Origin of the sequence: Rhizobium oryzicola, assembly GCF_030504645.1 — a bacterium.
Taxonomy (GTDB): domain Bacteria; phylum Pseudomonadota; class Alphaproteobacteria; order Rhizobiales; family Rhizobiaceae; genus Neorhizobium; species Neorhizobium oryzicola.
Genome location: NZ_JAUKWQ010000012.1, coordinates 1 through 112,511 on the forward strand (window position 1 = coordinate 1; position 112,511 = coordinate 112,511).

Consider the following 112,511-nt stretch of genomic DNA (forward strand, 5'->3'; position numbering starts at 1 on the left):
GCCAGGTTGGCGTTCCGGCGATCGTCGTGTTCCTGAACAAGGTTGACCAGGTTGACGACGCAGAACTTCTCGAGCTCGTCGAGCTTGAAGTTCGCGAACTCCTGTCGTCCTACGACTTCCCGGGCGATGACATTCCGATCGTCAAGGGTTCGGCTCTGGCCGCTCTCGAAGATTCGGACAAGAAGATCGGCGAAGACGCCGTTCGTGAGCTTATGGCTCAGGTTGACGCCTACATCCCGACGCCTGAGCGTCCGATCGACCAGCCGTTCCTGATGCCGATCGAAGACGTGTTCTCGATCTCCGGCCGTGGTACGGTTGTGACGGGCCGCGTTGAGCGTGGTGTTGTCAAGGTTGGCGAAGAAGTCGAGATCGTCGGCATCCGCGCAACCTCGAAGACGACGGTTACGGGCGTTGAAATGTTCCGCAAGCTGCTCGATCAGGGCCAGGCTGGCGACAACATCGGCGCACTGGTTCGCGGTGTGAACCGTGACGGCGTTGAGCGTGGTCAGATTCTGTGCAAGCCGGGTTCGGTCAAGCCGCACAAGAAGTTCATGGCAGAAGCCTACATCCTGACGAAGGAAGAAGGCGGCCGTCATACGCCGTTCTTCACGAACTACCGTCCGCAGTTCTACTTCCGCACGACGGACGTGACGGGCATCGTTTCTCTGCCGGAAGGCACGGAAATGGTTATGCCTGGCGACAACGTGACGGTTCAGGTTGAGCTGATCGTTCCGATCGCGATGGAAGAAAAGCTGCGCTTCGCGATCCGCGAAGGCGGCCGTACCGTCGGCGCCGGCATCGTCGCTTCGATCATCGAGTAATCGATTTTGTACGGCCGGGGCGGATGTCCCGGCCGTACGAATTTTGCGGTTTCCGTTATTAGGAATTCGCAAGGCAGACTTTAGGAAATTGCAGCTCGCCCCTGGCTTGCTGCTTTCTCTAGACCGGGCAGGGTCAAAAACTTCTGCTTGAGTAGAGGCTGTTAAGTAAAATTCATGAGGAGCTGCATTTAGCGGCTTGCTTATGACATGAAAATGTAGCAAATGGCGCGCAAGCGCGATTTGCGGCCTGCTTCGGCAGACGAGCAGGCGCCATAAATCAACATAAGGTGGGCCCTTTGGCCCGAAGAATGGATGGGGATGCCGAAGCGCGGTGTCCCTCTCGCTCTTTGAAACCGGTGGTCCGCCTTAGGAAAAAGAACATCCCGTGTCGTGCGTTTGATACGGGAGAACAGACAACAAGGATAACGTCGAATGAACGGCCAAAATATCCGCATTCGCCTGAAGGCGTTCGATCACCGGATCCTCGATGCTTCTACGCGCGAGATCGTGTCGACGGCGAAGCGCACCGGTGCTAGCGTCCGGGGCCCCGTTCCGCTTCCGACTCGCATCGAGAAGTTTACGGTTAACCGGTCCCCTCACATCGACAAGAAGAGCCGCGAGCAGTTCGAGATGCGCACGCATAAGCGCCTCCTCGACATCGTTGATCCCACCCCGCAGACGGTAGACGCGCTCATGAAGCTCGATCTCGCCGCCGGCGTCGACGTGGAAATCAAGCTCTGAGACCCCGTCTCGGGCTGAGTGAGAAGGATTGAACCTATGCGTTCAGGTGTAATTGCACAGAAAGTGGGAATGACCCGCGTCTATAACGACGCCGGTGAGCATGTCCCGGTCACGGTTTTGCGCGTTGATAACTGCCAGGTTGTCGCTCAGCGTACCGTTGAAAAGAACGGCTACACGGCTGTTCAGCTTGGCGCTGGCCAGGCAAAGGTGAAGAACACGACGAAGGCTCTGCGCGGTCACTTTGCGGTTTCGCAGGTCGAGCCGAAGCAGAAGTTGGTCGAGTTTCGCGTTTCCGAAGATAATCTGATCGATGTTGGCGCTGCGCTGACGCCGAGCCACTTTGCTGCTGGCCAGCTCGTTGACGTAACGGGCACCTCCATCGGTAAGGGTTTTGCCGGTGCCATGAAGCGTCACAACTTCGGCGGTCTGCGTGCTACGCACGGTGTTTCCGTTTCGCACCGTTCGCACGGTTCGACCGGTAACAACCAGGACCCTGGTAAGGTCTGGAAGGGCAAGCGCATGGCTGGTCACATGGGCCAGACGCGTATCACCACCCAGAACCTCGAAGTTGTTTCGACCGATGAAGATCGTGGCCTGATCCTGGTCAAGGGTGCCGTTCCCGGCTCCAAGGGCTCCTGGATCATCGTCCGCGACGCCGTCAAGTCGGCCGCGAAGTAAGGGAGCGACACTACAATGGAATTCAACGTCAAGACCCTCGAGGGTAAAGACGCCGGCACGCTCTCCCTTTCGGAAGAGATTTTCGGCCTTGATCCCCGTCAGGACATCCTGTCCCGCATGGTTCGCTGGCAGCTCGCCAAGAAGCAGCAGGGCACGCACAAGTCCAAGGGCCGCTCCGAGGTTTCTCGCACCGGCACCAAGATGTACAAGCAGAAGGGTACGGGCCGCGCTCGTCACCATTCGGCTCGCGCTCCGCAGTTCCGCGGCGGTGGTCGTGCACACGGCCCGGTCGTTCGCAGCCACGAGCATGACCTTCCGAAGAAGGTTCGCGCGCTCGCTCTGCGTCACGCTCTCTCTGCCAAGGTAAAGGCCGAAGAACTGATCATCATCGATCAGCTGGTTGCTGCCGAAGCAAAGACCAAGATCCTTGCCGGTACCTTCGAAACGCTTGGCCTGACCAATGCGCTTCTGATCGGCGGTTCTGAAATCGACGCCAACTTCAAGCTGGCTGCCCAGAACATCCCGAACGTCGACGTTCTGCCGGTTCAGGGCATCAATGTTTACGACATCCTGCGTCGCGGTAAGCTCGTGCTCTCCAAGGCTGCAGTTGAAGCTCTGGAGGAGCGGTTCAAATGACGGATCTTCGCCACTACGATGTGATCGTGTCTCCGGCGATCACCGAAAAGTCGACCCTGTTGTCTGAGCACAACCAGGTCGTCTTCAACGTCGCCAAGGACGCTTCCAAGCCTGAAATCAAGGCTGCCGTTGAAGCTCTGTTCGGCGTCAAGGTCACGGCCGTCAATACGCTCGTCCGCCTGGGCAAGACCAAGCGGTTCCGTGGCTTCATCGGTAAGCAGAAGGACGTCAAGAAGGCGATCGTGACGCTTGCCGAAGGTCAGTCCATCGATGTCTCGACGGGCGTCTGAGGTAGGGAACAAGAACAATGGCACTTAAGAGCTTTAACCCGACGACTCCGAGCCAGCGCCAGCTGGTCATCGTAGACCGTTCCGGTCTCTACAAGGGCAAGCCCGTCAAGTCTTTGACGGAAGGCCTTTCCAAGAGCGGTGGTCGTAACAACCTCGGTCGCATTACGGCCCGCTTCATCGGTGGTGGTCACAAGCGTACCTACCGTCTCGTCGACTTCAAGCGTCGCAAGTTCGACGTTGAAGGCACGGTCGAGCGTCTGGAATACGACCCGAACCGTACGGCATTCATCGCGCTCGTCACCTACACGGATGGCGAACAGGCTTACATCCTGGCTCCGCAGCGTCTCGCTGCTGGTGACAAGGTGATTGCGTCCGACAAGGCTGTCGACGTGAAGCCCGGCAACACGATGCCGCTGCAGTACATCCCGGTTGGCTCGATCGTCTACAACGTAGAAATGAAGCCGGGCAAGGGCGGTCAGATTGCTCGCTCCGCCGGTACCTACGCGCAGCTGGTCGGCCGCGATGCAGGCATGGCAATCCTTCGTCTGAACTCCGGCGAACAGCGCCTGGTGCATGGCTCCTGCCTTGCTTCCGTCGGTGCAGTTTCGAACCCGGACCACGGCAACATCAACGACGGTAAGGCTGGTCGTACGCGTTGGCGCGGTAAGACCCCGCATAACCGCGGTGTTGTCATGAACCCGGTCGATCACCCGCACGGTGGTGGTGAAGGTCGTACCTCGGGTGGTCGTCACCCGGTTTCCCCGTGGGGCAAGCCGACCAAGGGCAAGCGCACTCGCTCTAACAAGGCGACTGACAAGTTCATCATGCGCTCGCGCCACCTGAAGAAGAAGTAAGAGAGGTAGTCAGAAATGGCTCGTTCAGTATGGAAAGGCCCGTTCGTTGACGGCTATCTTCTCAAGAAGGCTGAGAAGGTTCGCGAGGGCGGTCGTAGCGAAGTGATCAAGATCTGGAGCCGTCGCTCCACGATCCTGCCGCAGTTCGTAGGTCTCACCTTTGGCGTCTACAACGGCTCCAAGCATGTTCCGGTCAGCGTCAACGAAGACATGGTCGGCCACAAGTTCGGTGAATTCTCTCCGACCCGGACCTACTACGGTCACGGCGCGGACAAGAAGGCAAAGAGGAAGTAATCATGGCGAAGGCAAAGACCGAACGCCGGCTGAAGGACAATGAAGCGCAGGCAGTTGCCCGTTCGCTTCGCGTCAGCCCGCAGAAGCTCAACCTTGTTGCCGCCCTGATCCGTGGCAAGAAGGTCGACCGCGCGCTCGCAGAGCTCGAATTCTCTCGCAAGCGTATCGCAGGCCAGGTGAGAAAGACTCTCGAGTCCGCTATCGCCAACGCTGAAAACAACCATGACCTGGACGTCGACGCGCTCGTCGTCTCCGAAGCCTATGTTGGCAAGTCCATGGTGATGAAGCGCTTCCACGCCCGTGGCCGTGGCCGTGCATCCCGCATCGAAAAGCCGTTCGCGCACCTCACGATCGTTGTTCGTGAAGTCGAGGAAAAAGGGGAGGCCGCATAATGGGTCAGAAAATCAATCCAATCGGTTTCCGCCTCGGCATCAACCGTACGTGGGACAGCCGCTGGTTCGCAGACAATGCAGAATACGGCCAGCTGCTGCACGAAGACCTGAAGATCCGCGCTTACCTGATGTCCGAGCTGAAGCAGGCCGGCATCGCCAAGGTGGTGATCGAGCGTCCGCACAAGAAGTGCCGCGTCACGATCCACTCCGCTCGCCCGGGTCTCATCATCGGCAAGAAGGGCGCCGACATCGAAAAGCTGCGCAAGAAGCTTTCCGACATGACGTCCTCCGAGACGCACCTCAACATCGTTGAAGTGCGCAAGCCGGAAGTTGATGCGACGCTGGTTGCCCAGTCGATCGCTCAGCAGCTCGAGCGTCGCGTTGCTTTCCGTCGTGCCATGAAGCGTGCCGTTCAGTCGGCTATGCGTCTTGGCGCCGAAGGCATCAAGATCACCTGCGCCGGCCGTCTCGGTGGTGCAGAAATCGCCCGTACCGAATGGTACCGCGAAGGCCGCGTTCCGCTTCACACGCTCCGTGCCGACATCGACTACGGTACGGCTGAAGCTGAAACCGCTTTCGGTATCTGCGGTATCAAGGTCTGGATCTTCAAGGGCGAAATCCTTGAGCATGATCCGATGGCGTCCGAGCGTCGTGCCCTCGAGGGCGATGCCCAGGGTCCGGCGAGCCGTGACCGCGACCGCGGTGACCGCGATCGTCGTCGCGAAAACGCTTGATTAGCGCTGGCGAAAGATAAGTTCGGAGAACAAGAAAATGTTGCAGCCAAAGCGTACCAAGTACCGCAAGCAGTTCAAGGGCCGCATCAAGGGCGTTGCCAAGGGTGGCTTCGACCTGGCGTTCGGTGAATTCGGCCTCAAGGCTCTCGAGCCCAACCGCGTCAATGCACGTGAGATCGAAGCGGCTCGCCGCGCGATCACTCGTTACATGAAGCGCGCCGGCCGCGTCTGGATCCGCGTATTCCCTGACGTTCCGGTCACGGCAAAGCCGACCGAAGTTCGTATGGGTAAGGGTAAGGGTTCGGTCGAATACTGGGCATGCAAGGTCAAGCCCGGCCGTATGATGTTCGAAATCGACGGTGTGTCCGAGGAAACGGCTCGCGAGGCGCTTCGCCTCGGTTCCGCCAAGCTCTCCGTCAAGACGCGCTTCGTTCAGCGCATCGCAGAGTAAGGGGTAAGGCACAATGAAAGCCGAAGACGTACGCGGCCTCACGGCCGACCAGCTCAAGGACAAGCTTGCGGAGCTCAAGAAGGAGCAGTTCAACCTGCGCTTCCAGAAGGCCACCGGTCAGCTTGAGAAGTCCTCTCGCATCACCGAGGTTCGCAAGGACATCGCTCGCGTGAAAACCATTGCCCGCCAGAAGGCGGCAGAAGCAAAGGCCTAAGGGAAGAACAATATGCCGAAGCGCATTCTGCAGGGCGTCGTGGTCAGCGACAAGAACGACAAGACGGTAGTTGTCCGGGTTGAGCGCCGATTCGCTCACCCGCTGCTTCAGAAGACCGTTCGTCGTTCCAAGAAGTACAAGGCCCACGACGAAAACAATCAGTACAAGACCGGTGATGTCGTTTCCATTCAGGAATGCGCACCGATCTCGAAGGATAAGTGCTGGACGGTGATTGCCGCCCACGCTTAATTTGCAGAGATTTGCGGCGGGGGCTTGCTTCCGCCGCAGAATTCTGTATGAAGCAGCGCATTGGCGCAGAACGCTCGGTCAAGCGGGCGTTCTTTTGCTTTGAAGCGCAGGGCAGGTCCGAGCTCGGAAACCACCTTGGCAAGACCCATCCCGCGCGAAAAATCAATATGTCCATGAGCCGGAAGAGGGGGCTTTGCGCCCAACCGTTCCGGTCATTACAAGAAGGCGACCTGACATGATTCAGATGCAAACAAACCTCGACGTTGCCGATAATTCCGGCGCGCGTCGTGTCATGTGCATCAAGGTGCTGGGCGGCTCCAAGCGGAAGTATGCTTCGGTCGGCGACGTTATCGTCGTTTCGATCAAGGAAGCGATCCCGCGCGGCCGCGTCAAGAAGGGCGATGTGATGAAGGCTGTCGTCGTTCGCACCGCCAAGGACATCCGCCGCCCGGATGGTAGCGTCATCCGCTTCGATAACAACGCAGCGGTCCTCATCGACAATAAGAAAGAGCCGATCGGCACCCGTATCTTCGGACCGGTTCCGCGCGAACTTCGCGCCAAGAACCACATGAAGATCATCTCGCTGGCTCCGGAAGTACTCTAAGGGAGCGGATAGAGCCATGCAGAAGATTAAAAAGGGCGATAACGTCATCGTTCTCACCGGCAAGGACAAGGGCCGTACCGGTGAGGTAGTTCAGGTGCTGCCGAAGGAGGATCGTGCGGTCGTCCGTGGTATCAACGTCGTAAAGCGCCACCAGCGCCAGACGCAGACCCAGGAAGCGGGCATCATCAACAAGGAAGCTTCGATCCACCTGTCGAACATCGCAATCGTTGCGAAGGACGGCAAGCCGACTCGCGTTGGTTTCTCCGTGGTGGATGGCAAGAAGGTCCGTGTAGCCAAGCGTACGGGAGATGTGATCGATGGCTGAGGCAAAGTACGAGCCGCGTCTCAAGAAGGAATATGTTTCGCGCATCCGCAAGGCTCTGCAGGAACAGTACTCCTACGCCAATGAGATGCAGATTCCGAAGATCGAAAAGATCGTCATCAACATGGGCGTTGGTGAAGCGACTTCCGATTCGAAGAAGCCTTCCGTAGCAGCTGCTGACCTGGCAGCAATCGCTGGCCAGAAGCCGGTGATCACCCGCGCTCGCAACTCCATCGCTGGCTTCAAGGTCCGCGAAGGTATGCCGATCGGCGCCAAGGTGACCCTGCGCGGCGCTCGCATGTATGAATTCCTGGACCGTCTGGTCAACATCGCGCTGCCGCGCGTTCGCGACTTCCGCGGCCTGAATCCGAAGAGCTTTGACGGCCGTGGCAACTTCGCCATGGGCATCAAGGAGCACATCGTGTTCCCTGAGATCAACTACGACAAGGTTGATCAGATGTGGGGCATGGACATCATCGTTTGCACGACGGCAACCACGGACGACGAGGCCCGGACTCTCCTGAAAGAGTTCAGCTTCCCGTTCCGTACGTAACCGTAACGACGAGCGTAGAAAAGGAACTCGATATGGCGAAGACAAGCGCAATCGAAAAGAACAAGCGCCGCCGCAAGACGGTCGCCAACCAGGCAGCGAAGCGCGCTGCTCTGAAGGCGATCATCATGAACCAGGAAATGCCGATCGAAGATCGCTTCAAGGCTACCTTGAAGCTCGCTTCGCTGCCGCGTGATGGTTCCAAGACCCGCATCCGCAATCGTTGTGAAGTCACCGGTCGTCCGCGTGCCTTCTACCGGAAGCTCAAGATGTCCCGTATCGCTCTTCGCGAACTGGGCAACCTGGGCAAGGTTCCCGGTATCGTAAAGTCCAGCTGGTAAGGAGACGGTTCAATGACCATGACTGATCCTCTGGGCGATATGCTCACCCGCATCCGTAACGGTGCAGCCCGCCGCAAGTCGTCGGTAACGACGCCTGCTTCCAAGCTGCGTGCACGCGTCCTCGACGTTCTGCAGGCTGAAGGCTACATCCGCGGTTACACGCAGGTCGACTACGGCAACGGCAAGTCCGAGTTCGAAATCGAACTGAAGTATTATGAAGGCGCTTCGGTCATCCGCGAGATCGGCCGCGTGTCCAAGCCGGGCCGCCGAGTTTATGTCTCGGTAAAGTCCATTCCGCAGGTCGCGAACGGCCTCGGCATTACCATCCTTTCGACCCCGAAGGGTGTGATGGCCGATCATCAGGCTCGCGAACAGAACGTTGGTGGCGAGGTTCTCTGCTCGGTCTTCTAAGATCGGTCAGATCCCTCCTTAACGAACAGACAGGATTGAAACATGTCTCGTATCGGTAAAAAGCCCGTTCAGGTTCCGGCAGGTGTAACGGCCTCTGTCGAAGGACAGAAGGTAACTGCCAAGGGCCCGAAGGGCGAACTGGTTTTCGTCGCAAACGACGAAGTCAAGCTCTCGCTTGAAGATAATGCAGTGTCGGTGGCTCCGATCAACGACTCGAAGGATGCTCGCGCAAAGTGGGGCATGTCCCGCACGATGATCGAGAACCTGTTCAAGGGCGTAAAGGACGGTTTTGAGCGTAAGCTTGAAATCAACGGCGTCGGTTACCGTGCCGCCATGCAGGGCAAGAACCTGCAGCTGGCTCTCGGCTTCAGCCATGACGTTGTCTATGAGCCTCCGCAGGGTATCACCATTGCCGTGCCGAAGCCGACGGAAATCGTCGTCACCGGCATTAATAAGCAACAGGTCGGTCAGGTTGCCGCGGAAATCCGCGAATACCGCGGTCCGGAGCCCTACAAGGGCAAAGGCGTCAAGTACGCCGAAGAACGGATCGTCCGCAAGGAAGGCAAGAAGAAGTAAGGTTGACGCGATATGGCTAGCAGGAAAGAAGCACTTGCAAAGCGCGCGAGCCGTGTACGCCGCCAGCTCAAGGCGGTCGCAAACGGCCGCCCGCGTCTGTCGGTTCATCGCTCGTCGAAGAACATCTACGCCCAGGTCATTGATGACGTGGCCGGCCGCACTGTGGCCGCTGCCTCGACCCTCGATGCAGGTCTCCGCTCGTCCCTGAAGACGGGTGCCGACACCGCTGCTGCTGCAGCTGTTGGCAAGCTCGTTGCGGAACGCGCATCTGCCGCCGGTGTGAAGGAAGTGGTCTTTGACCGCGGCGCCTTCATCTATCACGGCCGCATCAAGGCTCTTGCCGATGCGGCTCGCGAAGGCGGCCTGAGCTTCTAAAATTTGAGTGCCGGGCCTTGCGGTCCGGCATCTCGGCGTTTAAACGCCATCACCGGCCGGTATGTCCGTGAGGGTATGCCGGCTTTTCGAAGTCTGCCGTTCGCACCCGGAAAAGAAAAAGGAAAAGGACAATGGCACAGGAAAAGAGAGGCTCGCGCGAAGATCGCTCGAGCCGTGAGGAACGCGACAGCGAATTCGTTGATAAGCTGGTAGCTATCAACCGCGTTGCCAAAGTTGTTAAGGGTGGCCGTCGCTTCGGCTTCGCCGCTCTCGTCGTTGTTGGCGACCAGAAGGGCCGCGTTGGCTTCGGTCACGGCAAGGCTCGCGAAGTGCCGGAAGCTATCCGCAAGGCAACGGAAGCTGCCAAGCGCGATCTGATCTTCGTACCGCTGCGCGATGGCCGCACGCTGCATCACGATGTCAACGGTCGTCATGGCGCCGGCAAGGTTCTGCTGCGTTCCGCCAAGGCTGGTACGGGTATCATCGCCGGTGGCCCGATGCGCGCCGTTTTCGAAACCCTCGGCGTTCACGACGTCGTTGCCAAGTCGACCGGTTCCTCGAACCCGTACAACATGGTTCGTGCAACGTTCGACGCCCTGAAGCACCAGGTGCATCCGAAGGACATCGCAGCTCAGCGCGGCATCAAGTATGCTACGCTTCAGGCTCGCCGTGCGTCTTCCGGTAATGCAGCGGAAGAATAAGGAGCTTTCTGATGGCCAATGAAACCAAGAAGACGGTGACGGTCGAGCAGATCGGAAGCCCCATTCGCCGGCCGGCTATTCAGCGCCAGACGCTGATCGGCCTCGGTCTTAACAAGATGCACCGGGTACGCACGCTGGAAGATACTCCTGCAGTTCGCGGTATGATCCGGTCTGTCCAGCATCTCGTTCGCGTCGTCGACGAGAAGTGAGACGGAGGAAGACACCATGAAACTGAATGAGATCAAGGATAACGAAGGCGCCACCAAGGACCGTATCCGCGTAGGTCGCGGTATTGGTTCCGGCAAGGGCAAGACCGGCGGTCGCGGTGTTAAGGGTCAGAAGGCTCGTTCCGGCGTTGCCGTCAACGGCTTCGAAGGCGGCCAGATGCCGATCTATCGTCGCCTGCCGAAGCGCGGCTTCAACAACATCTTCGCTTCCGAATTTGTTGTCGTGTCGCTCGGCCGCATCCAGGCTGCCATCGACGCCAAGAAGCTCGACGCTTCCGCAACGATCGATGCAGCTTCGCTCAAGGCTGCAGGCGTGATCCGTCGTCCGAAGGACGGCGTTCGCATCCTCGCTGACGGCGAGCTGACCGCAAAGGTTTCGATCGAAGCAGCTGGCGCCTCCAAGGCCGCTGTTGAAAAGATCGAGAAGGCCGGCGGTTCGATCAAGCTCCCGGAAGCTCCGGCTGCTGAATAATATGTCAACGAATCGCCCGGGGTGCTTCACACCGGGCGATTTTGCTCCCATATGTGAGCCTCACGGTCCGGCGGCAGATTCCGATTGCCGCGCCGGGACATCGCGGAAAATGAGGTGAGGCATAAGGTTGCACCGCAGCCGTTCCGTCTCCCGGTTTTCTGAAATTGAATTTAGACTGCTTTCCAGGCTGGCCGCATGTCGCGCCGTCGGAATTGGTCAGGCGGAGAAATGCATGGCTTCTGCAGCTGAACAACTGGCCTCCAATCTCAATTTTTCAACCTTTGCGAAGGCGGAAGATCTCAAGAAGCGGCTGTGGTTCACGCTCGCTGCGCTTCTCGTCTATCGCCTGGGTACGCACATTCCGCTTCCGGGCCTTAATCCCGATGCCTATGCACAGGCTTTTCGTGGACAGGCGGGCGGTATCCTCGGCCTCTTCAACATGTTCGCAGGCGGCGCCGTCGAGCGCATGGCGATCTTCGCGCTCGGCATCATGCCGTACATCTCCGCGTCGATCATCGTGCAGCTGATGACGTCGGTCGTCCCCTCTCTTGAAAACCTCAAGAAGGAAGGGGAACAGGGCCGCAAGGTTATCAACCAGTACACCCGTTATGGTACGGTTCTGCTCGGCACGCTGCAGGCTTACGGTATCTCCGTTGGTCTCGAAAGCGGCAGCGGCCTCGTGCTCGATCCGGGTTGGTTCTTCCGCATTTCCACCGTTGTCACGCTGCTCGGTGGCACGATGTTCCTGATGTGGCTGGGTGAGCAGATCACCTCGCGCGGCATCGGCAACGGTATCTCGCTGATCATCTTTTCAGGCATTGCCGCGGGTCTTCCCACCGCACTTGCCCGCACGCTTGAGCTCGGTAGCACGGGCGCGCTTTCGACTGCGCTGATGCTGACGGTTCTTGTGGTTGCGATCGGCGTCATTGCTGTGATCGTGTTCGTGGAACGCGCACAGCGCCGCCTTCTTATCCAGTATCCGAAGCGTCAGGTCGGCAACCGCATGTTCCAGGGCGATACGTCGCACCTACCGCTGAAGCTTAATACGGCTGGCGTGATTCCGGCGATCTTCGCTTCGTCGCTGCTGCTGCTGCCGGCAACGGCTGCAGGCTTCGCGGGCAACCAGAACCTGCCGACCTGGGCGACGACCATTATCGCGTCACTGCAGCACGGTCAGCCTCTGTTCATGGTCTTCTACGGTCTGTTGATCGGCTTCTTCTCCTTCTTCTATACGGCGATCGTCTTCAATCCGAAGGACACTGCCGACAATCTGAAGAAGCATGGCGGCTTCATTCCGGGCATCCGTCCGGGTGAGCGCACCGCTGAATATATTGATTATGTTCTGACACGCATCACTGTGATCGGTGCGATCTACCTGATCTTCGTCTGCATTCTGCCTGAGACGCTGATCGCCCGCACTGGCATCCCATTAGCCCTTGGTGGTACTTCGCTTTTGATCGTGGTCAGTGTTACGTTGGATACTGTAGCACAGATCCAGGGGCATTTGATCGCCCAGCAGTATGAGGGTCTGATCAAGAAGTCGAAGTTGCGTGGAGGAAAGAGGGGACGATGAGACTGATTCTACTGGGGCCGCCAGGCGCGGGGAAGGGGACCCAAGCGCAGCGGATTGTGGAGAAGCATGGCATTCCTCAGCTCTCCACTGGCGATATGCTGCGCGCAGCAGTCGCCGCTGAAACGGAAGTGGGCAAGCTTGCGAAAGCCGTGATGGATGCTGGCAAGCTGGTATCGGATGACATTGTTATCGCAATCGTCTCCGAGCGGATCGATCAGCCGGATTGCGCCAATGGCTTTATCCTGGATGGTTTCCCGCGCACGCTTGTGCAGGCCGATGCAACGGAAGCGATGCTGAAGGCGAAGGGCCTCGATCTTTCCGTGGTCATCGAGCTGAAGGTCAACGACAAGGAACTGGTTCGCCGCGTTTCCGGTCGTTACTCCTGTGCTCAGTGCGGCTCGGTTTATCACGACACGGATCGCAAGCCGGCCGTCGAGGGTGTCTGCGACAAGTGCGGATCGACTCACTTCAAGCGTCGCCCGGATGATAATGCCGAGACCATGACCCAGCGTCTCGAAGTCTACTACAAGGAAACGGCGCCGCTGATTGGCTATTACTATGCCAAGGGCAAGCTGAAGACTGTGGATGGTATGGCCGAAGTCGATACTGTCACCTCCGAGATCGAGGGCATTCTGTCGGGTCTCTGAGGCCCTTCAGATGTTGTGAATAAGAATCTTGGCGGAGCCGGTTGATATTTTCGACTGATTCCGCTAAACACCGCGCCAACTCGCGACAACTGATGCGATCGGCGCGGATTTCCCAAGAGGTTATCCGCATCCGGTCGTATTGACATGTTGCGGATATGAATTGAACTGGCGGCCACCTGAGGGCTGCTCTCATGGAAGAAGCACCACTTGCCGGATGGCAACTGGAACGCAAGGAGAATAGGCGTGGCACGTATCGCTGGCGTCAACATCCCGACTGCAAAGCGCGTTGTTATCGCGCTGACCTACATTCACGGGATCGGCCCTAAGTTTGCACAGGAAATCATCGAGAAGGTTGGCATCCCTGCTGACCGTCGCGTTCATCAGCTGACGGACGCTGAAGTTCTCTCGATCCGCGAAACCATCGACCGTGACTATCAGGTTGAAGGTGACCTGCGTCGCGAAACCGCGATGAACATCAAGCGTCTGATGGATCTGGGCTGCTACCGCGGTCTTCGTCATCGTCGCGGTCTGCCGGTTCGCGGTCAGCGCACGCACACCAATGCCCGTACCCGCAAGGGTCCGGCAAAGGCGATTGCTGGTAAGAAGAAGTAATTTTTCAGGCATTAGCCAATGGGCAGTAGGTGGTAGCAGGTGATGCTATTGGCTACTGCCTAAATCCTATTGCCTGAAAAGGTGGAGCCGCTGGTGTTACGGCGGTGAAGATATCAACGAAAGGGAAGTCATGGCCAAGGAAGCCGTACGCGTCCGCCGTCGCGAGCGCAAGAATATCAGCTCTGGTGTTGCTCACGTCAACTCCACGTTCAACAACACGATGATCACCATCACCGACGCACAGGGCAATGCGATTGCCTGGTCGTCTGCTGGTGCAAAGGGCTTCAAGGGCTCGCGTAAGTCGACCCCGTTTGCTGCTCAGATCGCCGCCGAAGATTGCGCCAAGAAGGCTCAGGAACACGGTATGAAGTCTCTCGAAGTCGAAGTTTGCGGTCCGGGTTCGGGTCGTGAATCGGCTCTGCGCGCCCTCCAGGCTGCCGGCTTCATGATCACGTCCATCCGCGATGTGACCCCGATCCCGCACAACGGCTGCCGCCCGCGCAAGAAGCGCCGCGTCTAATACGCCTTGGGGGTCGTGGCGCTCGCTTCGATCTTCAGTTGAACATTGGTTTTGCCGCCATACTTCGGCTTCGAAGTTTGGCGGCTTTGCCGTAACGCCAGAGGGTTTATTCCCAAAGGTGCTTCTCATGCTCGGTTGCCACGATTGGATGGTGGCAGCGAACGGAAGGTTTGAAACACATGATCCAGAAGAACTGGCAGGAACTGATCAAGCCGAACAAGGTGGAGTTCACCTCCTCCGGCCGTACGAAGGCAACGCTGGTTGCCGAACCGCTGGAACGCGGTTTCGGTCTGACGCTCGGTAACGCGCTTCGCCGCGTTCTCTTGTCGTCGCTGCGCGGTGCTGCCGTTACGGCAGTTCAGATCGATGGCGTTCTGCACGAATTCTCCTCCATCCCTGGCGTTCGCGAGGATGTGACGGACATCGTTCTGAACATCAAGGAAATCGCCATCAAGATGGATGGCGACGATGCCAAGCGCATGGTCGTGCGCAAGCAGGGTCCGGGTTCCGTCACGGCTGGTGATATCCAGACGGTTGGCGACATCGAAATCCTGAACCCCGACCACGTGATCTGCACGCTCGACGAGGGTGCGGAAATCCGCATGGAATTCACGGTCAATAATGGCAAGGGCTATGTTCCTGCCGAACGTAACCGTGCAGAGGATGCGCCGATCGGTCTTATCCCGGTCGACAGCCTCTACTCTCCGGTCAAGAAAGTGTCCTACAAGGTGGAAAACACCCGCGAAGGACAGGTTCTCGACTATGACAAGCTGACCATGACCATCGAAACCGATGGCTCGGTCACGGGTGAAGACGCCGTTGCCTTCGCCGCCCGCATTCTGCAGGACCAGCTGTCGGTCTTCGTCAACTTCGACGAACCGCAGAAGGAAGCCGAAGAAGAAGCCGTCACCGAACTGGCTTTCAACCCGGCTCTGCTGAAGAAGGTCGACGAACTCGAACTGTCCGTTCGTTCGGCAAACTGCCTGAAGAACGACAACATCGTCTACATTGGCGATCTAATCCAGAAGACCGAGGCGGAGATGCTTCGCACGCCGAACTTCGGTCGCAAGTCGCTGAACGAGATCAAGGAAGTTCTCGCTTCCATGGGCCTGCATCTGGGCATGGAAGTTCCGGCCTGGCCGCCGGAAAACATCGAAGATCTCGCCAAGCGCTACGAAGACCAGTACTAACCATTAAACTGCAGGCGTATGCCTGCAAGTAAAGGAGACACGAGATGCGTCACCAGAATTCCGGCCGCAAGCTCAACCGCACCGCCAGCCACCGCAAGGCAATGTTTGCCAACATGGCTGCTTCGCTCATCACGCATGAGCAGATCGTAACGACCCTGCCGAAGGCGAAGGAAATTCGCCCGATCGTCGAAAAGCTGGTCACCCTCGGCAAGCGTGGCGACCTGCACGCTCGTCGTCAGGCCATCTCGCAGATCAAGGACCAGGACGCTGTCCGCAAGCTGTTTGACGCGATCGCTTCGCGTTATGCCAGCCGCAACGGTGGCTACCTGCGCATCATGAAGGCCGGCTTCCGCCAGGGCGACAACGCTCCGCTCGCCGTCATCGAATTCGTTGAGCGCGACGTCAATGCCAAGGGCGCAGCCGACAAGGCTCGCGTTGCTGCTGAAGCCGCAGCGGCCGAAGCTGCTTGATCTGATCGCTATCGATCATTGAAATGACGAAAAGCCGGTAGGGTAACCTGCCGGCTTTTTGTGTTTGGGGTAGTGCGGGTAGTGCGCGATGGTATTGGGTTTACGCGGCCAGAGGCTGTTGAATGCAGGCATTGTGATCCTCGCCGGTCTGGTCATTCGCGCCTATGGCTATGAGATCGGCCTGCCGTTCATCCTCGTCAAATATGGCGGCTCCGTCCTGTGGGGCGCCATGGTTTATTTTCTGATGGGCATGGTCACGGGCGACGTACCGATCCGCCGGATCGTTTTCATCTCTCTCGTCATTGCCGTCGCCGTGGAATTCTTCCGGCTTTATCATCTGCCCTGGCTGGATACGTTCCGCCTGACCCTCTGGGGCAAGCTTCTGCTCGGCCGTGTCTTCGCGCTTTGGAACATACTGGCCTACGCAATCGGCATCGCGCTCGCCGCCCTGTGGGAAGGGTTAGACCGCTAATCACTCGGGAACGTGAACACGCGCCTTGATGTGCTTCAGATGCGCGACGATGGTGAAGGTCATGATCACAAGCAGCGACCAGGAACTCCACTTGCCGATATGCACCACTGACCAGGCGCCGATCTGGTTGGGATAGCGCCAGACGCCGAAGAAGGTGGAGATGTTCTCTGCCAGCCATATGAAGAAGCCGATGAGGATGAAGCTCAGGAGAAGCGGCATCTTTCTGTCGCGGTCATAGGGCCTGAATGTGACCGTTGTCCGCGCATAGAGCCCGAGCGCGCAGGCCGCGATGTACCACCGGTAGTCGCCGATATAGTGATGCGTGAAGAAATTGGCATAGATGGCAATCGCGATCAGGCTTGCCATCCAATAGCTGGGGTGATGGGTAATTCTGAGATCGAAGAGCCGCCAGGCCTGAATGACATAGCTGCCGATTGCGGCATACATGAAGCCGGCAAAGAGCGGCACGCCCATCAGCTTCGTATAGGCGAAATCCGGATAGGACCAGGACTGGATGCTGCCGGACGTCTTGAAGACCTCCAGCGCAAACCCGACGATGTGAAAAAGGCAGATGGCCTTGGCCTCGTCGAGCGTCTCCAGCCGGAAGGCGATCATCGCGATCTGGATGGCAATCGCAATCACCAGCAGCACATCATAGCGCGGCCAGCCGAGAAGCCCGGTCCTGGGCACCGTGAACACGGACAGGAAGAACAGGCCGACGAACAGGCAGGCGCGCGCTTCCTTGATGCCGAAATAGAGAAACTCCACGACGAAACGGCGAATGCCGTTCAATTCACCCCAGGGATGCCGGTCGCAGAGATAGCGATCCAGAACGAAGCTAGGTTCTGCAAGTCGGGCTGTATCTGTTTGCATCAAAGACCAGAAAGAATAGCGGTTGCGGCCGTTAAAAGTTAATTCCGGTCCGCTTTATATCGTATCGGTTTCTTCTTGAGCACGCCATTCGGCGCGTCTTCCTGTAGGATTTCCAGCGTTCTCCGGAGGAAATCGCGTATAGAGCGATCATCAGCGCTGAATTCGGCACTACTTGAATTCCAAAGTTGGCCGATCTGAGCATCCGAAACGGAGGGAGATAGAATTTCTTTGAGGTAGGCTTCCAATTCCGATGTGTGCAACGCATTGCGCCGTTCCGCCAGTTGAAGACCGAAACGGATGACATCGTCCATAGAAGCAAAAGTTTCAAAGTCCTGGATCATGAACGAGGTGAATGATCTGAAGGCAGGTGAGGCGACTAGCTTCTTGGTCATCGGCGCGTCGTTCTACGCAATCGGCTTCGATGATCTCGGCATTTCGGCGATTTCAAGCGCTCTCGCCAGAAACGCGCGCAGTCCACTACCGGTAATAAAAAATTCAGCCTGTGTGTTCCTCCAGATTTCCTGTAGCTCCCGGTCGGATGTGCCGTCGGAAAGCACTGTGTGAAGGTAGTGCGTAAAATCCGGTATCTCTGCGTTGGGAATGGTGCTTAAACCGAAGCGGATCAAATCATCCGCCGCATCAAAGAGCTCAAAATCCTGAGTCATAGATCCTGTAAAACGGTAATATGCGTTCGGGGGTGAAAGCAGTTTTTCGTCACGTCGTTGTTTCCGGTATAGGAAGTCATAACCTAAATCCAGTATCCGACAGGTGGGCTGCATTTCGGAAGGACAGCCAGCCGAAATCTGAGCTGCACCGCAAATCATTCAGCGTAGGAGCGGGGGCTGCGTTTTGCGCTGCTCTAGCAGATGCAGAGGAAGTGCCTCCCTTTCATTGATACGGCCGGTCTTTGCTTCCTTCTCGCCAATCTCCAGCATCAGGCTAAAAAGTTGATGGAGATCGCCGCTCATGCCGTAGCTGTGAGCGCTGGATTGGTATTTCAGAATATCCTCGAGCTGCTTTGCCGAAAGCTTCATACGTAAAACTCGCCGAAGGAAATCGAGAAGTTCATCCAGCATATCGGGATCATCGCGCATGAACTGCTGATAGGCAAATCGCACGAAGGTCTCGTCATCGGCAAACGCAATGTAGGAATCTGCGAAGTATGCGGTCAGACGGTAAAACGCGATGGGCGATGTGATGGACTTTTTCATTGGGTCAATGTTTCGCGGATAAGCCGTGTGAACGACAAATCCGTTCGGGCTGCGCGGTTCGTGATAGATGTAGACGAAGACGCTGAAAGTATCACGGATGGCGGGTGCATGGTAGCGTTGATTTAAATAGGCTTCGCGGCCCGTCGGCGATCCGAATCTCATCGAAAGATACGCTGCAGGTTTAAGCCCGCCTGCGACCTGTTTAGCCTCGAAATACTTGTAAGCTAGAACCTTGCGTACCCACGTTTCCGCATCTGCGATACTGGAGAACGCCCCGACCGCTGGTGGCTTTTCCAATAATAGTCGGGAAATCAATCTGTGTCCGACTTGTTGACGTGGCGGCTGATCGTATGACCGCCCATCAACTCGTCAAAAGGAAGGTTGATGATCAGATCAGCATAGCTGTCCGACACATCATGCACGAGTGGTTTCCCACTGGATGCGTTTCCCCCGCCGACCCACTGGCCGCCATCGGGACGACCTGCGGGAACGCGGGGTTGATCGGGATTGAATTTCGCGTGGAGTTTGAGTTGGTCGCATAGGGTCTGTGCGACCAGGCGCAGCCGCATCATCACCAATTTTTCCTCAAGTCCATCGTGTCTGTTCATCGGTAACCATCCCTGTTTTCGCCAAGGATAACCCCGTCCCGACCTGCGGGGATGAACGACGGTAAGATTTTTTGCTTTGCGGTCAGCCGCGGCTTTGCACCGGCTGCCCCAAGCCTCGCTTCCACTTCACCAGGGGCTTGCGTACCGGGCGATAGGCGAGCAGCAGCGCGGAAAGCGCCAGATAGAAACTCGGCTCCAGCGTCAGGCTCTTGCGGGCCAGGATGAAGTGCAGCACGCCACCGGCCAGGATCAGGTAGCTCAGCTTGTGCAGGCTGTTCCAGCGTGAGCCGAGCCGCTTGATCGACCAGTTGTTGGAGGTCACGGCTAGCGGGATCAGCAGCACAAGGCACGCCATGCCGATGGTGATATAGGGACGCTTGACGATATCGCCCCAGACAGCCCCGAGATTGAGCTGCAGGTCGAGCAGCGCGTATACGCTGAAATGCATCAGCACATAATAGAAGCCGAGAAGCCCGAGCGCGCGGCGATAGCGGAACCAGTTGATGCCCGCTAGATCGCGCAGGGGCGTGATCACGAGCGCGGCCACCAGAAAGCGCAGCGCCCAGATGCCGAGCAGGTGTTCGAACTCCTTGACCGGATTGAAGCCGAGCCCGCCCGTCGCAGCCTGGTAGAAATACCAGACCGCCGGACAAAGCCCGAGGAAATAGAGGGCCCAGATGCTGGGCCCATGCAGCCGCCGGGGCAGGGCAGGGATGGATGGCATCAGTAATTCGCCTTCAGGTCCATGCCGGCATAAAGGCTGGCGACCTCACTGGCGTAGCCATTGAAGGGCAGGGTATCGCGCCGTGCCTGAAACAGACCGCTGCCCTCACCGATCCGCTGCTCGGTCGCCTGGCTCCAGCGCGGATGATCCACGGCCGGGTTCACGTTGGAATAGAAGCCGTATTCCTTGGCATTGGCATTCTTCCAGGTGGTTTCCGGCTGCTTCTCGACGAGCTTGATCTTGACGATCGACTTGATGCTCTTGAAGCCGTACTTCCACGGCACGACGAGGCGGATCGGCGCGCCGTTCTGGTTTGGCAGGGTTTCACCGTACAGGCCAACGGCCAGGATGGTCAGGGGGTGGTTGGCTTCGTCCAGGCGCAGGCCCTCCACATAGGGCCAGGGCAGGGGCTGGAAGAAGCCGCTCTGCCCCGGCATTTCGGACGGGCGGACGACGGTTTCAAAAGCGACATACTTCGCGCTGCCCTGCGGCTCCACCTGATCCAGCAGCGCCTTCAGCGGAAAGCCGATCCACGGGATCACCATCGACCAGCCCTCGACGCAGCGCATGCGGTAGGTGCGCTCTTCGAGCTGCAGCTTCATCAGCTCTTCCAGGCCAAACATCTTCGGCTTGTTGACGAGGCCCTCGACAGCCACCGTCCAGGGGGTCGGCTTGAACTTGCCCGAGTTCTGGGCCGGATCAGATTTGTTGACGCCGAACTCATAGTAATTGTTGTAAGTGGTGATGGCCTCTTTCGGTGTCGGCTTCTCGTCCAGCTTGTAAGGGCCGGGCTTTGCCTGCAGCGGAGCCGCGATTGCCGTTGCGGCCGTACCACCGAGCACAAGGCCAGCAGCTGCACCGCCGACAAAGGTGCGGCGGGATAGATAAGCGCTCTTCGGCGTGATTTCGCTGGTGGGGATCTTGGGAGGTTGGTAGACGCTCATGGTTCGCCTCGTTTGCAATGGGGTAGCGTTACTTAACACTACGCAAGCGTCTCGTTGAGAGTTTCACGCATCACGCAAATAAAATCGGGACGCACATTTTCGTGTCCGGCGGGGGCTTAGAGCCTATCAGGGCTAAATGGAATCGTTCTGCCGGAAGCATTTTTTGTCAGGATCAAGGCTTTCGGCGAAGAGCATACCTCCTGGTACGGTCGAGACGAAAGCCGCAGATAATGGCGGAAAATGATCCGGCCCCTCGGTTACGCCGCTTCGCCGATGCGAAGCGAAAAGCGTAACCGACGAATTTGATGCTTGCCGGATGCCAAAGGCAATCCGGCGGGCGGGTTGGCTGAGGCGGCTCATCTGCTTTGTCGAGCGGCTTGGCCGTATGCTTCGGCTACGGCGCGCGCCGCTCTCCTTGCATCTGTTCCCGCCTGAGCCAACAGAACTGTTTCCATTTAACCCTGATAGGCTCTAAGAGGCGTACCGCTTTGACCTGTGCTGATAGTGACAGCAATTTCGCTTTGGAGTAGGAAAACCTCACAACAAAAGGGCTCGCCATCGGGATTGGCGAGGTAACCTGATCAATCGAGGATAACACCATGCCCGCATATCGTTCGAGAACCACGACCCACGGCCGCAATATGGCAGGTGCGCGCGGTCTGTGGCGCGCCACCGGCATGAAGGATAGCGATTTTGGCAAGCCGATCATCGCCGTCGTCAACTCTTTCACCCAGTTCGTGCCGGGCCATGTGCACCTCAAGGATCTCGGCCAGTTGGTTGCCCGCGAGATCGAGGCTGCCGGCGGCGTTGCGAAAGAATTCAACACGATCGCCGTGGATGACGGCATCGCCATGGGTCATGACGGCATGCTCTATTCGCTGCCGTCGCGCGAAATCATTGCCGACAGCGTCGAATACATGGTCAACGCGCATTGCGCCGACGCCATGGTCTGCATCTCCAACTGCGACAAGATCACGCCCGGCATGCTGAATGCCGCCATGCGCCTTAACATCCCGGCTGTCTTCGTCTCTGGCGGTCCGATGGAAGCGGGCAAGGTCGTGCTGCATGGCAAGACCGTTGCTCTCGATCTGGTCGATGCCATGGTGGCTGCCGCCGACGACAAGGTGTCGGACGAGGACGTCAAGGTCATCGAGCGTTCTGCCTGTCCCACCTGCGGTTCGTGCTCCGGCATGTTCACCGCCAACTCCATGAACTGCCTGACCGAAGCGCTTGGGCTGTCGCTGCCCGGCAATGGCTCGACGCTTGCCACGCACTCGGACCGCAAGCGTCTGTTCGTGGAAGCCGGCCACCTGATCGTCGATCTCGCTCGTCGTTACTACGAGCAGGAAGACGAAGGCGTACTGCCGCGCAATATCGCCACCAAGCAGGCCTTCGAAAACGCGATGGCCCTGGATATCGCCATGGGCGGCTCGACCAATACGGTTCTGCATATTCTGGCCGCAGCCCATGAGGGCGGCGTGGATTTCACCATGGATGATATCGATCGCCTGTCGCGCAAGGTTCCCTGCCTCTCCAAGGTGGCGCCTGCCAAGCAGGATGTGCACATGGAAGACGTGCACCGCGCCGGCGGCATCATGCGCATCCTGGGTGAGCTAGAACGCGGCGGCCTGATCAACACCGAATGCAAGACCGTGCATGAGGCAACGCTGGGTGACGCCATCAACCGTTGGGACATTACCCGCACCAATTCCGAGACGGTCCGCACCTTCTTCAAGGCGGCACCGGGCGGCGTGCCGACGCAAGTGGCCTTCTCGCAGTCATCCCGCTGGGATGATCTGGATACGGACAGCGAAACCGGCGTCATCCGCTCCGTTGAAAAGCCCTTCTCGAAGGATGGCGGTCTGGCCGTTCTCTACGGCAACATCGCGCTCGACGGCTGCATCGTGAAAACAGCCGGCGTGGACGAATCGATCCTGAAGTTCACTGGTCCCGCCAAGGTCTATGAGAGCCAGGATGCGGCCGTAAAGGCAATCCTTGGCAATGAAGTCGTCGCTGGCGATGTCGTGGTCATCCGCTACGAAGGTCCGAAGGGCGGTCCGGGCATGCAGGAAATGCTCTATCCGACGAGCTACCTGAAATCGAAGGGCCTCGGCAAGGCTTGCGCGCTGATCACCGATGGCCGTTTCTCCGGCGGCACGTCCGGTCTGTCGATCGGCCATGCCTCGCCGGAAGCCGCCAATGGTGGTGCGATCGGCCTCGTGAAGGATGGCGACCTGATCGAGATCGACATTCCGAACCGCACGATCAACCTGAAGATCACCGACAGCGAACTGGCGGCGCGTCGTGCCGAGCAGGACAAGCTCGGCTGGAAGCCCGCAGCGCCTCGCAAGCGCAATGTCACGACCGCGCTGAAGGCGTATGCCGCCTTTGCATCGAGCGCCGATAAGGGTGCCGTGCGTATCCTGCCGGAATAACGCATCCACCGCGAGAGCAGTGCTCTCCTGCAAGCGTCTGTTGAACAAGGCCGGAGCATCGTGGATGTTCCGGCCTTTTGTATTGAATACATCGAAGGACGAAGCAAATATCGGAGAATTGAACTTGGTCGGGTTAGTTCAACTTCTAGCAGCTCAATCCACGAATTTTAGGATGTTCTTGTTGCCGATGTTTAAATTTCCATAGCCCACTCAGATTTTCCAAAAGCAAATGAACTGCTATGAGTTTCTCGGCGGGGCCTTCGGTCCAATTCGGGGATGAATGAAAATGAAAAAGATGAAACTGCTTCTGGCGCTTGTATTGGCAGGTGTTGCGAGCTCGGCTTCGGCCAGTGATTACGCCTTCCGTCTGCACAACCGCGCGCAGGGTTACACGATCAATGGCTTCTATACCTACCAGAACGGTCATTGGAGCGAAAACTGGATCCATCAGCGTATTCGTCCAGGCGAATACTTCAACATGGACTGGAACAGCAACGAAGGAAACTGCGTCGTTCCCTTCCGTGTGAGCTGGGATGGCTATGGCGCCGACGATTACAAGATCGACTGGTGCAAGGGCGTCAGCAACATCTACATGATGGACAAGGGCTTCAAGTGGGATTGATCCCACAAGGATTAAGTCCTCACAGCGGGCGGGGCAGGCTCTTGAAAACCTGCTCCAGCTGTTGCTGCCGCGACGTATAAGCGGAACGGATACAGGCGATATCGGAGCCGCAGGCATGGCGTTTCTTCAGCCATTCGGTCTGCTCGGTTTTCAGTGTATCGCGGTTACCCATGGCGACAAGTTCGGTCAGAAGATCGAACGTTGTCGCCATTTTCACATCCAGATCATTCAGCGCACGGTTCTCACACACGGCCTTTTCATCGTCGGCCAGCTGCTGCTTCTCGCAGTCGAAGCTGGCTGCTTTTGCGGTTGTTGGCTGAAAAACCAAGCTTGAAAACGCCAGGGGCAGGGCAGCGGAGAAGATAAAGATGGAGCGTGGGTTCATCATTGCGAAGAGCACCGTCTGTTGAGGGTTTCAGCAGCGGTTACGCGGAACCGCGATCTTTGTTCCAAAAGAAGCGAGAAGTTGTGGGCCTTGGCGTGCAAGACGTTGTGCTCCATTGCCTTTTCACATTTTCGGCCATCTTTCCTTTCTAGTCTCACGCGCTAGAAGAACAGTATCCTTCACCTCATGAGGAATCATATGTTGAACAAGCCCAATTGGGTGTCGTCCGCGATCCTGGCATTGGCACTTGCCCTGCCGCTTTCTGTGCATGCCCAGGAAAAGACCGTGCCGCAGAGCAGGGCGGACATGCAGGCCTCCTTCTCGCCGCTGGTCAAGCGGACAGCGGGTGCGGTGGTCAACGTCTACGCAGAGCGTGTGGTCCAGCGTCAGAACCCGTTTGCGGGTGACCCCTTCTTCGAACAGTTCTTCGGCCAGCGCATGCCGAACCGCTCGGAAAAGCAGTCGTCGCTTGGTTCCGGTGTTATCGTTTCCCAGAAGGGGCTGATCGTCACCAACAACCACGTCATCCAGGGTGCTGACGATATCAAGATCGCGCTTGCCGATGGCCACGAGTTCCCCTGCGAGGTCCTGCTGAAGGATGAGAGCATCGACCTCGCCGTTCTGAAGATCAAGGGTAACGAGACCTTCCCGGTTCTGGCGATTGGCAACTCGGACGCGGTGGAAGTCGGCGATCTCGTTCTTGCGATCGGAAACCCCTTCGGCGTCGGCCAGACAGTGACGAGCGGCATCGTCTCGGGTCTTGCCCGCAACCAGGTGACGACGGGCGATGTCGGCTTCTTCATCCAGACGGATGCCTCCATTAACCCGGGTAACTCGGGCGGTGCGCTGATGAACATGAATGGCGAGCTGATCGGCATCAATACCGCGATCTTCTCGCGCGGCGGCGGCTCCAACGGGATCGGCTTTGCCATTCCGGCAAACCTCGTCAAGGTGTTCCTGAAGGCGGCGGAAGAGGGCAAGAAGAGTTTTGAGCGGCCTTACGTCGGTGCAACCTTCCAGCCGGTCACGTCGGAAGTGGCCGAAGCATTGGGTCTCAAGACGGCGCGGGGCGCGCTGATCGTGTCCGTGATGGAAGGCGGTCCTGCGGACAAGGCGGGGCTGAAGCCTGGCGAGGTTATCACATCCGTCAACGGCATCCCCGTCGAGCATCCCGACGCCCTATGGTACCGCCTGACGACGGCCGGCCTTGGTCATTCGGCAACGCTTGCCGTGCAGCAGAATGGCGGCGAACGCCAGGTCACGCTGGCGCTGAGCACCGCGCCGGAAACCGTGCCGCGCGATGAGAAGCTTGTGGAGGGCCGCAACCCCTTTGCCGGCATGCGCATTGCCAACCTTTCGCCCAAGCTGGCGACCGAACTGCATATGCCCACCGACAAGACGGGCGTGGTGGTGACCGACATCACCCGCAGTTCGCCGGCCGGCCGCCTTGGCTTCCAGCCGGGCGATATCGTTGTGGCGATCAACGGGGAAACGATTTCGTCCACTAAAGCCATGCTCAAGATCCTGGACGACAATCCGGGGCTCTGGCGCGTGGAGATCGAGCGCGCCGGTCAGCGCATCCGGCAGGTCTTCCGGTGAGCGGCGACCTGTTCTCGCCCCGTGTCCCGGAGGCCATCGCCAACCGACGGCCGCTGGCGGACCGATTGCGCCCCACCTCGCTTGCCGAGGTGACCGGCCAGTCGCATCTGACGGGCGAGGACGGGGTGTTGCGGCGGATGATCGCCTCCGGTTCGCTCGGCTCCATGATCTTCTGGGGGCCGCCCGGTACCGGCAAGACAACTGTCGCCCGGCTTCTGTCGGGCGAGGCGGGGCTTGCCTTCGAGCAGATCTCCGCGATCTTTTCCGGCGTCGCAGATTTGAAGAAAGTCTTCGAGGCAGCGCGCCTGCGGCGCATGGATGGCCGTCAAACCTTGCTTTTCGTCGACGAGATCCATCGTTTCAACCGCGCCCAGCAGGACAGTTTCCTGCCTGTCATGGAGGATGGTACGGTCATCCTCGTCGGCGCGACCACGGAAAACCCGAGCTTCGAACTGAATGCCGCGCTTCTGTCGCGAGCGCGCGTGCTGACCTTCCGCTCGCACGATGAGGAAAGCCTGGGCGAGCTGCTACAGCGAGCCGAGCAAACAGAACAGAAGCCTCTGCCGCTGACGCCGGATGCGCGGGCCTCCCTTATTCGCATGGCGGATGGCGATGGACGCGCGGTGCTGACACTTGCTGAGGAAGTCTGGCGCGCAGCGCGCGAGGGTGAAACTTTTGACACGGAAGCGCTGACACAGATCGTCCAGCGCCGCGCCCCGGTCTATGACAAGGCGCAGGATGGCCACTACAATCTGATCTCCGCCCTGCATAAATCGGTGCGGGGGTCAGACCCGGATGCAGCCCTTTACTATCTCGCTCGCATGTTCGATGCCGGCGAAGATCCGCTCTATCTCGGGCGGCGGTTGGTACGCATGGCGGTGGAGGATATCGGGCTTGCCGACCCGCAGGCGCTGGTCATCTGCAATGCCGCCAAGGATGCCTATGACTATCTCGGTTCACCCGAGGGGGAACTAGCGCTGGCCGAGGCCTGCGTCTATCTGGCGACGGCTCCCAAGTCCAATGCCGTCTATACCGCCTTCAAGGCTGCCATGCGCGCCGCCAAGGAACATGGTTCTCTGCTGCCGCCGAAGCACATCCTGAACGCCCCGACCAAACTGATGAAGGGCGAAGGGTACGGTGACGGCTACCGCTATGACCATGATGAGCCGGATGCCTTCTCCGGGCAGGACTACTTCCCGGAAAAGCTCGGTCGTCAGACATTTTATGATCCGCCCGAACGCGGTTTCGAGCGGGAAATCCGCAAGCGCCTGGACTGGTGGTCGAAACTGCGTCGCGAGCGCAACGGCACTTGAGGTTACGTCAGGAAGCCTTGCGTTGGGCACTCGCAGGCGCGCTGATCGTTGGGGGAGCGATCATCTTCACCGACGAATCCGCCAGGCCGTGATGACCTTCCGCATCCACGACAAGATGCCAATGGCCACCGTCCGGGATGGTCAGCTTGATCGGGGACTTCTTGGCGACACCGCCGACGAATTTGAAGTCCAGCTTTTCCGTGAAGCGTTGGTAATTGACCGCCGTCATCAGCCGCACATTGTTCACGGCTGACAGGGTGACTTCGATGGTCGTGCCAGCGCGTTGTTCCTTAAGATCATAATGGGTGAAACGAAAGCCCGGTGCCGCCATGATATGCCTCTATGCCTGCTATTCACTCTGAAATCTAAAGGCTACCGGTTAACGATCGGTTGGAACCGATTGCCGTTATCCTCGTTAATTGACCATGCAAAGAAGAAGAGAAGACTTCTTTGCCCCAGAATAAAGGCGACATTTCCCCTGCTGTCGCCGCATAACGAGAAGCAAAGATCTCCAGTCAAGACTTCGAGCCCTTGTTCGTCTCCCCTGCGAACAAGGGCTTTTCTTTTGCTGAGGCATGAGGTCGCCTTGCAGATTCGCGTCGTTGCGCGATATCGCATGCAAACATTGCTTCGCGGGAGCTTGCCCTATGCCCTCATCTATCAAGTCAAGACGTTGTAGCTTCGGGCTCCCCATTGGCCTGATACTTGTCGGATGGGCTGCAGTTCAGGAACCGGCCCATGCCGCGGATGTGGAAAAAGGGCGGCGCGTGTTTCAGACCTGCGCCTCCTGTCATCAGGCAACAAGCGAGACGAACGGCTTCGGGCCTTATCTAAAGGGCGTGGTAGGACGAAGGGCCGGCAGTGCTGCAGGATTCAACTATTCGCAGGCAATGCGGGATGCCGGAACTGGTGGATTGATCTGGGATGAAAAGGCGCTGGCAGAGTTTCTGTCCAGTCCCAAGAAGAAAGTTCCCGGAACATCCATGCGCTTCTTCGGCCTCTGGTTTCAGTCCGAGATCGACGACGTGATCGCCTATCTGAAATCCAATCCATGACCACCGGTGTCTGATCCGGCCCTTCGACTTGCGGAGGACACGGGATCGTTACCTGTTCATATCGGACACCACCCAGCGGAAGAAGATGAAGATGGTGGCGGCAAACAGCGCAAGCTGAACAATCTTCGGCAGATCAAGCATGACATCGCTCTCTTGGTTGGCATCTGCTTCATGCAGACAGCCAATCCTGCCGATGTGCCCCTTAATATTTTCCCTACCTGTTGTTTAAGATTGTTCCCAATTGCGTGAATTCGGAGCAATCATGATAGTGTATTATAATATTGCTGCTGGGATTGCTTGGATAGGCCTCCGGATCTCAAGAAATTCCGAAATAGTATCACGAAATTCGCAGACTGAATTCGACTGTAAGTGGCTCTCCGGCTTCAATGAGATAAGGAGGATGTGCTAGCGAACCCCAACTATCATCCCCCGCAACGCCCATCTGCCGGGCAAGAACCGTCACGATCGTGCGGTTCGGTTTCGGCAAGTCGATGGGACGCGGCGCGCTTTCGATCTGGAACGGCGTGTAGGGTGAGACACCGAGTTCAAACGGCGCATGCAGCGCTTGAATACGAAGACGATTGCCATCCGCGTCGAACATATCCGCCCAGCGCACACCCGTGCGGTTGCCGGATTCCTGCGGCGTCACATAGGGCGTGACATTGTCCACCACCGATCGCTCGTAGATGCCAAGACGAGCACCCTTGTTGCGGTCGGCATAGTTTTCCTCCGGACCAAGTCCATAGTAACGGAACCGATCGAAGGCGCGTGGCATCGGAAGCATCAGACCGAACAGCGGCGGGGCGGGCAGGGCGGGATCACCCGGCCAGTGCGCGGAAACGGCAATGCTGCCATCGGCCTGGAAACGGTAGGACACCGAGACCTCTTCCCTTGAGCCGGGCACCTTGAAGCGGTAATCGGCACCTCGATCCGTATAGGTGTAGGAAGACTGGTGGGCATCAAGGCTCGCCGAGCGCCAGTGGCCGTAGATGGCACCGAACTTCGCGCCGCGATCATTATCGACAGGTGCACGCCAGAAGATCGGGCGCGGCGGCTTTTCCAGGAACTCGCGTCCCGCTGTATTGACGAGCGAGACCGGCCCGCCGAAACGGCGGCAGAAGATCGCCTTCGTGTGACCATCGGAGACGCCGTAATTGTAATCGCCACGTACAAGTTTCAACTGCGGCTCTGCAACGGCTTCGGGGGGCTTCGCCACGCGCCAAATATGCTCGCCGAAGGCGACTTCATGGCCAGCCTTCGCCCAGAGACGATCATGACGTTCTTCCAGCCAGCCTTGCAGGGTGTATTCGCCAGCCTCTGACAGGCCGGGAAGCGAAAGCGCCACATAGGCCTCTTCGCCAGCCGAGACCTTCGCATCCGCCGTGCCGGATGCGATTTCCTCGCCGTCGCGCAGCACGCGGTAGCGCAGAACAAAGGCGTCCAGCGAGACGAACAGATTGTCGTTGATAACGCGCACACCCTTGCCATCCGGCAGCAGGCGCACCGGCTGGTAAAGCGCCTTCACCTCCTGCATCTTCGGCGTGGTCTTGCGGTCGGCGGTCACAAGGCCGTCGGCGCAGAAATTGTAGTCGGTCGGTCGATCCCCAAATTCGCCGCCGAACAGCAGCTGTTCTGAACCGTCAGCGGCGGTGCCATAAAGCGCCTGTTCGATATATTCCCAGATGAAGCCGCCTTGGCATTGCTCATAGCGATAGGTGAGGTCGGTATAGAAATGCATGCCGCCCAGCGAATTGCCCATGGCATGCATGTATTCGCAGGATACGAACGGCTTCTCAGGGTTGGAGCGCAAATACTCTTCCACCGCCTGTGGACGCGCATACATGCGCGTTTCCATGTCGCTGGTCTCAGTATCGAAGCGGCGATCATGAAAGACACCCTCATAATGCACGAGGCGCGAGGGATCGCACTCGCGGAAGTAATTGGCCATGTCTGCCAGCACACGGCCGCCATAGCTTTCATTGCCGCAGGACCAGATCAGCACGGACGGATGGTTCTTGTCGCGCGCCAGCATATTGGCAGCGCGGTCGAGAACGGCAGGCCGCCATTCATCGCGGTCGCGAGGGATCACGCGGTCCGGGTCGGTCTTCTCGATGGACCATGTGCCGTGCGTTTCCAGATTGGCCTCATCGATGAGATAGAGCCCGTATTCGTCGCAGAGCGCATAGAACTCGCTGCGGTTCGGGTAATGGCTGGTGCGCACCGCATTGATGTTGTTCTGCTTGAAGAACTGAACATCCCACAGCATGTCGTCTAACGTTACGGAACGGCCACGGCGCGGGTTGAAGTCGTGGCGGTTCACGCCACGGAAGACGATGCGCTTGCCGTTGAGGCGCATCACGCCGTCCTTCAGTTCGAACTGTCGGAAACCGACCCGCTGCGGCACAACTTCCGTTACGTGACCCGCGCCATCCAGGAGCGACAGCGTCAGGTGATAGAGATGCGGAGCCTCCGCGCTCCAGAGCAAGGGATCAGCGACCGGCAGATAGAAATCCATCTCCGCATCGGCATCGCGCTCATCCTGCAGCACGACCTTGCCATTGGGGTCGGACAGCGACAGCCGCAGGCGTGTCTTATCAGCCGCCGGCAGATCCAGTTTCAGGCGAAGCCTGAGGCTCGCTTGTGAGAAGTCGTCCGTCAGATCCGTATTCAGGAAGATGTCGCGCACATGCCGTTCCGGCCAGGCTTCCAGAAACACGGGGCGGATGATGCCGGACAAGCGCCAGAAATCCTGATCCTCCAGCCAGGCGCCGGAGGAGCGGTGATAGACCTCCACCGCCAGCAGGTTCTCGCCTTCGACCAGATGGTCCGTCACGTCGAAGCGCGACGGGGTGAAACTATCCTCCGCATAGCCAACGAAGCGGCCGTTCAGCCAGACATAGAAGGCGGTCTCTACGCCCTCGAAGGTCAGGATCGTGCGCTTGCCCTTGAATGCGTCTTCCAACGTGAAGCTGCGTACATAGCAGCCGACGAGATTATCCTCGGGTACTTCGCCAGCCTTCAGGGCGTCGTGACCGTCCCAGGGGTATTGGGTGTTCACATATTGCGGGCGTCCGTGCCCCTGCAATTGAAGCGCACCGGGCACCTCGATAGGCGCGAAGCCAGAACGGTCAAAACTAGGCTGCTCGAAACCGACCGGGCGTTTGTCGGCGCGGGGCGCAGAGGCGACCAGCCATTGGCCGTCGAGGCTCTGCCGCCAGGGGGAGGGTGCACCGAATGTAGCCTTTGTGGTGTCCGGATAGGTGACGTGATCGGACACGGGATCGAGCCGCCCGACGGCAAAGACTTGAGGATCGGAAAGCCAGGCGAGTGTGGGCGCTGCCGGTGCCGGGTTCTGAGACATGTCGATCCTCGTAGGGTATGCAATGCAGAAAGAAGACGAGGGGAACTCCTCTTCCCCTCACGTTTCTCAGGTAACAGACCGTGTGCCGAGAGCAAGGGCGGTATCGATACGATCCACCAGATCCGGGAGATCGTCGATAAAGGAAATGGTGAAGTCGGGCGCTTCCTCGCGGCTCTCCGGAATATGCGTGCGCAAAGTGGACCATTTCATGAAGATTGAGGCGATGCCCATGCGGTTCGCGCCCAGAATATCGCGCGAGAGATTGTTACCGACCATGGCCGTCTCGGCGGCGCGGCTTTCATCGAGGCCGATGGCGGCGAGCGCCTGCCGGAACATGGCTGGGTCCGGCTTGTGAACGCCCACCCGTTCCGAAATGATGTGATCGGAAAAATGCTCCCACATGCCGCGGGGCTTCAACAGGTTTTCGAAGGTCGCCACCGGCCCGTCCGCCACCAGCACCAGCGTATGTCCCATGCGCTTCAGCTTGGCGAGAACGAGATCGGAACCGGGGATCAGCTGACCCTCGACCACCACTTCGCTGCCGTCCAGCTTCACCTCGGTGCGCTCATCCACCAGCGTATCGCCGCAATCGACGAAGAGGGCGGCAAGCCGCGGCTGATGCGCGAGAAGATGGGCTTTGAGAGCCTCCACGCGCTGCGGAATGTCCGTCGCAAGCTGTGTCCAGGGTTTGAGTTTTGCTGGGTCGAGTTCAACCGGCTTGAACGAGAAGCTTGGCGTGAATGCATCGCCCCGCAGCTTCAATCGCGCCAGCCGGTGATCCAGAGGCGTTGCAGAAAACGCGCCGGCGCGGGCAAAGGGGTTGCCGAGATGCACGCCGTGTTCGCCCGCAAGACTGCTGCAGGCGGCCAGGATCTTCTGGCGCCGTGACTGCATCTCCTCCGGGCTCGTCCAATGGGCGTGCTTGCCGGGTTCCAGATAAAGCACGGGCCTGCCATTCTCGATCCTGCACGGTTGCCCGCCCGCCAACATATCGCGTCGCTCGCCGTGGCGGCTGGCTTCTACGCCGGTCACATCCCCGGCTGCATTCAGCCTGACCCAGACATGCTCCAGATCGTAGAGGTGCTGGATGTCCCAATCGTACCAGATCGCATATTCGATCAGCGTGCCGCCCTGCGGGTCCAGTTCGAACTTGCTGGAAGGCGAAGGGCTGTGGGTTCGGTAAACGCTCCAGCCGATGGCGCCAACCTCAAAGGGCTCGCGCTCATCGGCCATCAGCACCGGGAGATGGGCAAGCGCCAAGGCGGCATCCGGGTCGATCATCGTGGTCATCTCAATTCTCTCAAATGCAGTCGGTGCCGTCAGCGAACGCCGGCCAGATCCAGTTCCGCCGCGCGGTGGCAGCGCACCGCATTGCCCGAGGGCAGGGCCTCCAGCACCGGCTCGACCTGCTTGCACAGATCCGTGGCATAGGGACAGCGCGGATGGAAGACACAGCCGCTCGGCGGCTTGGCGGCATTCGGAATCTCACCCTTCAGAATGATGCGCTTCTTGGCGGCATTGGCACGCGGGTCCGGTTGCGGCACGGACGACAAGAGCGCTTCCGTATATGGATGGCGCGGCTTGTCGAACAGCGATCGCGTATCGGCAATTTCCACCAGTCGACCGAGATACATGACGCCGATGCGGTTGGCGATATGCTCCACCATCGACAGGTCATGGGTGATGAACAGGTAGGTCAGGCCGAACTGATCCTGCAGGTCCTGCAGCAGGTTGACCACCTGCGCCGCGACAGACACGTCGAGCGCCGAAACCGCCTCGTCCGCTGCGATGAAGGTCGGGTTGACGGCAAGTGCGCGGGCAATGCCGATACGCTGCCGCTGGCCGCCGGAAAAGGCATGCGGATAGCGGCTCATGAATTCCGGGCGAAGTCCGACCAGCTTCAGAAGCTCACCGACGCGATCCTCGATTTCCGATTTGGCGATGCCCTTGTTGATCAGCGGCTCGCCGATGATTTCGAGCAGCCGCAGGCGCGGGTTGAGCGACGAATAGGGGTCCTGAAAGATCATCTGGACCTCGTCCCGGACCTCACGCATTTCAGGACCGCTGGCCTTGGCAAGATCGATCACGCTGCCATTGCGACGGCGGAAGCTTATGCGCCCGTCGGTGACAGGAAAAGCGCGCAGCATCAGACGGGCAACGGTGGATTTGCCGGAACCGCTTTCGCCAACAAGACCCAGCGTCTCGCCTTTGCGCAGCTGGAAGCTGACACCATCGACGGCGCGTACGGCACCGGTCTGGCGGCCAAAGAAGCCTGACGTGATCGGAAAGTGCTTCCGGAGATCGGCGACATCCATCAGGATGTCGGGAGCAAGGGAGGTGTCTGTCATGGGGCGATGCTTTCCGTTGCAACCGCTTCGGCCACCCGGTGGCAGCGGGCCATGCGATGGTCATTGATGCGGGTGATGCCGGGATAAGTGGTGCGGCACAGCTGATCCGTGGCGGCGGAACAGCGCGGATTGAACACGCAGCCTGCCGGCAGGCGATAGGGGTCCGGGATCATGCCGGGGATCGTGTTCAGGCGAGGCTGCTTTTCGGCCCCAAGACGTGGAATGGAGTTGAGAAGCGCACGCGTATAGGGGTGGCGCGGATCGTAGAAGATGTCTTCCGTCGTGCCGGTTTCCACGACATTGCCGAGATACATGACCGAGACGCGATCCGCGATGTCAGCCACCACGCCGAAATTATGCGTGATGAAGACGATCGACATGCCAAGCTCGCGCTTCAACTCCTTCAGGAGATCGAGGATCTGCGCTTCGGTCGTCACGTCGAGGGCTGTCGTTGGCTCGTCGGCGATCAGCACCTTCGGGCGACAGGCCAGCGCAGTGGCAATCATGGCGCGCTGGCGCATGCCGCCGGAAAGCTGGTGCGGATAGCTGCGCATCATTTCCTCGATGCGGGGCAGGCGCACCATATCGAGCGTTTCCTTGGCGCGTTGTTCTGCCTCGCGCTTGCTCAAGCCCGTATGCAGCAGGATCGGCGTCATCACCTGATGTCCGATGGTGTGAACCGGCGACAGCGCCGTCATCGGCTCCTGAAAGATCATGCCGATCTTGCCGCCGCGAAGGGCGCGCATGTCGCGGCTGTTCTTGGCAAGCTTGGCGATGTCCGTGGTGGTGCCATTGTCGTTGAACAGCACCTTGCCATCGGCAATCGATGCAATCTTCGGCAGAAGCTGCATGATGGTGCGCACGGTGACGGACTTGCCGGAACCGCTTTCGCCGACCACGCCCAGCACTTCGCCGGGCATCAGGCTGAGGTTCACGCCATCGACAGCCTTCACCACCCCTTCGCGCATCTTGAAATGCACTTTCAGATTTTCGATCTCGATGATCGGCTTCGGGTTTTCACCTGCCATTGCGGAACTCATTTGCTGTAGGGATCGGCTGCGTCGCGCAGGCCGTCGCCCAGGAAGTTGAAGGCGAGCACGATGATGACGATGGCAGCACCCGGCGCCAGCAGCCAGGGCGCCTGTGCAATCGTGCGCAGGTTCTGCGCGTCCTGCAGCAGCACGCCCCAGGAAACGACCGGCGGGCGAAGGCCGAGGCCGAGGAAGCTGAGGGCCGTTTCGCCGAGGATCATGTCCGGCACGGCAAGGGTCAGCGCTGCAATGATGTAGCTCGTCATCGAGGGCAGCATGTGCCGGGTGATGATCTTCGCCTCCGACGTGCCGCAGAAACGTGCCGCCAGCACGAAGTCCTCGTTCTTGATCGACAGGAAGCGCCCGCGCACGGTTCTCGCCACATAGGTCCAGCCGATCAGCGACAGAAGCAGCGTCACCAGGAAGTAGACGAAGAGGGGATCCCAGGTGATCGGCAGGGCCGCCGCCAGACCCATCCACAGCGGGATGGTGGGGATCGAGCGCAGGAACTCCATGCCGCGCTGGACGATATTGTCTGTGATGCCGCCGAAATAGCCGGAAATTGAGCCGAGCGTGATGCCGAGCACGAAGCTGACAGCAACGCCGATCAGGCCGACGGAGAGCGAGATGCGACCGCCATGGATGAGGCGGGATACCATGTCGCGACCCAGCGTGTCGGTGCCGAGCAGGTTGATGCGGTCGGGGCCGGTTGTGCCGTAGAGATGCAGGTTGCCTTCGAACAGGCCCCAGAACTTGTAAGCCTGGCCGCGCACGAAGAAGTTGATGGGAATGACCTTGGTCGTGTCGGCCACATAGATCGGCCGCATCGTGACGGGATCGCGTCCGCGCTTGAAGCCATAGACGAAGGGGCCGCGGAAGCTTCCCTGTTCATCGAAGAAATGGATCGCCTGCGGCGGCTGCAACGTGCTGCGCGAATTGGCTTCGAAGGCATCATAGGGTGCAACGAATTCCGCCAGCGCCACGATCAGGTAGGCCGCAATCAGGATGATGCCGGACAGCATGGCCACCTTGTGCCGCTTGAAGCGCCACCACATCAATTGCGCAGGCGTTGCCTGGTAGACCCGCTCTTCGCGTCCGGTGCCGGTTTCGACATCCTGCATGTCGTTCAGTGTCGTCTCGGTCATGTTGTCACCTGTAGCGGATGCGGGGATCGGAGATCGCCAAAAGGATGTCCGAGACGATCGTGCCGATGATGGTGAAGGCTCCCAAGATCAGGATGAAGGCGCCGGACAGGTACATGTCCTGGCTTTGCAGCGCCTTCAGAAGCAGCGGCCCAGTCGTTGGCAGGTTGAGCACGACCGAGGTGATCACGTCGCCGGAGATCAGTGCGGGCAGGGCCCAGCCGATGGTGGAGATGAACGGGTTCAGCGCCACGCGCACCGGGTAGCGCCAGATCACGCTCCATTCCGTCAGGCCCTGGGAAAGTGCCGTTTCCACATAGGGCTTGTTCAACTCGTCCAGCATGTTGGCACGCACGATGCGGATGAGTCCCGCCGCACCGCTGCTCGCCAGCACCAGAAGCGGAATCCACAGGTGGTTGGCAAGGTCGATCACCTTGGCCAGGCTCCAGGGTGCGTTCTGCATTTCAGGAGAAAAAAGGCCGCCGACATTCATGCCGAACCAGGAGTAGGCGAACCACATCAGGATCAGCGCCGAGAGGAATTCGGGGAAGCCGCGACCGATGAAACCGAAGATCGTGAAGAAGTAATCTAGGAAGGAATATTGCCGTGCCGCCGCATAGACACCGATCGGGATGGCAATCACCCAGGTCAGGATCAGGGAGGCCAGCGAAATGGACACCGTCAGGAACAAGCGGTCCCAGATCAGGTTCGAGACCGGCTGGTTGAAGCCGAGCGATGTGCCGAAATCGCCATGCAGGACGATCTTGCCCATCCAGCTGACATATTGTTCGTAGATCGGCCGGTCGAGACCATATTCGTGGCGAATGCGTTCTTCCGTGCCTTCCGGCACCACGTCGCCTTGGGTACGCATCTCGGCCACCATGGCGGAGGCGAAGTCACCGGGCGGCAACTGGATGACCGCGAAGGAGGCCACGGAGACCAGGAACAACATAGGCACCGCCCAGGCAATCCGGTTCAGGATGTAAGAGATCATCGGTCTTACTCGAGGAGTGTTGGGGAAGGCAGGTCGGGCACGTTAACAGTGGCCTTACACCATCCCTTTGCGCGACGAAGCGAAGGCACGCAATGTGCCGGAAATCGTGTCTTAGGTCGCTTACGCCGGCCAGGCATCTTGGATGCCGGCCGCGCAAACCATGAGCGTCAGGTCCGCGCGGCCGGCTTGGGAGGAAGCCCCTTACTTCTTGAAGTAGAGCTGTGCCGGAATGGCGTTGCCTTCGTTGCGCAGCGCTTCTTCGTTCGTCATGACATCGGGGAAGTTGCCGATCTTGTTGGAGACGACGAAGGGGGTGACGGACTCGCCAACGAGGCCGATCATCCAGACATTGTCCTTCATCACGCCAATCAGCTCGTTCATCTTCTTGTTGGCTTCATCGATCGTCTTGGCCGAGGACGCACCCTTCCAGGCGGCAAACAGCTTGCGGATCGGATGATCTGCCGGCGGTTCCACGCCAGACGGCGACTTGCCGTCCGAGTTGAACCATTCGAAGTAGCCATTCGCATAGGACTCACGACCGAGCAGCAGGGTCGGATCGGCCTGCGGCATCAGCAGGCGGTCTGCATAGCCCATGCTGACGTCGAACTCGCTGTTCTTCAGATGCGAGAGGTTGGCGTTCTCGTCGACGGTGCGCACGAGGCCTTCGATGCCCGCCTGCTGCCAGCCCTGGCGAACCAGTTCCGCCATTTCCGGCGGGAAGTTTGGCTCAACCGTTTCAAGAACGAGGCTCAGACGCTTGCCGTCCGGTCCGGTCCGGAAGCCATCGGCACCCTTCTTGAGACCTAACTGGTCAAGCAGCGCATTCGCGCGATTGATGTCGAAGCCGGTCCACTTCTTCTCGAAGTCGGCATCGTAATAGGGCGAACCCTTTGCGGGGGAAGCCGAACGCGGCGTGGCAAGGCCGGAGAAGACCGTCTCGTTGATCGCTTCGCGATCGATGGCGACGCTCAGAGCCTCACGGAAGCGGACATCGTTGAAGAGCTTCGCCTTCACCGGATCCTTGGATTCGATGTTGACGAACATGGCAAGGTTTTCGCCGCTCTTCCACGGATGAACCGTGTAGTTGCCGGCCTTCTCGTTTTCCTTCAGCAGCGGATAGTCGCGTGCTTCGAGGAAGCGGGACTGGAAGTCGATCTGGCCCTGGACGACCATCAGGTTGAGCGCCTGGTGATCCTGGAACAGCTTGCCTTCGATCCGGTCGATATAGGGCAGCTGGTTGCCGGCCTTGTCGGTTGCCCAGTAGTAGGGGTTGCGCTCGAAGACGATGGTGCTGGCCGGCGGCGGGGTCACGACCTTGTAGGCGGTGACTACAGGCAGGTCCGGGTTCAGCCACCAGGCCTGGATCGGACCCTTGAGATCCCAGAGGCCGCGCCAGTTGGCAACACCCTTGGCCTTGACGATGGCGTCCAGTTCTTCGGGCTTGGTGTATTTCGGCAGGAACTTCTTCAGGTAATGGGCCGGCTGGATGAAGCTCGGCTTGTCGAGGCCCGGCCAGCCGGTGGACTGTACCGCGAGAACATAGGGGAAGAGTGCGTAGGGCTGCTCGAACTTGACCTTGAAGGTGCGCTTGTCGACCACATCAAGTTTGAACGGTTTGCCGCCGGAGAACAGGAAGCCGGGAGGGGCCGGGCTGAGTTCCGAGTTCAGGAAGATATCTTCGTACCAGAACTTCACATCGTCAGTGGTGACCGGCTGACCGTCGGACCACTTCATGCCGTCGAGCAGCGAGAAGGTGAATTCGGTGGAGTCAGCATTGGCCGACCAGCTTTCCACGAAACGGTTGACCAGATCCACCTTGCCGTCGAGAGACTGCTGCAGCTTGATTGCGCGCTCTTCAACGAGTTTGGTGGAGCCCATGCGGTCACCAATGCCGCTATAGGCGCGGCGCAGCGTGCCGCCATAGGTGCCGATTTCGCCATAAACGGGGATCACCGCCGGCTTCTTCGGCAGGCGCTGATCGACCGGCGGCAGTTTGCCCGCATCCACGAGCGCCTTCAGCATCGGCGATTCATTGAAGGCAAAGGCCATCGACAGCGATGTCATCGACAGCAAGGTGGACAGGAATGCGACTTTCATGAGCTTGTTCTGCATGTGGTTCCCCTATTGACCCGTAATTGCAGCTCGAAATTCGTTCGCTTGCCAGCCGAGTGGCTGGCCGCATGAAAAAGGTCTGTTGCTGGCTCCTCCAATCGCATCAGCAATCTGGCCGACAGCTCGGCTAGGCGCATGATTTCATGCTTCTCGCCTTGCCGATTTCGGCGCCTTTTAATTCGTTCGTTTACCTGACGAATGAAACAACGAATTGAGGGAGTGTCAAGCGATTTCGGTTTTGCGCCGCGCAACGGCAGCCCACGCGACTATTGCTTAGAAGCCGGAAAAAAAGGGATTTGGAGCGGAACGCCCGCGCGCGGCGCAAAACCGGAGGGCTCGTCGCTGGGGATAAAGTCGTCTGAAACGCAAAACGGGCGGATGATGCGCGTCACCCGCCTGTTTCGTCGAGTTGACAAAAAATGTTGATCAGGCTTGCTGCCGCGTCGTCAGATGCGAGCGAGAGCGGGGCAGATATTGGCCCGCAGCCTGCTTCAAAAGGCCATCACCCGAAACGATGCTCTCGCCGCGGATCAACAGGCGCACCGGCCAGCCCTGCACGTCGAGACCCTCATAGGGCGTGTAATCCGCGCCATGCTGAAGCAGGTCATTGGTCAGCGTCACGCGGCGCGCCGGATCCCAGAGTGCGATATCAGCATCGGCACCGACAGCAATCGTGCCCTTGCGGGGATAGAGCCCATAGAGCTTGGCATGGTTGGTGGAGGTGACAGCCACGAACTGGTTCAGGCTGATGCGGCCCTTCATCACGCCTTCCGAAAACAGGATCGGCAGGCGGGTCGCCACACCCGGAATGCCGTTCGGGATCCAGCGGAAGTGGCGCTTACCCTTCTCGTTCAGCTTGCCTTCGGCATCATCGTAGCGGAAGGGGCAATGGTCGGAGGAGAAGAGGTCGAACACACCTTGTTCCAGTCCCTCCCAGCAGGCCTCTTGGCTAGCCTTGTCGCGCGGCGGCGGCGAGCAGACATATTTGGCGCCTTCCAGCTCGGTCTGGTCGAGATCGTCCGCCGTCAGCATCAGATATTGCGGGCAGGTTTCGCCGGCAATCTTCTGGCCCCGCTGGCGGGCACGGCGGATTTCCTCCATCGCCTCGCGATTGGACACGTGAACGATGACAACAGGCACGTCGACGATCTCAGCAAGCGACAGCGCCCGATGCGTTGCTTCGCGCTCCGCCGCCACCGGCCTCGTCGTTGCGTGATATTTCGGCGCGAACTTACCTTCCTCCTCATGGCGACCGATCAGATAGCGGATCGCATCCTCGTTCTCGCAATGCACCATGACCAGCGCACCGGTGCGCCGCGCCGTGTCGAGCGTCGCAAGGATCTGGTCGTCCCGCAGGCGCAGGCCCTCATAGGTCATGAAGACTTTGAGCGACGTATACCCGTCTTCCACCAGCGCCGGCAGCTCCTGTCCCAGAACTTCCGGCGTCGGGTCGGTGATCACGAGATGGAAGGCGACATCCACATGGCATTTGCCCGCAGCCTTCTCGTGATAGATCTTCAGCGCCTCGCGCAGGCTTTGGCCCTTCTCCTGCATGCAGAAGGCAAGCACCGTCGAGTTGCCGCCGATGGCAGCCGAGCGCGTACCTGTGTCGAAATCATCGGCCATCACGATGCCGTCGCCGGACGGCTGGTCGAGATGCACATGGCTGTCGATGCCGCCGGGCATCACGTAAAGCCCGGTCGCATCGATGATCTCATTGGCCGATGCCAGTCCGTCGGCCAGCGCCGCAATCCGCCCGTTGAGGATGCCGACATCGCTCTTGAACGTGTCGCTGGCGGTCACCACGGTGCCGTTGCGGATGATGGTATCGAAATGCATCGGCCTTTTCCCTTCCTTGCTCAGCTTGCCTTGGCGAAACCGACATCGGTTGCGAGGATGCGATCCAGCGCCGCCGTCATGCGGTCCACTTCCTCGATCGTGTTGTAATGCACCATCGAGACCCGCAGCATGCCGCCGTGATCGGTCTGGTCAAGGTATTCGGCGAGGCGGCGGGAGTGGAAATCGCCGAAGCGGATGGCGATGTTTTCCTTGTCCATCGCCTTGCAGATTTCGCCCGCCTCACGTCCGTCGAACCGGAAGGCAATGGTGGGTACACGTCTGCCGTCGCGATTGGTGGAGTGGCCGATAATGCGGCAGTCATTGCGGGAGCGCAGATAGGTCAGCAGCCGTTCGGTCAGTGCATTTTCCTGCGCGGTGATGGCTTGGAAACCGGCTTCGATGCGTGCGCGGACGCTGCCGGTTTCGCCAGCGCGACTGCCCAGCTCCGCCAGGTAATCGACAATGCCGCAGGTCGAATAGGCGAGCTCGTAGTTCGGATTGCCAGGCTCCAGCTTCCCCGGCACTTTGTCCTTGCCGTAGAAGTAGTGGTAGAGGGTGTCGAGCTCCAGCAGCAGTTCGTGCTTTCCATACATCAGGGCGTAATGCGGGCCATAGGTCTTGTAGAGGCTGAAGACGTAGTAATCGACGTCAAAGGCCTGCACGTCGACGGCCCGGTGCGGCGCATAGGCGACCGCGTCCACGCAGATCCGGGCACCCTTGGCGTGCACATAATCAGCAATCTCGCGCACCGGATTGATGGAGCCCAGAATGTTGGAGACATGGGTGACGCAGATGAGCTTCGTGCGCTCCGTCATCAGCGGCTCAAGATCCGCCAGTTCGAGAGACATGCTGTCCTTGTTGAGCGGCCAGAACTTCAGGACCACACCGCGCTCCTGCAGGCGATCCCAGGGGCCGATATTGGATTCGTGGTCGCTGATCGTCACGATGATCTCGTCGCCGGCGGCAAGCTGGCTCTGCATGGCGCGCGCCAGATTCTGCAACAGCTGCGTGGTGGAATTGCCGAAGACGATCTCTTCCGGACGGCTGGCATTGACGAGATGCATGGCGGCGGTGCGCGCTTCGTAGAGTGCTGCGGCAGCCGCCTGCGAGACCGCATAGGAGCCGCCGATCTGTACATTCTTCTCGATGAGAAAGGTGTTGATGCGCTCCACCGCGCCCTTCAGGATCTGCGAGCCGCCGGCATTGTCGAAAAAGGTCCAGCCGTGTTGCAGCGCCGGAAACTGGCTGCGGACAAATTCGAGATCAAGTGATGCAGTGCCTGCCATCCCTCGGTTCCTCCAGGGTTATGCTTGTTTCAATGGTTGAGGACGGCGCGCAGAAAACTGCGCGTGCGTTCATGTCGAGGGGTATCGAAGATATCGGCCGGGGTGCCGCTTTCGACGATCCGGCCGCCATCCATGAAAATGACGCGATCCGCCACCTGCCGCGCAAATCCCATTTCATGGGTGACGACCACCATGGTGACGCCGGTGCCGGCAAGTTTTTTCATGACATCCAGCACTTCGCCCACCATTTCCGGGTCGAGTGCCGAGGTCGGCTCATCGAACAGCAGCACCTTCGGCTCCATGGCAAGCGCACGGGCAATGGCGACGCGCTGCTGCTGTCCGCCCGAGAGTTGGCCGGGATATTTCTCCGCCTGCTCGGCTATGCCAACGCGGGCGAGCAGATCACGGGCCTTTGCTTCTGCCTCGGCAGGTGCGGCGTTGCGCACCCGGATCGGTGCCAGCATGACGTTGCGCAGAACGGTCATATGCGGAAACAGGTTGAAGGACTGGAAGACCATGCCGACTTCCGCCCGAACACGCGCCAGTGCGGCGCCGGGCTGAACCTTGATGCCGTCGACGGTAATCGCGCTCTCTGCGCTGAAGCCTTCCAGATGGTTGATGCAGCGGATGAGCGTCGACTTGCCCGAGCCGGACGGGCCGATCACGCAGACGACTTCGCCCTCGGCGATATCGAGATCGATGCCGTGCAGCACTGCGAAGGTGCCGTAGGATTTGCGAAGGTCGCGAATGGAAATGAGGGTGCCCATCAGCGTCTCCCCTTGCTCAGATGCTTTTCCAGCCGCCCGACCACAGCCACCATCGGCCAGAGCAGGATGACATAGATGAGGGCCGCGCCGATCAGCGGCGTCGGGTTTGCCGCAAGCGCCTGCGCCTGCGTGGCCTGCTTCAGAAGGTCGGGCATGGCAACGACCGAAGCAAGTGCTGTATCCTTCAGCACGTTGATACAGTTGTTGGTCAGCGGCGGAATGACGATGCGGATTGCCTGCGGCAGGATGATATCGCTCATCGTGTGCCGGTTGGAAAAGCCAAGGGCCGCCGCGGCTTCGAACTGGCCATGCGGCACGGCCTCAATGCCCGCACGAAAGATTTCCGCCGTATAGGCGGCAGACACAAGCCCCAGTGCTGTGACCGTCGAGGCGAAGGGTGACAGGCGAATGCCGACGAAGGGCAGGGCGTAATACACGACGATCAGCAGCACCAGCAGCGGGATCGAGCGGAAGATATCGACATAGATGCGGATGAGGAGCTTGCCCGGTGCCGGTGCGTAAAGCCTGGCGACGGCCAGCACCAGACCGCCGATTAGCCCCGCTATGATGCTGACGATGCCGATCTCGATCGTGGTGATGAGACCCCATAGCAGCTGCGGCAGGCTCTCCCACAGAACACGCAGGTTGAAGAAGGTATTGAGAAGGTTCATGCCGGTCCGGCTCCCTTTGGCAGTCCGGCGAAGGTGTTATCCTTCGCCGGATGCGAGCCGTGTTACTTGGCCTTCGGCATGTCCATCACCTTGACCGTGGACGTGGTGTCCTCGGCCTTGGCGCCAAACCAGGTTTCATGCAGCTTGGCGATATAGCCTTCCTTCTTCAGCGTGGTAATCACGTCGTTCACCTGGCTTGCCAGCGGGTCGCCCTTGTTGAACATGATCGAATAGGTCTCGCCCGTTGGGATGCGTTCCACGACCTTCAGTTCCGGCTTGTCCTTGACGTAGTAGAGCAGCGCCGGGATATCGCTGATGTAACCGTCGATACGGCCAGCCACGAGGTCGAGCATGGCCGGCGACAGGCCCTCGAACTTGCGGATCTCTCCGAACTTGTATTCGCCCTTGTGAGCGTCGGCCCACATGTCGCCGGTGGAGCCGGTGTCGACGCCGACGACCTTGCCGGACATATCCTTCAGGCCCTTGATGCCGGACTTCGCTGTGGCGGTCAGAGACTGGTCGCTGTCATAATAAGGCTGGGCGAAGGAGACGGACGCTAGGCGCTTTTCGGTAATGGTGATCGAGGAGACAGCCATGTTGATGCGGCCGGACTGGACCGCCGGAAACAGGCCGGCAAACGGGGTGTTGACGAACTCGACCGTTTTGCCAAGGCGCTTGGCCACTTCGTTGACGAGGTCCACCTCGAAGCCGACGGTCTTGCCGCTGGCGTCCTGGAACTCCCAGGGCACATTACCGATATTGGCGCCCACTGTCAGGTCTGCTGCCTGCGCCGCTTGGCCCGCAAGAAGCGCAAACGCGCCGGAGAAAAGAATTGCCTTGATGCTGAATGCACGTGTCATGAAGGTTCCCCTTGTTTTTGTGGCATGACGTCATCTACATTGGTCTAACTGGTCAGACCAGTCAGGCCAAAAACAGCACGGCTCTTTCCGCTTTGCAAGATGGTCCGCTAAAAATAGATTAGGTTTTGCATTCGAAAGGCGGAACAGGATTGATGCTCAACAAGACCCTTCTCCCGCAAAGCGTGGCGCGGGAGATCCAGACCATGATCCAGTCCGGCGCTTTGAAGCCGGGGGACAAAATTCCGTCGCAGCGCGAATTTTCCCAGAAGTTCGGCATCAGCCGCGCGTCATTGCGTGAGGCACTGCTGACGCTTGAAACGCTCGGCCTGTTGAAGACCGAAGCGGGTCGCGGCACATTTGTGGCGAGTGGCGGAGGGCAGGCGGCCAACATGGCGCCCTGGCGCTACTCCGACAGCTATTCCGTTTTCGATGTGTTCCAGACGCGTATTCTGCTGGAGGGCGAGATTGCGCGGCTTGCTGCTGGTCGCCTCACGCAGTTGCAACTGGACCGCATGGAGACTGCCACCCGCACCATGGAGGAATGCTGGGCGGCGCAGGATCTTCTCGCCAATGTCGAGGCGGACCTTGAGTTTCACGGCGTTATCGTTTCGGCCTGCGCCAATGCGATGCTGCGGTCGCTCTACCAGACGGTACGCGATCAGGTGACGGAGACGCAGCGTCAGCCGATTCCGATCACGGACCCGGAGCGCATGCAGGCCTCAATTTCGGAACATCGGCGGATCATAGCAGCCTTGAAGCAAGGTGATGGCGCCAAGGCGCGCGAGGAAATGGAAACCCATATCCGCAACACCGCCCGCTGTGCCGGGCTTACACCCTGAGAAATTGAAATTATACGCCCTGTGTTGCCGCCTGCGGCAGACGCATTTCGCTGGGAAGATCCTGCGGCGAAAACAGTGCGTTGTGCAACTGGTTGAGCGCGACGGCCACCGAGCCGATCAGGGTTGCCCGCGAGCCAAGCAGGCTGGGCTCGATGCTGATGGTCCGGCGTGTCAGGCGTGGCACTTCCTCGCCCACGAGTTTGAGAATCAGCGGGTGCCGGCCCACATTGCCGCCCAGTACGATCTTTTCAGGATCGATCATGGCATCGACGGAGACGATCAGCAGGCTTGCCAGCCGTGCTGTCTCGCGGATGACGGAAGCGGCCGGCTCCTGACCGGCCTCGGCTTCCTGCAGAATGCTGCGCACATCCGGGGCTGATCCACCCGCGGTGCGGTATCGCGAGACGATACCCTGAGCGCCGATCGCGGTTTCCAGTGCACCGCGCTCCAGGCTGTCCGCGCTGTAGGGATCGGAGCCGAAGGGAAGATAGGCAATTTCACCTGCCGCACCCTTGGCACCCTTGGCCAGTTTGCCGTTGATCAGCAGACCGAGACCGACACCGGTGCCGAGAGAAATGAAAGCGGCCGTTTCCAGACCCGCGCTGCGTCCCTTCCAGGATTCGCCGATGGCTGCGGCATTGACGTCATTCTCGACCACCACCTCGCATCCCAGTGCTTCACTGAGGCGTGTCACCACATCCAAGCTACCGGTTTCGCCTATGTTTTGTGCCAGCGACAGTGTCCCGGTTATGGGATCTATGACGCCAGGCGTCGCGACGGAGCCGAGCAAGATCTTTTCGAAAGGCAGACCGTTTTCCTTCAGGCTGGTTTCGACGAGATCATGCATGTGCTCGATGAGGTCGTTCGCCACGCGCCCGCCGGTCGGGTGCTCGCTTTCATGGACGATCCGGCCGGAGATCGAAACGACGGCGATGCGGATGGTCGTGGCGCCAAGATCGATACCGACGGCATAGCCTGCATCATCGGCCACCTCGTAGGTGATGGCGCTGCGCCCCACCTTGCCGCTGATGATTCCCTTGGCACGCACCCAGCCGGATTCTTCCAGCGCCCGAATGACTTCCGACATGGTCTGCTTGGAAAGCCCGGTCTTCTTCGCGAGCGTTGCCCGTGATGTTGGCCCCTCATGCAGCAGGATGTCCATGGCGGCGCGCACGGAGATCTGACGCAGAACCGGCAACTGGCTGGGACGAAGGTTCATGGGGGCAATACCTGTCGGGAAGGCGGCTTGATGTGCACAGGATGTCGATCAGCGAGTCCTACACAAACAGTTTAAACCTGAAAAGGGTTCGGCGGATTGACGAACAATCCGCCGAACCGGTTCCGGTCATTCACTGACCTTGCCGCTCGCGATCGCCTTTTCCACGGTCCCCTTGTGCGCCAGAATGGCCGCGGCATGCATGCCGGTCCAGCCCTGCAGCAGCGAACCGCGACCGAAAGGCGGCGCGAAATACTCCACCGAGCCGATCCAGCCGTTCTGAAGGCTTGTCTTCCACCAGCGCAACAGCGGATAATCCCAGCCATCCAGGCCGAACTTCAGGCGCTGCTCCGCATAGAGGCCGGAGAGATAGGGCCAGTCGGAGCCATTGTGATAGCGATAGGCGAAGGCGGATTTGGCACGCGTATCGGCAACCCGCTTGAAAGGCGGCCAGGCGCACATCACGCCCCAATCGCCAAAGGGCTGCTTGTCGTTGTTGCGGGTTTCCAGAAGCGCCTCAGCCTTTTGCAGGATGGTCATTGACCGCTCCTTCGATGCTGCATCGAAGCGCAGCATGGTAAGACTGTCGAGCGTCAGGTGATCCTCGACGAACTCCTCCTTCAAGCCGTAATCGTGATACCAGCCACCTTCGGTCAACATGGCGGCATCCACATTGCCGCGTGCCTTTTCGGCAAGAGCCGCGGCATCCTTGGCAAGACCGGCGTCTACCGCGCCACCGAACCGGGCGATCACGTCGAGCGCGCCGATCCACAGGCCGATATCGTAGGCGACATAGCCGTGACGGTAGACATTGTCCGCCCAGTCGCGGTCGTGCCGCGGCTTGATTGGCAGGCCGGTGCCGAACTCGTCGAAGCTGACATAACGACGGTAGATGGCTTCGATCAGCTTCCAATGCTTTTTCAACGGTGCGTCATCGCCGGTGACGCGGACATAATCGCCAACCGTGAGGATGAAGAAGAGCGGGCTGTCGAAGTGATCGCTCCACCAGTCGAGCCGGCGCCGGTGCTCCATGAAGCTCGGGGAAGTGGTGCGGAATTTGTCCCATTCCTCACCTTGTTTCGGACCGGTCAGGATCACGCCGCTTGGCGCCTCGCCATCCGTTTGGAAGCCGGTTGCCAGCAGGTCGATCTGGTCGCGAATGACATCCGGCTGCAGGAAGAGCAGGGCCTGATGGGTCCAGAAACCGTCGCGGTAATAGGTACGGGTCGGGGCCGAATAGGCCTGGCCGGCCGCCAGCCCCAGGAAGCTACCGTCTTCTGCGCGGCGAATGGCGGACAGCGAGGCATGCGCACTCTGGATCGCCATGGAGCGCATCAGCGGACCGGCGGTCGGCAGAATATCGCACCGTTCGATATAGGCATTCGCTTCCGCGATAATTGTGTCGGCCGAAAGAGCCTGCGCGCGCTCGGCTTCTTCAAGGCTGGCACCTGCGGAAATCACGATATCGCCGTTGTCGCGCGTCTCGACAATGGTGAAGCCCCAGGGCGTGGTGGCGATGCGGCGCTTGCCGCGACGCTCGATCTTGTCCGGCTTGGTCAGCGTGCCCCACCAGGCGCAGCGGGCGGCCGGGCGAACGGAGCGAAGCTCGACACCCCGCAGCAACAAAGCCGGTGCCGATTGCGCCACATGGATGGATTGTCCTTCGCTAACCAGACGGTTCGGCGCGTAAGTGAAGGGGCCGTTCCAGGCCTTCGTATAGATATTGGCCATGTGGCCGCAGCCCCAGAGCGAGAGCTTCAGATGACCGCTCTCAGGATAGAGATCCCCCTGCAGGCGCGGTGCCATGAAGGCCAGCTGCAGCGGTTCTTGGCTTCGCACCTGACCATCGCGCAAGGCTTGGGCAAGGGGTGTCTCAGTCATGGGTGCATTTCCTTAAGAGGCAGATGTAGCGGTGTAGGCTGCCAGCATGACGGACCCGATCAACCCCGCCTTCGGCCCAAAATGGCTGCGCTCGATCCGGCACGGGAAGGGCAGAAGCGGGCGCACATGGTAGCGTAGGCGCTCGAGGAAGGGTTCCTGCGAGCCGATGCCGCCGCCCACCACGATCAGGGCAGGGTCGATCAGCGTCTGCACGGCGGCAAGACCGACCGAAGAGATGCGCGCGATCTCGTCGATCGCCTCTGCTGCTTCGGCATCGCCCTTGCCGGCGCGGGCAAAGAGATCCGCAACCGTTTCGCTCGGGCGTGCGAATTGCTCCCGAATGGCAGCGGAACCGACCAGGCTTTCGAACACGCCGTTCTCATTGCCGGGCGCCGTTTCATGCGGATTGCTGCCGACAGGGAGGAAGCCGATTTCGCCGGCCCGGCCATGGGCGCCGCGCAGCAACTGGCCATTGATGACGATGCCCATGCCAACGCCGGTGCCGAAGGAAATGAAGACGATGGAACGGCTTTCGCGCGCAAGACCCGCCATGGCTTCACCATAGGCGGCGAGGTTGACATCATTCTCAACCGTGACCGGAAGGCCGACATGCGCGGCGATCACTTCAGCCAAGGGTTTGTCTGTCGGGAGATCGAGATTGGGGGAGAGGGAGGCAAGGCCAGTCTCGGGAGAAACAACGCTCGGCACGCCCACGACGATGCGGGCGATATCCTGAGGCTGCAGGCCGGCCTCGGCTGCGAGGCGCTTCGTGAGCCGCGCGATCTGCGCCAGAACCGGCGCACCGGCGCCGTGTTCGGTCGGTTCTTCAAGCGTGGCAAGGAGGCGGCCTTCCAGATCGGCAAGGCCGCACAGAAGCTTGGTCCCGCCCAGATCTACGCCGATGACATAGCCGGCAGATCGGCTGTCTGCCGCCACGCGTTGAGGCTTTGCCGGAGAAAGGCCCTGAGCGGCGGAACCGGCCGCAAGATCAGCTGACACGTTTGGGACGTCCTTTTTTGTTCGGCATGTTGACGAATTATTAGCGGGGCAAAAACACCGGTGTCAATGACCGGCGCCCGGTAGACCTCAATTTTCGCATGTAGTCTTGGCGAGAACTCTTTCGCGGTGCCAGATGTAGAGGCCGGATCCCATCAGGATCATCGATCCGATCAGTGTCCAGACGGTGGGGATATCGCCGAAGAACACGAAGCCGAGCACCAGCACCGCGAGAAACTGGAAATAGGCCAGCGGCGCCAGGAAGGAGGCCGGCGCGTGGCGATGCGCCTGTATGTAGAAGTAATGGCTGAGCGCGCCGAAGAAGCCGGCGCCGGCAAGCCCTATCCAGGTGGCGGCATTCCGTGGCCAGATCCAGATGAAGGGCATCAGCGGCGTGAGGATGAGGGCGGGCAGGGCGGCCATGATCAACAGCATGCTGCCGGGCGAATCGCTGCTGGTCAGCCGTCGCGTGATGATGGAATAGGCGGAGCCGACGATGACGGATGCGAGGATGATGCCGAAGGCGGGATTGATGCTGCCGGGCGCGGGGCGGGTGATTACCAGTACGCCGATGAAGCTGATGCCGATCGCCGTCCAGCGATAGCGCCCCACTTTTTCGCCAAGCCAGAAGATGGACAAAAGCGTCACGAAGGCCGGTCCGGTAAACTGGATAGAGAGCGTCTGGGCGATCTGCAGGTAACCCAGCGCCAGAAAGTTGAGCACCGTGCAGACGATCTGGATCAGTGCCCGGATGACCTGCAGTTTCGGATTGTTGGTGCGCCAGGCTTCCGGCGTCCGCCACGGATTAAGTGCAATTCCGGCGAAGAGGAAATGGAGCGCGAACCGCACCCAGACGACTTCAAAGGCCGGCAATTCCCGGCTGGCAATCTTGGCCGAACTATCAAGGCAGGCAAACAGCGACACTGCCGTCAGCATCAGCACCGCCGCCTTCGCCTTGTTGGTGTCAGCACCCATATCCGGCAAGGACTTGCTTTGGGTTCGACGAAGAGACGGAGGAGCGGGTGTGGCTGGGGTCATCGCTTGAACCTGATATGCATCCGACCTCCCGACGGTCTGATAGCAGACAAATTCATTCGTCACCATGTCGAACTTATTGTCGCTGCGGATTTCACATGCGCGCTCGGTAACCGAGACGGCGGAAAAGTGGCGGTTTACCGGCCTTTTTGCGCCTCACGGCATGGTGAGCAGATTCTTTATCATGATAGCTCGTCCGTGCCGGTCTGGTTAAGGATGCGTTTATACTTTCATGAAAATAACCTTAGGCATGGCACCGAGGCGATGACGCTGTCCCATGGGGCGGGGGGAAACGTCGGTCCTTCGGTTCGATATCCATGGTCGCCTGCGCATGGGCCATTCGCAGGCTGTGTACGGAGTAGTCTCATGTTGAAAACCACGCTTGCGCTGGCCGTTCTGTCCGGTCTTTCCGCTTCCCTTCTCACCACGTCCGTTTCGGCTGCGGATCTCGCGGCCTCTTACAATCCTCCGGTCTCCAACGACCCGATGGTCAACACCAACAATGACTGGAACGGCGCCTATGTGGGCGGCCATGCCGGTATGGCATCCCGTCACCTGAACCCCTTCAACAGCGGCAAGGGCTTTGATGGCGGTATCCAGGGCGGCTACAACGCCGATGTTGGCGGTGTCGTCGTTGGCGGTGAAGCCGATCTGTCCTATCTCGGTGACGCCAATGTGCGCGTCGATGGCGGCAACCTCAAGGAACGTCATCGCCTCGGCCTGAAGGCCAAGGCCGGTGTGCCGATGGGCCAGACGCTGATCTACGGAACGACCGGTCTTGCCATGACCAACTACCGCGATGCCAACGGCATTTCTGGTCCGGATGGCTGGAAGCCGGGCTACATTCTCGGCGTTGGCGTCGAGCAGAAGCTGAATGAAAAGCTCTCAGCCAAGGTTGAGTATAACTACACCGGCACGCCGAATGTCCGCAGCTTCGCCAATGGCGTCGGCTCCGAGCGCGATGTGCATGACCACACCATCACCGCTGGCGTAAACTATCACTTCTGATAGACGCCGGCCTGATGGCATCTTCGATGGCTCTCCCGGCGAAGGGGGAGCCATTTGCGTTTTGGGCTGTCAAAGAACGGCCAAGCGCTGGCGATCACGCGACCTAACGGCCCGTGGTTTGGTTTCTGTTCTTGCCGCATGCTCCGGGTGGAAAACCGCTTCACACTTTTCCTGAGCATGCGGGTATTTCGGCCGGGGCGCTGAAAGCTGCCTCGTATTGTAGTTTATAGGTAGCACCTCTCAGCGCCCCGTTCGGTTGTTTCTGCCCGCGGGTGGGGTCCCTCTGACTGGAAGATCGGATCGAGCCGTTTGCCATCGCCGTTCCCGCTGGCCCCAGAGGAGCCGAGCAGGCGGACAACGGGCGATGCGAGCCCGAACCCGTCTTCCCCTTGTGTGCCACACAGGCACGTCCGGCGCGCCGCTGGGTATGTCGAAGAGGCCGCGCTGACGTCCGACGCGCATCCTCTCCGCCCGTGTCGCCGGAGGGGGACTCAAGTTTCGCGGACCCGGATCATGAGGCTTTGCGCCCTATCCTCATGACCCGAACCGGCCCCGCATCGCCGGCACGCCTGCCGGTGTATCCGCTGCGGAACGGGAGGATTGTAGGCACGGGTTTCGGGGGCGGGGAAAATTTTCTTCGCCGTCGTCCTCGGGCGCCATCCGAGGATCGATTGAAAGGCAAATGGGATCAACCGGTTGCGGATCCGAACGAGGAGGCGAGATTGCTTCCGTCTCGCCTTTTGCTTCCCCGCAAAGGGCCTTATGCATCCATCTGACGGTGGTCGTTCCGTGTCAGGCTATTGGTTTAGGCGGAACGGCGCCTGTCTGTATGAGCACTGCGGCCGGTATTGAAGGCGGACAGCAGGTTCGTAATCTCGCCCATGTCATTGGCCATCGATGTTGATGCGGCAGCCGTCTCTTCCACCATGGCCGCGTTCTGCTGCGTCACATGATCGATCTGGCGGATGACGGCATCGATTTCGCGGATCGTCGCCTCTTGGTCGCGCGATGTCTGCTCAATTTTTCCAACAACCCCATCAATCACGCCAATATGGGAGACGATGCGTTCCAGGGCGTGACCCGTCTCATCCACAAGGCCGACACCGGCATTGACCTGCTGATTGGAAGAGGTGATGAGCGAACGGATTTCCTTGGCTGCTGCGGCGGAGCGTTGTGCCAGTTCGCGCACTTCCTGTGCGACGACCGCAAAACCCTTGCCTGCCTCACCAGCGCGCGCGGCTTCAACACCCGCATTGAGAGCCAACAGATTGGTCTGGAAGGCGATCTCATCGATCACGCCGATGATCTTGCCGATTTCTGAGGACGAACGAGCAATCTCTTCCATGGCGGCAATGGCCTTGGAAACGATGGCTTGGGCGCTGTCACCATCCTTCTGGGCATGGTCGATCGTCTTCTTCGCGCTTTGCGCCGAGTTGGTAGCCTCGCTGACATTGCCGACGATCTGCGAGAGTGCACCGGATGCCTCTTCGACACTGGCCGCTTGTCTTTCGGTGCGGGTGGCAAGGTTGGTGGCGGCAGCGCCGACTTCGCGGCAGGCATGAAGTACGGTTACGGAGGCCGAGGAGACCTGGTCCAGCAGGGTGCGCAGCTGTTCGGTGGTGGCGTTGAAGTTCTGGCGCAGACCATCTGACTTCGCGGAGAAGGCTGTGTCGATGCGACGGGTCAGGTCACCCTTGGCCATGGCGTTAAGGCCTTCAGCCAGCTTGCCGATTGCGAATTGGTCCTCTTCCGCTTCCTTGGCTTCGCGCGCGCGGCGAAGTTTGTCCTCTTCGCGCAGGCGCACCATCTCATCGATATCCTGCCAGATGAAGATGAGCAGCTTCTCGTCCTGCCGCTGCCAGCGCATCAGGGTGACAAGGACGTAGAAAATGGAACCGTCGTGACGGCGGATTTCCCACTCAAACCGGCAATGACCGTCACGCATCGCTGTGCTGATATATTCACCCGCCAACTCATCGGACCGTCGGCCGCCGAACTGGCGTTCAGGCGAAAAATCAGCCGGTGACAGGCCTTTCAGTTTCTCCGGCGGCTGCCGCATGACGGTACTGAAGGCCTTGTTGAACTCAATCACCCGTCCTTCGCGAATGACGCAGTAGGCGTCCGGCGAATTTTCAAAGACAAAAGCTGCAAGTTCCTGACGGAAGTCTGTCTTAGGTGAAAGAAAATTCAGCATAAATGGCTCCAGCCGTGACCGATCCGCTAAAAATATTTCGAACTGCTTAAATATAATTTAAGGCTGCTGTTCGGTAAATTTCACGCTAGCGCGGATGGCCTCAACTTTCGCCGGGCATTGCTCCTAGAACGGCTTGATCACCACCAGAACTGCAATCACTGCTGACGAAGCCAGCACGATCGGAACGCTCTGGCGCACGAAGGCTGGCGGATCGAGCAGCGGATTGGCTTCCATGCGACGCAGCCACGCCGTCTGCATGCCTGACAGAGCCGAGAGCATCACCACGATCAGGAGCTTCAAATGCAGCCAGCCGCCCGAAAAGCCGACATATTTGATCGCAAGGATCAGACCAAACACCCAGGTTCCCGCCAGAGCACCATTGGTAATGTAACGGTCGTAACGGCGTAGCGCGGTAATGACGCCGCCACGGATCGGCGCAGGCACCATGCCTATAACGAACCCGTTGATCAGCATGCCGCCGACCAGGATGACGATCGAAATGACATGCAGCGCCTTGAAGACAAGATAATCCATTGATCCATTCCAATTGCGTTGTTCGGCATTGAGGGGCCTGGGGCAGGCGAGAGGAGGCCGCGATCGTGCTCCTTCCTGCTGCCTTGTGATCCAGAATCCATCGCAATCTATAGCGTCGCGATGCCGGTGGGTAGTGCGCCGATCGATGCGCTTGGAAGATCCTGTTTGAGCGCTGCAACTGCTGCGCTACGAATTATCCATTATGATAATTCCGGTTGCGTTTAACCATTGTGAAATAATATGACAATATTCTCATATTTAAATAAAACGGTGATTATATTGCAATGATCGATGCGGCGGCATGTTTTCGTTGAGATCTCTTGTCGTCGCGATCGATTAAATCGGCAGCGGCATCGACGCTAGTCACGTCTCGTGCACCGGTTTGGCTTCCAAACCTGTGAGTTAAGCTCAACGACCGCGCGTTATATTGAGATACGCGACGGTCTCTTGTTCTCTCTGTGTTTGTTAACCTGCCCAATGGGTGGGGCGAGGACGTGTGTTCGCAAGAGGGGTTTGCCCCGCACAATGTCATGGTCAAGGGAAGGTGTCCGGATGCGTATGTCTCTGAAGTTCAAACTTTTATTGGCATTTGGTTTTCTGCTCGCGCTCCTGGTTGGAATCTCCATCTTTGGGATCATCAGCCTCGGCAAGATCAATGGTCTGATCGATGAGATGACCAACGGGCCGATGCTGCGCCAGCAGAAGGCATTGGCCCTGCAGGTTACGAAAATGCGGCTCGTTCAAAACGAAACCAACTCCGTCTTCGTGACAACGCCCGATGCTGCGGCCGTTCTTGCAAGGCAGATTGCCGCCGACCGAAAGGACCTGCTCGATCAGGCCGCGTGGCTGATGCAGGCTGCGATCTCCGAAGACGGGAAGAAAGCCTATCGTGATGTGACCGAGATTGCCAAACAGATGTATGGCTTCGGCGATCGCGTACAGGCCTTGGTGAAGTCAGGTGATCGCGAACAGGCATTCCGCTTGCTCAACGGCGAGTTCCGACAACTCAGCGAGCAGGTGGATAATATCGTCGAAAAACGCGTCATAACCAACCAACAGCAGATTACGGAAAAGAACGCTGCTGGCGACGAGGAATACGAAGAAACCCGTGAAGCTATGCTTGCAGCCGTGGTGATTGGGTTTGCGGTTGCTACGGCTCTGGCTGTCTGGATCATGATGTCCGTCACACGGGGGCTTCGCAGCGCCGTCGAGGCCGTCAGGTCGGTGTCTGAAGGGGACCTGACGACGCTTGCTCCCGTTAAATCGAAGGATGAGATCGGGGAATTGCTGACCTTCGTCAACATGATGATCGAGCGGTTGCGGACAGTTGTGGGAGATGCACTGTCTGCCTCTTCCAACGTTTCCTCCGGTAGCCAGCAATTGTCCGCAGGGTCCGAACAGCTGTCGCAAGGGGCAACGGAACAGGCCGCGGCCGCCGAGGAAGCCTCGGCTGCGATGGAGCAGATGGCTGCCAATATCAAGCAGAATGCAGACAACGCCGCCCAGACGGAGACAATTGCGCGGCAGTCGGCGCAAAACGCTGAAGTCAGCGGGCAGGCGGTCAGCGACGCCGTCAATGCGATGCGCACCATCGCCGACAAGATCGGGATTGTGCAGGAGATTGCCCGCCAGACCGATCTGCTGGCGCTCAACGCCGCAGTCGAAGCCGCCCGCGCCGGCGAGCATGGCAAGGGCTTTGCGGTTGTCGCATCCGAAGTGCGCAAGCTGGCGGAGCGTAGCCAGGTGGCGGCAGCGGAGATTTCCGGTCTATCCGGGCAGACGGTTCGACTTGCGACGGATGCGGGTGAAAAGCTCGGCCGGCTCGTACCGGATATACGCCGGACCGCCGAACTGATTGCAGAGATCTCCGTGGCCTGTCGTGAGCAGGATGTGGGTGCATCGCAGATCAACGAGGCCATTCTGCAACTGGATAAGGTGACCCAGCAGAATGCAGGGGCATCGGAGGAAATGTCGGGCACTGCGGAAGAACTTTCCGCCCAGGCCGAGGAGTTGCAGGCTTCCATCGCCTTCTTCCGGGTAGAGACCAACCGGCGCCAGGCTTCCGTGCCCGCGCAAGCACCGGTGCGGGAGGTTGCGGCAAACGCCACGAGCAAAAAGATTGCACCGCGTTCGATGGGGCGTAACGCTTTGGCCTCCAGCGATGATTGGCCAGCGGGCGGTGACTATGCCGAGGGTGGCGTGCGCATTGTTGCCTGAGGCGCGATGATCCGAATGGGCGGCATGTCAGTAATGACTACGAAATGAAACGACGTGACCCACGGGCGGGCATAGTCCGGCCAGTGCTTCAAGGGACCGAAAGGCCATGTTTCGCGACCTTAATGGATATTACAGCCGGCGGCCTGACCCTCCGCCGGAACAACCGCCAAAGCGCCAGCTGACACCCCGTCAGCAAAAGACGCTCCTGTGGATCATCGCCTTCAATGTCGTGACGCTGTTCATCGCCCCGATCGGCGGGGCGACCGTCATCGAGGCGCTTCTTTCAAGTTTCAAGCCTTAGGCTGATGTCTCAAGAGGTTGTCTTGGGTGATATGTAGCCACGCGGTCGGGATAACCGCTCCGAACGCGGACCTAAGCTGTCGCCGATCTCCTGCCAAATGCGTCGCAGCCGCCTGACATGCAGATCATCGCACATCCACCGCAACAGTGCTTCAACGCAGACCTTGGTTTGATCCTTGTTCCCACCGATGTAGCGACGTGCCCAAAGGCAGTATTCATCCAGGCCGACGGTGCCAATGTCTGGCATTTCGTCAGTGCCGCTTGATATCAAAAGCGACATGCCGCCGATTTCTGCCACACGTCGCATTTTTGAGGTCGCGGCAAACAGGATGCCCGCATAGATGACATCGAACTCGTCTGGCGGCGATGTTGGTGTTGCCAAAGCTGGCTTCGCGGGTTCCGGTGGTTTGACGTCTGCAACGTTTGCCTGATCGTTTCCATCACGCATTTCTGCGTTGCCTGCAGCTTCTGCGCCCTCGACTCTCTCTTGTTCTGCTTCATTCTTTTTGGATGCCGTTGCCGCGTTTGCCGGGCCGGTTTTGCTCTGTTCCTCAGGCCCATAATCGATGGCGCGCTCCAGATCGAAGATGGTTCTGATGTGGAATTCCCGCAGCAGCAGGAAGCGGTCGAGCCCCAGCAGCGCGCAGAGTTGCGCCTGCGCCACCCAGTCTACAGTCTGGTAAATCCCGTAGGGTGACTCGATATAGAGTTGGATCGGATTGCAGGTGGCCAAATTCTGAACATCATAGATGCCGCATTCTTCCAGACGAAAACGCGTCCAGAAATCGATGCCATCAATGACATCCAGCGGAATGAGCCGGGTCACTTCATTGTATCGGTCGTCCTCGATCTTGATCCATTTCACGAAGGCCTGCATCTTCAGGATCAGGAATTTCGTTGCACTTTCCGGCATCAAGCCGAGTAAAGGAGCGAGCGCGATCCACACCCAGGGCACCTGACCGCAGGGTGTTGCGGTGGTGCTGCCTGAGACGATATCTGCCACTGCTTTGGCCGGATCGGGAAACGCACGATACAGCATCAAGACGATAATCACCGATGCCAGCATTTCAACCGACTGTCGCAAAAAGGTCGACGCCGACAGATCGAACACGCAGAGGCTGCGAATGAACATGCGCATGGCGGAGATGAAAGCGCCTGCGAATGTGAGCGCTCCCACGATCATCAACTGGCCGCTTGCGATAGGGGTGGGGCAGGCCGCCAGGATAGGGCAAAGTTGTAGCTCTGCTGGAACCGGACACGGCGTGCCAGTGCCGAGCGGCAACTGCAAGCCGTTGATGATGACAGTGTAGAGCGCCAGAAACCCCGCATAGCACAGTATCGCAAAGCCGAGCGATGAGATCAGCAGCTGGAAGTCACCGCGATTCCCGAAGGCGTGCGCGCGCTTCGTGGCGCTCGCGATCTGTGCCACGACTTCCGGCGCACCTTTCGCGCGGAGCTGTGGCTGGTGATCGTTATCATTCGGCAAAAGGTCTGTCAGGTACTTGGAGGTGACGAATTCCAGAGCCGGATTCGAGATCCAGTCCATCTCGTTTCCATCGGGGGTATTATCGCCAGACGCCTTGGCCGACGCTGTGGCCCCCGGACTGGCCTCAGTGCCAGTGGTCGCATTCGCTGACTGAGTGATGGGTGATTGTAGCCAGGGCACCTTCCCTTTTGTCGTCGGATACGAGCCGATAAAATCGGACAGAGTCTTGAGACGCCGCAGGCGCACCTCATTCCGGGTAAAGATCAGAAGCACCGGGATCAGAAACGCGCATAACAATGCAGCTGTGTGTTCGACGTTACCGGGCAGAAGCGCGGTGCGCGCAAGGCCGAGCAACCCATCTGTATGGTATATTGCAACCCAATCGGCCATTTGAGCCCCCGCCGCAGCCGCGATGGTTGCAGTTTACCTTTGGTTGCGGCGGAGTCGAGTCAAATTTTACGTTGTATTATTGGCCTCTACTGTCGATCAGCCTTTCAGCTTGGCAATCACCAGATGGCCGGGCGTCGGTTCGCCGTCCTGCATGCGCACATTGATGTCGCTGACTTCCAGAACCTCGAAGCCCGTATCGGCTAGCCGATTGCGGACGTAAGCCTCTGAGTGGGCGAAGCGCTGGTGCGTGCCGACCATATAGGGCTTGTCCCCAAGCACATCTGCCGGCAGTGTCTCTGATGAGAAGGCGAGGATGCCGCCGGGCACCATATTTTCGGCTGCACCGAAGAAGAGCGGCTCCAGCGCACCGAGATAGGGCAGGACATCGGTTGCCGTGATCAGGTCGAAAGGCTCGTCGTCATTGTCTTCCAGAAAGTCCTCGACTTCTGCGACATAGAGCGTCTCGTAGAGATCCTTTTCATGGGCGATCTCGACCATGTTTTCGGAGATGTCGATGCCGGTCGCATCCTCCACCATGTCGCGGAGCGTGCCACCGGTCAGACCCGTGCCACAGCCGAGATCGAGCAGGCGTTTGAACGGTCCGAGCGAAAGCGCCTGCAGGCGCTGGCGCAAGAGAACCGGGACCGCATAACCCAGCTGTTCGACAAGAATATCCTCAAAGCTTTCGGCATGCTGATCGAACAGGGTTTCCACATAGGCGTCAGGCGCCTTGGGCGGCGTTTCACCACGACCAAGGGCCGCGAGACGCACGGCCGCACCGCCATGGTCGTCCGGGTCGAGTTCCAGAACCTCGTGGTAGGCGGCAACGGCAGCATCGATCTCGCCGGCCTTTTCATGCGCCAGCGCACGGTTATAGGCTTCCGCCAGGGCGTCTTCGTCGATCTTCTTCATCGGACCCATACCTTCCAAAGGTGTTTGCGCGCCGGTTTACGTGCAGCCAGCCTGCTTGGCAAGGCGAATGCGGGGTCCGAGGCTGATGGATCGGTCAGTGCAGGATGAACTCGCCCTTCAGCGCGCGCCATTCATTGGCGGCGATCAACTTGCGATGAACGTAGCGAACCGAATGGAGCGGCCCATCCAGTTTCTCCTGCCAGAATTTCAGGAAGTTCTGCATCTCGGGAAAGTCAGGGGCCAGATCATAATGCTGCCAAAGATAGGTTTGAAGCAATGTCGGGTGATCGGGCATCCGGTAGAAGATTTGGGCGGTGGTCAGGCCATAGCCCTTCAGCATCAGTTCCATGTCTTGGTTCATGCTGTTTCCCTCATTTGGTTGCATGCGCAGGGTGGCCTGCGCATTCGAAAATGGAAGCATTTCGAACTTAAGCGAGGCTTAATGGATGGCGAAGTAAAGCCAATTTTTCTATCAGAAACAAAGTTTTAGCAGCCTTTATGAATGGCTGCTGCCAGTCGCATTCAGCCATTGTTCAGGCCGTAGGGCGCCCCATCGGGAACCATTTGCGCAGACTGTCCGTTGAGGCGCCGCCAAAATGGTGACCGGCGGAGAAACAACTTTCCACCGGTGAGTGCAGGGACGAAACCCGGGACCACCTAGGGAGATCCAATTGTCCAAGAAAACCAGATTGCTCGCCAGTGTGGCGATGCCCATCCTCAGCGTTACTCTCACAGTTCAATCCGCTCTCGCCGGTGTTCCTGGCGTGATGAATGCCATAGAGCGTTCCGGCCCATCTGTGCTTGTCGTGCCTGTGCAGGCACCAGCACCGGATCCGCAGGAAGAAGAATTGCTGAAGCGCAAGCGTCAGCAGGAAGAGCAGCGCAAGGGAGCGCCGGAAGGTCAGCCGCATGGCCAGCGCCCCGAGGGCCAGCCACGCCCGGAGGGTCAACGACCCGAAGGCCAACGACCTGAAGGCCAGAGACCTGAAGCTCCGCGTCCTCCGGCCGAGCCGCCGCGCGCTGAACCGAAAGCCGAACCGCGCCCAGAGCCCAAGGCAGAACCGCGCCCAGAGCCAAAGGCTGAGCCTCGTCCGGCCCCTCAGGAGCCTGCGCCACGTCCTCCTACACCGGAGCCGAAGAAGACTGAACCATCACCGCCGCCGCCTGCGCCCAAGGCTGCTGCCCCAGAGCGTGCCCCGGAACCGCCGAAGCCGCCGGTGCCGCCCGCCGGTAGTGAGCGCCCGCAGCCGCCAGCCTTGAAGGGTGAACCTCCGAAGCCCGAACCGGCCAAACCGGAACCGCCCGCACCACGCGCTGCAGCGCCCGCCGAGCCTGCCCAGAAGCCTCGCGAGGCAGCACCGGCTGAAAAGGTCGCTCCGCCGCCGCCTCCGGGTCCCGCTGCAAAACCGCCGGCGCCCGAGGCTGCCAAGCCTGGCGAGCCACCGGCCCCACGTGCCCCAGAACCCCGCGCTGGAGAACCGGGTGCGCCCAAGCCGCCGGCACCACCGGCGCCTCCTGCCGGTGCTGCTCCGCCACCGCCACCGCCGGAAGCCGGTGAACCGCCGCGTCTTCCGCCTGCAAACGGTGCGCCCGGCAATGGCGCTCAGCGTCCACCCGTTCCGGGTCCGGAGGGTCAGCGACCTGTTCCACCACCGCCCGGTGCCCCAAGACCGCCGGCGCCGGCAGACCAGACGGGACGTCCTGTTCCACCGCCGCCGCCCGGCGCGCCTCAGCCTGCGACCGCTGCTGCGCCACAAACACCGCAGACTCCGCAGGATATTGAGCGGGCCAAGCGGATTGCCAACAATCCGGCTGCGGCACCCGCCAACCAGCCGGTCGTGTTGCCGGTCCAGAACGGTGCGCCGGTGCTTGATAGCGCCAAGGATGCGGCCGTGGCACCGCCACCGCCGCCTCCGGGTGCTCCGGCGCCTGCCGGTCAGCGTCCCGGTCTGCCGCCACCGCCTCCCGGAGCACCGGCACCCCAGCCCGGTCAGGCACCGCTTGCCGCTCAGCCGCCTATGGCGCCTCCCGGACCGCCGCCGCGCACCGATGCCGATGCGCAGGCTTTCCGCGGTGCTCAGCAGGCACCGATCCGCATCGAGCCAGCGATTTCCGAACGCGGACGCCGCATGGACCGCGCGCCCGAATTCGCGCTTCCTCCCGGTTTCGAAGATCGAGCCCGCGAGCAGGATGGACGCGTCATCATCCAGTACAACAACCAGGTCTTCGTGCGTCATGACGATGACCGTCGGTTCTACGATGAGGGCTATCGTCCGCAATATGAAAGCCTGCCGGGCGACCGCGTGCGCGAAATCATCGAGCGCGATGACGGCGTGCGTATCGTGACGATCCGCAACCGTTACGGCGACATCATCCAGCGTTCGCGCGTGGATCGTCGCGGTGACGAAGTGGTTCTTTACTATGCACCGGAACTGCAGGCAGAGCGTGGCCGCGATTACCAGTGGCGCGATCCGGGTCTCGACCTGCCGCCGATGCGGCTTGCCGTGCCGGTCAGCGAGTACATCATTGACACGACCAGCGACCCGGACCGGGATTACTACCGCTTCCTGGAACAGCCGCCGGTGGAACGTGTCGAGCGTGTCTACTCGATCGACGAGGTGCGCTACTCGGCACGTATTCGTGACAAGATGCGCCGTATCGACCTCGATACGATCACCTTTGCCACGGGCAGTGCGGATATCCCGATGAACCAGGCGTCGACGTTGCGCAAGGTGGCCAACGCGATCCAGGAGGTTCTGCAGAAAAACCCTGCGGAAACCTTCCTGATCGAAGGTCATACCGATGCTGTCGGTTCCGATGAAAGCAATCTGATCCTGTCGGACCGCCGCGCAGAATCGGTCGCTCGAGTGTTGACGGAGGTCTATGGCATTCCGGCAGAAAATATGGTGACGCAAGGCTATGGCGAACGCTACCTGAAGGTCCGTACCGACGGACCCAACCAGGAAAACCGTCGCGTCACCATCCGACGCATCACGCCGCTGGTACGCCCTGTTGCATCCAACCAGTAAGTGACGTGATTGAGACACTTGAGGCCGCCGGACATGATCCGGCGGCCTTCTCTCGCCTGCACATGCCTCATCTCTTTAACTCTGGCATTTGTGGTGTATGGTCGCATCAACGATAAACACCTCAGGCAGGCATCATGGCATCCATCTTTTCCAATCTGTTTTCCCTGTTTTCCGGCGGCCCAGGCGGCAAGGCCGAAGGCAAGGCCACCCCTGCGAGCGAGCCTCAGATCCACGAAGGTTGCCGTATCTTTGCGGAACCCATGAAGGAGGGTGGGCAGTATCGTTTGGCTGGGCGCATCGAGAAGGAAGTGGAAGGCCAGATCCTGGTGCGGACCTTCGTGCGCGCCGATGTGTTCACTTCGCTGGATGACGCGCTGGAGTGCACCTTCCGCAAGGCCCGCCAGATCATCGACCAGAACGGCCCCTCACTGTTTGCCGATGGTGCTGCCTCGCGCACCACGTAACATCCAATCTGATGGACAAACGAAAAGGCCAGCGGTCGCAAAACCGCTGGCCTTCGTAATTCTGGCTGCTGCTATTAAGCGGCGAGCTGCTGCGTGCGAGCCTTGGCGGACGCAAGCGCCTTTTCAACGGCTTCCGGACCAAAGGCCAGGCCTTCCACATAGACGACTTCCACGTCGGTCAGGCCGATGAAGCCCAGAACCGTCTTCAGGTAGGGTACGGCGTGGTTCAGCGGAGCGGCCGGACCTTCGGAGTAAACGCCGGCGGATGCCAGAACGATGTATACCTTCTTGCCCTTGACCAGACCTTCCGGGCCTTCAGCGGTGTAGCGGAAGGTGATGCCGGCGCGGGCAATATGGTCGATCCAGCTCTTGATGCCGGAATAGACGTTGAAGTTGATGAGGCCTGTGCCGATGACGATCTCATCGGCGGCAAACAGGTCGGCGACCAGCTTGTCCGAAGTCTTCACGGCTTCGGCTTCAGCCGGGCTGCGGTCAGCCGGGGCCTTGCGGATGGCGGAGGTGGTGACTTCGTCGAGATGCGGCAGCGGGCTTGCTGCCAGGTCGATGTGGTTGATGGCCGCGCCCGAACGAGCAGCCAATGCCTTGGCGAGGTCTGCGGACACCTTGTTGGAGACCGATTCTTCGCCGCGCGGGCTGGAGGTAACGAGAAGGAGGGAGGACATGCTTGCGTTCCTTGCTTGGTGCTTTTCAAACTCTGTGGACGGAGTGACCGTCTGCGTCGGTCCGGAACATAGGCATGGACGTCCATCGATAAAATCGGGATAATGTCGAAGAATTCTATCGATGAATTGGATGGACGCGGATGGATGCAAATCCCACCCTGGACCAGTTGCAGGTCTTTCTGGCGGTTGCTGATACCGGCAGCTTTTCGGCGGCGGCGCGACGGCTGAACCGCGCGCAATCGGTGGTGAGCTATACGATCGCCAATCTGGAAGCACAGCTGGAAGTATCGCTGTTCAGCCGCAGCGGTCCCGGCCAAACGCGTCTGACGGATGAGGGGCATGCCCTGCTGGCCGATGCCCGGCGTATCGTTTCTGACCTGCAGGTCATGCGCGCGCGGGCGAAAAGCATGAAGCAAGGGCTGGAGGCGGAACTGTCACTTGCGATCAGCAACATGGTACCGAGCGAAGCCCTGGCTGCAACGCTGACCGATTTCATCAATCATTTCCCGTCCGTTTCGCTGAGCCTGAATACCGGCGAACTCGGCATGATCATGAATCTCGTGTCCAACGGCCGTGCGACCATTGGCATTGCCGGTGCACCGCCGCGTGCCGATGACACCTTGACGTTGGAAAAGATCGGCCATTCCTTCATGGTGCCTGTGGCCGCGAGTACGCATTCGCTCGCGCTTGTGCAGGTGGACAAGCCGCTGTCCCGTATCGATGTGCGCGAGGAGGTGCAACTGGTCGTCACGGATGCCTCAGGCATCACGCAAGGCAGAGACTTCAACGTGCTCTCCTATCGCATCTGGCGCGTCGGTGATATCGCTACAAAGCATCAGCTGATCCGGAGCGGTCTGGGATGGGGAGGCCTGCCTGCCTCACTGATCCGCGAAGACCTTGCGACCGGGCGTCTGGTCTCGCTGAAGCTCGATGCCTATGAGACGGGTGAATATCCGCTCTATGCCATGCGTCGCACCGCAACGCCGCTCGGGCCGGCAGGGCGCTGGTTGCTGGAAGCATTTCACAGGCGCCTCTCCAGCTGCCCCAGCCGCGAAGACATGCAACAGATGCTGAACGGTCCACAGGACTTCTCGAAGGCAGCGGAATGACGGGTTCAATGGGAAAAAGCGGGCTTCGTGCCATCTTTGGCCTGGCCACCATTGTGGCCGGGTTCTTTCTGGCGGGCACGGCGGGCTCTGAAGAGCGGTTGCCGCTGGATAAGGGCATCTATTACGAAGACGGCATCAGCTGCGAAGCGCCGGGCAAGGCGCTGCCTCTGACTTGGACGGGCACAGCCTTCCTGATCCAGAACGCCCAGTGTGAACCGCGCAACATCGTGCAGTCCGGCAATGTGTTTCGCTATTCGGAAGCGTGTCTTGCAACGCGCACCACGGTTTCTGCAGCGAGCAACAATGGCGTGGGCGTGCATGCGACCACGATGACCATTGCCAACCGCAAGGCGTTCACCTTGGAGCGGAGCATCGATGGCGTGGCCTATGAAGGCCGCTACCACTATTGCTCGATGCTGAAATGATCAGCCCAAAGATCGCAGGATCACGCAGCCGCAGATGATCAGGAACAGCGCCGGCAGCAAATGCCGCACGACACGGCGTGTTTCAATGGCAAGATGCGGGAAAACCTGTCTCAGCGGAAAGGACTGGCTGTTCATCAGGAGATCCACCAGCAGCGTGACGATCAGATAGAAATAGCCGATCGAAATCATCAGCGCGATCGGCGAGCTGGATGACATGCTGCCCGGAAAGCTCGATTCGAAGGTAAAGCCCAGAGCCGATAGGGCCAGAAGTGCGGAATAGGTGATGTTCGGCGGTTCCTTCACGGCACCCCAGAGGATGAACATCGACACCGACAGCACCGCCAGGAAGGGCACAAAAATGCGCAGCACGTAACGCGGCCAGTTGCGCGAGAGATCCACCTCGGCGCTGAGGCGTGCAAAGGGACGGGCATTCCAGCCATAAAAGCTTTCTGCACGAAAGCTCAGCGTCTTCGGTGTCCAGTCCGTGACCGTCAGTTCGTGGGAGAGGGTCGAGAGCGCGCGGTCGCCGTCATCGACGACCAGCAGAGCCTCATCGGCCGGGTGGTATTGCGGCACAAGCGCGAAGGGGATGCGCTGCGTATCGAAGGGAAAGGCAGAGACATCCTTGGCGAAGCGGAAATTGCCTTCCACCTGCTGGATCAACTGGATACGCCCGTCGGCGTAGATGGAAATGCTGCTGGTGACGGATTGCGCATTGCCGATCTGGTTCTCGATGAGAAGCGCGGGCGTCCAGATCTCCGAAAGCTTGGCCTTCGCATCATCTCCTGCAAAATCCAGACGTTGACGTCCGGCCTTGACGCCGTCGAATTTCAGCGATGGATCGGCCCATGTCTGGCGAAGCTCAATCACGGCGGAAAGTTCGCCCACCGTTTCCTGCACCTTCATGATGTTCAACAGCCGAAAGGAGACATGCACCCGCACCGGACGCTTCAGGTCATCGGGAAGGCGATGCACGGTTGCCGCAGCGGGAAGGGCAACGCCCACTCCGGCCAAGAGGACCAGTGCTGCAAGAAGGGTCCGAACGAAACGCCGCATCATGCCGCATTATCCTTCGAACCGGTGGCGCGAAGGCGTTCCGCGAGAGCATCGCGCAGCGCACGATATTCCCGCAGTCCGGACTTCGGTGCGTGGCTCATGTCGTCGCCGCGCACCGCCTTGGTGAGCGCGTTCATCGGACGCACCACCGTTGCCCGTATCGCAATCGTGAGCACGGCCAGCACAATCAAGAGGCCTGCCAGCGCAATGGCCGCAATGGTGACCAGGCTCTGGTTGGCGTGGCGCTCCAGCACGGTCACATCTGACGAGACGACGATGACCCCGATGACATTGCCGCTGTAATCGATAAGCGGCGTCCCCAACACGCCGAGCGTGCGGCCATCCACAACGGTCGTCTCGACGTAAGGCGCGCGCGTCAGGTGTGCGAGGCCCCGATTATCGAGCGCAGTAAACAGGCTGGTATCGGTATTGGCATCCAACGCCAAGGCGCCGGCCCTGCGTCCGTCGTTCTTCGCATTTGTCACGCTCGGGTCGAGAAACAGCGCAAAGTCAGCACCGGTCGAGGATTTTGCAAGTTCGGTCAGGGACTTCAGGTTGACGCCTACCTCGACGGTGCCGATCAGTTCGCTGCCCGCAAGCATGGGAGACATGGCGCGCAGGCTTAAACCCCGGATGCCGAATTCCAGGCCCTTTTGCGTGCGCTTGTCGTGGTTGGTGGCCACCACCATCGGGCGGAACGTCGAGAGGTCCTGTCCAAAATTCTCAGGCTCCCAGACGCGCAGGAAGGATTTCATGTTGGCTTCGTGAAAATGCAGCACATCGATATCAGCTGTGCCCGCCAGACGATCGAAAGCCGGCTTCATATAGGCCTGCAGGCCGGCACGATCCTTTGCCTTCAGGAGGCTCTGCGCCGTCTTGTCTTCTGCGATTGCTTCGGCATGGCTGGCAGATAGCGTGGCCGCCTGCTGCATGGCAGAGGAGAACACCACGGCCGTCTTGCCGATTTCGCGAAGCTTTGCCTCGTCCAGCAAATGCCGTTCGTCCGAGATCAGCAACCAGCCGCAGAGCAGCAGGATAAAGCCTACGAGAAGAGCTGTGATAGTGGAGAGAAGTCGGCTGAGGCGCATGAGGGAATCCGTCGCTATGAACCCCTCAGCTGTGTGCCGTTCGTCACGCCGAGGTCAATTGCCGCCATGGCGGGTGATGCCCGGGTGCACGCTCTCTCATAGATTTTTGTGGTGGAAGACCATGATCTGACCGGTTCGGCAGAATAAAAAGCCGGCTCACGAGGAGCCGGCCCTGTTGGCGATGACAATGGATCAGATCAAAGCACCAGACGGAACTTGGCGAAACCTTCCGCACCGTCACCGGCATCTTCAATCTTGGCGCCCTTGACGCTTGCCGCATACTGGCGACCCTTCGGACCGCTTTCGAATACTGCGGTCGTGCCCGGCAACGGCTTGAACGACCAGTTGGCATCCGCTGACGGGTTGATGGTGCCGAGCTGGTGGATATAGCGAACGATCACGTCGCGGTTGGTGTCGGGTGCCACGAGGATCACCTTGTCGCCGGCAATATCCGGGAACTTCCCGCCGCCGCCTGCACGGTAGTTGTTCGTGGCCACCACGAACTTCTGGGCCGGGTCGATCGGCTTGCCGTTGAACTTCAGGTCAACGATGCGGTTCGAGTCCGGGTTGACCAGCTTGCCATCGAGATCGAAGCGCGCCGGCTGCGACAGGTCGATCTGGTAGGTCACGCCGTCGATCACGTCGTAATTGTAGGACGGGAACTTGGTGTTGAGCAGCGGCACGTCCTTGGAGCCGACGGGCACCTGGTTGAACATGCCGGCCGACATTTCCAGCCAGTTCTTCACCTGAGCACCGTTGATGAGAACGGCCTGGACCGTGTTCGGATAGAGGTAGAGGTCGGCCACATTCTTGATGGCGATGTCGCCGGCGGGCACATCGGTGAAATAGTCGGCGCCATTGCGGCCACCGGCCTTGAAGGGAGCCGCGGCGGAGAGGATCGGGTAATCCTTGTACTGGCCGTCTTCCAGAAGCTGCTTCACATACCAGGTCTGGGCGTTGGAGACGATCTGGATCGAAGGATCATCCGCGACGAGCGCGAAGTAGGAGTAGAGCGGAGCAGAGGTCTTGCCAACCGGACGGCGCACGTAAGCCAGCGTCGCCTCATGCTCTTCCTTCACGGCGGCGACGATTTCCGGCTTGTCCTTGACGTCGGGGATGATCTTCTTGGCTTCGTCTCGGTGGAAGATCGGGCGCGCTTCTGTGGTGAAGTCAACGACCTTCCAGCGATTGCCGTCCTTTTCCAGCAGCAGGTCGATCAGGCCCATATGCGAGCCCCAGAAGCCGGCCATGACGGCAGGCTTGCCCTGCAGCGTACCCTTCTTGATGTCTGCGCCGGCAATGCCTTCGAAATCCTTCGGACCGGGGAAAACGAGGTGCTGGTGGCCGGTGAAAATCGCGTCGATGCCATCGACACCTGCGAGGTAGAGCGAGGCGTTTTCCATGCGTTCGCTCTGGCCGGTGCCGTCAATGCCGGAGTGGGAGAGCGCGATGATAACATCCGCACCGGCTTCCTTCATGACCGGAATCCAGGCCTTGGCGGCCTGCACGATGTCACGCGTCTGCGCCTTGCCTTCCAGGTTCTTGGCGTCCCACACCATGATCTGCGGCGGCACGAAGCCGATGAAGCCGACCTTCACGGGGCTGGAATTGCCGGAACCGTCCTTGATCTGCTTTTCGAGGATCACGTAGGGTTTGAAGAACAGCTCGTCCTTCTTGGGGTCGGATGCCAGCTGGCCCTTGGTCAGGTTGGCGCAGACGATCGGGAAGTTCGCGCCGTTCAGCGTGTTGAACATGAATTCCAGGCCGTAGTTGAATTCATGGTTGCCGAGCGTGCCGCAATCATAGCCGAGTGCGTTCATCGCCTTCATGACCGGGTGCAAGTCACCGGCCTTCATGCCCTTTTCATAGGCCATGAAGTCACCCATCGGGTTGCCCTGCAGCAGGTCGCCGTTGTCGATCAGCATCGAGTTGGTCGCTTCGGCGCGCACCTGATCGATGAAGGAGGCGGTCCGCGTCAGGCCCATCGTGTCGTTGGGCTTATCCGCGTAATAGTCATAGGGCATGATGTTGACGTGGATGTCAGTCGTTTCCATGATCCGCAGATGCGCCTGGTTGGCGGCTGCACGGGCTGCGAATGGATGCAGCATGACGAGCGCCGAGGAGGCTGCAATGCCGCCGAGAAGGCTGCGGCGTGTGATGGAAGGTGTGGTCAAAACGGATGACATGGAAGTTCCCTCTTTCTGAATGGGCAGAAATGTAGGGTCATTCCCATGCCGACGCATCAGAAAAATGACAGCTTCGAAGCATTTGCACCGAAGATGGACCAACGGGGAGAAACGTCAGCTTCGGATCGATGATTAGAGCCCCACGTTCGGGCGGTCGATGACCTCGCGTAGCGCAAAGCTGGAGTTGATTTTCACCACATGGGGCAGGGCGGACAGCCAGTCGCGATGGATACGCTCGTAATCCTCCAGGTCTTTGGCGGCGACGCGCAGGATGTAATCATACTCGCCGGACATCAGGTAACAGACCAGCACATTGGGACAGAGCCTGACGGCGGCTTCGAATTCCGTCAGCGTTTTTGCAAACTGCCCGGATAGCGAAATGTGCACGATGGCGATCATCTTGTAATCGAGCGCCTTGTGCGACAGGCGCGCATGATAACCGCTGATGACGCCACTCTTCTCGAGGATGTCGAGGCGCCTGGAACAGGCTGATGCAGACAGGCCCACCTTCTGCGCCAGTTCCGCATTGGAAATCCGGCCGTTCTTCTGCAGTGTCCTCATGATCGCAAGATCAATGGCATCATGCTCGCTCATTCGAAGATTCCACGACTGGGTAAATATGTGACGCAATAATCTCCGAATTTCTTCTCTGAGACAATTCATCTTCGCAAGGACATTGCCAAAGGTTTCTGGTGGAGTTTGCAGGACGCTGAGAGGAAACAGCGGAACCACAGATCAAGAGGAACGAAGATGCGCGTTGGTTGCCCGAGAGAAATCAAAAACCATGAATATCGCGTCGGGCTTACACCCGGCGCGGTGCGTGAATATGTGGCGCATGGCCACGAAGTTTTCATCGAAACGAAGGCGGGTGCCGGCATTGGCGCGGATGACGCAGCCTATATCGCCGCTGGCGCAAAGATTGTTGCAACCGCCAAGGACATTTTCGACAAGTCCGACATGGTGGTGAAGGTGAAGGAACCGCAGCCGGCCGAGTGGGCGCAACTCCGCGAAGGCCAAATCCTCTACACCTACCTGCATCTTGCCCCCGATCCGGAGCAGACCAAGGGCCTGCTCGCCTCCGGTGTCACCGCCGTTGCCTATGAAACAGTGACCGACGAGCGTGGTGGCCTGCCGCTCCTGGCGCCGATGTCGGAAGTGGCCGGGCGTCTCGCCATCCAGGCCGGCGCAACGGCGCTCCAGAAGGCCAATGGTGGGCTCGGCGTGTTGCTGGGCGGCGTTCCCGGGGTTCTGCCGGGCAAGGTTACGGTGATTGGCGGTGGCGTCGTCGGCCTGCACGCGGCCAAGATGGCCGTCGGTCTCGGCGCTGATGTGACCATTCTCGATCGGTCTCTGCCGCGTCTGCGCCAGCTGGACGATATCTTCAATGGCCGCGTCCATACCCGCTATTCGACGATCGATGCGCTGGAGGAGGAGGTCTTCTCCGCCGATCTCGTTATCGGCGCTGTTCTGATCCCCGGCGCTGCAGCGCCAAAGCTTGTGACCCGCGACATGCTGACCGGCATGAAGAAGGGCGCCGTGATGGTGGATGTGGCGATCGACCAGGGTGGCTGTTTCGAGACGTCGCATGCCACGACGCATTCCGACCCGACCTATGAAGTCGACGGCATTATCCACTACTGCGTCGCCAATATGCCGGGCGCCGTTCCGGTTACCTCGGCGCATGCGCTGAACAACGCCACCCTGCACTACGGTCTGGCGCTGGCCGACCGCGGCCTGCGCGCCATTGCTGAAGACCGGCATCTGCGCAATGGACTGAACATCCACAAAGGCCGCGTCACCAACAAGCCTGTGGCTGAGGCACTCGGTTACGAGGCCGCAGCGCCGGAAAGCCTGTTAAACGTCGCCTGATCCAAGGCTTGAAGTGAACGGGGCCGCGGTGTGCGACCCCGTTCATGCGTGGCTATATCAGGTAACAGCAGCCCGGCAGCGCATTCGACGCTGCGCTGGCTGGTGTCTTCATCATGCCCGCAGCATCACCTCATCCGGGCCCGCGCCTGGAAGTTCGGAGGCGACGGCAGCTTTCTCATGCTTGTCGGCTTCCGCCTCCAACAGTTCAAGGCCTTCTGTGCGCCAGAACAGGCCGTATTGCGAAAGCTGCGAGAACCGCTGCTCGATTTGCCGGGCGTCCATGGTCGTGACATCCCAGCGCTCGCAATAGAGCGCCTCGTCATTGCCTTCATCGATGGCGAGCCGTCCGGCGCCGGTGCCGTGGCCAAGGCAATTGGCCGCCAGCATGGCCCGCATGATGGCAGGAGACTCGTGATCCAGTTCCCTAAGCGGAAAGCTCATCTCCGCAATGCCGGGTTCGATCTCTGTGATGTATACGGAAAGACCATCGGTGAAGACGATTCCTGCCTGCTTGTCAGCATTCAGCTGAAGCTGGGGAATGCCGAGTGTGTCTGCCAGTACGGACAGTGCGTGATTGACGTCTTGCATGTTAAGCTCCCTTTTGGTGCGCATCTTCCCAGCGCTCTACTGAAGCGGATTCCGGCATGCCTGCGCGAGCTAAATACAATTCAAGCATTGTGTGGATTTGTGGCGCTATCTCCTGATAGACTCTTGTCATCTCCGACATGTAGCCATTTGGCTTGGGAGACTGGCTAGCAACCTTGTTAACTATGTCAAACCCAGCGTTAGTACCTTGACCTAAAGTATGTTTCGAACCCAGCGCTTTGATGGCGATGCCCTTTAGGAAAAGCTGATCGGTGTATAGGCGATGAATCATCGTATTCTTCGTTTCATCGTCTTCTTTACGAAGCCCAATTTCGTGCGTCAGTGACTCGAGAGCCCCTTTTAAAGAATCGGGCATTTTCTGTTCCAAAGTTGCTTCTGCAATCTTTAGGCTGAAATTACCAAGTGCATCGGCGAGCATCGGAGAGAGTCCAGAGGTTGAATGGCTTGCATTTTCGTCTTTCATTAATTGAGCCAAGGCTCTCGCTTCTCTTGATTTGCTCAGTTTAGCAAAGGAATGGATCACCTCATCTACATAATCATCCAAGCCGCTGGCCTTCAGAAATTTCTGAATCGCTCGGGCTTCGTTGGTACCGCTGGCGCGTAAGAACAAATGGGGCTCTGTGTCCCTGATTGCATCCTTCGCCAGAGCAAAGAACATGTCCATCGCGCCTTGTGGCGTGTGACTTTCATTCAGGACGCCGCAAAATTCTTTCAGGAGCATTGATTTGTCGGTGCGCCCCTCACGATGAAATCGGTCCGCGCACTTGCGAAGATATGCGAGATCCAATTTTTGATATGCGTCAACCGACGAGGCTATCAGGACTTTTTTCAGGCTTGCATGGCGCACCTCGGCTGGGTCTTTTGTGGGATCGCTCGCCAACTCTTCCTCAACTTTTGCGTTTAGTTCCGATAGGAGGACGCTTATTAACGGCCTGTTTTTTTCTGAAAGGCAGCGTGCGAAGTCACCATCTTTCAGATTATCCGGCAACTTCGCCTGAGCCGCATCCCGCTGGTCCAACACCGCGCACTTAGCCAGACGGCGCTGCTCGCGGACCTCTGCCCGTTCGGCTTTCCAATTCTCATACTTCGCAGCAATCTCTTTCGTGTCGTTGCCGACCTTCTCCTTGAAAGCTGAAAAGCCATCGCTAATGGCATGGCCGAAACTTTGGAAAGCCTGTCTGACCCCGCCAGGTGCCGCGGCGGCATTGCCAGCCATTGCACCGGTCCCGCCTACGGGCGCGCCCGCTCCCAAAACATGCTGGATTTTGGCCGCAGATTTTTCGCTCCTGCCTCCAGGTACCGTTTCTCCAAAGAATCGCTGAAGTTTGGGTTCAGACTGGTATGCCTGTGGTCGCTCTGTTCGCATTGCACTCTCCATACGACTTTGTGAATTGATCTGAGGAGACAGTACCACCGCCCTTCCAGCGGCCTGTGCCGGACATGACAGTGCTTAGCGATCTGGTGCTCGCAGGGCCGGCGGGTGAACGTTTGGCATATCAGATAGTATTTAGATATATCTCATGTCTTGACACTTATGTCTGTCAATCCTATTTAAAGATATATCGAAAGATAGTCTAAAGGAGATGAAAATGTTTGGACGTGGATTTGGTGGCCGTCATGGCCATTGCGAAAAGGAGCCGCGTGGCTTGGAGGCATTGTTTGCCATGCGGGGCGGTTTTGGACGCGGCCCAGGCCGCGGCGGCCCGGGAGGCCCGGGCGGGCGCGGGTTCGGAGGCGATGATGGCGAAGGGCGCATTGGCCGTTTCCTGCTGCAAGGCGATCTGCGGCTGCTCGTTCTGGCGCTGATCGAGAAGGAGCCGCGCCATGGCTACGAAATCATGAAACATATCGAAGATATGACCTATGGCTTCTACGCGCCGAGCCCCGGTGTCGTCTATCCGACGCTGACATATCTGGAGGAGGCGGGTTACGTGTCCGCCGAAACCGAGGGTAACAAGAAGCGCTACTCGATCACCGATGAAGGACGTGGCTATCTCGAAAGCAATCGTGGGCTGGCAGCAACCATCCTGGAACGGTTATCGCATGTTGCCGAGCGCATCCGCCACAAGCAGGAACGGGCGCAGGACCGCGAGCGCGGTCATGATCACGGCCCCAGCCTGCCGCGCAGCATCGATGCGGCTCTCTTGAACCTACGCGAAGTCATCGCTCGCCAGCTGGAGGGCGATGAGCGCAAAGCAGGCGAGATCGTCAAACTGCTGTTGCAGGTGGCCGAAGACCTCGATCGTCCAGAGCCGAATGCCTAATCAGGCGCGGTCGACCCGGCACTGGTAGCAGTTGTTGCGGGCGGAGCGGACATGCACATAGGCGATCTCGTCGCGTGCCAGAAGTTCGCCCGCCCGGCTGGCAATGTCCACCGTCGCGGTGACGGCACCGGTGCCATAGACGATCCTGTCATCCTGGCCATAGCCCCGCACGATGTAATCCGGGCTGACCAGCATCGGCGGCAGCACCTCAGGCGCAGCATAGCGAGGGCATTCCTCCGCATGCAGAAAGATCGGCCCGGTCTCCGCATAGGGCTGGAGCTGTGAGAAGGGGCGATAGGCCAGCAGCAGCATCGGTTCGCCCTCGGAAATCATGCCCAGGCAATGGCGGCAGGGCATGCCGCCCTGCGAGATCTGTCGTTCTGGCGCATGGCCATAGGCATCAGACGCGCCGGCGCGATAGGCTTCGACCTCTTGAGTGGAAATGGCGGAAAACTGAATGGTCATGGGTGACGGGCTCCTTTGGGGTATGCCCGTCACTTTGGCTGGATCAGGAAGCTCCAGCCACCCGATCCTTGCGGTCGCGCGTTAATCTCTCTTGGCCAAGGCCAGCAGTTCCGCATCCGACATCGGATCGACCCAGGCTTCGTACATGCGCACCGGCGTAAAGCCCATCATCTGGTAGAGCGGCAGCGCGCGCGGGTGATCGAGCGAATTGGTGCTGACGGTCACCTTCTTCGGGTTCATCTGCCATGCGGAATACAGCGCTTGCAGCAGGAACCATTTGCCGATGCCAAGGCCCAACGCATGCTCGAAAAGCCCGAAATAGGATAGCTCGACGCGGTCTTCCGACTCGTGGAAGAGCTCGAAGAAACCGGCGGGTGCACCATTGACATAGAGAACGGTGACGGACACGCGCTCGTCGCGCAGGATCTTCAGAAGTTCGTCGTCGCTCATGCGGGCGCGATCATACCAGTGCCAGCGCTTGCCGACCTGCCGGTAAAGATAGCGGTAATAGTGCAGCGGGATATCCTGCGTGCGCATGAGCGCCGTCTGGATGTTGACCGGGATCGGCAGGCTCTGGCGCGGTGGCGCGGTCATTTCCAGTTCCGTCACATGCGCCTTGATCGGTGCATTGTCGCGGACTTCAACCGGTTCGGCCGGGCCGGTCACGATAGGCGTGTCCGCACGACCACCCCATTCCGACCAGGAGCCGTCATAGAGAGAATTCGTGGTGTGGCCGAGCGATTCCAGCGCCAGCGTCACGACAGCAGCCGTCACGCCGGAACCACAGCTGGTGACGACGGGGCGCGACAGATCAATGCCGGCCTCGTCCATCATCGTCTTGAGCTGGTCGAGATCCTTGAAATGACCGCCTTCGGAAAGGCTGGTGGCGGGAAGGCTGCGCGCGCCCGGCATATGGCCGGAGCGCATGCCGGCACGCGGTTCCGCCTCATCGCCCGTGAAGCGGCCCGCACCGCGGGCATCCACCACCTGTGCCGAGCCGCTGTCGACCACATTGCGCATCTCGTTGAAGGTCGTGACGCGGCGGTTGTTGAGGCGGGGCGTGAAGGTGGCGGGTACGGGTTCCGGCAGCTCCGTCTCGATCGGCCTTCCTTCCTTCTTCCAGCCGTCAATGCCGCCATCCAGCACGTAGACCTTTTCCGCGCCCATCAGGCGCAGCAGCCACCAAACACGCGGGGCAGAGAAAAAGCCGGGGCCGTCATAAACCACGATGACGTCGCGTTCGCTGATGCCGAGCTTGCCGATTTCCTCGGCGAAGAATTCGGGCGAGGGCAGGGAATGCGGCAGGCCGGTCGTATGATCGGCAATGGCATCCTGATCGAAAAACACAGCTCCCGGGATATGGCCGGCCGCATACTCCTCGGCGCCATTGCGCTTGTGCGCCGGCAGATACCAGGAGGCATCGACCAGGCGAAAGCCCGGCGTGCCCAACTGCTTTTCAACCCAGTCCGCGCTGACGACGAAACGGCTCTTACCCGCGCTCATAGTGCCTCCAGATTCATATCGCTCCAGCCTCAGGTCTCTTCGGCCAATGTACCGAAGCGAATGCGGAAGCGACGGTTTTCCTTACCCTTCTTCTCGATCTTGGCGATATGAATCGCGCCGACCTCCTGGGTTTCGGAGACATGTGTGCCGCCGCATGGCTGACTGTCAACGGCGGAATTTTCGCCAATGCAAACAAGGCTAACGCGGCCCAAACCCATCGGCGGGCGCACGTTCTTGGATTTGACGATGTCCGGATTGGCCGCCAATTCCTCGTCGGTGATCCATTGCAGGAAGACCGAGTGGTTCTCTTCGACCAGCGCCATCAACTTGGCGGTTACCTCTTCCCTGTCGATGGTATCGGTCATGTCGAAGTCAACCCGCGACTCCTCCTCGCCGACAGCTGCACCGGTGATCGGATAGGGGCAGACAACCGAGAGCAGGTGGCAGGCGGTGTGCATGCGCATCAGTCTGTAGCGGCGCGGCCAATCGACATGCAGCACCAGCTTTTCGCCGACCTCAGGCGTCGGCTGATCGGCCAGCGGTACGTGGATAATGATGTCCTTGGTGGCGCCATGCTTGGTAGGGGCGAGCGCGACGCGGGAGCCGTCCGCACGCTCCAGAAAGCCCGTATCACCCGGCTGGCCACCGGATGTCGCGTAAAAGCAGGTTTGGTCCAGCTCGATACCGCCATCCTCATGGATGGCGGTGACCGTGCCCTCCGCCGTAGATAGGTAAAAATCGTCGCGGTAGAGGGCTTTTGTCAGCATGGCTTATCTCAGACAGTCTGGAAGGGTACGTCGATGACCCGTTTTTGTACCAGCCATTGAGGGATGGGCAAGCCTTTGGATTTTAGAAATTCCGGATTGAACAGCTTGGACTGGTAACGATTGCCATAGTCGCAGAGAATGGTCACGATCGTATGACCAGGGCCGAGATCCTTGGCGAGGCGGATCGCACCGGCAATGTTGATGCCGGAAGAGCCACCCAGGCAAAGGCCCTCATGCTCCACCAGATCGAAGACGAGGGGCAGGGCTTCCGCATCGGAAATCCGATAGGAAAAGTCAGGTGTAAAACCTTCCAGGTTTGCGGTGATGCGACCCTGGCCGATGCCTTCCGTAATCGACGAGCCTTCGGACTTCAATTCGCCATGGGTGTAGAAGTCGTAAAGCGCTGCCCCGTCCGGATCAGCAAGGCCGATCTTGATGTTCGGGTTCTTGGCTTTCAGGCCCATGGCCGTGCCCGCCAGCGTACCGCCCGAACCGACGGCGCAGATGAAGCCATCGACCTTGCCGCCGGTCTGCTCCCAGATTTCCGGCGCGGTGGTTTCGATATGGGCGTTGCGATTGGCGGTGTTGTCGAACTGGTTGGCCCAGATCGCGCCATTCGGCTCGGTCTTTGCGAGTTCTTCCGCCAGACGACCGGACAGCTTCACGTAATTGTTCGGGTTCTTGTAGGGGACCGCAGGCACTTCGACGAGTTCAGCACCGAGAAGCTTCAGCGCGTCCTTCTTTTCCTGGCTCTGCGTTTCCGGGATGACGATCACGGTACGATAGCCGAGCGCCTTCGCTACCATCGCAAGCCCGATGCCGGTATTGCCGGCCGTCCCTTCCACGATGACACCGCCCGGCCGCAACAGCCCACGGCGTTCCGCATCGCGAATGATGAAGAGCGCCGCGCGATCCTTCACCGACTGACCCGGATTGAGGAATTCGGCCTTGCCGAGAATTTCGCAACCGGTCCGTTCGGATGCGTTCTTGAGCCGGATCAGCGGGGTGTTGCCGATCACGTTCAGCACCGACCTGTTGATAGTCATGAAGGGAACCCTGTGTTGAGAACTGGTTTGCGTAGCGTTTTCCAACTCTTGTGTGTTTGGAGCAAGAAAGCGCTTTTCCTTCCACACACTTAGGACGCAAAATTTGTTCTGCAAAGAGCAGGGTTCGATTGTGTGGCCAGAATGACGGCAATTCCAACGAAAAGATGATCGCCGCGATCACCGATAGGCTGGCAGGTCTCAGCTATTTCGGCGTTGTTCAAAATCCAGATCGAGGCGCAACTGCACGCCCTTCGGCACGTAGAGCGGTTTCTGGCTGGCGATCTGAATTCTCTGAAATGCTTTGCGTCCTTCCGCAGCACGCTCACGCAGTGCGCGGGAAGCGGCAACCGCCGCCATGGCATTCTGGACGGCTCTTTCAGCGTTTGTCATGTCCATCTCCATGCTTGTTCTTGTTTTGTTCTAAGTCAAACTCGCAGGTATGTCAAGAGAATCGTGCAGCGCCCTTGGTAGGGTCAAAAAAGCAAGAGGCATTAGGAAAAAAATAAGCAGCGACTTACCGATACCCGTTCTGCATGTCACGGATTTCTGCAAGTCCGCGGCTGGCATCGCTGTTGCCGGTTTCGGCAACGAACTCGAAGATCTTCCAGGCGTCGTTGTACATGCCCAGATTCATATAGGCATAGCCACGCAGGACTGCGAGGTCGGTGGTGTCAGGTGACAGCCGCGCCCGCTGGTCCAGATAGACCAGGGCTTCACGATAGCGCTTGGCATTGAAGGCGCTGACGGCGCGGTCGGCAAGGATGGCGGTTTGGAGTTCGGCGGCGCGCTTGCCGGTTTGAGGCGTCTGTGTGGCGGCAATCGCGGCCTTGTTGGTCAGGCCAAGGCGAAGATAGGCAAGGCTCTGGCCATAGGCCGCGTCTTCCCGGACGCTCTGCACATTGCTTTGCGCGGCCTTTTCGAAGGCTTCCGAAGCTTCCAGTGGCCGGTTGAGGTTCATCAGGCACCAGCCAAGCGACAGAGCCTGCTGGGAATTGGCAGCGCTGGCGGTGCCAAGCGCGCAATCAGTGCGGTTCCCCTTGCTTGCGGTCGCCCGCTCTGTTGCCTTCTCGGTGACTTTCGGGCCAGGAGCACGCTGCGCCGCGACCCGCACGGGTGCGGAGACAGTTGGTGCGGTTGCAGCGGCGGGAGCGGGCGGTGCCTCAACCGCGGTCGCCGTTGGCGGGGTGGTCTGGCGGGTGGTGGCCGGTGGGGGCGACGTCAGAAGGCCGAGATTGGCGATACGTTGCGAACGGCCCGCCCATTGGCGGCGGATGTCCTCCACCGCCGCATGATTGTTCAGTTGCTGCTGGGTGATGGCGAGGCCATACGCGGAGGGCTCGTCATCCGCCTTCCACTGCAGGGCCGTCTGGAACCAGCGGATCGCCGCCTGCGGCTGATTGAAGGCACGGGCGTACCAGCCCATCTGCTGTGCGGTCGGCACGTATCGTTTTTCAACGACAGCCGCAGCGATGCGCTGCAGAACCGGACCGGGCACTTCCGGTGGCGGATCGCCGGCCAGGAGGTTCGCCGTTGCGGCGAGATAGGTGGCGCTGGCGTCTTCTGAGTCATCCTTCCAGCGGAACATCACCTCTTCAGCTTCTGCTGGTGCCTTGCGGGCAATCAACGTCAGGGCCAGCCCTTGCGACGCGGAGGCGGTATTGGACTTGTCACGCGATGTGCGGAACCACTTTTCTGCTTCCGGCATGGCGTTGTGGCGCAGATAATACCACCCGAGAAGCAGGCTGTCCGTGCCGTTGGTGTCATTGGCGGCAAGGCGCTTTACGCGTTCCAGATAAGTCGCATCGATCGAGATCTCCGGTCGCCGATTGGCTTCCGCCACAAAACTGCGGGAGAGCGCATCGCGCACACTGTCGAACTCGCGGCTTCCATCCGTTCCCGTCTTTTCGAAGGCGAGAAGCGGCTGCACGCTTTCGTAAGGAAGAAGCGCCGCAGCCTTCTGGATCGTCGCCAGCCTTTCCGCCGGGTTGGTGCAGTTTTTCAGTATGAAACGATAGGCATCCTGCCCGCGCGATGCCCGGTCCGTCTTCACGAAGGCTTCCGCCACGCGCCACAGCACATCCACGTCCGCGCAGTTGAGGAGGCTGGGGTTCTCCGCGCCAACGCTGACGACCGTGTCGTACTGCTTCAGTTCAGAGGCGTTCACGAGACGTACCCGGGCTTCAGCAACGGAGAGGCGCTCCAGCAGATCCGCCGGCGCCTGCCAGGTGGTTTCGGAAGCTTGCCGCTCGGCAATCGCTCGCCGAACCTCGGCATATTTGCCTTCGGAATAGAGACGCCACATCGCCTCCAGTTTCGCATCCCGGTGCTGCGGCACAGCCAGCGGATCAGCCGGCGGCTGCCAGTTGGGATAGAGCGCGCGAAGACGCGCGATTTCGGCCTTCAGGCGGGCCGTATCGCCACGGGCCGCGAAATAGCGAAGTGCGCTTTCATCGACTTCGGGTTCTTCTGCAGCACCGGCGGTAGGGGGAGTCGGTGATCTTGTCTGCGCCTCCGCGGTCGGGTCAAACTGGACGATGTGCGCGGTATCATCGATACCAGGATCCGGCAGCGGAATTTGCGCGCTGCTTTGCGTGGCGCGGATCTTGCCCGCAAGTGTGTCCGTATCCGGCAGATCCGCAGCCGCCATTACCCGCTCGATGCGTGCCCCACGCGGCGCGGCACTACCCGCCAGAGCCTCGTGACCACCGTCCGGATAAAATCCGCCGACAGCCAGAATGGTGGCAGCAAGGAGTTGCGGTTTCAGAGGCACTCTGGATGTTTCTCCGTGACAAAGGCCAGTCCCAGCAACTGCAAGGTCGAGGGAAAATACAGCACCGGATTGAAGCGCCGAACGTCGGGCGTGATGCGTTTCCCGTCACTAATACAAGCCGCAATATGGTTAATGATCTGATAACCGGGGTCGTCCAGAACTGCTTTTGTTCGCCCGCTCGGCAGATCGATGATGCCGCCGCTCACACCATCGCTTTGCAGCCAGCCTTCGCGCAACCGCCGGAGCAGATCCTTGTCGGTCACGCCACCCCGCATCAGGTAGAGAGGAATGCGAAGGGCGTTGTAGCCGTATTCCTGCTCGAACCCGTCCGCCGGTTTTGGCTGTGTGCTGAGGCTGATCCATTCGGCCGGCAGGTGCTTCGGCCCGAACTGGATGCGCTTCAGAAGGCCAAGCCCTTCCCCAGACAGTGCTTCCCACTTCGGTGATGGCGCCAGCAAACCCATGATCGGCAGCGCCTCGAAGACCCAGTAGGAGGGATTGATAACCGGTCCATCCGCACGATCGTCTACGGCAAAGCCCTCCGCCGCTGGCAGCAGCAGTGTGCGCCCCTTGGTCGTCACGACCGTATGCTGCAATATGGCGCGCGCCAGCATCGCCGCTTGCCGCAGATAGCCGGCATTGCTCCAGCGGGAGCCGGCCAGCGCAAGCGCATAGGCGATCAGGATGTCGCCATCCGTCGCGTTGTTGACATCAGTCACATGGGGCGAAGCTTGCGGCTCCCATTTCCAGGCTGCCAGGCCGTCGTCGCGAACCAGAAGCTCGGTGCGCGTGAAGTACCAGATCTGTTCGAAGTCCTGTCTGTTGTCGGCGAGATAGGCGAGCAGCAGCCCATAGCCTTGACCTTCGCTATGGCTGATATTGCCATTGGCGTTGTCGATGATCCGACCGCTGTCATCCATGAACTTCGCCTTGTAAGCGGCCCACAAGGTTTCCGGCACCAGCGGTTCAGCTGCGCGAACCACAGAGCTACCGGCAGCCAGCAAGACCACGAATGCCAGCACGACGGAGAAGGTACGCCTCATTTGCGTCTCCCGAACACAGACAGCACCGTGGAGGTCGTTACGCCCAGCAATAACAGGGCCACCACCATCAGAACCGTATAAGAGAGACTATTGCTGGAAAGCCAGTTTGCCAGAACCAGACGGTAATTGTTCAGCGAACCGGGGATCGTATTGACAAGTGTGAAGTGGGACACGGGCTCAATGGTTGAGGCTTGCGTGCGATCATTGTGCGCCACGAGACGCCCGGACACTTTCAGCCAGTTGTCCTGCCGTGTCAGGGAGTCGGTTCCCGAGCGCAGCTTTTGCGGATCCGGTGCGGTGAGAACGCTCCACGTCGCGCCGCCTTCTGGCGACGGCGCCTGCGCCAAGAGCGTTGTCTGGTTCGGCGTCGGCTGAAAGGGTTGTTCGGCACGCGGCATAAACTGCATGGAATCAAACGAGATATCGAAGTTGCGCTCCAGCCAGTTGCCGACGGAACTTATCTGGCCGCGCAGCGAGCCGCCGCTCACCTTTGAACTCCATTGATCCAAGGTTGGGGCGGGTGCTGACGGCTTGGCATTGGTGTCGGTTGCCGGACGCCACGCATTCAGGCTGCTGACGGATATATTGACCTGCTGCAGCGCTTTTTGCGGGATCTGCGAGATAGGGCCAATGAAGATGGCATCGCGGTTGCCGACGGAGGTCGGCGAAACCGTGGCATCGGTCTTCAGAACCCGGCCCGCCATGATCGAGATCCGGCCAAGCAGAGTTGCGGCCGTGCTGATGATGTCGCTATCCGGCCGATCAAGCGCCAATGCCAGCGGTTCACCGGCTGCTCGATTATAGGGGAAGCCGGTGCCGGCGAACGCAGCGAGATTGGGCGACTGCCCCATTCGCGCAAACGGGGGCATGACGAATTCGGACGTATCGAACAGGGCAAACCGAGGTGATTGCGAGGCTGGCGCGCCGGGGGCACAGGCGCGGTCTTCGGCGGAATTGATGACCACTTCCAGCGCAATCGTGTTGACCCCCGGACGGATATGTCTGAGCGGAATCTTGACGGGCAGATGGCTGAACAACCCGCCCTTCTGCGCGTAGATCGGGGTGCTGGAGGCGATGTTCTCATTGACGTAAACGTCGAGGTGGCTGCCGGGCTGCACGGCAGCGGTAAAGGCGGCATCGACCAGGATCTCTGCTTCCCCATAGGCATTGGCGTAGAAGTCTGCCGGGACAGCGATGTTGAAGGTCGTGCGCAGGCGACGACCGGAGAATTCCTGTGTCTGAACTCCGAGCTGCGAGAGTGGCAATCTCTGACCACCGAAGAGCAGCGGCGCATCGGGCGCGCTCCATCTCTGGGTGGTAATCACGTCGCGACGAACACCATTCGGCCGGTCCGCACTCGCAATGATCGTATCGATGGCGCCTGAGAGGCTGGACCAGCTGGGGCCGCTGATCGCGAGTGAGCGGCCCTGACCTGGCTGCTCGTCGAGAAGCGTTGTTACTGGCGCCGCCTGGGCCGTCTGGGGCAGGACGGAGACCAAGGGTTGGAGTTCGCCATAGGTGCCGACATAGATCGTCATTTCGCCTGGGCCATTAGCCGCCTCCCCGGAAGCCACGACATCGAAGGTCAAATTCGGCATGCCGGAGAGAAGCGCCAAACCTTGAGCCAGGCGCATCAGAAGATCGGCATTGCCAGGTTGCGCCAGCGACGGAACGACCAGACGGATGCGGCTGCGGCCATAGGCATCAACCCCGATCGCCCGGATGGCTTCTGTCACCGACTGGCTGTCCGCCTGCAAGCCGCTAAAGGAGAGGAAGGTTTGTTCCGGCTCGATATTGGTCCAGAGATCATAGGTGGAGCGGACATCACAATCGGTCCTGTGGCGTTGCGAAACACGAAATTCGATCAGGTTGGCGCCGCCTTGCAGAATGCCGGGCTGCAGCTTCAAGTCTACGTTTTTAATCGCATCGGCAGAGCTGACCGGCACCTGGCCGATCTGCCTGTCATTGACGAGAACCGTGAGCGACGACGCCTCAGGTGCCGTCACGATCGAGTTCTGAAAGGCGAAGTGAAACACATCGCCCCTTTGCGCCTGCTCCTGGGTGAGATAGACGGCCCAGCGCTTGCGGTCGATTTCACCGGTCAGGCTCAGGTTGGAATAGGGCACCAGGTAGCGTCGAAAGCCCTCTGTTTCACGCTCCCTCGGTGCCGATGCAATCGCAGGCCGGTTGGTGGGTTGCAGCGCCGGTTTTTCGAGGGGAGGCGTTGACGTCGTGCCCGTGGGCTGAGCCGGGCGCGTGGGTGCAGGTGGAATAACCGGGGCAGGCGCAGGCGGCGGTTCCGGCGGGCGCTCCCGAGACATGTCGAAGGTTGGCGTCTGAGCGGCAGCCGGAACGCTCAGGTAAAGTAGCCCAGCAAGAAGAATGAGCGGTCGGTGGGGCAGCATCATGGTCACTTGCCTCCCTTCCCGGCGTCTGCGTACCGTTTCGATTGGCCAAAATTGCGGGTGAAATAGATCAGGCCGCGTGCTGTCTGATAAAAGCAGAGCCAGAGGAACCACACCGTTCCGTTCAGGATGCCGGGATTGCGTCGACGCCCCTGCTGGAACTCTGCCCACTGGGCAGAGTTCGCGAAGATCAGATCGGCAATCCAGCGGTGGTCGCTGGCGCCGTTGGGGCGGTACTGGCAGCCGATGGTGATGACGTCGCCAACCGCCTTGCGGTTCCGCACCAGCACCGGAAGAAGAGCGGTCTGGTCCCCATGATGGGTGCGGAACCGGAGGATGGCTTCGCTGCCCTCGTCGATCAGTTCATCGTCGCGATTGAACACCTCGATGCGCGCGCCTCCTACGGAGACATCCTCAATGGATGCCGGGTACCACTGATCGTTCAGGCCGAACTCGCAGCGACGCTTCACGCGTACGCGCCGCGAGGATGAATGCTCCTTGCGCTCGGACACCACCCCGAGAGCACAGCCCGCCAGAACGAGATTGATGAGGTTCCAGCCGCCGACGACGAGGGTTACGTCCGCCTTGTACGGCTCGTGATAGATCCGGTAGATCGCAACAATGGTTGCCAGAACCAGAATGGCGAAGATGATGAAGAAGGGCCGCCCGATTTCGGAGAGCCGCGCTGTCGATACCGATTCATCCTTGGCAGTAACCTTGAAGGTCGGGCGGCGGGGATTGAGGATCACGGAGACGACCGCAGGCAGCAGATGGATCGTCTGCACATATTCGTAGAGTTCCGAAATCCAGGGCCAACGGAAGGAGCCATACAGGTAGTTCTGCATGGTGATATTCACGAGAATATAGGCCAGCGTATAGCCGAGGAACTCGCCTCCGGAGGCCGTGAAGATCTCCAGATCGAAGAACAGGTAGAACAGCGGGGCGATCAGGAAGATCGCACGTGGAAAGGGGAATAGCCAGAACAGCGTCGATGACATGTAGCAAAGCCGCTGCGGCAGGCTGAGGCCGCCTTTGAAGAGCGGCATGCGGAAGCGCAGGATCTGCATCATGCCTTGCGCCCAGCGGCTGCGCTGGCCGATGAAGCTTGCAAACGTGGCCGGCTGAAGACCGGCGATCAGTGGCTTGTCCACATAAATGCTGTTCCAGCCGGTGCTGTGGAGGGCAAGTGCCGTCTCGCAATCTTCCGTAATGCTGATGCCGCTGAAGCCGCCGGTCGATTCCAGCGCCTTGCGGCTGAGCACCGCCGCCGAGCCGCAGAAGAAGGCCGCGTTCCATTTGTCCAGGCCACGCTGGATGATGCCGTAGAACATCTCGTTCTCGCTCGGCATCATGTTGAAGGTTTCGAGATTGCGCTCCAGCGGATCGGGGTTGATGAAGAAGTGCGGTGTCTGCACCAGGAAGAGGCGCGGATCTTCCTCGAAATATCCCACCGTCTCCAGCAGGAAGTCGCGTGCGGGTGCGTGGTCGGCATCGAACACCGCCACCAACTCACCCTTCGAATGGGCAAGACCATTGTTGAGGTTGCCGGCCTTGGCATGCTCGTTGCGCTCGCGTGTCAGGTAGTTGACGCCCAGCTCCTGGCAGAGATCCTGCAAGACACGGTGACGAAGCACGGCGGCCTCTGCAGCGATGAGTTCGCTGGAATTGCGTTTCTGCACGGTACCGCCGTCATCCAGCAGCCAGATCTGCAGCTTGTCGGCCGGATAATCCATCGCCTTGGCGGCAGCGAGCGTATTGGCGAGCAGGGTGATGTCTTCGTTATAGGTAGGAACGAAAACGTCGACGAGCGGGAAGCGCTTCTGCGTGGCCGCGCGGGACGGGCGTGAGGGCAGCGGCTTTGCGACGATGAACAGGCTGAGGCCCAGCATCATCACGCTGTACATTTCTGCGAGATAAAGCAGGAAGCCGGGAATGAAGCTTTCGATCTGTGCGACGGGCGGCAAGGTCTCGGTCGTGCGCCAGTAGACGTATCGAAGAACGATGGCCGTACCAAGCGCCAGCGCGATCAGCCGCCAGACGCCGTCCCCCTTCAGGATCTTGATGATCCACATCAGGGTCACCACCGTGATACTGGCGATCAACTGCGTTTGCAGGTTGACCGGCAGGGTCAGGATGAAGATCGCCAATATCATCACCAACGCCCAGAGGGCGAGGCTTGGGGCTTTTCCCATGTTTCAGTCCTCCGGCAAAATCATCTCGCCGTGTGGGTTGTGGAGCGGGTGTCAGCACCCGCTCGCATTGGACGCGCCCGAACATCCGGGCAGCGGTATGACTGGTGTCGTTGCTGTCGCTGACGGTGCTGTCGCGGCGGTCACAGGCGGCATGGGGATAACAACCGCCGGAACCGCAGTTGCAGGCTGTACGACAGGTGCTGACTGCGCTGCCGCAACGGGCCTGCTGGCCGGCCGGGCAGGGGAAGTCTGCACAACGATATTTCTCGGCACGCCGATGCTTGATGTTGTCATGGACGAGACGCCGGCGGGCTCGATCAGTTTGCGACCTGAAATCACATCTTCATCCACGCCCGGCGGTTGGCCGTGTGGGTTCCACACGTTGCCGACAAAGGTGCCCGTCAGCGTGTAGCCATACATGACGTTGAGAAGATCGCGTTCGCTGGCATGGGCGTCGCACAGGCGCATGCGCACCTGGATCATGCCAAAGTTGCGACCGATGGCGGTCGGCGTGCTGCGCGAGCGGATCTGCTGCCAGGCAAACAGGCAGGTATCGCCCATTGGTGAACGACCGGATGCATAGCTGAAGGGACCATAGGAGTTCTGCAGCAACTGATTGCTGGGCGTCATGCGGATGCCGGGAATGGCGCGTGCCGCTTCAGCTGCAATGGAGTTGCCTGAGATCGGCCGGTAGGAGCCGCTTGGCGCATTGCTGTCGGGGTCGGTGCCGCCCGCATACTGGACCTTGAAATAGTTCTGTCCCGCAATTCGCGCCGTAGTCGCGAGAAGCACGGTCTGTTCGGTGCCATTGCTGTGTTGACTGCTCACCACACCGCGCACGGCAGGGCCGCCGGGTGGCGGCATGACCAAGGCGCTGTCGCTGCTCACGAGCTGCGGACCCGCAGGCTGCTGAACGCCGCCGCTGGTTGTGCATCCGGTTGCCGTTAACAGAGGGATCACAACGAACACCTTCCCGAACTTTTTCGACGCTGAAGTCGACACGATGCAGTTCCTTTCTCATCGTAAGCTCAAAGAGGGCAACCGGGTTTCATGGTCACGATGGATTAGAGGAAGATAAACTTCGTCCATGGTTTACATCCGGTTAATCCTCTGTGCCGCGGTGTGCCAAATCGTTGAAATTGATTGTTTCATTTCAGTCACGTTGGCGTGTTTTGGCACGATGGGTGCCAGAGTGTTCGATTGAACTTCAGCCGGGCAGAATCAAATCGAGCGGAACCAATCCGATGCTGGAAGGTTGAAATTGCGTGACGAACTCACGGAGGAGCAAATGACTTACAGCCCGAATGACAGAGGTCCGGACATTCCCCCCACGCGCCGCAGCACCCGGTCCGGTGCGCTCTGGGCGCTGCTTGTCGTTGTCCTGCTTGTCGGCGGATTCCTTTGGTATAATGCCAGCGGCCCGCAGACAGATCCCGGCACGACGGCATCCACGACCTCGTCCAGCCAAACGACTGCACCCGCGTCGCCAGCCCCGAAGCCAGCGCCTGCTGAGGGCGGTGCGCAGGGCCAGCCAGCCGGTGGTGGCGCCAATGGCAGCCAGCCGTAACGGCTGGGCAGACAGGATTGGATAGGAAATCGCCAGCGGTTTTATTGGTAACCGAAAACTTAACCAGTCATGATCCGCCCGCCTCGAGATCAACCAAAACAAAAGAGCCGGTTCGTATCCGAACCGGCTCTTCATGTTCAGCAATTGCTGAGGAATTTGGCTCCCCGGGCCGGATTCGAACCGGCGACCTGTCGATTAACAGTCGAATGCTCTACCGCTGAGCTACCAGGGAACACCGCTCGCCGCGGCGTGAGCGGGGTAATACTCAGGCTCGTTCGATTTGCCAAGCACTTTTTTCAAAAAAAATCAGCGTCGCTTGTTTTATCCCCAGCCATACCCCATCTCGCAGTGACAAATGAACAGTAGGAAAGAAGGCAAAAGGCTTGCAAACCAAGGCGAAAACGAAAAAGTTCGGCGTCGACACCCGCACTGGAAAACTTCACCTCGGTTCCGTCCACGTTCCGCTCCCTGCATCGCGAACAGGAAGAATCGCTGTCGGAGGCGGACTTGTAGTCGGAGGAACGCTGGGCTTCTTGCCTATCCTCGGCTTCTGGATGCTGCCCCTTGGCTTGGTGGTCCTTTCACACGACCTGCCGTTCGTGCGTCGTCGCCGCCGCAGGCTCGCTGTCTGGTGGGCGCGGCGCAAGGTCAGCAAGCCACAATCATAGTTCTCGTGCCTCCGACCAGAGAGGCGCGTTCGCGCCAGCAACATTGAAAGTGGCGCTATGCTTCAGTGTGTCTTGATCCACCAGTCAACGGCACCGCAGGCGAGAACGACGCCTAGAATGCCGACAACGACGGGATTAATGGCTTCAAGAAATGCGATGACTTGCATGACGGTCTCCTCAAACCGTTGATGCCAAATGTCGATGATAGGAACCGATTGCTTTACGCGCGTTTGGCTTCCACAACGAAGAAACAAACGCGCATCATCGACACCGGACATTAGACATCTGTTCGGCTGTCTCCTCCACAAACCGAACAGTCGCAACCATATCATAGTTCCAGCCGCTTGGCGCGTGCGAATCTCCAGCATCGCGCAAGGTGATTTCTTTAAGAATCCCACCCGAAATAGGTGGGAACGAAACATGCATCTGAGATTGATCAGAGGTGGGCTGGATGGCGCGCCTCACCCCGATGACGAGAACACAGGCAGCGATACGTGGCCAACGCCCGACGATGTGCGGCGTGAGGCGGCACGGCGTATTCGTGCTCTGGTTTACGAGCGGGCGAGGGCGGGGGAGCCTGAGAACCTGCCGTACTTTTCATCCCTGCGGCATCTGAAGCTGCAGATCGAATATACGTCTATCGCATTGGCGCGCCTGCGCGACATTCCGGCGGATTTCGCCGATGACAGTTACTGGCCGGCTTGAGATCTTTTCGTTAGTCTACGCCGAGCGCATAGCCGGCGCCCCTGACGGTGCGGATGATCGTATCATCCGCTTCAAGTCCGATTCCCTTGCGCAAACGTCCGATATGCACGTCGATGGCGCGCTCATCGACGTCTGATTCCTTGCCCCACAGCGATGCCTTGAGTTCCGCGCGGGAGTAGACCTTTCCCGGCGATTGCATCATGAACTCCAGCAGTCGGTACTCGGTCGGACCGAGCTTGATCTCGCGTTTACGGCGATGAACCCTGTGCGCCGCCCGATCGAGCGAGAGATCACCAACGACCAGCTTGTGTTCGCTGAGTGAGGGGTTCAGGCGACGCAGCAGATTGCGGATACGGACGACAAGTTCCACGGGCTGGAACGGATTGACGAGGCAATCGTCTGCTCCGGCAGACAGGCCCGCCAATCGATCGCTTTCGCGTCCTGGAGGAACGAGAAGCACGACAGGCAGCTGAACGGTTTCCGGGCGCGAACGAAGTCTGCGACAAATCTCAATGGCGGAGATGCCTGCAATCCAGGCGCCTAGAATTGCAAGATCGGGGGCCGCATGGACCAGATATTCCTCAAGCCTCGCACCAAGCGGGGAGAAGGACACGGAGAATCCTTCATGAGTCAGCAGCTGATCCAGCGATCGACGTAGCGCCTCGTCCGTTTCCGCAATAACAATCCGTGCACCCATGACGCACTCTACCCTGTAGCTTCCGCAACGGGTCTTTGCGGAATGCGTGATGAATTTTTGTCAGGAGCAAAACCCGGTCCGGCCATGCCGGACGGGCCTGTAATCAGTTCTGCTCCATGGCATAGCCCGCGCCGCGGACCGTGCGGATCACATCCTGCATATTGGAGAAGTTGAGCGCCTTGCGCAGTCGCCCCACATGAACGTCGACAGTGCGCTCGTCCACGTAGATGTCGTGGCCCCAGACGCCGTCCAGAAGCTGCGAGCGCGAGAAAACGCGACCCGGCGACGACATGAGGAATTCCAGGAGACGGAACTCGGTCGGGCCAAGACGCACTTCGCGGCTCTTGCGATGCACGCGATGCGTTTCGCGGTCCAGTTCGATGTCACCGCACCGTAGCACGCTGGAGAGAACCTCGGGGCGAGCACGACGCAGCATGGCCTTGACGCGTGCCATCAGTTCCGGCGTGGAGAATGGCTTGACCACATAGTCGTCAGCGCCGGTGGAGAGGCCGCGAACGCGTTCGCTTTCCTCGCCACGGGCGGTCAGCATAATGATCGGCAGGCGCTCCGTTTCCGGGCGCATGCGCAGTCTCCGGCAGAGTTCGATGCCGGAGACCCCCGGTAGCATCCAGTCCAGCACCAACAGGTCCGGTACCCGTTCCTGAAGGCGCAATTCCGCCTCGTCCCCCCGCAGGATGGTTTCCACCTCGTAGCCTTCGGCTTCAAGGTTATAGCGAAGAAGCACGCTGAGCGCTTCTTCGTCCTCAACGACAGTGATCTTCGGCAGCATGGTCTGGTCTACCTGCGACTTTTACGAATTGACGGCGCCAAGGGTGTTGGACGTGTCATCCTTGGGGCGCTCGCCTTCCGGCGCATGGCCGGTCGTGATGTAGAAGATCGTCTCGGCAATGTTGGTTGCATGGTCGCCGATGCGCTCGATGTTCTTTGCGCAGAACAGAAGATGCGTGCAGCTCGTGATGTTGCGCGGATCTTCCATCATGTAGGTCAGGAGTTCGCGGAACAGCGAGGTGTACATGGCGTCGATCTCTTCGTCGCGCAGGCGGATGGCTTCCGCCTTCTCCGGAGAGCGCGTGACGTAGACATCAAGCACTTCCTTCAGCTGCTCGAGAGCGAGCTCTGAGAGGTGCTCCAGGCCGCGTGCCAGCTTGCGCGGTACGCCACCGCTCTGCACGGCAATGACGCGCTTGGCCGTGTTCTTGCCGAGGTCGCCGACGCGTTCCAGATCGGCGGCGATACGCAGCGTGCCGATGATTTCGCGCAGGTCGCCGGCCATGGGCTGGCGCTTGGCGATCGTCACGATGGCTTTCTCGCCGATTTCGCGTTCCATCTGGTCAAGGATCACGTCATCGGAGATGACCTTCTGGGCGAGTGCCGCGTCAGAGTTGACGAGGGCACGAACGCCTTGGGCGCACATCTGTTCAGCGAGGCCGCCCATTTCGGAGATACGGCGAGCAAGATACTGCAGCTCTTCGTCGTAGGCGGAAAGGATATGAGTGGAGGGCATAGGTGTTCCTTCCTGTTTCTAGCTGACGGTGATCGCTCAGCAATCAGCCGAACCGGCCCGTGACATAATCTTGCGTGCGCTTTTCCTGCGGCGACGTGAAGATCTTGGCGGTGTCATCAAATTCGATGAGTTCGCCGAGATACATGAACGCCGTCTGGCGGGAGACGCGAGCTGCTTGCTGCATGTTGTGCGTCACGATGACGATCGTGTAGTCCGCACGCAGTTCGTCGATCAGCTCTTCGATCTTCGCCGTGGACAGCGGATCAAGGGCGGATGCCGGCTCGTCGAGCAGGATGATCTCCGGCTTGACGGCAACGGTGCGTGCGATGCACAGGCGCTGCTGCTGACCACCGGAAAGGCTGGTGCCGCCTGCATGCAGCTTGTCCTTGACTTCGTTCCAAAGGGCGGCGCGACGCAGAGCAGCTTCGACGCGCTCGTCCATCTCGCTCTTGGAGACCTGTTCATAGAGACGCACGCCGAAGGCAATGTTCTCATAAATCGACATCGGGAAGGGCGTCGGCTTCTGGAACACCATGCCGACCTTGGTGCGCAGCAGGTTGAGGTCCTGGTCGCGGTCGAGAATGTTCTTGCCATCGACCAGAACTTCACCCTCGGCGCGCTGCTTCGGATAGAGTTCGTAGATGCGGTTGAGAACACGCAGCAGCGTGGACTTGCCGCAGCCCGACGGGCCGATGAAGGCGGTCACGCTGCGCTCTGGCAGCTGTAGCGAGATGTTCTTCAGCGCCTTCGTTTCACCGTAGTAGAAGTTGAGATTCTTGATCTCGATCTTCGGCTGGCCGACGGACTGCTGCGGCTGAATTTTGTCCAGGGATACCATTTGGGTCATTATCCTTCCTTACGTCCGGTGAGGCTGCGGGCGACAATGCTGAGTGTCAGAACCGTGAGAGTGATGATAAGCGCGCCGGTCCAGGCAAGCTGCTGCCATTCCTGATAGGGGCTCAAGGCGAACTGGAAGATCGTAACCGGCAGGCTGGCGATCGGCGCGTTGAGATTGCTGCTCCAGAACTGGTTGTTGAGGGCAGTGAACAGGAGTGGCGCGGTCTCGCCCGAGATACGGGCAATGGCGAGCAGGATGCCGGTGACGATACCCGACAGGGCAGCGCGATAGCCGACGGAGCGGATCACGATCCAGCGCGGTGCGCCGATCGCCGTACCGGCTTCGCGCAATGCATTCGGCACCAGGTTGAGCATGTCTTCCGTGGTGCGGACGACGACCGGAATGACCAGCATGGCGAGCGCCACGGAACCGGCAATTCCCGAGAAGTGACCCATCGGCCGGACGATCAGTTCGTAGATGAACAGGCCGATGATGATGGACGGTGCCGACAGGAGAATGTCGTTGATGAACCGTACCACCACGGTCAGTTTGCTGAAGCGTCCGTACTCGGCCATGTAGGTGCCGGCCAGGATGCCGATCGGCGTGCCGATGATGACGGCGATGATCGTCACCACCACGCTACCGAAGATGGCGTTGAGCAAGCCGCCCGCAGCGCCCGGAGGCGGTGTCATTTCGGTAAAGACAGCGAGATTGACGCCGGCAAGACCCTTGTAAATCAAGGCGCCCAGGATCAGAGCCAGCCATGCCAGGCCAATGGCGGCGGCGGCGATGCAGAGGCCCATCATGAGCCCGTTGAGTGCCTTGCGGCGCGGATAGATCGTTGCCATGGGATCAAGCTCCTGCCTGGCGGCTCATCCGCAGCAGCATGTAACGGGCGACTGCAAGGATGATGAAGGTGATGAAGAAGAGGATCAGGCCGAGTGACATCAGCGAGGACACGTAGATGTCAGCATCTGCTTCCGTGAATTCGTTGGCAATCGTCGCAGAAATCGTCGTGCCGGGAGCGATGATGGAGGCGCTCAAACGGTGCGAGTTGCCGATGACGAAGGTGACGGCCATGGTTTCCCCAAGCGCACGGCCGAGAGCCAGCATGACGCCGCCCATGATACCGACGCGCGTATGCGGGATGACGATGCGACGAACGACTTCCCAGGTGGTGCAGCCGATGCCGTAGGCTGATTCCTTCAGAACACCGGGAACGGTATCAAACACGTCCTTGGTGATCGAGGCGATGAACGGCAGGATCATGATCGCGAGGATCAGCGAAGACGTCAGGATGCCGATGCCGTAGGGCGGGCCAGCAAACACATTGTTCAGAACCGGCACATTGGCGAAAACCTCGATGAGGAATGGCTGAAGCGTCGCCTGCAGGAACGGAGCGAAGACGAACAGACCCCAGATACCGTAGATGATCGAGGGAATGCCGGCCAGCAACTCGACGGCGATCGCGATCGGACGGCGAAGCGGACGCGGGCAGAGTTCCGTCAGGAAGACTGCGATGCCAATGCCGACGGGAACGGCGATCAGGATCGCGATCCCGGAGGTGATGAGCGTACCGTAGATCGGCGCAAGAGCGCCGAAAGTCTGCGTTACGGGGCTCCATCGATCCGTGGTCAGGAAGGCGGGACCAAACTTGCTGAGAGCCGCCCAGGAACCGCTGACCAGAGAGAAAAATACACCGCCAAGGATGATGAGGACGAGCACCGCGGCCGAACGGCAGGCCCAGTGGAAAATTGTATCGGTCAGCGCAAAATGCCGAACCACTTTATCGCGCCGGCTTTCGACGCGCTCCGCAATTGCCAAGGTCATGCTCCAGTCCTTGCGATTTGGCCGGTTGATGAAAGAAAGGGCGCGCCAAAAAAGCGCGCCCCTTCAGGTCACATTACTTGGTTACAACGTCCTTGGCCCACATGGCTTCGACGCTCTTGGAAACTGCTTCCGGCATGGCGACGTAGTCGAGTTCGTCAGCCATCTTGCCGCCGTTCTTGTAGGCCCAGCCGAAGAACTTCAGGGCTTCAGCGGTCGCAGCCTTGTCTTCCGGCTTCTTGTAAACCAGGATCCAGGTCGCAGAGGTCATCGGCCAGCTGTCAGCACCCGGCTGGTTGGCGAGAATGACGCCATAGCCCGGCTGAGAAGACCAGTTGGCGTTGGAAGCAGCAGCGGCGAAGGTCTTGGCCGACGGCTCAACCTTCTTGCCATCCTTGTTGATCATGTCAGCAAAGATCATCTTGTTCTGCTTGGCATAGGCGTATTCTACGTAACCGATCGAACCGGCAGCCTGGGTGACGTTAGCAGCAACACCTTCGTTGCCCTTGGCGCCGATGCCGACCGGCCATTCGAGAGCCTGAGCTGCGCCAACCTTGTCCTTCCATTCAGCCGAAACGTCGCTGAGGTAGTAGGAGAAGTTGAAGGTGGTGCCCGAGCCGTCCGAACGGTGAACGACAGCGATGGCCTGTGACGGCAGCTTCGATTCCGGGTTCAGCTTCTTGATAGCAGCGTCGTCCCACTTGGTGATCTTGCCCTGGAAGATGTCAGCAAGGGTCTTGCCGTCCAGAACGAGTTCGCCCGGCTTGATACCAGCAAGGTTCACGACCGGTACGATGCCGCCCATGACCATCGGGAACTGAGCGAGGCCCGCTTCGTCGAGCTCAGAGCCCTTCAGAGGAGCGTCCGATGCACCGAAAGTCACGGTCTTTGCCTTGATCTGCTTGATACCACCGCCGGAGCCGATCGACTGGTAGTTGAGGCCGATGCCGGTTTCCTTCTTGTAGGCGTCAGCCCACTTTGCATAGATAGGGTAGGGGAAGGTAGCGCCAGCACCGGAAATGTCCGCTGCCTGTGCAGCCGGAGACATGGCGGCGGCAAGAGCAGCCATCGCGGCGGCAAGCGCCATCGGGCGGAAGAGATGTTTCATGGGTGAACTCCCTGAAGGAATGTCTGTTGAGGACGCTCAGCGGCGACAGGCTTCCGATATTACGGTTCCATGACAGTTGGATGACATGTCGCATGTCTTCAAACAATGAGTCCAAAAAAATACTTTTCTTCCAGTGGCTTGCACAGATGTGCAACGACGAGCTCTTCCCGCTAGGCCGAATGTCATTGCTTTTGGCGTTTTTATTATTTGATGTGCCCATGGGGGAGGGCGAAATTGATATTGGTCAATTTCAATCTAAGGTAGATTTTTGGCACGGAAAACAAAGCGGGAGGAACAGGCGAGAACTGATATGCATTCTACGGTGCAAATCCGACCTAATTGGCATCCATAATAGTATTATAAATTAGAGAAAATGTAACTGGCATATTTTTAGGGTGGCAATTTTAAGTCTTGCTTAAGTGAGGCGGCGCTACTCTTGGTGATATGCATGGGGGAGTTTGCTCGGGATGGGCGCGTCACGTGCAAGAACCGTGGCGGACTTCGTTCGATCTTGACTCATTTAAGAGGGGTATTGGAATGCTGGGACTGAATGGGAAGATCGGCGGCCTGAAGACGCAAACGTTGGACGACGTATCTGCCAACATCATGATTGCTGATGCCAACCTCAATATCGTTTACCTGAACGATGCCGTTCGCAAATTCCTGATCGAGGCGGAAACGGATCTCAAGAAGGAACTGCCTGCATTCAGCGTTGACAAGCTCGTCGGCAGCAACATCGATATCTTCCACAAGAACCCGTCTCATCAGAGAAACATGTTGGCGCGACTGCAGACCGTGCATAAGGCCACGATCTGGGTGGGGCGCTGGGCTTTCGACCTGACGGTGACGCCGCTGAAAAGGGGTGGGAAGGTCGCGGGTTTCTCGGTCGAATGGTTTGATGCGAATGCGCGCCTGAAGAACCTGGACTACCAGAACCAGTTCGAAGCGATCAGCCGCGTGCAGGCTGTCATCGAGTTTACGCCGGACGGTAAGGTGGTAACCGCCAACGAGAATTTTCTGAAGGCACTGGGCTATCGCCTGGACGAGATCGTCGGGCAGCATCACAGCCTGTTTGTGGACCCTGCTTATGCGCGTACTGCCGACTACCAGACCTTCTGGAAAGAGCTGAACGAAGGCAAGTATCAGGTTGCCGAATTCACACGGGTCGGTAAAGGCGGCAAGCATGTCGTCATCAATGCCTCCTACAATCCGATCTTTGATGAACGCGGCAAGGTGGCCAAGGTGGTCAAGTTTGCGACCGACGTGACCGAACGGGTCAATGCAGTTAACGTGATCGGTGGTGCTCTCACGCGCTTGGCCGATGGTGATCTGAATTGTCAGATCAACGATCGTTTCGCAGCGGATTTCGAAACCCTGCGCAGCAACTTTAACGCCGCCGTTGATCAGTTGGCGACTGCGCTGCAGGCTGTCTCCAAATCTGCTGGTGAGATCGACAGCGGCTCGCGGGAAATACGTCAGAGCGCGCAGGATCTCTCCAAGCGTACGGAACAGCAGGCGGCTTCACTTGAGCAGACCGCCGCCGCTCTCGATGAAATCACCACCAATGTCACCACTTCCTCCCAGCGTGCTAACGAAGCCCGCGAGGCGGCAGCCACCGCAAATGCCAACGCCACTAGCTCGGCCAAGGTTGTTGCCGATGCCGTGGATGCGATGGCGAAGATCGAGGCATCCTCTAGCCAGATTTCCAACATCATCGGCGTCATTGACGAGATTGCCTTCCAGACCAACCTGCTCGCTCTGAACGCTGGTGTTGAAGCCGCACGTGCGGGGGAAGCCGGCAAAGGATTTGCGGTTGTCGCGCAGGAGGTTCGCGAACTTGCGCAGCGCTCCGCTGCTGCGGCCAAGGAAATCAAGGGCCTCATTCAGAATTCCGCGACGGAAGTCCATAGCGGCGTGAAGCTCGTCAGCGAAACCGGCCAAGCGTTGAAGACCATCGAAGGCAATATCGCGGTTGTCAACGATCGCATCGAATCCATTGCGAGCGCGGCACGCGAGCAGGCAACGGCTTTGGGTGAGGTTAACTCTGCAATCAACCAGATGGATCAGGTCACGCAACAGAATGCGGCCATGGTAGAAGAGGCAACTGCGGCAAGCGCCAATCTGGCAAACGAAACAGAGAAGCTCCGCAATCTGGTGGGGCAGTTCCGCACCGGGGCCGTGTCGCCCATGCGGAGCCAGTCGCCAGCAATCGTCTCTTCCCGCCAACCAGCCGCATCCCCGGCGCGCCGCATGGTGCAGAAGGTGGCTAAGGCTGTTGGCGGTGGCGCCGCCGCGGAAAGCTGGGAAGAGTTTTGAGCAGCCGAACCCCTGCATTCGGCGGGGTTTTGCGATCCAGCTGGCATAGGTAGATCTCAGGGCCCGGGGCATTGCTCCGGGCCTGTTTACGTCGAGCTTAGGGTGAGGACTCAATCATATTATTGAAATGGCGCGATGAACGGCCATGATATGCGAGGAGAAGCGCGCACGAATGGGTCCGGCACCCATTCAAGCGCTTCGACACAGCAGATCGCAGCCGTTCGCGCGTCCTCCGGATGTGGTCGATCCGCCGATCTACTTCGTTGAAAAGCCTCGCCGATGCCTTTGCATCGCCTGCGTTTTTCGCCTCGTATCTCATCCGGATCGTCACACACCATTTCAACAAGATGATTGGGTCTTCACCCTAGTCCTTGATCTCGATTCCGGCTTCGATCGCCGCTGCGATAAACGCAAGCCGGGCCGCTTCCGGCGACTTCTTTCCCTTCAGGGCGGCTTCAAAGATCAGAAGCGCTTTGTCCAGTTCATCGCCGTCCTCAAGCGGCCAGTCCTCGATCAACGCCCAGGATGCTTCCTGCAGCGAACTGATCGTCCTGAACTGCCCCGGCCCGTCCAGCGCAAGTGTCACACCCTTGTTCCATTTCATCGCGGCTCTCAAACTCCACCTGCAAAATTGCAGGCGTCATAGCGGCAAATCATCGGCGCTCAAAGTGGGTTATGGGACAAGCGGACAGCAACTCGATGTTTCAAATCGACTGCGACCCATTGTCAAATTCTGTGAATGAAGTTGTTGTTCGGATGGAGGCCTCGCCCGGAATTGAACCGGGGTACAAGGATTTGCAGTCCTCTGCGTCACCACTCCGCCACGAGGCCATCCGGAGTATTTTCTGAAGTGGTGACGGGCGTTTAGAACGAATTCAGACTAAGCGCAAGAGGTTCATTCTGAGCCAAGTCCTTTTTTCACGATGAAATGCTATTCCGCCGAGATTCTTTCCGCAGACTCGCCAACGACGCCCAAACACCGCGCTGTCGCTTCAAAAACGTGCTTTCAGATTTCTGCTACCTGCGGACCAGGAGGTCTAGTTCAGCCGACGATGCCCATGTGCTGGCGCAGGAGAAAAGGTATAATTAGAGGTCGCGTAGGCAGACGATTGTGGCGCTGCTGGTGCTGAAGATTGACAGCCTGTGAGGCCTATCGAAGTGGTAACCACCAGTGCCATGATGAGTTTCGTCTGCATTCCGTGATCTCGCGTTTGCAGACACATTCCTATCGCCTCGTTCCGATCACATCAACCGACGCTCACTCATGTTCGGTCGGAATGACGAGCAGGACTATTAGGAGTAACCAGCAATCAAAATGGCCCCACACCGTACAGGGTGCAGGGCCACTGGGATTCAAGCCGAAGCTTCAGCCTTACGTTGGTGAGCGCCGCCCGACTTGTTAGGCTGCACCAGCCGGGTCGCCGATCGGCAGCAGTGCAGGGTCGAGGACAGGATCGTTCGGGTTTTTGGTGTCACCCGGGTCTTGCGCCGGCGTCAGCGGCGGCTTTTCCTGTGTTCGGTCGGGCACGCCGGGGGCCGGGGTTGGACCTCGCGGCGTTTCCACCGGATTCGGGTTTTCGGGTAAGTTGGTCGGCATGACGTGAACTCCTCTTTTGAGAAGGCAACACAGCCACACGCCAAATGTTCCGCTTTCCTCTATCGGCGGAGCATCGAATTTGTACCGGCAACCGCTGCATCGGTCTTGAAAGCAATGCTTGGCGCCAGTAATACGGTGTCCGAAGTGACGCTTGAACGGGGCGAAGACAATGATCGATTACGAAGCAGCGCGTATTAAAATGGTAGACAATCAGGTGCGCACCACCGATGTCACCTCACATTCCGTGCTGCGTGCATTCCTCACGGTTCCGCGTGAGGCCTTCGTGCCCGAAAAGGCAAAGAGCATTGCCTACATCGATAATGACATCGAGGTTGCGCAGGGCCGTTTCGTGATGGAGGCATCGCCGCTGGCGAAGCTCCTTCAGCTGGCGGCGATCACCCGGGAAGATGTTGTACTCGAGATTGGCAGCGCCAGCGGCTATACCGCAGCCCTTCTGTCCCATCTCGCCGGCGGTGTCGTTGCCGTTGAAAGTGATGCGGCTCTGGCCGCCCAGGCAACCGAGACCCTGAAACAGGTGGGGGCGACGAACGTCGCTGTCGTGACGGGCGAACTCGAAAAGGGCTATGCCGATGAAGCGCCCTATGACGTGATCTTTATCAACGGCGCTGTCGAAGAGGTTCCGGAAGCCCTGTTTGGCCAGCTGCGTGATGGAGGCCGACTGGTTACGGTCGTGGGTTACGGCAATGCCTCCACCGCCCGCGTTTACCTCAAGGAGCATGGCGTGGTTTCGGAGAGCGTGTTCTTCAACACCTCGGTGAAGCCGCTTCCCGGCTTCCGCAAGGCCAAGGAATTCGTATTCTAAGCATCAGTGGGGGCGGGGCTTTTCCCGCCCTTTTTCATTGCGGTTGATTGTGTGATCCGATCTCGGCAGCAATAAAGCTGTGTATGCGGCTGACGCGCTCCGCCGCACCAATTGTTACTTTGCCCCTGTATCCCTTACAATCGTTGGTGATTCGGCATCACCTTTGACAGGTTGCACTGTCGGTGTGGCGACAGTATCGGGGAAGAATATGGCTCAGCCAAACGTAGCGCGTGAACCCTCCATGGAAGAAATTCTGGCGTCGATTCGCCGGATTATCGAGAGCAATGATCCGATCAGCGAGGGGGATGCGGCGGAACAACAAAGGCACGCGGCCTATCTCGATAGCGCCGACGATTTCGATGTGGTGGACGAGCTTGGGGAAAGCTTCGTGCCACAGATGGCTGCGAATGATCCCGGTCGTCCGTTGATGGCGGAGCAGCAGCTCCGGCCAGCGCCTGCTGCTGCCCCGAATACGGAACCGCAGGAAAAAGCAATGTCGCTTGCAGATGTTGCCGCGCGGGTGCGCGCGGCTGCCGGTCGCGTGCCGGAACCTTCCGTCGCTCGCGTGGCTCAGCCGGCGCCAGCACCTGTTGATGCGCCTGCGCCGGTTTTCCCTTTGGTGCAAGCAGCCCAATATGCCGCCCCCGAACCCGCGCCCCAGAGGCAACAGCAGCCACCTCAGGATGCCCGACCGGCTCAGGTTGCGGTCGCAGAACCGCGTGCTGCCGCTGAACCAGTTCAGGTTGAGCCGCGACCGGCATTTGTTGCTGCACCTGCTGAAGTCGTAGTTGAGACTGCCCAACCCCCAGTTAACCCCCACCTGGCGCAGGCTCCGGCCGTGCCCGCGGCTGAACAGCAGCCTCACCATCAGCCGCAGACTCCGGCACCTCTTCCGGTCCGCCTGGAAGAAACCATCAGCCTTGTTTCGCAGGAGACGGAAGCACAGGTTGCCCGTTCCTTCGGTGAACTGGCAGATGTGTTTGACGGTATTTCCCGCCAGTCGATGGAAGACATGGCACGCGAGATGCTGCGCCCTATGCTGCAGGAATGGCTGGATGATAACCTGCCGCGCCTCGTAGAGCGCATGGTGCGCGAGGAGATCGAGCGCGTGGCGCGCGGTCCGCGGCGCTGAGGCGGTACGACAATAGCAGCAAGCCTGCCTGGAAGGTCGCCGTTGGCGGCCTTTTTTATTGACTCGCATTTGGCAGTCCTATTTACAGCCAGCAAAGAGAACTCGAAATTTCTGGTCGGAAAATGCTCGAAAAGACCTATGATTCAGCCGCCGTCGAACCCAAGATCGCAGCCGCCTGGGATGAGGCGGATGCCTTCCGTGCGGGCGCCAACGCGAAGCCTGGCGCGGAAACCTTCACGATCGTGATCCCGCCGCCGAATGTGACCGGCTCGCTGCACATGGGGCACGCGCTGAACAACACGCTGCAAGACATCATGATCCGCTTCGAGCGCATGCGCGGCAAGGATGTGCTGTGGCAGCCCGGCATGGACCATGCCGGCATCGCCACGCAGATGGTGGTCGAGCGCAAGCTGGCCGAGGCGCAACAGCCGGGGCGTCGTGCACTGGGCCGTGAAGCCTTCATCGACAAGGTCTGGGAGTGGAAGGCCGAATCCGGCGGGTTGATCTTCAATCAGCTGAAGCGCCTTGGCGCATCCTGCGACTGGTCGCGCGAGCGCTTCACCATGGATGAGGGCCTGTCCAAGGCCGTCCTCGAAGTTTTCGTGACGCTCTACAAGCAGGGCCTGATCTATCGCGGTAAGCGTCTGGTCAACTGGGACCCGCAGTTCGAGACCGCAATCTCCGACATCGAGGTCGAGAACCGCGAGGTCGACGGCCATATGTGGCACTTCAAGTATCCGCTCGCGGGTGGGGAAACCTACACCTATGTCGAGAAGGATGCAGATGGAAACATCACCTTCCAGGAAGAACGCAATTACATCTCGATTGCGACGACGCGCCCGGAAACCATGCTGGGTGATGGCGCCGTTGCCGTCCACCCCTCCGACGAGCGCTATGCGCCGATCGTTGGCAAGCTTTGCGAAATACCTGTTGGCCCGAAAGAGCATCGCCGCCTGATTCCGATCATCACGGATGAGTACCCGGACCCCACGTTTGGTTCCGGTGCGGTGAAGATCACCGGCGCGCATGACTTCAACGACTACCAGGTCGCCAAGCGCAACAACATTCCGCTCTATCGCCTGATGGATACGCAGGCGCAGATGCGCGCAGACGGCGAGGATTACGCAGTCTATGCCACCCGCGCACTCGAGATCGCAAAGTCCGGTACGCTTCCGACCGAAGCTGAAGTGGATGAAATCAACCTCGTTCCGGAAGAATATCGCGGTCTCGATCGCTATGAGGCGCGCAAGCGCATCGTCGCTGCCATCAATGCCGAAGGTCTGGCCGTCACGGTCAAGGATGCGGAAGGCAATGATGTGCCTTACGTCGAGAACAAGAAGATCATGCAGCCGTTCGGCGACCGCTCCAACGTGGTCATCGAGCCGATGCTGACCGACCAGTGGTTCGTGGATGCCAAGACGCTGGCAGAGCCGGCCATCGCGTCTGTTCGCGAAGGCCGCACCAACTTCGTGCCGAAAAACTGGGACAAGACCTATTACGAGTGGATGGAGAACATCCAGCCGTGGTGCATTTCCCGTCAGCTGTGGTGGGGCCACCAGATCCCGGCCTGGTATGGTCCGGACGGTCAGTGCTTCGTCGAGAAAACCGAGGAAGAGGCGCTGGATGCTGCCATCCAGCATTATCTTGCGCATGAGGGTCCTTGGAAAGCCTGGGTGCAGGAGAAGCTTGAAAACTTCAAGCCGGGCGAAATCCTGATCCGTGACGAAGATGTCCTCGACACCTGGTTCTCGTCTGCCCTCTGGCCCTTCTCCACGCTTGGCTGGCCGGACAAGACCCCGGAGCTTGCGCGCTATTATCCGACCAATGTTCTGGTCACCGGTTTCGACATCATCTTCTTCTGGGTTGCCCGCATGATGATGATGGGCCTGCACTTCATGAAGGATGAGGAGGGCAACTCCGTCGAACCGTTCAACACCGTTTATGTGCACGCGCTTGTGCGCGACAAGAACGGTCAGAAGATGTCGAAGTCCAAGGGCAATGTCATCGACCCGCTCGATCTGATCGACGAGTATGGTGCGGATGCGCTGCGTTTCACTCTCGCGATCATGGCCGCGCAGGGGCGTGACGTGAAACTCGATCCGGCCCGCATCGCCGGCTATCGCAACTTCGGCACAAAACTCTGGAACGCGACGCGCTTTGCAGAGATGAACGGCGTGAAGCGCGACCCGCAGTTCCTGCCGCAGGCCGTGACACAGACGGTCAATCGCTGGATTCTGACGGAGTTGTCGGCGACGATCCGCGAGGTGAGAGCCGCCATCGAGACGCAGCGCTTCAATGAAGCGGCTGCATCGCTCTATCGCTTTGTCTGGAACCAGGTCTGCGATTGGTATCTGGAACTGCTGAAACCGATTTTCTCCGGTGAAGACGAGGGCGCGAAGGCGGAAGCGCAAGCCTGCGTGGCCTATGTTCTGGAAGAGATCTATAAGCTGCTGCATCCGTTCATGCCGTTCATGACGGAGGAGCTCTGGGCGCATACGGCTGAGCGTGATCGTCTTCTGTGCCATGCCGCATGGCCGCAGCCGGGCTTTGAGGATGCAGCGGCAGCCTCGGAAATCAACTGGCTGGTTGATCTGGTGACCGGCATTCGGTCTGTTCGTGCGGAAATGAATGTCCCGCCGTCGGCCAAGGCGCCGCTCATCGTCGTTGGGGCGACTGCTTTGACGGAAGGTCGTCTTCAGCGTCATGCGGCGGCCATCGAGCGTCTTGCTCGCGTCGAAGGCATCGAACTTGCGAATGCCGCACCGCGTGGCGCCGCCCAGGTCGTCATCGGCGAGGCGACGGCCTGCCTGCCGCTCGGCAGCCTGGTCGACTTATCCGCTGAGCAGACGCGTATCGAGAAGGCGCTTGCCAAGACCGTTGCAGAGATTGATCGGGCACAGAAAAAGCTTGGTAACGAGAAATTCGTGGCCAATGCGGACCCGGAAATCGTTGCGGCTGAACGCGAACGCCTGGCGGAGTTCGAAGTGCAGCGCGCAAGCCTCGAAACGGCGCTGCAGCGCGTCAAGGAAGCAATCTGACCACATCCACATCTGGACGATGGAATCGTTTTGCCCCCCGGCCTTAATGGGTGGCGGGGCGGATTCCCCGGCGAAATTGGAGGCCCCGCTTCACAGAAGGCGGGGCTTTCTTTATGTGCGCTGCGAAATATGGCGCGATTGACACAATTCGAATGTCTAAGCGCAAATGTGGCGGTTTTGCCACGTTCCCATCAAACGCGAAATTTCATTCCTGCAAGGGCGATGCAAGGGTAAGCTTGGGGAAAAATTTCCCGCTTAAGATCGCGACACGGCGCCGCACTCGAAAACTTACGTAAGTCTAGACGAGTTCCGCTGCGCTGCGGCGGCCAAGGCGTAAGTTGTGTTTTAAAACGAAGCATTTAGGCTAGCTTCATCACTTACCGGGAGTGGGAGAAAAATGGTAAGAAGAACTATTTCCACAGCGCTGCTGGCAGCCACCGTCATGGGGATATGGAGCACGACGGCGTTGGCAGGCGGGCTTGAGCGAGGCGGATATAATATTGATCTTCTGTTCGATCCGTCCACCGTCGCTGGCGAAGCCACTGCAACCTATGTCATGCCCGATCGCAAGATCCGCAACGCCACCGATATTAACCGTGCAAACGGGCTGGGTTCGGATGGCCGTAATGGTGGCAGCACCAGCGCTAATGACAGCGAGAATTATTGGGTGCCGCGTGTGGGCATCAAGGCGGCGATTGGTGAGGGCGCCGATTGCTTGATGGATTATTCGCAGCCTTGGGGCGCGCATACCAAGCCGGGCGCCAATTGGCGCGGCGCGAACGACAACATCGAGACCAAGGTCGAGAGCGATAACTACGCCGTCACGTGTTCCTATCGTTTCGACATGGGCCCGGGCCAGTTGCGCGTCATCGGCGGTGGCTTCTATCAGGAGGTTCGCGGTTTCAAGGAGCGCCTTGTTGTTCCCGCCGGTCTGACGCCTTTCGGTAACGGCATCGGTCGTCTGCAGCTGGAGGATAGCGGCTGGGGCTGGCGCGCCGGTCTGGCTTATGAAATCCCGGAATACGCCTTCCGTGCAAGCATTGTCTATAACAGCGAAGTCAAGCTGGATGACATTACCGGCACGCTCGACCTTCGTCAGGTGAATGGTCGTTTCCTGAACGTGTTCGGCTCACAAAATATGCCCGATAGCCTGGAGCTAAAATTCCAGACGGGCATCGCGCCAGATTGGCTGGTGTTTGGTTCGGTAAAGTGGGTGGACTGGAGCCAGTTCCAGAAGATCCCGTTCTGCGTGGTCGGTTCGCCGTCATGTTCTGTTGCGAACGCAGTCACGACGCTTGACCTTGGTTATCGCGATGGCTGGACCGTTACCGGCGGCATCGGACACAAGTTCAATGAAGAATGGAGCGGCGCGCTCAGTGTCACCTGGGATCGCGGTACGTCCCAAGGCTACGGCACCCAGACCGACAGCTGGACGTTTGGTGCGGCCTTGGCTTATGCGCCCACCAAGAATGTTGAGTTCCGTCTGGTCGGCCTTCTCGGCGTCCTGACCAGTGGGTCCTCTGGTCCGGTAACGATCGACGGCCAACGCTACGGAACGGAAGTCAGCTACAACTTCAAGGATGACCTTCTGGCGGCTATCTCAACATCCGTCAAAGTTAAATTCTGATCTAAGCTCATATACGGAAAAGCCCGGCATCGTGTCGGGCTTTTTTATGTTTGCCGAACAACTCAATTTGTGACGATTTGGCAACATATTTCTGTGACGATGACTTCACGTTTCTCGCCGGGCTCCTTTGTCCATTTCCCGCCACAAACGGAGAGCAGCGATAGACTAATTGAATAGGCGATCCTTGCGGGGGCGGGGGCGCGTTTCGGAGTAAGATGGGCGATTTTTCATGCGATAGCAGGCGCGTGGCCTGGAAGATGAACGTCTTCCTTGCGCGCCTTTGTTTGCCGATCATCGCCTCGGTCAAAAGCCGTACTCTTGCCGAAATGAGTCTCTATGGTTGTGCGGATGGTCGTGGGAGGTTGATGTCCCGTGGCAGACCTGTACCGGCAGATCTGGTCCCGGCGTCATCGAGAGTGTGGTTCGGAGTATGTGCATGACTTTTGGGCGGAATGCTTTGCAAGCCAAACGGATGGCGTACCTCACGACCTCAGGGTCTATCCCACACACAGCATCAATCACTGGCATGGTTAAGGAAGTCTGAACATGCCGGTACATATCCCCGTTTTCTGTAAGCTGGCGGCGTGCGGAATTTTGATGTCCGTATCGCTGATCAATCCTGCGGGCGCATTCGATATCAGTTCCGGTGTGACCAAGGAATCCGGCCCCTTCGACCTCTTCAAGTTCGGTTTCAAGGCTTATAAGAACGGCCAGAAGAAGGATGCTGTCGAAGCCTATAAGTATGCAGCGGAAAAAGGCCATACCGGCTCTCGTTGGGCGCTGGCCAACATGTACGCGTATGGCGACGGCGTCGCACAGAACGATTTCGAAGCCTTCAAGATCTATAGCCAGATCGCCAGCCAAGGCGTCGAGCCTGGTTCGGAAGATACCGGCTTCTTCGTGAACGCACTTCTGGCTCTGGCAGACTATTACCGGCACGGCATTCCGGGCTCGCCCGTGAAGACTGACCTTGCCCAGGCACGTCAGCTTTATTTCCAGGCAGCATCCACCTTTGGTGTGGCCGAAGCACAGTTTCAGCTGGCGCGGATGATTTTGGCCGGCGAGGGCGGGTCACCCAATTTGCAGCAGGCCAAGAAGTGGTTGAACCAGGCTCGCAAAAGTGGCCATCCGGGGGCCATGGCCGTATTTGGCAACCTGCTGTTCCAGGAGGGCCAGACGGTTCGCGGCCTTGCGTTCCTGACCGCGGCACTTGATCGTTGCAGCAAGAAGGACTGCAATTGGATGGAGCAGATGCAGGAAGATGCCTTCTCCATGTCCAGCGAAGAGGACCGCCGCGGCGCCGTTGCGTTGGCGCAGCAACTGGGCAAGGGCGCCGACGACTGATGAGGCGGCTGCCCGCTAGACTGGCAGTGTAAAGACGTCAGGCGGCGAAATCGAAATGGCCGACTACGGGCACATGGTCCGAAGGCTTTTCCCAAGCGCGCACATGCTTTTCAATCGACGTGCTGACGAGGCGATCTGAAGCTTCCGGTGACAGAAGTAGATGGTCGATTCGGATACCGTTGTTCTTCTGCCGCGCGCCTGCCTGATAATCCCAGAATGTGTAAAGCTTGGCCGCATCTGTTGTGCTGCGTACGGCATCGGTCAGACCGAGATTTTCGAGACGGCGAAAGGCGGCGCGTGTCTGCGGCAGGAAGAGCGCATCGGTCGCCCAGGCGGCCGGATCGAAGCAATCATGCGGCTCCGGGATTACATTGTAGTCGCCGGCCAGAATCAGCGGCTCTTCGAGCTTCAGCCGTTCCTCAGCATGCTGGCGCAGCCTCTCCATCCACGCAAGCTTGTAAGGATACTTCACTGGATCATCAGAGGGATTGCCGTTCGGCAGATAGATGGAGGCAACGCGCACGACGCCTGTGCCGACGGTAAAGACGGCTTCGATGTAACGCGACTGTTCGTCGGTCTCGTCGCCGGGCAGGCCGCGCATGACCTCGTCCGGTTTTGACTTGGACAGGATCGCGACCCCGTTGAAACCCTTCTGGCCATGGGTTTCCACATGATAACCGAGCGCTTCGATCTCCAGGCGCGGGAAGCCCTCATCGACCGATTTGATTTCCTGGAGGCACACGATGTCGGGCGCTGAGTCGCCCAGCCATTGCCGCAAGTTGTCGATGCGGGCCTTGACGCCGTTGATGTTCCAGGTGGCAATCTTCATGTCGTGATCCTCAGCTTATCTTCTTTTAGACGATGAGGATCACATGGGAAGCGGCAAAAGATGTTTGTCCAACCCGATTGGCGAACTCAGATCGAGAAGCTGGTGCCACAGCCGCAGCTGGCCACCGCATTCGGGTTCTTGATCTGGAAGGACTGGCCGAGCAGGTTATCGACAAAGTCGATTTCGGACCCTGCCATATAGACCAGGGACATGCTGTCGATCAGCACTTTGGCATCGCCCTTGGCAATCACCAGGTCATCGTCCTCGGCACCGTCCGCCAGGTCGAATTTGTAGGAAAAGCCGGAACAGCCGCCGCCTTCGACAGAAACCCGCAGGGCCTGCTTGGTCGCGTCCGCGCCAACGATCTCGGCGATCCGGCGGGCTGCTGCGTCCGAGAGGGTGATATTTGCTTCGCTCATTGTCTTGCCTTTCTGCCGGGTTCAAGGTCCGGAGATTGCGTCATCTGCATTACTCTACTTGGCCCTATAGGTATGAAGGGTTAAATCTGGCGTCAATGGTGCTTCGCCATTGCAGGAGTGGGATTGGAAATGACAGTCGATACGCGCAGTCTGGGTTTTGGCAGTGGCGAGAGGGCCGTGTATGCGGCGGACCCTTGGTCGTCCCGCGGGCGCCTGTTTCCCGAACACTCCAGTCTGACCCGTTCGGAATTCCAGCGCGATCGTGACCGCATTGTCCATACCACGGCCTTCCGTCGCTTGAAGCACAAGACGCAGGTTTTCATCGGCGTCGACGGCGACCACTACCGAACCCGGCTGACCCATACCATCGAAGTGGCGCAGATCGCCCGTGCGCTGGCACGTGCTCTCAAGATCGACGAGGATCTGGCGGAGGGCGTGGCGCTGGTTCATGACTTCGGCCATACGCCCTTCGGCCACACGGGCGAGGACGCGCTTCACGAATGCCTGAATGCTTACGGCGGTTTCGATCACAATGCCCAGTCGCTCCGTATCGTGACCAAGCTGGAACGCCGTTATGCGGAGTTTGACGGCATCAACCTCACCTGGGAGTCGCTGGAGGGTCTGGTCAAGCACAATGGTCCTTTGATGGACAAGGATGGCGCGGGCACCCGCGGACCCGTTCCGCAGCCCATTTTGGATTATTGCGAACTGAACGATCTGGAACTGGCAAGTTATGCCAGCCTTGAGGCGCAGGTTGCTGCGATTGCCGACGACATCGCCTACAACACCCATGATATCGATGACGGTCTACGTTCCGGCTATCTGACCTTCGATATGCTGGAAGATGTGCCTTTCCTTGCGGATATGATGCGGGAGGTGCGCGCGAAATATCCCTCGCTCGAGGATGCGCGCTTTGCCAACGAGATCATGCGCCGACAGATCACCCACATGGTGGAGGATGTCATCGGCGTTGCCCAATCCAGGCTCGCTGCGCTGAAGCCGGAGAGTGCAGCCGATATTCGTGGCGCAGATCATGCCATTGCCACCTTCTCCGATGAAATGGCCGCGACGGACCGCGCGATCAAGAAGTTGCTCTTCTCGCGTATCTACCGCCATCCGGAAATCATGCGCATAAGGGCAGGGGCAGCCCAGATCGTGACCGATCTTTTCGGGGCCTACATGGCGGACCCCGGCCAGATGCAGAGCCATTACTGGGTCAGCCACATCGCAGGTCTTTCCGAGGCGGCGAAGGCCCGGCATGTCGGCGATTATCTAGCCGGCATGACGGACACCTATGCTGTAAAGGCACATCGACGGATGTTTGACCGCACTCCCGATTTGGGCTAGGCACCCCACCAACTTGTTTATCAGCGGTTCCAGTTATGACGGAGCTGCATTTTTGCGCGGATGCTGCACATGAATCTTTTCGCGGATTTTGAACAACGGATCAAAAGCGCGCTGCTGACGCTCGATCTCGTCAAGGAGAAGGGCGAGGGCGTGGATTTCTCCCGCCTCGTCGTGGAACCACCGCGTGATCAGAGCCATGGCGATGTCGCCACCAACGCGGCCATGGTTCTGTCCAAGCCGCTGGGCACGAACCCGCGAGCGCTCGCGGATCTGATTGCCGAGCGCCTGAAGCAGGATCCTGACGTGGTCGAGGTGACTGTTGCCGGTCCGGGCTTCATCAACATTCGTCTCTCCAAGGCCTATTGGCAGCGCCTGCTGGCCGTGATCATCAAGTCTGGCGTCGACTTTGGCCGCTCCAGCACTGGCGCTGGCAAGAAGGTCAACGTGGAATATGTCTCCGCCAACCCAACAGGCCCCATGCATGTCGGCCATTGCCGCGGCGCGGTCGTTGGCGACGCGCTTGCCAACCTCATGGGTTTTGCTGGCTATGAGGTTGTGAAGGAATATTACATCAACGATGCCGGGTCGCAGATCGACGTCTTGGCCCGTTCGGTGTTCATGCGCTACCGCGAAGCGCTGGGTGAAGAGATCGGTGAAATCCCGCCCGGGCTCTATCCCGGTGATTATCTCGTGCCGGTCGGTCAGGCGTTGGCCCAGGAATACGGCACGCGTTTGCACAACATGCCGCCGGAAGAGTGGATGCCGATCGTCAAGGATCGTGCAATCGATGCGATGATGGCGATGATCCGTTCGGATCTGGCCGCGTTGAACGTGCATCACGATGTGTTCTACTCAGAGCGGACGCTGCATGCCGATGGCGCAGCCCGCATCCGTCAGGCGATCAACGATCTGACCTTCAAGGGCCACGTCTATCGTGGCACACTGCCGCCGCCGAAGGGGCAGTTGCCGGAGGATTGGGAAGATCGCGAACAGACACTGTTTCGCTCCACGGAAGTCGGTGATGATATCGACCGCCCGCTGATCAAGTCGGATGGAAGCTACACCTATTTCGCGGCCGACGTTGCCTACTTCAAGGACAAGTTCGATCGCGGTTTCAGCGAGATGATTTACGTTCTGGGCGCGGACCATGGCGGCTACGTGAAGCGGCTGGAAGCGGTTGCGCGCGCGGTCGGTGGCGAATCGGTCAAGCTGACGGTTCTCTTGTGCCAGTTGGTGAAACTGTTCCGGAACGGCGAGCCGGTGAAAATGTCCAAGCGCTCCGGCGATTTCGTCACGCTGCGTGAGGTCGTCGACGAAGTCGGCCGCGATCCGGTTCGCTTCATGATGCTGTACCGCAAGAATTCCGAGCCGCTCGACTTCGATTTTGCGAAGGTGACCGAACAGTCGAAGGACAATCCGGTCTTCTACGTGCAGTATGCGCATGCTCGCTGCATGTCGGTTTTCCGGCAGGCCCGTGAAGCGTTCCCGGATCTTGATACCGAATCACTCACGCTCGCAGACTATGCCGAGAAGGTTGAGGATGTATCAGAATTGCAACTGGTGGCCAAATTGGCGGAGTATCCGCGCCTAATTGAGGCCGCGGCACAGTCGCAGGAGCCACATAGACTTGCATTTTACCTCTATGATCTGGCAAGCTCTTTCCATGCGCATTGGAATAGGGGCAAAGATAACCCCGACTTACGGTTTGTTAAGGATAACGACCGAGAATCCAGCATTGCCAGACTTGGGCTGGTGCGCGCCGTTGCGTCCGTTTTGAAATCCGGCCTCGCCATTACTGGCACAGATGCCCCGGACGAGATGCGATAGAACCGCCACCATTTACCCATAATGCGCTGGCATATCGTTGTGTTAGCGTAAGGTAAGTGGACGAGGGAATGGCAGACAATAGCGTTGCACTTGGCCGTAACAGCGGACCGGATGTCTTTGCCGATGATGATCCGTTGGCGGAACTGGCTCGCATTGCCGGCTATGATGACAGGTCTGCCCGCAAGCCGCAGCCGGTTGCGGCAGGCCGCCGCGAGCCTGCGTTCAATCTGGAAGATGAGCTTCTGCGCGAATTCGAGCGTTATGATTCGCCGCGACCGGAGCCGGTTGCAAGCGAGCCTTTGACGCTTGTCACGCAAGCGCAGCCGGAAGCGCCTGTGGTCCAGCAGGCGCGGAACGCACCGTCTGCTGACCCATTTGCCGATATGAACCTGCCGGTGGAGCTTCCGCCGACACGCTCCATCGCATCTCAAGCAGGCGGTCCGGATTTTTCCTCCTGGCTCGGTGCGCCCGGCGCACAGCAGGTTCCGCTGCCGGTATCGGCGAAAGCTGTGCCTATGCTTGAAGAAGCATTCGCTCCTCGTGGGTTGCCGCAAGGTGAGCGCGCTCAGGATGTGGCCTTCGAGCCAGCCGTTGATCTCGAGGCTGAGCTGGAATCGTCGCTCGCTGTTGCGCCTCCGGTTTCAACGTCGTCGCGTCCGGCGCCGAAGGCTTATACGCCTGGTTTCCAGATGCCGCTTGCCA

114 protein-coding genes and 2 tRNA genes (1 of these 116 running past the window's edge) are annotated in these 112,511 nt (G+C 59.3%); 56 read left to right on the forward strand and 60 right to left on the reverse strand.

The features are described 5' to 3' along the window. From Q2T52_RS23090 to Q2T52_RS23230, 29 genes are all read left to right on the forward strand, one after another. The coding region (locus Q2T52_RS23090; protein ID WP_302079258.1) for an elongation factor Tu at positions 1–821 on the forward strand (821 nt) is incomplete at its 5' end. 432 nt (positions 822–1,253) lie between these two features. Further along, on the forward strand, positions 1,254–1,562 hold the full coding sequence (gene rpsJ, locus Q2T52_RS23095; RefSeq protein ID WP_003547547.1) for a 30S ribosomal protein S10: 309 nt from the start codon (positions 1,254–1,256) through the stop codon (positions 1,560–1,562). A 36-nt stretch (positions 1,563–1,598) separates the two neighbouring features. Beyond that, positions 1,599–2,240 carry a 50S ribosomal protein L3 gene (gene rplC / locus Q2T52_RS23100; RefSeq protein WP_302079281.1) on the forward strand — a complete coding sequence of 214 codons (642 nt, stop codon included), beginning with the start codon at positions 1,599–1,601 and terminating at the stop codon, positions 2,238–2,240. A 15-nt stretch (positions 2,241–2,255) separates the two neighbouring features. Continuing rightward, complete coding sequence (gene rplD, locus Q2T52_RS23105; protein WP_302079282.1) at positions 2,256–2,876, forward strand: 50S ribosomal protein L4; 621 nt, start codon at positions 2,256–2,258, stop codon at positions 2,874–2,876. Beyond that, a complete protein-coding gene (locus tag Q2T52_RS23110) occupies positions 2,873–3,166 on the forward strand; it encodes a 50S ribosomal protein L23 (protein ID WP_302079283.1) in 294 nt (97 codons plus the stop codon). Before rplD ends, Q2T52_RS23110 begins: the two co-directional genes overlap by 4 nt. A gap of 17 nt (positions 3,167–3,183) precedes the next feature. Further along, positions 3,184–4,020 (forward strand): 50S ribosomal protein L2, encoded by an 837-nt coding sequence (gene rplB / locus Q2T52_RS23115; RefSeq protein ID WP_302079284.1) that lies wholly within the window; start codon positions 3,184–3,186, stop codon positions 4,018–4,020. 15 nt (positions 4,021–4,035) lie between these two features. After that, entirely contained in the window at positions 4,036–4,314 is a 279-nt protein-coding gene (gene rpsS, locus Q2T52_RS23120; RefSeq protein WP_028735901.1) for a 30S ribosomal protein S19, read from the forward strand. Positions 4,315–4,316: 2 nt separating this feature from the next. Beyond that, entirely contained in the window at positions 4,317–4,706 is a 390-nt protein-coding gene (gene rplV / locus Q2T52_RS23125; protein ID WP_302079285.1) for a 50S ribosomal protein L22, read from the forward strand. Beyond that, entirely contained in the window at positions 4,706–5,440 is a 735-nt protein-coding gene (gene rpsC, locus Q2T52_RS23130; RefSeq protein ID WP_302079286.1) for a 30S ribosomal protein S3, read from the forward strand. Before rplV ends, rpsC begins: the two co-directional genes overlap by 1 nt. A gap of 37 nt (positions 5,441–5,477) precedes the next feature. Beyond that, positions 5,478–5,891, forward strand: a complete 414-nt coding sequence (gene rplP / locus Q2T52_RS23135; protein ID WP_210102769.1) for a 50S ribosomal protein L16 — start codon at positions 5,478–5,480, stop codon at positions 5,889–5,891. A gap of 13 nt (positions 5,892–5,904) precedes the next feature. Beyond that, on the forward strand, positions 5,905–6,105 hold the full coding sequence (gene rpmC / locus Q2T52_RS23140; protein WP_302079287.1) for a 50S ribosomal protein L29: 201 nt from the start codon (positions 5,905–5,907) through the stop codon (positions 6,103–6,105). Positions 6,106–6,117: 12 nt separating this feature from the next. Continuing rightward, on the forward strand, positions 6,118–6,354 hold the full coding sequence (gene rpsQ / locus Q2T52_RS23145) for a 30S ribosomal protein S17 (RefSeq protein ID WP_302079288.1): 237 nt from the start codon (positions 6,118–6,120) through the stop codon (positions 6,352–6,354). Between the two features lie 235 nt (positions 6,355–6,589). Further along, positions 6,590–6,958, forward strand: coding sequence for a 50S ribosomal protein L14 (rplN, locus tag Q2T52_RS23150; protein WP_062468282.1), 369 nt, complete (start codon positions 6,590–6,592; stop codon positions 6,956–6,958). 16 nt (positions 6,959–6,974) lie between these two features. Then, a complete protein-coding gene (gene rplX / locus Q2T52_RS23155; RefSeq protein ID WP_302079289.1) occupies positions 6,975–7,283 on the forward strand; it encodes a 50S ribosomal protein L24 in 309 nt (102 codons plus the stop codon). Next, complete coding sequence (gene rplE / locus Q2T52_RS23160; RefSeq protein ID WP_302079290.1) at positions 7,276–7,833, forward strand: 50S ribosomal protein L5; 558 nt, start codon at positions 7,276–7,278, stop codon at positions 7,831–7,833. Before rplX ends, rplE begins: the two co-directional genes overlap by 8 nt. 32 nt (positions 7,834–7,865) lie before the next feature. Next, a complete protein-coding gene (gene rpsN / locus Q2T52_RS23165) occupies positions 7,866–8,171 on the forward strand; it encodes a 30S ribosomal protein S14 (protein WP_302079291.1) in 306 nt (101 codons plus the stop codon). A 12-nt stretch (positions 8,172–8,183) separates the two neighbouring features. Beyond that, positions 8,184–8,582, forward strand: coding sequence for a 30S ribosomal protein S8 (gene rpsH, locus Q2T52_RS23170; RefSeq protein WP_302079292.1), 399 nt, complete (start codon positions 8,184–8,186; stop codon positions 8,580–8,582). A 42-nt stretch (positions 8,583–8,624) separates the two neighbouring features. Further along, positions 8,625–9,158, forward strand: coding sequence for a 50S ribosomal protein L6 (gene rplF, locus Q2T52_RS23175; protein WP_302079293.1), 534 nt, complete (start codon positions 8,625–8,627; stop codon positions 9,156–9,158). Between the two features lie 12 nt (positions 9,159–9,170). Beyond that, positions 9,171–9,533 carry a 50S ribosomal protein L18 gene (rplR, locus tag Q2T52_RS23180; protein WP_302079294.1) on the forward strand — a complete coding sequence of 121 codons (363 nt, stop codon included), beginning with the start codon at positions 9,171–9,173 and terminating at the stop codon, positions 9,531–9,533. 131 nt (positions 9,534–9,664) lie between these two features. Then, a complete protein-coding gene (gene rpsE, locus Q2T52_RS23185; protein WP_302079295.1) occupies positions 9,665–10,234 on the forward strand; it encodes a 30S ribosomal protein S5 in 570 nt (189 codons plus the stop codon). Between the two features lie 11 nt (positions 10,235–10,245). Beyond that, the gene (gene rpmD, locus Q2T52_RS23190) at positions 10,246–10,443 is read left to right on the forward strand and encodes a 50S ribosomal protein L30 (RefSeq protein ID WP_302079296.1); all 198 of its coding nucleotides are present in this window, start codon (positions 10,246–10,248) and stop codon (positions 10,441–10,443) included. A gap of 16 nt (positions 10,444–10,459) precedes the next feature. Beyond that, entirely contained in the window at positions 10,460–10,933 is a 474-nt protein-coding gene (rplO, locus tag Q2T52_RS23195; protein WP_302079297.1) for a 50S ribosomal protein L15, read from the forward strand. A gap of 232 nt (positions 10,934–11,165) precedes the next feature. After that, on the forward strand, positions 11,166–12,506 hold the full coding sequence (gene secY, locus Q2T52_RS23200) for a preprotein translocase subunit SecY (RefSeq protein ID WP_302079298.1): 1,341 nt from the start codon (positions 11,166–11,168) through the stop codon (positions 12,504–12,506). Beyond that, positions 12,503–13,153, forward strand: coding sequence for an adenylate kinase (locus Q2T52_RS23205; protein ID WP_302079299.1), 651 nt, complete (start codon positions 12,503–12,505; stop codon positions 13,151–13,153). The genes secY and Q2T52_RS23205 overlap by 4 nt, the downstream gene beginning before the upstream one ends. A gap of 243 nt (positions 13,154–13,396) precedes the next feature. After that, entirely contained in the window at positions 13,397–13,765 is a 369-nt protein-coding gene (gene rpsM, locus Q2T52_RS23210) for a 30S ribosomal protein S13 (RefSeq protein WP_302079300.1), read from the forward strand. Positions 13,766–13,895: 130 nt separating this feature from the next. After that, the gene (gene rpsK / locus Q2T52_RS23215) at positions 13,896–14,285 is read left to right on the forward strand and encodes a 30S ribosomal protein S11 (protein WP_003547577.1); all 390 of its coding nucleotides are present in this window, start codon (positions 13,896–13,898) and stop codon (positions 14,283–14,285) included. Between the two features lie 179 nt (positions 14,286–14,464). Further along, positions 14,465–15,475, forward strand: a complete 1,011-nt coding sequence (locus tag Q2T52_RS23220; RefSeq protein ID WP_085423156.1) for a DNA-directed RNA polymerase subunit alpha — start codon at positions 14,465–14,467, stop codon at positions 15,473–15,475. 44 nt (positions 15,476–15,519) lie between these two features. Then, positions 15,520–15,945, forward strand: a complete 426-nt coding sequence (gene rplQ, locus Q2T52_RS23225; protein WP_302079301.1) for a 50S ribosomal protein L17 — start codon at positions 15,520–15,522, stop codon at positions 15,943–15,945. 88 nt (positions 15,946–16,033) lie between these two features. Beyond that, positions 16,034–16,417: a ribosomal maturation YjgA family protein gene (locus Q2T52_RS23230; RefSeq protein WP_302079302.1), complete on the forward strand. Its 384-nt coding sequence runs from the start codon at positions 16,034–16,036 to the stop codon at positions 16,415–16,417. Here Q2T52_RS23230 and Q2T52_RS23235 read toward each other — a convergent pair whose 3' ends face one another. The 7 genes from Q2T52_RS23235 to msrP form a co-directional block, all read right to left on the reverse strand. Then, complete coding sequence (locus Q2T52_RS23235) at positions 16,418–17,290, reverse strand: DUF817 domain-containing protein (protein ID WP_302079303.1); 873 nt, start codon at positions 17,288–17,290, stop codon at positions 16,418–16,420. A gap of 38 nt (positions 17,291–17,328) precedes the next feature. Continuing rightward, positions 17,329–17,682 (reverse strand): hypothetical protein, encoded by a 354-nt coding sequence (locus tag Q2T52_RS23240; RefSeq protein WP_302079304.1) that lies wholly within the window; start codon positions 17,680–17,682, stop codon positions 17,329–17,331. Between the two features lie 12 nt (positions 17,683–17,694). Next, a complete protein-coding gene (locus Q2T52_RS23245) occupies positions 17,695–17,955 on the reverse strand; it encodes a hypothetical protein (RefSeq protein ID WP_302079305.1) in 261 nt (86 codons plus the stop codon). Positions 17,956–18,114: 159 nt separating this feature from the next. Then, entirely contained in the window at positions 18,115–18,816 is a 702-nt protein-coding gene (locus Q2T52_RS23250; RefSeq protein WP_302079306.1) for a hypothetical protein, read from the reverse strand. Next, complete coding sequence (locus Q2T52_RS23255; protein ID WP_302079307.1) at positions 18,813–19,109, reverse strand: hypothetical protein; 297 nt, start codon at positions 19,107–19,109, stop codon at positions 18,813–18,815. The genes Q2T52_RS23250 and Q2T52_RS23255 overlap by 4 nt, the downstream gene beginning before the upstream one ends. 82 nt (positions 19,110–19,191) lie before the next feature. Then, positions 19,192–19,833, reverse strand: a complete 642-nt coding sequence (msrQ, locus tag Q2T52_RS23260; RefSeq protein WP_302079308.1) for a protein-methionine-sulfoxide reductase heme-binding subunit MsrQ — start codon at positions 19,831–19,833, stop codon at positions 19,192–19,194. After that, entirely contained in the window at positions 19,833–20,777 is a 945-nt protein-coding gene (gene msrP / locus Q2T52_RS23265; RefSeq protein ID WP_302079309.1) for a protein-methionine-sulfoxide reductase catalytic subunit MsrP, read from the reverse strand. The genes msrQ and msrP overlap by 1 nt, the downstream gene beginning before the upstream one ends. Positions 20,778–21,376: 599 nt before the next feature. On the opposite strand from msrP, the gene ilvD reads away from it, so the two are divergent. After that, positions 21,377–23,212: a dihydroxy-acid dehydratase gene (gene ilvD / locus Q2T52_RS23270; protein WP_302079310.1), complete on the forward strand. Its 1,836-nt coding sequence runs from the start codon at positions 21,377–21,379 to the stop codon at positions 23,210–23,212. Positions 23,213–23,498: 286 nt separating this feature from the next. Beyond that, positions 23,499–23,834, forward strand: a complete 336-nt coding sequence (locus Q2T52_RS23275; protein WP_302079311.1) for a hypothetical protein — start codon at positions 23,499–23,501, stop codon at positions 23,832–23,834. Positions 23,835–23,853: 19 nt separating this feature from the next. Here Q2T52_RS23275 and Q2T52_RS23280 read toward each other — a convergent pair whose 3' ends face one another. Further along, positions 23,854–24,222, reverse strand: a complete 369-nt coding sequence (locus Q2T52_RS23280) for a lysozyme inhibitor LprI family protein (RefSeq protein ID WP_436799581.1) — start codon at positions 24,220–24,222, stop codon at positions 23,854–23,856. A gap of 195 nt (positions 24,223–24,417) precedes the next feature. Here Q2T52_RS23280 and Q2T52_RS23285 point away from each other — a divergent pair, with 195 nt between their 5' ends. Together Q2T52_RS23285 and Q2T52_RS23290 are read left to right on the forward strand one after the other, a co-directional pair. Further along, positions 24,418–25,818: a DegQ family serine endoprotease gene (locus tag Q2T52_RS23285; protein WP_302079312.1), complete on the forward strand. Its 1,401-nt coding sequence runs from the start codon at positions 24,418–24,420 to the stop codon at positions 25,816–25,818. Further along, positions 25,815–27,131: a replication-associated recombination protein A gene (locus Q2T52_RS23290; protein ID WP_302079313.1), complete on the forward strand. Its 1,317-nt coding sequence runs from the start codon at positions 25,815–25,817 to the stop codon at positions 27,129–27,131. Before Q2T52_RS23285 ends, Q2T52_RS23290 begins: the two co-directional genes overlap by 4 nt. Positions 27,132–27,138: 7 nt before the next feature. Here Q2T52_RS23290 and Q2T52_RS23295 read toward each other — a convergent pair whose 3' ends face one another. Next, on the reverse strand, positions 27,139–27,462 hold the full coding sequence (locus Q2T52_RS23295; RefSeq protein WP_302079314.1) for a DUF1883 domain-containing protein: 324 nt from the start codon (positions 27,460–27,462) through the stop codon (positions 27,139–27,141). A gap of 418 nt (positions 27,463–27,880) precedes the next feature. On the opposite strand from Q2T52_RS23295, the gene Q2T52_RS23300 reads away from it, so the two are divergent. After that, positions 27,881–28,186, forward strand: coding sequence for a c-type cytochrome (locus Q2T52_RS23300; RefSeq protein WP_436799583.1), 306 nt, complete (start codon positions 27,881–27,883; stop codon positions 28,184–28,186). A 337-nt stretch (positions 28,187–28,523) separates the two neighbouring features. Here the strand turns inward: Q2T52_RS23300 and lacZ are convergent, their stop codons facing one another. The 12 genes from lacZ to Q2T52_RS23360 form a co-directional block, all read right to left on the reverse strand. After that, complete coding sequence (lacZ, locus tag Q2T52_RS23305) at positions 28,524–31,547, reverse strand: beta-galactosidase, LacZ type (RefSeq protein ID WP_302079316.1); 3,024 nt, start codon at positions 31,545–31,547, stop codon at positions 28,524–28,526. A gap of 66 nt (positions 31,548–31,613) precedes the next feature. After that, positions 31,614–32,837: an HAD family hydrolase gene (locus tag Q2T52_RS23310; RefSeq protein WP_302079318.1), complete on the reverse strand. Its 1,224-nt coding sequence runs from the start codon at positions 32,835–32,837 to the stop codon at positions 31,614–31,616. 29 nt (positions 32,838–32,866) lie between these two features. Then, entirely contained in the window at positions 32,867–33,895 is a 1,029-nt protein-coding gene (locus Q2T52_RS23315) for an ABC transporter ATP-binding protein (RefSeq protein WP_302079319.1), read from the reverse strand. Beyond that, positions 33,892–34,923 carry an ABC transporter ATP-binding protein gene (locus Q2T52_RS23320; RefSeq protein ID WP_302079320.1) on the reverse strand — a complete coding sequence of 344 codons (1,032 nt, stop codon included), beginning with the start codon at positions 34,921–34,923 and terminating at the stop codon, positions 33,892–33,894. Before Q2T52_RS23320 ends, Q2T52_RS23315 begins: the two co-directional genes overlap by 4 nt. Before the next feature lie 8 nt (positions 34,924–34,931). Further along, positions 34,932–36,071 carry an ABC transporter permease gene (locus tag Q2T52_RS23325; RefSeq protein ID WP_302079321.1) on the reverse strand — a complete coding sequence of 380 codons (1,140 nt, stop codon included), beginning with the start codon at positions 36,069–36,071 and terminating at the stop codon, positions 34,932–34,934. Positions 36,072–36,075: 4 nt separating this feature from the next. Further along, entirely contained in the window at positions 36,076–37,062 is a 987-nt protein-coding gene (locus tag Q2T52_RS23330; protein ID WP_302079322.1) for an ABC transporter permease, read from the reverse strand. A gap of 201 nt (positions 37,063–37,263) precedes the next feature. Beyond that, positions 37,264–39,174: an ABC transporter substrate-binding protein gene (locus tag Q2T52_RS23335; RefSeq protein WP_302079323.1), complete on the reverse strand. Its 1,911-nt coding sequence runs from the start codon at positions 39,172–39,174 to the stop codon at positions 37,264–37,266. A gap of 426 nt (positions 39,175–39,600) precedes the next feature. Beyond that, positions 39,601–41,013 carry a dihydropyrimidinase gene (gene hydA / locus Q2T52_RS23340; protein WP_302079324.1) on the reverse strand — a complete coding sequence of 471 codons (1,413 nt, stop codon included), beginning with the start codon at positions 41,011–41,013 and terminating at the stop codon, positions 39,601–39,603. A 20-nt stretch (positions 41,014–41,033) separates the two neighbouring features. Continuing rightward, complete coding sequence (locus tag Q2T52_RS23345) at positions 41,034–42,299, reverse strand: cysteine desulfurase-like protein (RefSeq protein WP_302079325.1); 1,266 nt, start codon at positions 42,297–42,299, stop codon at positions 41,034–41,036. Positions 42,300–42,328: 29 nt separating this feature from the next. After that, entirely contained in the window at positions 42,329–43,066 is a 738-nt protein-coding gene (locus Q2T52_RS23350) for an amino acid ABC transporter ATP-binding protein (RefSeq protein WP_302079326.1), read from the reverse strand. Then, complete coding sequence (locus tag Q2T52_RS23355) at positions 43,066–43,737, reverse strand: amino acid ABC transporter permease (RefSeq protein WP_302079327.1); 672 nt, start codon at positions 43,735–43,737, stop codon at positions 43,066–43,068. The genes Q2T52_RS23350 and Q2T52_RS23355 overlap by 1 nt, the downstream gene beginning before the upstream one ends. A 62-nt stretch (positions 43,738–43,799) precedes the next feature. Then, complete coding sequence (locus Q2T52_RS23360; RefSeq protein WP_302079328.1) at positions 43,800–44,597, reverse strand: transporter substrate-binding domain-containing protein; 798 nt, start codon at positions 44,595–44,597, stop codon at positions 43,800–43,802. A gap of 152 nt (positions 44,598–44,749) precedes the next feature. On the opposite strand from Q2T52_RS23360, the gene Q2T52_RS23365 reads away from it, so the two are divergent. After that, positions 44,750–45,436 (forward strand): FadR/GntR family transcriptional regulator, encoded by a 687-nt coding sequence (locus tag Q2T52_RS23365; protein ID WP_302079329.1) that lies wholly within the window; start codon positions 44,750–44,752, stop codon positions 45,434–45,436. Between the two features lie 10 nt (positions 45,437–45,446). Here Q2T52_RS23365 and Q2T52_RS23370 read toward each other — a convergent pair whose 3' ends face one another. The 4 genes from Q2T52_RS23370 to Q2T52_RS23385 form a co-directional block, all read right to left on the reverse strand. Beyond that, complete coding sequence (locus tag Q2T52_RS23370; RefSeq protein ID WP_302079330.1) at positions 45,447–46,655, reverse strand: ROK family transcriptional regulator; 1,209 nt, start codon at positions 46,653–46,655, stop codon at positions 45,447–45,449. Between the two features lie 126 nt (positions 46,656–46,781). Beyond that, positions 46,782–48,533 carry a GH116 family glycosyl hydrolase gene (locus Q2T52_RS23375; RefSeq protein WP_302079331.1) on the reverse strand — a complete coding sequence of 584 codons (1,752 nt, stop codon included), beginning with the start codon at positions 48,531–48,533 and terminating at the stop codon, positions 46,782–46,784. Positions 48,534–48,545: 12 nt separating this feature from the next. Beyond that, a complete protein-coding gene (locus tag Q2T52_RS23380; RefSeq protein WP_302079333.1) occupies positions 48,546–49,532 on the reverse strand; it encodes an ROK family protein in 987 nt (328 codons plus the stop codon). Between the two features lie 87 nt (positions 49,533–49,619). Then, positions 49,620–50,567: a DMT family transporter gene (locus Q2T52_RS23385; RefSeq protein WP_302079334.1), complete on the reverse strand. Its 948-nt coding sequence runs from the start codon at positions 50,565–50,567 to the stop codon at positions 49,620–49,622. A 363-nt stretch (positions 50,568–50,930) separates the two neighbouring features. On the opposite strand from Q2T52_RS23385, the gene Q2T52_RS23390 reads away from it, so the two are divergent. Continuing rightward, positions 50,931–51,572, forward strand: a complete 642-nt coding sequence (locus Q2T52_RS23390) for an outer membrane protein (RefSeq protein WP_302079335.1) — start codon at positions 50,931–50,933, stop codon at positions 51,570–51,572. Between the two features lie 805 nt (positions 51,573–52,377). Here Q2T52_RS23390 and Q2T52_RS23395 read toward each other — a convergent pair. Both Q2T52_RS23395 and Q2T52_RS23400 read right to left on the reverse strand, forming a co-directional pair. Continuing rightward, positions 52,378–53,766, reverse strand: a complete 1,389-nt coding sequence (locus Q2T52_RS23395) for a methyl-accepting chemotaxis protein (RefSeq protein ID WP_302079336.1) — start codon at positions 53,764–53,766, stop codon at positions 52,378–52,380. Between the two features lie 123 nt (positions 53,767–53,889). Further along, positions 53,890–54,300, reverse strand: coding sequence for a CopD family protein (locus Q2T52_RS23400; RefSeq protein ID WP_302079337.1), 411 nt, complete (start codon positions 54,298–54,300; stop codon positions 53,890–53,892). Between the two features lie 552 nt (positions 54,301–54,852). Between Q2T52_RS23400 and Q2T52_RS23405 the strand changes: the two genes are divergently transcribed. Together Q2T52_RS23405 and Q2T52_RS23410 are read left to right on the forward strand one after the other, a co-directional pair. Further along, on the forward strand, positions 54,853–56,517 hold the full coding sequence (locus tag Q2T52_RS23405; protein ID WP_302079338.1) for a methyl-accepting chemotaxis protein: 1,665 nt from the start codon (positions 54,853–54,855) through the stop codon (positions 56,515–56,517). 106 nt (positions 56,518–56,623) lie between these two features. Continuing rightward, the gene (locus Q2T52_RS23410) at positions 56,624–56,818 is read left to right on the forward strand and encodes a hypothetical protein (protein ID WP_302079339.1); all 195 of its coding nucleotides are present in this window, start codon (positions 56,624–56,626) and stop codon (positions 56,816–56,818) included. A gap of 9 nt (positions 56,819–56,827) precedes the next feature. On the opposite strand, the gene Q2T52_RS23415 is transcribed toward Q2T52_RS23410, so the two are convergent. From Q2T52_RS23415 to Q2T52_RS23425, 3 genes are all read right to left on the reverse strand, one after another. After that, on the reverse strand, positions 56,828–58,363 hold the full coding sequence (locus tag Q2T52_RS23415) for a hypothetical protein (protein ID WP_302079340.1): 1,536 nt from the start codon (positions 58,361–58,363) through the stop codon (positions 56,828–56,830). Between the two features lie 426 nt (positions 58,364–58,789). Next, positions 58,790–59,614, reverse strand: a complete 825-nt coding sequence (locus tag Q2T52_RS23420) for a class I SAM-dependent methyltransferase (RefSeq protein WP_302079341.1) — start codon at positions 59,612–59,614, stop codon at positions 58,790–58,792. Between the two features lie 85 nt (positions 59,615–59,699). Next, positions 59,700–59,966, reverse strand: coding sequence for an usg protein (locus Q2T52_RS23425; protein ID WP_302079342.1), 267 nt, complete (start codon positions 59,964–59,966; stop codon positions 59,700–59,702). A gap of 310 nt (positions 59,967–60,276) precedes the next feature. On the opposite strand from Q2T52_RS23425, the gene Q2T52_RS23430 reads away from it, so the two are divergent. After that, on the forward strand, positions 60,277–62,634 hold the full coding sequence (locus Q2T52_RS23430; RefSeq protein WP_367187358.1) for an OmpA family protein: 2,358 nt from the start codon (positions 60,277–60,279) through the stop codon (positions 62,632–62,634). Between the two features lie 134 nt (positions 62,635–62,768). Then, a complete protein-coding gene (locus tag Q2T52_RS23435) occupies positions 62,769–63,098 on the forward strand; it encodes an HlyU family transcriptional regulator (protein ID WP_302079343.1) in 330 nt (109 codons plus the stop codon). A gap of 74 nt (positions 63,099–63,172) precedes the next feature. Here Q2T52_RS23435 and Q2T52_RS23440 read toward each other — a convergent pair whose 3' ends face one another. Next, complete coding sequence (locus Q2T52_RS23440) at positions 63,173–63,781, reverse strand: FMN-dependent NADH-azoreductase (RefSeq protein WP_302079344.1); 609 nt, start codon at positions 63,779–63,781, stop codon at positions 63,173–63,175. 140 nt (positions 63,782–63,921) lie between these two features. Here Q2T52_RS23440 and Q2T52_RS23445 point away from each other — a divergent pair, with 140 nt between their 5' ends. Further along, on the forward strand, positions 63,922–64,890 hold the full coding sequence (locus tag Q2T52_RS23445; RefSeq protein WP_302079345.1) for a LysR family transcriptional regulator: 969 nt from the start codon (positions 63,922–63,924) through the stop codon (positions 64,888–64,890). After that, on the forward strand, positions 64,887–65,315 hold the full coding sequence (locus Q2T52_RS23450; protein ID WP_302079346.1) for a hypothetical protein: 429 nt from the start codon (positions 64,887–64,889) through the stop codon (positions 65,313–65,315). The genes Q2T52_RS23445 and Q2T52_RS23450 overlap by 4 nt, the downstream gene beginning before the upstream one ends. Here the strand turns inward: Q2T52_RS23450 and Q2T52_RS23455 are convergent, their stop codons facing one another. The 4 genes from Q2T52_RS23455 to Q2T52_RS23470 all read right to left on the reverse strand — a co-directional run bounded on the left by Q2T52_RS23455 (position 65,316) and on the right by Q2T52_RS23470 (position 70,239). Continuing rightward, complete coding sequence (locus Q2T52_RS23455; RefSeq protein WP_302079347.1) at positions 65,316–66,374, reverse strand: ligand-gated ion channel; 1,059 nt, start codon at positions 66,372–66,374, stop codon at positions 65,316–65,318. Beyond that, positions 66,371–67,459, reverse strand: a complete 1,089-nt coding sequence (locus Q2T52_RS23460; RefSeq protein WP_302079348.1) for a cache domain-containing protein — start codon at positions 67,457–67,459, stop codon at positions 66,371–66,373. Before Q2T52_RS23460 ends, Q2T52_RS23455 begins: the two co-directional genes overlap by 4 nt. 197 nt (positions 67,460–67,656) lie before the next feature. Next, entirely contained in the window at positions 67,657–69,645 is a 1,989-nt protein-coding gene (locus Q2T52_RS23465) for a bifunctional 2',3'-cyclic-nucleotide 2'-phosphodiesterase/3'-nucleotidase (protein ID WP_302079349.1), read from the reverse strand. Positions 69,646–69,777: 132 nt separating this feature from the next. Continuing rightward, on the reverse strand, positions 69,778–70,239 hold the full coding sequence (locus Q2T52_RS23470) for an Lrp/AsnC family transcriptional regulator (RefSeq protein WP_302079350.1): 462 nt from the start codon (positions 70,237–70,239) through the stop codon (positions 69,778–69,780). 156 nt (positions 70,240–70,395) lie between these two features. On the opposite strand from Q2T52_RS23470, the gene ald reads away from it, so the two are divergent. Beyond that, a complete protein-coding gene (gene ald, locus Q2T52_RS23475; RefSeq protein WP_302079351.1) occupies positions 70,396–71,514 on the forward strand; it encodes an alanine dehydrogenase in 1,119 nt (372 codons plus the stop codon). 111 nt (positions 71,515–71,625) lie between these two features. Here ald and Q2T52_RS23480 read toward each other — a convergent pair whose 3' ends face one another. Next, positions 71,626–72,102, reverse strand: a complete 477-nt coding sequence (locus Q2T52_RS23480; RefSeq protein WP_302079352.1) for a type III secretion system chaperone — start codon at positions 72,100–72,102, stop codon at positions 71,626–71,628. Position 72,103: 1 nt separating this feature from the next. Then, complete coding sequence (locus Q2T52_RS23485) at positions 72,104–73,486, reverse strand: hypothetical protein (protein ID WP_302079353.1); 1,383 nt, start codon at positions 73,484–73,486, stop codon at positions 72,104–72,106. Between the two features lie 223 nt (positions 73,487–73,709). Between Q2T52_RS23485 and Q2T52_RS23490 the strand changes: the two genes are divergently transcribed. Beyond that, positions 73,710–74,384: a PadR family transcriptional regulator gene (locus Q2T52_RS23490; protein ID WP_302079354.1), complete on the forward strand. Its 675-nt coding sequence runs from the start codon at positions 73,710–73,712 to the stop codon at positions 74,382–74,384. Here the strand turns inward: Q2T52_RS23490 and Q2T52_RS23495 are convergent, their stop codons facing one another. The 10 genes from Q2T52_RS23495 to bcsN all read right to left on the reverse strand — a co-directional run bounded on the left by Q2T52_RS23495 (position 74,385) and on the right by bcsN (position 87,463). Then, positions 74,385–74,849, reverse strand: coding sequence for a DUF1203 domain-containing protein (locus Q2T52_RS23495; RefSeq protein WP_302079355.1), 465 nt, complete (start codon positions 74,847–74,849; stop codon positions 74,385–74,387). 81 nt (positions 74,850–74,930) lie between these two features. Continuing rightward, positions 74,931–76,352 (reverse strand): 3-mercaptopyruvate sulfurtransferase, encoded by a 1,422-nt coding sequence (sseA, locus tag Q2T52_RS23500; protein WP_302079356.1) that lies wholly within the window; start codon positions 76,350–76,352, stop codon positions 74,931–74,933. 29 nt (positions 76,353–76,381) lie between these two features. Further along, a complete protein-coding gene (locus Q2T52_RS23505) occupies positions 76,382–77,119 on the reverse strand; it encodes an alanyl-tRNA editing protein (protein WP_302079357.1) in 738 nt (245 codons plus the stop codon). Between the two features lie 8 nt (positions 77,120–77,127). Continuing rightward, a complete protein-coding gene (locus tag Q2T52_RS23510) occupies positions 77,128–78,165 on the reverse strand; it encodes a cysteine synthase A (RefSeq protein ID WP_302079358.1) in 1,038 nt (345 codons plus the stop codon). Between the two features lie 198 nt (positions 78,166–78,363). Further along, entirely contained in the window at positions 78,364–78,555 is a 192-nt protein-coding gene (locus tag Q2T52_RS23515; protein WP_302079359.1) for a hypothetical protein, read from the reverse strand. Positions 78,556–78,679: 124 nt separating this feature from the next. Continuing rightward, a complete protein-coding gene (locus Q2T52_RS23520) occupies positions 78,680–80,812 on the reverse strand; it encodes a tetratricopeptide repeat protein (protein ID WP_436799584.1) in 2,133 nt (710 codons plus the stop codon). Positions 80,813–80,925: 113 nt separating this feature from the next. After that, complete coding sequence (locus tag Q2T52_RS23525; RefSeq protein ID WP_302079361.1) at positions 80,926–81,978, reverse strand: family 8 glycosyl hydrolase; 1,053 nt, start codon at positions 81,976–81,978, stop codon at positions 80,926–80,928. Beyond that, positions 81,975–84,386, reverse strand: a complete 2,412-nt coding sequence (locus tag Q2T52_RS23530) for a cellulose biosynthesis cyclic di-GMP-binding regulatory protein BcsB (RefSeq protein WP_302079362.1) — start codon at positions 84,384–84,386, stop codon at positions 81,975–81,977. The genes Q2T52_RS23525 and Q2T52_RS23530 overlap by 4 nt, the downstream gene beginning before the upstream one ends. 2 nt (positions 84,387–84,388) lie before the next feature. Then, the gene (gene bcsA / locus Q2T52_RS23535; RefSeq protein ID WP_302079363.1) at positions 84,389–86,575 is read right to left on the reverse strand and encodes a UDP-forming cellulose synthase catalytic subunit; all 2,187 of its coding nucleotides are present in this window, start codon (positions 86,573–86,575) and stop codon (positions 84,389–84,391) included. A 51-nt stretch (positions 86,576–86,626) separates the two neighbouring features. After that, positions 86,627–87,463, reverse strand: coding sequence for a cellulose biosynthesis protein BcsN (bcsN, locus tag Q2T52_RS23540; protein ID WP_302079364.1), 837 nt, complete (start codon positions 87,461–87,463; stop codon positions 86,627–86,629). Positions 87,464–87,863: 400 nt separating this feature from the next. Here bcsN and Q2T52_RS23545 point away from each other — a divergent pair, with 400 nt between their 5' ends. Next, the gene (locus tag Q2T52_RS23545) at positions 87,864–88,142 is read left to right on the forward strand and encodes a hypothetical protein (RefSeq protein ID WP_302079365.1); all 279 of its coding nucleotides are present in this window, start codon (positions 87,864–87,866) and stop codon (positions 88,140–88,142) included. A 157-nt stretch (positions 88,143–88,299) separates the two neighbouring features. Here Q2T52_RS23545 and Q2T52_RS23550 read toward each other — a convergent pair. After that, a tRNA-Asn gene (locus tag Q2T52_RS23550) sits at positions 88,300–88,374 on the reverse strand. A 151-nt stretch (positions 88,375–88,525) separates the two neighbouring features. On the opposite strand from Q2T52_RS23550, the gene Q2T52_RS23555 reads away from it, so the two are divergent. Together Q2T52_RS23555 and Q2T52_RS23560 are read left to right on the forward strand one after the other, a co-directional pair. Next, positions 88,526–88,810, forward strand: a complete 285-nt coding sequence (locus Q2T52_RS23555; protein WP_302079366.1) for a hypothetical protein — start codon at positions 88,526–88,528, stop codon at positions 88,808–88,810. 420 nt (positions 88,811–89,230) lie between these two features. Then, a complete protein-coding gene (locus Q2T52_RS23560) occupies positions 89,231–89,515 on the forward strand; it encodes a hypothetical protein (RefSeq protein ID WP_302079367.1) in 285 nt (94 codons plus the stop codon). A gap of 10 nt (positions 89,516–89,525) precedes the next feature. On the opposite strand, the gene Q2T52_RS23565 is transcribed toward Q2T52_RS23560, so the two are convergent. The 7 genes from Q2T52_RS23565 to pstS form a co-directional block, all read right to left on the reverse strand. Next, entirely contained in the window at positions 89,526–90,212 is a 687-nt protein-coding gene (locus Q2T52_RS23565) for a winged helix-turn-helix domain-containing protein (RefSeq protein WP_302079368.1), read from the reverse strand. A 103-nt stretch (positions 90,213–90,315) separates the two neighbouring features. Then, a complete protein-coding gene (gene phoB / locus Q2T52_RS23570) occupies positions 90,316–91,002 on the reverse strand; it encodes a phosphate regulon transcriptional regulator PhoB (RefSeq protein ID WP_302079369.1) in 687 nt (228 codons plus the stop codon). Positions 91,003–91,023: 21 nt separating this feature from the next. Further along, on the reverse strand, positions 91,024–91,737 hold the full coding sequence (phoU, locus tag Q2T52_RS23575) for a phosphate signaling complex protein PhoU (protein WP_302079370.1): 714 nt from the start codon (positions 91,735–91,737) through the stop codon (positions 91,024–91,026). A 43-nt stretch (positions 91,738–91,780) separates the two neighbouring features. Further along, a complete protein-coding gene (gene pstB / locus Q2T52_RS23580) occupies positions 91,781–92,584 on the reverse strand; it encodes a phosphate ABC transporter ATP-binding protein PstB (protein ID WP_302079371.1) in 804 nt (267 codons plus the stop codon). Next, positions 92,584–93,423 (reverse strand): phosphate ABC transporter permease PstA, encoded by an 840-nt coding sequence (gene pstA, locus Q2T52_RS23585; protein WP_302079372.1) that lies wholly within the window; start codon positions 93,421–93,423, stop codon positions 92,584–92,586. Before pstA ends, pstB begins: the two co-directional genes overlap by 1 nt. A 4-nt stretch (positions 93,424–93,427) precedes the next feature. Continuing rightward, positions 93,428–94,405 carry a phosphate ABC transporter permease subunit PstC gene (pstC, locus tag Q2T52_RS23590; protein WP_302079373.1) on the reverse strand — a complete coding sequence of 326 codons (978 nt, stop codon included), beginning with the start codon at positions 94,403–94,405 and terminating at the stop codon, positions 93,428–93,430. 73 nt (positions 94,406–94,478) lie between these two features. After that, the gene (gene pstS / locus Q2T52_RS23595) at positions 94,479–95,510 is read right to left on the reverse strand and encodes a phosphate ABC transporter substrate-binding protein PstS (RefSeq protein WP_436799582.1); all 1,032 of its coding nucleotides are present in this window, start codon (positions 95,508–95,510) and stop codon (positions 94,479–94,481) included. A gap of 537 nt (positions 95,511–96,047) precedes the next feature. Here pstS and Q2T52_RS23600 point away from each other — a divergent pair. Beyond that, positions 96,048–97,826: a methyl-accepting chemotaxis protein gene (locus Q2T52_RS23600; RefSeq protein WP_302079374.1), complete on the forward strand. Its 1,779-nt coding sequence runs from the start codon at positions 96,048–96,050 to the stop codon at positions 97,824–97,826. A 364-nt stretch (positions 97,827–98,190) separates the two neighbouring features. On the opposite strand, the gene Q2T52_RS23605 is transcribed toward Q2T52_RS23600, so the two are convergent. From Q2T52_RS23605 to Q2T52_RS23615, 3 genes are all read right to left on the reverse strand, one after another. Next, positions 98,191–98,430 (reverse strand): DUF982 domain-containing protein, encoded by a 240-nt coding sequence (locus Q2T52_RS23605; protein ID WP_302079375.1) that lies wholly within the window; start codon positions 98,428–98,430, stop codon positions 98,191–98,193. Between the two features lie 153 nt (positions 98,431–98,583). Then, positions 98,584–98,657: transfer RNA gene (locus tag Q2T52_RS23610), tRNA-Cys, on the reverse strand. A gap of 568 nt (positions 98,658–99,225) precedes the next feature. Beyond that, positions 99,226–99,423, reverse strand: coding sequence for a hypothetical protein (locus tag Q2T52_RS23615; RefSeq protein ID WP_302079376.1), 198 nt, complete (start codon positions 99,421–99,423; stop codon positions 99,226–99,228). A gap of 169 nt (positions 99,424–99,592) precedes the next feature. Here Q2T52_RS23615 and Q2T52_RS23620 point away from each other — a divergent pair, with 169 nt between their 5' ends. The 5 genes from Q2T52_RS23620 (at position 99,593) to exoR (ending at position 107,387) form a co-directional block, all read left to right on the forward strand. Beyond that, entirely contained in the window at positions 99,593–100,246 is a 654-nt protein-coding gene (locus tag Q2T52_RS23620) for a protein-L-isoaspartate O-methyltransferase family protein (protein ID WP_302079377.1), read from the forward strand. Positions 100,247–100,454: 208 nt separating this feature from the next. Next, the gene (locus Q2T52_RS23625; RefSeq protein WP_302079378.1) at positions 100,455–101,378 is read left to right on the forward strand and encodes a PopZ family protein; all 924 of its coding nucleotides are present in this window, start codon (positions 100,455–100,457) and stop codon (positions 101,376–101,378) included. A 122-nt stretch (positions 101,379–101,500) separates the two neighbouring features. After that, positions 101,501–104,416, forward strand: a complete 2,916-nt coding sequence (locus Q2T52_RS23630; RefSeq protein ID WP_302079379.1) for a valine--tRNA ligase — start codon at positions 101,501–101,503, stop codon at positions 104,414–104,416. 397 nt (positions 104,417–104,813) lie between these two features. Continuing rightward, the gene (locus Q2T52_RS23635; RefSeq protein WP_302079380.1) at positions 104,814–106,043 is read left to right on the forward strand and encodes an OmpP1/FadL family transporter; all 1,230 of its coding nucleotides are present in this window, start codon (positions 104,814–104,816) and stop codon (positions 106,041–106,043) included. A gap of 597 nt (positions 106,044–106,640) precedes the next feature. Then, a complete protein-coding gene (exoR, locus tag Q2T52_RS23640) occupies positions 106,641–107,387 on the forward strand; it encodes an exopolysaccharide production regulator ExoR (protein WP_302079381.1) in 747 nt (248 codons plus the stop codon). A gap of 37 nt (positions 107,388–107,424) precedes the next feature. On the opposite strand, the gene xth is transcribed toward exoR, so the two are convergent. Further along, positions 107,425–108,216 (reverse strand): exodeoxyribonuclease III, encoded by a 792-nt coding sequence (gene xth, locus Q2T52_RS23645; protein WP_302079382.1) that lies wholly within the window; start codon positions 108,214–108,216, stop codon positions 107,425–107,427. Positions 108,217–108,302: 86 nt separating this feature from the next. Further along, the gene (gene erpA, locus Q2T52_RS23650) at positions 108,303–108,635 is read right to left on the reverse strand and encodes an iron-sulfur cluster insertion protein ErpA (RefSeq protein ID WP_302079383.1); all 333 of its coding nucleotides are present in this window, start codon (positions 108,633–108,635) and stop codon (positions 108,303–108,305) included. A 129-nt stretch (positions 108,636–108,764) separates the two neighbouring features. Here erpA and Q2T52_RS23655 point away from each other — a divergent pair, with 129 nt between their 5' ends. The 3 genes from Q2T52_RS23655 to Q2T52_RS23665 all read left to right on the forward strand — a co-directional run. Further along, positions 108,765–109,982, forward strand: a complete 1,218-nt coding sequence (locus tag Q2T52_RS23655) for a deoxyguanosinetriphosphate triphosphohydrolase (protein WP_302079384.1) — start codon at positions 108,765–108,767, stop codon at positions 109,980–109,982. A 69-nt stretch (positions 109,983–110,051) separates the two neighbouring features. Continuing rightward, positions 110,052–111,809: an arginine--tRNA ligase gene (argS, locus tag Q2T52_RS23660; protein ID WP_302079385.1), complete on the forward strand. Its 1,758-nt coding sequence runs from the start codon at positions 110,052–110,054 to the stop codon at positions 111,807–111,809. Positions 111,810–111,877: 68 nt separating this feature from the next. Further along, a protein-coding gene (locus tag Q2T52_RS23665; protein ID WP_302079386.1) for an SPOR domain-containing protein crosses the window boundary here: on the forward strand, positions 111,878–112,511 show its 5' end (the start). The gene runs 2,222 nt beyond the window's last position; the window shows 634 of its 2,856 coding nt (coding positions 1–634); the start codon lies at positions 111,878–111,880; its stop codon lies beyond the right edge, outside the window.

Excerpts from the sequence above, each read along its gene's own strand:
- sseA (WP_302079356.1), bottom strand. The coding sequence starts at position 76,352 with ATGAGCGCGGGTAAGAGCCGTTTCGTCGTCAGCGCGGACTGGGTTGAA.
- Q2T52_RS23235 (WP_302079303.1), bottom strand. The coding sequence starts at position 17,290 with ATGCAAACAGATACAGCCCGACTTGCAGAACCTAGCTTCGTTCTGGAT.
- erpA (WP_302079383.1), bottom strand. The coding sequence starts at position 108,635 with ATGAGCGAAGCAAATATCACCCTCTCGGACGCAGCAGCCCGCCGGATC.
- Q2T52_RS23485 (WP_302079353.1), bottom strand. The coding sequence starts at position 73,486 with ATGCGAACAGAGCGACCACAGGCATACCAGTCTGAACCCAAACTTCAG.
- Q2T52_RS23515 (WP_302079359.1), bottom strand. The coding sequence starts at position 78,555 with ATGACAAACGCTGAAAGAGCCGTCCAGAATGCCATGGCGGCGGTTGCC.
- rplE (WP_302079290.1), top strand. The coding sequence starts at position 7,276 with ATGGCTGAGGCAAAGTACGAGCCGCGTCTCAAGAAGGAATATGTTTCG.
- Q2T52_RS23560 (WP_302079367.1), top strand. The coding sequence starts at position 89,231 with ATGCATCTGAGATTGATCAGAGGTGGGCTGGATGGCGCGCCTCACCCC.
- Q2T52_RS23460 (WP_302079348.1), bottom strand. The coding sequence starts at position 67,459 with ATGCGCCTCAGCCGACTTCTCTCCACTATCACAGCTCTTCTCGTAGGC.
- pstS (WP_436799582.1), bottom strand. The coding sequence starts at position 95,510 with ATGAAACATCTCTTCCGCCCGATGGCGCTTGCCGCCGCGATGGCTGCT.
- Q2T52_RS23355 (WP_302079327.1), bottom strand. The coding sequence starts at position 43,737 with ATGAACCTTCTCAATACCTTCTTCAACCTGCGTGTTCTGTGGGAGAGC.
- Q2T52_RS23625 (WP_302079378.1), top strand. The coding sequence starts at position 100,455 with ATGGCTCAGCCAAACGTAGCGCGTGAACCCTCCATGGAAGAAATTCTG.
- rplO (WP_302079297.1), top strand. The coding sequence starts at position 10,460 with ATGAAACTGAATGAGATCAAGGATAACGAAGGCGCCACCAAGGACCGT.
- Q2T52_RS23480 (WP_302079352.1), bottom strand. The coding sequence starts at position 72,102 with ATGCAAGACGTCAATCACGCACTGTCCGTACTGGCAGACACACTCGGC.
- Q2T52_RS23565 (WP_302079368.1), bottom strand. The coding sequence starts at position 90,212 with ATGGGTGCACGGATTGTTATTGCGGAAACGGACGAGGCGCTACGTCGA.
- Q2T52_RS23505 (WP_302079357.1), bottom strand. The coding sequence starts at position 77,119 with ATGCTGACAAAAGCCCTCTACCGCGACGATTTTTACCTATCTACGGCG.
- Q2T52_RS23455 (WP_302079347.1), bottom strand. The coding sequence starts at position 66,374 with ATGATGCGGCGTTTCGTTCGGACCCTTCTTGCAGCACTGGTCCTCTTG.
- exoR (WP_302079381.1), top strand. The coding sequence starts at position 106,641 with ATGTCCGTATCGCTGATCAATCCTGCGGGCGCATTCGATATCAGTTCC.
- pstB (WP_302079371.1), bottom strand. The coding sequence starts at position 92,584 with ATGACCCAAATGGTATCCCTGGACAAAATTCAGCCGCAGCAGTCCGTC.
- rplQ (WP_302079301.1), top strand. The coding sequence starts at position 15,520 with ATGCGTCACCAGAATTCCGGCCGCAAGCTCAACCGCACCGCCAGCCAC.
- Q2T52_RS23350 (WP_302079326.1), bottom strand. The coding sequence starts at position 43,066 with ATGGGCACCCTCATTTCCATTCGCGACCTTCGCAAATCCTACGGCACC.
- Q2T52_RS23605 (WP_302079375.1), bottom strand. The coding sequence starts at position 98,430 with ATGAAATGGAACAAGGGTGTGACACTTGCGCTGGACGGGCCGGGGCAG.
- Q2T52_RS23400 (WP_302079337.1), bottom strand. The coding sequence starts at position 54,300 with ATGGATTATCTTGTCTTCAAGGCGCTGCATGTCATTTCGATCGTCATC.
- Q2T52_RS23465 (WP_302079349.1), bottom strand. The coding sequence starts at position 69,645 with ATGTCATCCGTTTTGACCACACCTTCCATCACACGCCGCAGCCTTCTC.
- Q2T52_RS23655 (WP_302079384.1), top strand. The coding sequence starts at position 108,765 with ATGACAGTCGATACGCGCAGTCTGGGTTTTGGCAGTGGCGAGAGGGCC.
- argS (WP_302079385.1), top strand. The coding sequence starts at position 110,052 with ATGAATCTTTTCGCGGATTTTGAACAACGGATCAAAAGCGCGCTGCTG.
- Q2T52_RS23275 (WP_302079311.1), top strand. The coding sequence starts at position 23,499 with ATGAAAAAGATGAAACTGCTTCTGGCGCTTGTATTGGCAGGTGTTGCG.
- Q2T52_RS23635 (WP_302079380.1), top strand. The coding sequence starts at position 104,814 with ATGGTAAGAAGAACTATTTCCACAGCGCTGCTGGCAGCCACCGTCATG.
- ald (WP_302079351.1), top strand. The coding sequence starts at position 70,396 with ATGCGCGTTGGTTGCCCGAGAGAAATCAAAAACCATGAATATCGCGTC.
- Q2T52_RS23390 (WP_302079335.1), top strand. The coding sequence starts at position 50,931 with ATGTTGAAAACCACGCTTGCGCTGGCCGTTCTGTCCGGTCTTTCCGCT.
- Q2T52_RS23530 (WP_302079362.1), bottom strand. The coding sequence starts at position 84,386 with ATGATGCTGCCCCACCGACCGCTCATTCTTCTTGCTGGGCTACTTTAC.
- lacZ (WP_302079316.1), bottom strand. The coding sequence starts at position 31,547 with ATGTCTCAGAACCCGGCACCGGCAGCGCCCACACTCGCCTGGCTTTCC.
- Q2T52_RS23245 (WP_302079305.1), bottom strand. The coding sequence starts at position 17,955 with ATGACTCAGGATTTTGAGCTCTTTGATGCGGCGGATGATTTGATCCGC.
- Q2T52_RS23360 (WP_302079328.1), bottom strand. The coding sequence starts at position 44,597 with ATGACACGTGCATTCAGCATCAAGGCAATTCTTTTCTCCGGCGCGTTT.
- rplV (WP_302079285.1), top strand. The coding sequence starts at position 4,317 with ATGGCGAAGGCAAAGACCGAACGCCGGCTGAAGGACAATGAAGCGCAG.
- Q2T52_RS23445 (WP_302079345.1), top strand. The coding sequence starts at position 63,922 with ATGGATGCAAATCCCACCCTGGACCAGTTGCAGGTCTTTCTGGCGGTT.
- rpsN (WP_302079291.1), top strand. The coding sequence starts at position 7,866 with ATGGCGAAGACAAGCGCAATCGAAAAGAACAAGCGCCGCCGCAAGACG.
- Q2T52_RS23435 (WP_302079343.1), top strand. The coding sequence starts at position 62,769 with ATGGCATCCATCTTTTCCAATCTGTTTTCCCTGTTTTCCGGCGGCCCA.
- Q2T52_RS23310 (WP_302079318.1), bottom strand. The coding sequence starts at position 32,837 with ATGACCACGATGATCGACCCGGATGCCGCCTTGGCGCTTGCCCATCTC.
- Q2T52_RS23395 (WP_302079336.1), bottom strand. The coding sequence starts at position 53,766 with ATGCTGAATTTTCTTTCACCTAAGACAGACTTCCGTCAGGAACTTGCA.
- Q2T52_RS23510 (WP_302079358.1), bottom strand. The coding sequence starts at position 78,165 with ATGACTATCAACAGGTCGGTGCTGAACGTGATCGGCAACACCCCGCTG.
- rpsQ (WP_302079288.1), top strand. The coding sequence starts at position 6,118 with ATGCCGAAGCGCATTCTGCAGGGCGTCGTGGTCAGCGACAAGAACGAC.
- hydA (WP_302079324.1), bottom strand. The coding sequence starts at position 41,013 with ATGCATTTCGATACCATCATCCGCAACGGCACCGTGGTGACCGCCAGC.
- rpsE (WP_302079295.1), top strand. The coding sequence starts at position 9,665 with ATGGCACAGGAAAAGAGAGGCTCGCGCGAAGATCGCTCGAGCCGTGAG.
- rplB (WP_302079284.1), top strand. The coding sequence starts at position 3,184 with ATGGCACTTAAGAGCTTTAACCCGACGACTCCGAGCCAGCGCCAGCTG.
- Q2T52_RS23490 (WP_302079354.1), top strand. The coding sequence starts at position 73,710 with ATGTTTGGACGTGGATTTGGTGGCCGTCATGGCCATTGCGAAAAGGAG.
- Q2T52_RS23325 (WP_302079321.1), bottom strand. The coding sequence starts at position 36,071 with ATGACCGAGACGACACTGAACGACATGCAGGATGTCGAAACCGGCACC.
- msrP (WP_302079309.1), bottom strand. The coding sequence starts at position 20,777 with ATGAGCGTCTACCAACCTCCCAAGATCCCCACCAGCGAAATCACGCCG.
- msrQ (WP_302079308.1), bottom strand. The coding sequence starts at position 19,833 with ATGCCATCCATCCCTGCCCTGCCCCGGCGGCTGCATGGGCCCAGCATC.
- Q2T52_RS23620 (WP_302079377.1), top strand. The coding sequence starts at position 99,593 with ATGATCGATTACGAAGCAGCGCGTATTAAAATGGTAGACAATCAGGTG.
- phoU (WP_302079370.1), bottom strand. The coding sequence starts at position 91,737 with ATGCCCTCCACTCATATCCTTTCCGCCTACGACGAAGAGCTGCAGTAT.
- ilvD (WP_302079310.1), top strand. The coding sequence starts at position 21,377 with ATGCCCGCATATCGTTCGAGAACCACGACCCACGGCCGCAATATGGCA.
- rpmC (WP_302079287.1), top strand. The coding sequence starts at position 5,905 with ATGAAAGCCGAAGACGTACGCGGCCTCACGGCCGACCAGCTCAAGGAC.
- pstC (WP_302079373.1), bottom strand. The coding sequence starts at position 94,405 with ATGACCTTGGCAATTGCGGAGCGCGTCGAAAGCCGGCGCGATAAAGTG.
- rplX (WP_302079289.1), top strand. The coding sequence starts at position 6,975 with ATGCAGAAGATTAAAAAGGGCGATAACGTCATCGTTCTCACCGGCAAG.
- Q2T52_RS23285 (WP_302079312.1), top strand. The coding sequence starts at position 24,418 with ATGTTGAACAAGCCCAATTGGGTGTCGTCCGCGATCCTGGCATTGGCA.
- Q2T52_RS23280 (WP_436799581.1), bottom strand. The coding sequence starts at position 24,222 with ATGATGAACCCACGCTCCATCTTTATCTTCTCCGCTGCCCTGCCCCTG.
- Q2T52_RS23365 (WP_302079329.1), top strand. The coding sequence starts at position 44,750 with ATGCTCAACAAGACCCTTCTCCCGCAAAGCGTGGCGCGGGAGATCCAG.
- Q2T52_RS23420 (WP_302079341.1), bottom strand. The coding sequence starts at position 59,614 with ATGGGTCCGATGAAGAAGATCGACGAAGACGCCCTGGCGGAAGCCTAT.
- xth (WP_302079382.1), bottom strand. The coding sequence starts at position 108,216 with ATGAAGATTGCCACCTGGAACATCAACGGCGTCAAGGCCCGCATCGAC.
- rpsH (WP_302079292.1), top strand. The coding sequence starts at position 8,184 with ATGACCATGACTGATCCTCTGGGCGATATGCTCACCCGCATCCGTAAC.
- Q2T52_RS23440 (WP_302079344.1), bottom strand. The coding sequence starts at position 63,781 with ATGTCCTCCCTCCTTCTCGTTACCTCCAGCCCGCGCGGCGAAGAATCG.
- Q2T52_RS23410 (WP_302079339.1), top strand. The coding sequence starts at position 56,624 with ATGTTTCGCGACCTTAATGGATATTACAGCCGGCGGCCTGACCCTCCG.
- Q2T52_RS23315 (WP_302079319.1), bottom strand. The coding sequence starts at position 33,895 with ATGACAGACACCTCCCTTGCTCCCGACATCCTGATGGATGTCGCCGAT.
- Q2T52_RS23415 (WP_302079340.1), bottom strand. The coding sequence starts at position 58,363 with ATGGACTGGATCTCGAATCCGGCTCTGGAATTCGTCACCTCCAAGTAC.
- Q2T52_RS23240 (WP_302079304.1), bottom strand. The coding sequence starts at position 17,682 with ATGACCAAGAAGCTAGTCGCCTCACCTGCCTTCAGATCATTCACCTCG.
- Q2T52_RS23615 (WP_302079376.1), bottom strand. The coding sequence starts at position 99,423 with ATGCCGACCAACTTACCCGAAAACCCGAATCCGGTGGAAACGCCGCGA.
- Q2T52_RS23425 (WP_302079342.1), bottom strand. The coding sequence starts at position 59,966 with ATGAACCAAGACATGGAACTGATGCTGAAGGGCTATGGCCTGACCACC.
- Q2T52_RS23110 (WP_302079283.1), top strand. The coding sequence starts at position 2,873 with ATGACGGATCTTCGCCACTACGATGTGATCGTGTCTCCGGCGATCACC.
- Q2T52_RS23385 (WP_302079334.1), bottom strand. The coding sequence starts at position 50,567 with ATGACCCCAGCCACACCCGCTCCTCCGTCTCTTCGTCGAACCCAAAGC.
- rpsS (WP_028735901.1), top strand. The coding sequence starts at position 4,036 with ATGGCTCGTTCAGTATGGAAAGGCCCGTTCGTTGACGGCTATCTTCTC.
- phoB (WP_302079369.1), bottom strand. The coding sequence starts at position 91,002 with ATGCTGCCGAAGATCACTGTCGTTGAGGACGAAGAAGCGCTCAGCGTG.
- Q2T52_RS23525 (WP_302079361.1), bottom strand. The coding sequence starts at position 81,978 with ATGAGGCGTACCTTCTCCGTCGTGCTGGCATTCGTGGTCTTGCTGGCT.
- Q2T52_RS23295 (WP_302079314.1), bottom strand. The coding sequence starts at position 27,462 with ATGGCGGCACCGGGCTTTCGTTTCACCCATTATGATCTTAAGGAACAA.
- bcsA (WP_302079363.1), bottom strand. The coding sequence starts at position 86,575 with ATGGGAAAAGCCCCAAGCCTCGCCCTCTGGGCGTTGGTGATGATATTG.
- Q2T52_RS23255 (WP_302079307.1), bottom strand. The coding sequence starts at position 19,109 with ATGAACAGACACGATGGACTTGAGGAAAAATTGGTGATGATGCGGCTG.
- Q2T52_RS23375 (WP_302079331.1), bottom strand. The coding sequence starts at position 48,533 with ATGACTGAGACACCCCTTGCCCAAGCCTTGCGCGATGGTCAGGTGCGA.
- rplF (WP_302079293.1), top strand. The coding sequence starts at position 8,625 with ATGTCTCGTATCGGTAAAAAGCCCGTTCAGGTTCCGGCAGGTGTAACG.
- Q2T52_RS23630 (WP_302079379.1), top strand. The coding sequence starts at position 101,501 with ATGCTCGAAAAGACCTATGATTCAGCCGCCGTCGAACCCAAGATCGCA.
- rplP (WP_210102769.1), top strand. The coding sequence starts at position 5,478 with ATGTTGCAGCCAAAGCGTACCAAGTACCGCAAGCAGTTCAAGGGCCGC.
- secY (WP_302079298.1), top strand. The coding sequence starts at position 11,166 with ATGGCTTCTGCAGCTGAACAACTGGCCTCCAATCTCAATTTTTCAACC.
- Q2T52_RS23330 (WP_302079322.1), bottom strand. The coding sequence starts at position 37,062 with ATGATCTCTTACATCCTGAACCGGATTGCCTGGGCGGTGCCTATGTTG.
- Q2T52_RS23470 (WP_302079350.1), bottom strand. The coding sequence starts at position 70,239 with ATGAGCGAGCATGATGCCATTGATCTTGCGATCATGAGGACACTGCAG.
- Q2T52_RS23205 (WP_302079299.1), top strand. The coding sequence starts at position 12,503 with ATGAGACTGATTCTACTGGGGCCGCCAGGCGCGGGGAAGGGGACCCAA.
- rpsC (WP_302079286.1), top strand. The coding sequence starts at position 4,706 with ATGGGTCAGAAAATCAATCCAATCGGTTTCCGCCTCGGCATCAACCGT.
- pstA (WP_302079372.1), bottom strand. The coding sequence starts at position 93,423 with ATGGCAACGATCTATCCGCGCCGCAAGGCACTCAACGGGCTCATGATG.
- Q2T52_RS23370 (WP_302079330.1), bottom strand. The coding sequence starts at position 46,655 with ATGAACCTTCGTCCCAGCCAGTTGCCGGTTCTGCGTCAGATCTCCGTG.
- Q2T52_RS23220 (WP_085423156.1), top strand. The coding sequence starts at position 14,465 with ATGATCCAGAAGAACTGGCAGGAACTGATCAAGCCGAACAAGGTGGAG.
- rpmD (WP_302079296.1), top strand. The coding sequence starts at position 10,246 with ATGGCCAATGAAACCAAGAAGACGGTGACGGTCGAGCAGATCGGAAGC.
- Q2T52_RS23520 (WP_436799584.1), bottom strand. The coding sequence starts at position 80,812 with ATGGCGGCTGCGGATCTGCCGGATACGGACACACTTGCGGGCAAGATC.
- Q2T52_RS23345 (WP_302079325.1), bottom strand. The coding sequence starts at position 42,299 with ATGGCAGGCACTGCATCACTTGATCTCGAATTTGTCCGCAGCCAGTTT.
- rpsK (WP_003547577.1), top strand. The coding sequence starts at position 13,896 with ATGGCCAAGGAAGCCGTACGCGTCCGCCGTCGCGAGCGCAAGAATATC.
- Q2T52_RS23495 (WP_302079355.1), bottom strand. The coding sequence starts at position 74,849 with ATGACCATTCAGTTTTCCGCCATTTCCACTCAAGAGGTCGAAGCCTAT.
- Q2T52_RS23405 (WP_302079338.1), top strand. The coding sequence starts at position 54,853 with ATGCGTATGTCTCTGAAGTTCAAACTTTTATTGGCATTTGGTTTTCTG.
- rpsJ (WP_003547547.1), top strand. The coding sequence starts at position 1,254 with ATGAACGGCCAAAATATCCGCATTCGCCTGAAGGCGTTCGATCACCGG.
- Q2T52_RS23320 (WP_302079320.1), bottom strand. The coding sequence starts at position 34,923 with ATGGCAGGTGAAAACCCGAAGCCGATCATCGAGATCGAAAATCTGAAA.
- Q2T52_RS23545 (WP_302079365.1), top strand. The coding sequence starts at position 87,864 with ATGACTTACAGCCCGAATGACAGAGGTCCGGACATTCCCCCCACGCGC.
- rplR (WP_302079294.1), top strand. The coding sequence starts at position 9,171 with ATGGCTAGCAGGAAAGAAGCACTTGCAAAGCGCGCGAGCCGTGTACGC.
- rplN (WP_062468282.1), top strand. The coding sequence starts at position 6,590 with ATGATTCAGATGCAAACAAACCTCGACGTTGCCGATAATTCCGGCGCG.
- Q2T52_RS23600 (WP_302079374.1), top strand. The coding sequence starts at position 96,048 with ATGCTGGGACTGAATGGGAAGATCGGCGGCCTGAAGACGCAAACGTTG.
- Q2T52_RS23335 (WP_302079323.1), bottom strand. The coding sequence starts at position 39,174 with ATGCAGAACAAGCTCATGAAAGTCGCATTCCTGTCCACCTTGCTGTCG.
- Q2T52_RS23450 (WP_302079346.1), top strand. The coding sequence starts at position 64,887 with ATGACGGGTTCAATGGGAAAAAGCGGGCTTCGTGCCATCTTTGGCCTG.
- rplC (WP_302079281.1), top strand. The coding sequence starts at position 1,599 with ATGCGTTCAGGTGTAATTGCACAGAAAGTGGGAATGACCCGCGTCTAT.
- Q2T52_RS23230 (WP_302079302.1), top strand. The coding sequence starts at position 16,034 with ATGGTATTGGGTTTACGCGGCCAGAGGCTGTTGAATGCAGGCATTGTG.
- rplD (WP_302079282.1), top strand. The coding sequence starts at position 2,256 with ATGGAATTCAACGTCAAGACCCTCGAGGGTAAAGACGCCGGCACGCTC.